Annotated in this window: 105 protein-coding genes and 2 pseudogenes (2 of these 107 running past the window's edge); 49 read left to right on the top strand and 58 right to left on the bottom strand. The window is 72.4% G+C overall.

Features of this window, described 5'->3' with window-relative positions; genetic code table 11:
• The 3 genes from ACGFI8_RS03785 to ACGFI8_RS03775 all read right to left on the bottom strand — a co-directional run.
• Positions 1–764, bottom strand: the start of a protein-coding gene (locus tag ACGFI8_RS03785; RefSeq protein WP_392799458.1) for a DEAD/DEAH box helicase. Its footprint begins 1744 nt before the window's first position; the window shows 764 of its 2508 coding nt (coding positions 1–764); its start codon is at positions 762–764; its stop codon lies beyond the left edge, outside the window.
• Positions 761–1426 (bottom strand): tRNA (guanosine(46)-N7)-methyltransferase TrmB, encoded by a 666-nt coding sequence (gene trmB, locus ACGFI8_RS03780; RefSeq protein WP_392799455.1) that lies wholly within the window; start codon positions 1424–1426, stop codon positions 761–763. Before trmB ends, ACGFI8_RS03785 begins: the two co-directional genes overlap by 4 nt.
• Positions 1427–1524: 98 nt before the next feature.
• On the bottom strand, positions 1525–2367 hold the full coding sequence (locus tag ACGFI8_RS03775) for a LysR family transcriptional regulator (protein ID WP_392799452.1): 843 nt from the start codon (positions 2365–2367) through the stop codon (positions 1525–1527).
• Positions 2368–2439: 72 nt separating this feature from the next.
• Between ACGFI8_RS03775 and metE the strand changes: the two genes are divergently transcribed.
• A complete protein-coding gene (metE, locus tag ACGFI8_RS03770; RefSeq protein ID WP_392799449.1) occupies positions 2440–4608 on the top strand; it encodes a 5-methyltetrahydropteroyltriglutamate--homocysteine S-methyltransferase in 2169 nt (722 codons plus the stop codon).
• 98 nt (positions 4609–4706) lie between these two features.
• Here metE and ACGFI8_RS03765 read toward each other — a convergent pair whose 3' ends face one another.
• The 4 genes from ACGFI8_RS03765 to ACGFI8_RS03750 form a co-directional block, all read right to left on the bottom strand.
• Positions 4707–5234 carry a YbhB/YbcL family Raf kinase inhibitor-like protein gene (locus tag ACGFI8_RS03765; protein ID WP_392799446.1) on the bottom strand — a complete coding sequence of 176 codons (528 nt, stop codon included), beginning with the start codon at positions 5232–5234 and terminating at the stop codon, positions 4707–4709.
• Positions 5235–5301: 67 nt separating this feature from the next.
• On the bottom strand, positions 5302–7155 hold the full coding sequence (locus tag ACGFI8_RS03760) for a DUF2207 family protein (protein WP_392799444.1): 1854 nt from the start codon (positions 7153–7155) through the stop codon (positions 5302–5304).
• Positions 7156–7170: 15 nt separating this feature from the next.
• Positions 7171–7737, bottom strand: coding sequence for a LemA family protein (locus ACGFI8_RS03755; RefSeq protein ID WP_392799442.1), 567 nt, complete (start codon positions 7735–7737; stop codon positions 7171–7173).
• 59 nt (positions 7738–7796) lie between these two features.
• Positions 7797–9248, bottom strand: coding sequence for an aminopeptidase P family protein (locus tag ACGFI8_RS03750; protein ID WP_392799439.1), 1452 nt, complete (start codon positions 9246–9248; stop codon positions 7797–7799).
• Positions 9249–9318: 70 nt separating this feature from the next.
• On the opposite strand from ACGFI8_RS03750, the gene asnB reads away from it, so the two are divergent.
• The 4 genes from asnB to ACGFI8_RS03730 are packed head-to-tail and all read left to right on the top strand — an operon-like array spanning position 9319 to position 14069.
• On the top strand, positions 9319–11283 hold the full coding sequence (gene asnB, locus ACGFI8_RS03745) for an asparagine synthase (glutamine-hydrolyzing) (RefSeq protein ID WP_392799436.1): 1965 nt from the start codon (positions 9319–9321) through the stop codon (positions 11281–11283).
• An 11-nt stretch (positions 11284–11294) separates the two neighbouring features.
• Positions 11295–12398 (top strand): ATP/GTP-binding protein, encoded by a 1104-nt coding sequence (locus ACGFI8_RS03740; RefSeq protein WP_392799433.1) that lies wholly within the window; start codon positions 11295–11297, stop codon positions 12396–12398.
• Positions 12399–12408: 10 nt separating this feature from the next.
• A complete protein-coding gene (locus tag ACGFI8_RS03735) occupies positions 12409–13344 on the top strand; it encodes a PfkB family carbohydrate kinase (RefSeq protein ID WP_392799430.1) in 936 nt (311 codons plus the stop codon).
• On the top strand, positions 13341–14069 hold the full coding sequence (locus ACGFI8_RS03730) for a hypothetical protein (RefSeq protein WP_392799428.1): 729 nt from the start codon (positions 13341–13343) through the stop codon (positions 14067–14069). Before ACGFI8_RS03735 ends, ACGFI8_RS03730 begins: the two co-directional genes overlap by 4 nt.
• Positions 14070–14126: 57 nt before the next feature.
• Here the strand turns inward: ACGFI8_RS03730 and ACGFI8_RS03725 are convergent, their stop codons facing one another.
• Positions 14127–15497, bottom strand: a complete 1371-nt coding sequence (locus ACGFI8_RS03725; RefSeq protein WP_392799425.1) for a WD40 repeat domain-containing protein — start codon at positions 15495–15497, stop codon at positions 14127–14129.
• A gap of 198 nt (positions 15498–15695) precedes the next feature.
• On the opposite strand from ACGFI8_RS03725, the gene ACGFI8_RS03720 reads away from it, so the two are divergent.
• Positions 15696–16079 carry a hypothetical protein gene (locus ACGFI8_RS03720; protein ID WP_392799424.1) on the top strand — a complete coding sequence of 128 codons (384 nt, stop codon included), beginning with the start codon at positions 15696–15698 and terminating at the stop codon, positions 16077–16079.
• A 173-nt stretch (positions 16080–16252) separates the two neighbouring features.
• Complete coding sequence (locus ACGFI8_RS03715; protein ID WP_392799422.1) at positions 16253–19018, top strand: aconitate hydratase; 2766 nt, start codon at positions 16253–16255, stop codon at positions 19016–19018.
• 47 nt (positions 19019–19065) lie between these two features.
• Here ACGFI8_RS03715 and ACGFI8_RS03710 read toward each other — a convergent pair whose 3' ends face one another.
• Positions 19066–22029, bottom strand: a complete 2964-nt coding sequence (locus ACGFI8_RS03710; RefSeq protein ID WP_392799420.1) for an Hsp70 family protein — start codon at positions 22027–22029, stop codon at positions 19066–19068.
• A 104-nt stretch (positions 22030–22133) separates the two neighbouring features.
• On the opposite strand from ACGFI8_RS03710, the gene ACGFI8_RS03705 reads away from it, so the two are divergent.
• Positions 22134–23093: a quinone oxidoreductase family protein gene (locus ACGFI8_RS03705; RefSeq protein ID WP_392799417.1), complete on the top strand. Its 960-nt coding sequence runs from the start codon at positions 22134–22136 to the stop codon at positions 23091–23093.
• Between the two features lie 233 nt (positions 23094–23326).
• Here ACGFI8_RS03705 and ACGFI8_RS03700 read toward each other — a convergent pair whose 3' ends face one another.
• Positions 23327–24247 carry a serine protein kinase RIO gene (locus ACGFI8_RS03700; RefSeq protein ID WP_392799414.1) on the bottom strand — a complete coding sequence of 307 codons (921 nt, stop codon included), beginning with the start codon at positions 24245–24247 and terminating at the stop codon, positions 23327–23329.
• Between the two features lie 143 nt (positions 24248–24390).
• Entirely contained in the window at positions 24391–25038 is a 648-nt protein-coding gene (locus tag ACGFI8_RS03695) for an HAD family hydrolase (protein ID WP_392799412.1), read from the bottom strand.
• Between the two features lie 165 nt (positions 25039–25203).
• Here ACGFI8_RS03695 and ACGFI8_RS03690 point away from each other — a divergent pair, with 165 nt between their 5' ends.
• From ACGFI8_RS03690 to ACGFI8_RS03665, 6 genes are all read left to right on the top strand, one after another.
• A complete protein-coding gene (locus tag ACGFI8_RS03690; protein WP_392799409.1) occupies positions 25204–25797 on the top strand; it encodes a TetR/AcrR family transcriptional regulator in 594 nt (197 codons plus the stop codon).
• An 81-nt stretch (positions 25798–25878) separates the two neighbouring features.
• Positions 25879–26817, top strand: a complete 939-nt coding sequence (locus tag ACGFI8_RS03685; protein ID WP_392799406.1) for a TIGR04222 domain-containing membrane protein — start codon at positions 25879–25881, stop codon at positions 26815–26817.
• Positions 26805–27638, top strand: coding sequence for a DUF692 domain-containing protein (locus tag ACGFI8_RS03680; protein ID WP_392799404.1), 834 nt, complete (start codon positions 26805–26807; stop codon positions 27636–27638). Before ACGFI8_RS03685 ends, ACGFI8_RS03680 begins: the two co-directional genes overlap by 13 nt.
• Complete coding sequence (locus tag ACGFI8_RS03675) at positions 27635–28030, top strand: hypothetical protein (RefSeq protein ID WP_392799401.1); 396 nt, start codon at positions 27635–27637, stop codon at positions 28028–28030. The genes ACGFI8_RS03680 and ACGFI8_RS03675 overlap by 4 nt, the downstream gene beginning before the upstream one ends.
• 254 nt (positions 28031–28284) lie before the next feature.
• Positions 28285–28446 (top strand): hypothetical protein, encoded by a 162-nt coding sequence (locus ACGFI8_RS03670; RefSeq protein WP_392799398.1) that lies wholly within the window; start codon positions 28285–28287, stop codon positions 28444–28446.
• Between the two features lie 141 nt (positions 28447–28587).
• Complete coding sequence (locus ACGFI8_RS03665; protein WP_392799395.1) at positions 28588–29373, top strand: caspase domain-containing protein; 786 nt, start codon at positions 28588–28590, stop codon at positions 29371–29373.
• Positions 29374–29543: 170 nt separating this feature from the next.
• On the opposite strand, the gene ACGFI8_RS03660 is transcribed toward ACGFI8_RS03665, so the two are convergent.
• The 3 genes from ACGFI8_RS03660 to ACGFI8_RS03650 form a co-directional block, all read right to left on the bottom strand.
• Positions 29544–31505 carry an ABC transporter ATP-binding protein gene (locus ACGFI8_RS03660; RefSeq protein WP_392799392.1) on the bottom strand — a complete coding sequence of 654 codons (1962 nt, stop codon included), beginning with the start codon at positions 31503–31505 and terminating at the stop codon, positions 29544–29546.
• A 109-nt stretch (positions 31506–31614) separates the two neighbouring features.
• On the bottom strand, positions 31615–32391 hold the full coding sequence (locus ACGFI8_RS03655) for an enoyl-CoA hydratase/isomerase family protein (RefSeq protein WP_392799390.1): 777 nt from the start codon (positions 32389–32391) through the stop codon (positions 31615–31617).
• Positions 32388–32612: a helix-turn-helix domain-containing protein gene (locus ACGFI8_RS03650; protein ID WP_033359767.1), complete on the bottom strand. Its 225-nt coding sequence runs from the start codon at positions 32610–32612 to the stop codon at positions 32388–32390. Before ACGFI8_RS03650 ends, ACGFI8_RS03655 begins: the two co-directional genes overlap by 4 nt.
• A 651-nt stretch (positions 32613–33263) precedes the next feature.
• On the opposite strand from ACGFI8_RS03650, the gene ACGFI8_RS03645 reads away from it, so the two are divergent.
• Positions 33264–34082, top strand: coding sequence for a hypothetical protein (locus ACGFI8_RS03645; RefSeq protein ID WP_392799387.1), 819 nt, complete (start codon positions 33264–33266; stop codon positions 34080–34082).
• 27 nt (positions 34083–34109) lie between these two features.
• Here the strand turns inward: ACGFI8_RS03645 and ACGFI8_RS03640 are convergent, their stop codons facing one another.
• On the bottom strand, positions 34110–35708 hold the full coding sequence (locus ACGFI8_RS03640; RefSeq protein WP_392799384.1) for an ABC-F family ATP-binding cassette domain-containing protein: 1599 nt from the start codon (positions 35706–35708) through the stop codon (positions 34110–34112).
• A 197-nt stretch (positions 35709–35905) separates the two neighbouring features.
• Between ACGFI8_RS03640 and ACGFI8_RS03635 the strand changes: the two genes are divergently transcribed.
• Together ACGFI8_RS03635 and ACGFI8_RS03630 are read left to right on the top strand one after the other, a co-directional pair.
• Complete coding sequence (locus tag ACGFI8_RS03635; RefSeq protein ID WP_392799382.1) at positions 35906–36850, top strand: neutral zinc metallopeptidase; 945 nt, start codon at positions 35906–35908, stop codon at positions 36848–36850.
• Entirely contained in the window at positions 36847–37551 is a 705-nt protein-coding gene (locus tag ACGFI8_RS03630; RefSeq protein WP_392799379.1) for a DNA alkylation repair protein, read from the top strand. The genes ACGFI8_RS03635 and ACGFI8_RS03630 overlap by 4 nt, the downstream gene beginning before the upstream one ends.
• On the opposite strand, the gene ACGFI8_RS03625 is transcribed toward ACGFI8_RS03630, so the two are convergent.
• The 9 genes from ACGFI8_RS03625 to ACGFI8_RS03585 all read right to left on the bottom strand — a co-directional run bounded on the left by ACGFI8_RS03625 (position 37505) and on the right by ACGFI8_RS03585 (position 44769).
• Entirely contained in the window at positions 37505–38152 is a 648-nt protein-coding gene (locus ACGFI8_RS03625) for a LysE family transporter (RefSeq protein WP_392799377.1), read from the bottom strand. The genes ACGFI8_RS03630 and ACGFI8_RS03625 overlap by 47 nt on opposite strands.
• Positions 38153–38298: 146 nt before the next feature.
• Positions 38299–38625 carry a metal-sulfur cluster assembly factor gene (locus tag ACGFI8_RS03620; protein ID WP_350552143.1) on the bottom strand — a complete coding sequence of 109 codons (327 nt, stop codon included), beginning with the start codon at positions 38623–38625 and terminating at the stop codon, positions 38299–38301.
• Positions 38622–39083: a Fe-S cluster assembly sulfur transfer protein SufU gene (sufU, locus tag ACGFI8_RS03615; RefSeq protein ID WP_392799375.1), complete on the bottom strand. Its 462-nt coding sequence runs from the start codon at positions 39081–39083 to the stop codon at positions 38622–38624. Before sufU ends, ACGFI8_RS03620 begins: the two co-directional genes overlap by 4 nt.
• Positions 39083–40330: a cysteine desulfurase gene (locus tag ACGFI8_RS03610; protein WP_392799372.1), complete on the bottom strand. Its 1248-nt coding sequence runs from the start codon at positions 40328–40330 to the stop codon at positions 39083–39085. Before ACGFI8_RS03610 ends, sufU begins: the two co-directional genes overlap by 1 nt.
• Before the next feature lie 9 nt (positions 40331–40339).
• Positions 40340–41116: a Fe-S cluster assembly ATPase SufC gene (gene sufC / locus ACGFI8_RS03605; protein WP_392799370.1), complete on the bottom strand. Its 777-nt coding sequence runs from the start codon at positions 41114–41116 to the stop codon at positions 40340–40342.
• The gene (locus ACGFI8_RS03600) at positions 41113–41439 is read right to left on the bottom strand and encodes a non-heme iron oxygenase ferredoxin subunit (RefSeq protein ID WP_392799367.1); all 327 of its coding nucleotides are present in this window, start codon (positions 41437–41439) and stop codon (positions 41113–41115) included. The genes sufC and ACGFI8_RS03600 overlap by 4 nt, the downstream gene beginning before the upstream one ends.
• Positions 41436–42590: a Fe-S cluster assembly protein SufD gene (gene sufD / locus ACGFI8_RS03595; RefSeq protein WP_392799365.1), complete on the bottom strand. Its 1155-nt coding sequence runs from the start codon at positions 42588–42590 to the stop codon at positions 41436–41438. Before sufD ends, ACGFI8_RS03600 begins: the two co-directional genes overlap by 4 nt.
• The gene (sufB, locus tag ACGFI8_RS03590; RefSeq protein ID WP_392799362.1) at positions 42587–43993 is read right to left on the bottom strand and encodes a Fe-S cluster assembly protein SufB; all 1407 of its coding nucleotides are present in this window, start codon (positions 43991–43993) and stop codon (positions 42587–42589) included. The genes sufD and sufB overlap by 4 nt, the downstream gene beginning before the upstream one ends.
• Positions 43990–44769 (bottom strand): helix-turn-helix transcriptional regulator, encoded by a 780-nt coding sequence (locus tag ACGFI8_RS03585; protein ID WP_392799359.1) that lies wholly within the window; start codon positions 44767–44769, stop codon positions 43990–43992. Before ACGFI8_RS03585 ends, sufB begins: the two co-directional genes overlap by 4 nt.
• A gap of 221 nt (positions 44770–44990) precedes the next feature.
• On the opposite strand from ACGFI8_RS03585, the gene ACGFI8_RS03580 reads away from it, so the two are divergent.
• Entirely contained in the window at positions 44991–45947 is a 957-nt protein-coding gene (locus tag ACGFI8_RS03580; RefSeq protein WP_392799357.1) for a heme A synthase, read from the top strand.
• Here ACGFI8_RS03580 and ACGFI8_RS03575 read toward each other — a convergent pair.
• Positions 45899–46447, bottom strand: a complete 549-nt coding sequence (locus tag ACGFI8_RS03575) for a GNAT family N-acetyltransferase (RefSeq protein ID WP_392799354.1) — start codon at positions 46445–46447, stop codon at positions 45899–45901. The two genes, ACGFI8_RS03580 and ACGFI8_RS03575, sit on opposite strands and share 49 nt — an antisense overlap.
• Positions 46398–47144, bottom strand: a complete 747-nt coding sequence (locus ACGFI8_RS03570) for a DUF4184 family protein (RefSeq protein ID WP_392799352.1) — start codon at positions 47142–47144, stop codon at positions 46398–46400. Before ACGFI8_RS03570 ends, ACGFI8_RS03575 begins: the two co-directional genes overlap by 50 nt.
• Positions 47145–47286: 142 nt before the next feature.
• Here ACGFI8_RS03570 and ACGFI8_RS03565 point away from each other — a divergent pair, with 142 nt between their 5' ends.
• From ACGFI8_RS03565 to ACGFI8_RS03555, 3 genes are all read left to right on the top strand, one after another.
• Positions 47287–47601, top strand: coding sequence for a hypothetical protein (locus ACGFI8_RS03565; protein WP_363336104.1), 315 nt, complete (start codon positions 47287–47289; stop codon positions 47599–47601).
• A 195-nt stretch (positions 47602–47796) separates the two neighbouring features.
• A complete protein-coding gene (locus ACGFI8_RS03560; protein WP_392799349.1) occupies positions 47797–48408 on the top strand; it encodes an ATP-binding cassette domain-containing protein in 612 nt (203 codons plus the stop codon).
• A 1-nt stretch (position 48409) separates the two neighbouring features.
• The gene (locus ACGFI8_RS03555) at positions 48410–49102 is read left to right on the top strand and encodes a hypothetical protein (RefSeq protein WP_392799346.1); all 693 of its coding nucleotides are present in this window, start codon (positions 48410–48412) and stop codon (positions 49100–49102) included.
• Between the two features lie 63 nt (positions 49103–49165).
• Here the strand turns inward: ACGFI8_RS03555 and ACGFI8_RS03550 are convergent, their stop codons facing one another.
• The 4 genes from ACGFI8_RS03550 to ACGFI8_RS03535 all read right to left on the bottom strand — a co-directional run bounded on the left by ACGFI8_RS03550 (position 49166) and on the right by ACGFI8_RS03535 (position 52563).
• Positions 49166–50029, bottom strand: a complete 864-nt coding sequence (locus tag ACGFI8_RS03550; protein ID WP_392799343.1) for a TIGR03089 family protein — start codon at positions 50027–50029, stop codon at positions 49166–49168.
• A gap of 64 nt (positions 50030–50093) precedes the next feature.
• On the bottom strand, positions 50094–50978 hold the full coding sequence (locus ACGFI8_RS03545; protein ID WP_392799341.1) for a RimK family alpha-L-glutamate ligase: 885 nt from the start codon (positions 50976–50978) through the stop codon (positions 50094–50096).
• Positions 50979–51033: 55 nt separating this feature from the next.
• Entirely contained in the window at positions 51034–51357 is a 324-nt protein-coding gene (locus ACGFI8_RS03540; protein ID WP_392799340.1) for a hypothetical protein, read from the bottom strand.
• Between the two features lie 291 nt (positions 51358–51648).
• On the bottom strand, positions 51649–52563 hold the full coding sequence (locus ACGFI8_RS03535) for a heme o synthase (protein WP_392799664.1): 915 nt from the start codon (positions 52561–52563) through the stop codon (positions 51649–51651).
• A 560-nt stretch (positions 52564–53123) separates the two neighbouring features.
• Here ACGFI8_RS03535 and tkt point away from each other — a divergent pair.
• From tkt to pgl, 6 genes are all read left to right on the top strand, one after another.
• Positions 53124–55265, top strand: a complete 2142-nt coding sequence (tkt, locus tag ACGFI8_RS03530; RefSeq protein ID WP_392799337.1) for a transketolase — start codon at positions 53124–53126, stop codon at positions 55263–55265.
• 18 nt (positions 55266–55283) lie between these two features.
• Positions 55284–56399 (top strand): transaldolase, encoded by a 1116-nt coding sequence (tal, locus tag ACGFI8_RS03525; protein ID WP_392799334.1) that lies wholly within the window; start codon positions 55284–55286, stop codon positions 56397–56399.
• Positions 56400–56486: 87 nt separating this feature from the next.
• Complete coding sequence (locus ACGFI8_RS03520; protein ID WP_392799332.1) at positions 56487–58052, top strand: glucose-6-phosphate isomerase; 1566 nt, start codon at positions 56487–56489, stop codon at positions 58050–58052.
• Between the two features lie 6 nt (positions 58053–58058).
• Complete coding sequence (zwf, locus tag ACGFI8_RS03515; protein WP_392799329.1) at positions 58059–59576, top strand: glucose-6-phosphate dehydrogenase; 1518 nt, start codon at positions 58059–58061, stop codon at positions 59574–59576.
• Between the two features lie 41 nt (positions 59577–59617).
• Positions 59618–60634 carry a glucose-6-phosphate dehydrogenase assembly protein OpcA gene (locus tag ACGFI8_RS03510; protein WP_392799326.1) on the top strand — a complete coding sequence of 339 codons (1017 nt, stop codon included), beginning with the start codon at positions 59618–59620 and terminating at the stop codon, positions 60632–60634.
• Positions 60631–61401, top strand: coding sequence for a 6-phosphogluconolactonase (gene pgl, locus ACGFI8_RS03505; protein WP_392799323.1), 771 nt, complete (start codon positions 60631–60633; stop codon positions 61399–61401). The genes ACGFI8_RS03510 and pgl overlap by 4 nt, the downstream gene beginning before the upstream one ends.
• A gap of 547 nt (positions 61402–61948) precedes the next feature.
• Here pgl and ACGFI8_RS03500 read toward each other — a convergent pair.
• The 14 genes and pseudogenes from ACGFI8_RS03500 to rsgA form a co-directional block, all read right to left on the bottom strand.
• Positions 61949–62287 (bottom strand): RNA polymerase-binding protein RbpA, encoded by a 339-nt coding sequence (locus ACGFI8_RS03500; RefSeq protein ID WP_392799320.1) that lies wholly within the window; start codon positions 62285–62287, stop codon positions 61949–61951.
• Between the two features lie 126 nt (positions 62288–62413).
• On the bottom strand, positions 62414–62671 hold the full coding sequence (gene secG, locus ACGFI8_RS03495) for a preprotein translocase subunit SecG (protein ID WP_392799317.1): 258 nt from the start codon (positions 62669–62671) through the stop codon (positions 62414–62416).
• 56 nt (positions 62672–62727) lie between these two features.
• Positions 62728–64440: an ABC transporter substrate-binding protein gene (locus ACGFI8_RS03490; RefSeq protein WP_392799314.1), complete on the bottom strand. Its 1713-nt coding sequence runs from the start codon at positions 64438–64440 to the stop codon at positions 62728–62730.
• A gap of 211 nt (positions 64441–64651) precedes the next feature.
• The gene (gene tpiA, locus ACGFI8_RS03485; RefSeq protein WP_392799312.1) at positions 64652–65434 is read right to left on the bottom strand and encodes a triose-phosphate isomerase; all 783 of its coding nucleotides are present in this window, start codon (positions 65432–65434) and stop codon (positions 64652–64654) included.
• Positions 65435–65437: 3 nt separating this feature from the next.
• Positions 65438–66625, bottom strand: a complete 1188-nt coding sequence (locus ACGFI8_RS03480; RefSeq protein ID WP_392799311.1) for a phosphoglycerate kinase — start codon at positions 66623–66625, stop codon at positions 65438–65440.
• Positions 66622–67626, bottom strand: a complete 1005-nt coding sequence (gene gap, locus ACGFI8_RS03475; RefSeq protein ID WP_392799308.1) for a type I glyceraldehyde-3-phosphate dehydrogenase — start codon at positions 67624–67626, stop codon at positions 66622–66624. The genes ACGFI8_RS03480 and gap overlap by 4 nt, the downstream gene beginning before the upstream one ends.
• 264 nt (positions 67627–67890) lie before the next feature.
• Entirely contained in the window at positions 67891–68871 is a 981-nt protein-coding gene (whiA, locus tag ACGFI8_RS03470) for a DNA-binding protein WhiA (RefSeq protein ID WP_392799306.1), read from the bottom strand.
• Positions 68862–69971, bottom strand: a complete 1110-nt coding sequence (gene yvcK / locus ACGFI8_RS03465) for a uridine diphosphate-N-acetylglucosamine-binding protein YvcK (protein ID WP_392799303.1) — start codon at positions 69969–69971, stop codon at positions 68862–68864. The genes whiA and yvcK overlap by 10 nt, the downstream gene beginning before the upstream one ends.
• Complete coding sequence (gene rapZ, locus ACGFI8_RS03460; RefSeq protein ID WP_392799661.1) at positions 69968–70840, bottom strand: RNase adapter RapZ; 873 nt, start codon at positions 70838–70840, stop codon at positions 69968–69970. The genes yvcK and rapZ overlap by 4 nt, the downstream gene beginning before the upstream one ends.
• A gap of 792 nt (positions 70841–71632) precedes the next feature.
• Positions 71633–73537 (bottom strand): annotated as a pseudogene (gene uvrC, locus ACGFI8_RS03455) (excinuclease ABC subunit UvrC); the annotation flags it as partial.
• A 156-nt stretch (positions 73538–73693) separates the two neighbouring features.
• Positions 73694–74110 (bottom strand): Rieske (2Fe-2S) protein, encoded by a 417-nt coding sequence (locus tag ACGFI8_RS03450; protein WP_392799300.1) that lies wholly within the window; start codon positions 74108–74110, stop codon positions 73694–73696.
• A gap of 110 nt (positions 74111–74220) precedes the next feature.
• Positions 74221–74742 (bottom strand): Rieske (2Fe-2S) protein, encoded by a 522-nt coding sequence (locus ACGFI8_RS03445; RefSeq protein ID WP_392799298.1) that lies wholly within the window; start codon positions 74740–74742, stop codon positions 74221–74223.
• Between the two features lie 294 nt (positions 74743–75036).
• Positions 75037–77994 (bottom strand): annotated as a pseudogene (gene uvrA, locus ACGFI8_RS03440) (excinuclease ABC subunit UvrA); the annotation flags it as partial.
• Between the two features lie 144 nt (positions 77995–78138).
• Positions 78139–79173, bottom strand: coding sequence for a ribosome small subunit-dependent GTPase A (gene rsgA / locus ACGFI8_RS03435; protein ID WP_392799295.1), 1035 nt, complete (start codon positions 79171–79173; stop codon positions 78139–78141).
• 90 nt (positions 79174–79263) lie between these two features.
• Here rsgA and ACGFI8_RS03430 point away from each other — a divergent pair, with 90 nt between their 5' ends.
• The 5 genes from ACGFI8_RS03430 to ACGFI8_RS03410 all read left to right on the top strand — a co-directional run bounded on the left by ACGFI8_RS03430 (position 79264) and on the right by ACGFI8_RS03410 (position 82956).
• A complete protein-coding gene (locus ACGFI8_RS03430; RefSeq protein WP_392799293.1) occupies positions 79264–79698 on the top strand; it encodes a hypothetical protein in 435 nt (144 codons plus the stop codon).
• Positions 79699–79708: 10 nt separating this feature from the next.
• Positions 79709–80386, top strand: a complete 678-nt coding sequence (locus ACGFI8_RS03425) for a maleylpyruvate isomerase family mycothiol-dependent enzyme (RefSeq protein ID WP_392799291.1) — start codon at positions 79709–79711, stop codon at positions 80384–80386.
• A complete protein-coding gene (locus ACGFI8_RS03420) occupies positions 80377–80982 on the top strand; it encodes an MBL fold metallo-hydrolase (RefSeq protein WP_392799288.1) in 606 nt (201 codons plus the stop codon). The genes ACGFI8_RS03425 and ACGFI8_RS03420 overlap by 10 nt, the downstream gene beginning before the upstream one ends.
• 63 nt (positions 80983–81045) lie before the next feature.
• A complete protein-coding gene (locus ACGFI8_RS03415) occupies positions 81046–81753 on the top strand; it encodes a uracil-DNA glycosylase (protein WP_392799285.1) in 708 nt (235 codons plus the stop codon).
• A 261-nt stretch (positions 81754–82014) separates the two neighbouring features.
• Positions 82015–82956 (top strand): hypothetical protein, encoded by a 942-nt coding sequence (locus tag ACGFI8_RS03410; RefSeq protein WP_392799282.1) that lies wholly within the window; start codon positions 82015–82017, stop codon positions 82954–82956.
• 177 nt (positions 82957–83133) lie between these two features.
• Here the strand turns inward: ACGFI8_RS03410 and ACGFI8_RS03405 are convergent, their stop codons facing one another.
• Together ACGFI8_RS03405 and argG are read right to left on the bottom strand one after the other, a co-directional pair.
• Complete coding sequence (locus ACGFI8_RS03405) at positions 83134–84834, bottom strand: condensation domain-containing protein (RefSeq protein WP_392799279.1); 1701 nt, start codon at positions 84832–84834, stop codon at positions 83134–83136.
• 167 nt (positions 84835–85001) lie between these two features.
• The gene (gene argG, locus ACGFI8_RS03400) at positions 85002–86450 is read right to left on the bottom strand and encodes an argininosuccinate synthase (protein ID WP_392799277.1); all 1449 of its coding nucleotides are present in this window, start codon (positions 86448–86450) and stop codon (positions 85002–85004) included.
• A 206-nt stretch (positions 86451–86656) separates the two neighbouring features.
• Here argG and ACGFI8_RS03395 point away from each other — a divergent pair, with 206 nt between their 5' ends.
• Positions 86657–88507 carry an arabinofuranosidase catalytic domain-containing protein gene (locus tag ACGFI8_RS03395; protein ID WP_392799274.1) on the top strand — a complete coding sequence of 617 codons (1851 nt, stop codon included), beginning with the start codon at positions 86657–86659 and terminating at the stop codon, positions 88505–88507.
• Between the two features lie 259 nt (positions 88508–88766).
• Here the strand turns inward: ACGFI8_RS03395 and ACGFI8_RS03390 are convergent, their stop codons facing one another.
• Entirely contained in the window at positions 88767–89141 is a 375-nt protein-coding gene (locus ACGFI8_RS03390; protein ID WP_392799271.1) for a hypothetical protein, read from the bottom strand.
• 200 nt (positions 89142–89341) lie between these two features.
• On the opposite strand from ACGFI8_RS03390, the gene ACGFI8_RS03385 reads away from it, so the two are divergent.
• Positions 89342–90217, top strand: a complete 876-nt coding sequence (locus tag ACGFI8_RS03385) for an LLM class flavin-dependent oxidoreductase (protein WP_392799269.1) — start codon at positions 89342–89344, stop codon at positions 90215–90217.
• Between the two features lie 5 nt (positions 90218–90222).
• Positions 90223–90723, top strand: a complete 501-nt coding sequence (locus ACGFI8_RS03380) for an aminoacyl-tRNA deacylase (RefSeq protein ID WP_392799266.1) — start codon at positions 90223–90225, stop codon at positions 90721–90723.
• Between the two features lie 149 nt (positions 90724–90872).
• Here ACGFI8_RS03380 and ACGFI8_RS03375 read toward each other — a convergent pair whose 3' ends face one another.
• Positions 90873–91313, bottom strand: a complete 441-nt coding sequence (locus ACGFI8_RS03375; RefSeq protein ID WP_392799263.1) for a cupin domain-containing protein — start codon at positions 91311–91313, stop codon at positions 90873–90875.
• 65 nt (positions 91314–91378) lie between these two features.
• Between ACGFI8_RS03375 and ACGFI8_RS03370 the strand changes: the two genes are divergently transcribed.
• Both ACGFI8_RS03370 and ACGFI8_RS03365 read left to right on the top strand, forming a co-directional pair.
• Positions 91379–91822 carry a hypothetical protein gene (locus ACGFI8_RS03370; protein ID WP_392799260.1) on the top strand — a complete coding sequence of 148 codons (444 nt, stop codon included), beginning with the start codon at positions 91379–91381 and terminating at the stop codon, positions 91820–91822.
• Positions 91823–91911: 89 nt separating this feature from the next.
• Complete coding sequence (locus ACGFI8_RS03365) at positions 91912–93114, top strand: hypothetical protein (protein ID WP_392799257.1); 1203 nt, start codon at positions 91912–91914, stop codon at positions 93112–93114.
• 322 nt (positions 93115–93436) lie between these two features.
• Here ACGFI8_RS03365 and ACGFI8_RS03360 read toward each other — a convergent pair whose 3' ends face one another.
• The 3 genes from ACGFI8_RS03360 to ACGFI8_RS03350 all read right to left on the bottom strand — a co-directional run bounded on the left by ACGFI8_RS03360 (position 93437) and on the right by ACGFI8_RS03350 (position 95027).
• Positions 93437–93802 (bottom strand): VOC family protein, encoded by a 366-nt coding sequence (locus tag ACGFI8_RS03360; RefSeq protein WP_392799255.1) that lies wholly within the window; start codon positions 93800–93802, stop codon positions 93437–93439.
• Positions 93803–93888: 86 nt separating this feature from the next.
• Positions 93889–94497 (bottom strand): trimeric intracellular cation channel family protein, encoded by a 609-nt coding sequence (locus tag ACGFI8_RS03355; RefSeq protein WP_392799252.1) that lies wholly within the window; start codon positions 94495–94497, stop codon positions 93889–93891.
• 116 nt (positions 94498–94613) lie between these two features.
• Positions 94614–95027, bottom strand: a complete 414-nt coding sequence (locus ACGFI8_RS03350; protein WP_392799249.1) for a hypothetical protein — start codon at positions 95025–95027, stop codon at positions 94614–94616.
• Between the two features lie 211 nt (positions 95028–95238).
• Here ACGFI8_RS03350 and ACGFI8_RS03345 point away from each other — a divergent pair, with 211 nt between their 5' ends.
• Positions 95239–95448, top strand: coding sequence for a hypothetical protein (locus tag ACGFI8_RS03345; RefSeq protein WP_392799246.1), 210 nt, complete (start codon positions 95239–95241; stop codon positions 95446–95448).
• A 64-nt stretch (positions 95449–95512) separates the two neighbouring features.
• Positions 95513–95887: a hypothetical protein gene (locus tag ACGFI8_RS03340; RefSeq protein ID WP_392799243.1), complete on the top strand. Its 375-nt coding sequence runs from the start codon at positions 95513–95515 to the stop codon at positions 95885–95887.
• A 12-nt stretch (positions 95888–95899) separates the two neighbouring features.
• On the opposite strand, the gene ACGFI8_RS03335 is transcribed toward ACGFI8_RS03340, so the two are convergent.
• Positions 95900–96373: a hypothetical protein gene (locus ACGFI8_RS03335; RefSeq protein ID WP_392799240.1), complete on the bottom strand. Its 474-nt coding sequence runs from the start codon at positions 96371–96373 to the stop codon at positions 95900–95902.
• Positions 96374–96480: 107 nt separating this feature from the next.
• Here ACGFI8_RS03335 and ACGFI8_RS03330 point away from each other — a divergent pair, with 107 nt between their 5' ends.
• Both ACGFI8_RS03330 and sigJ read left to right on the top strand, forming a co-directional pair.
• Positions 96481–96930: a carboxymuconolactone decarboxylase family protein gene (locus tag ACGFI8_RS03330; RefSeq protein ID WP_392799237.1), complete on the top strand. Its 450-nt coding sequence runs from the start codon at positions 96481–96483 to the stop codon at positions 96928–96930.
• Entirely contained in the window at positions 96882–97793 is a 912-nt protein-coding gene (gene sigJ / locus ACGFI8_RS03325; protein WP_392799234.1) for an RNA polymerase sigma factor SigJ, read from the top strand. The genes ACGFI8_RS03330 and sigJ overlap by 49 nt, the downstream gene beginning before the upstream one ends.
• A gap of 36 nt (positions 97794–97829) precedes the next feature.
• On the opposite strand, the gene ACGFI8_RS03320 is transcribed toward sigJ, so the two are convergent.
• Complete coding sequence (locus ACGFI8_RS03320; RefSeq protein ID WP_392799231.1) at positions 97830–98450, bottom strand: DUF998 domain-containing protein; 621 nt, start codon at positions 98448–98450, stop codon at positions 97830–97832.
• Positions 98451–98584: 134 nt separating this feature from the next.
• Between ACGFI8_RS03320 and ACGFI8_RS03315 the strand changes: the two genes are divergently transcribed.
• On the top strand, positions 98585–99601 hold the full coding sequence (locus ACGFI8_RS03315) for an NADP-dependent oxidoreductase (RefSeq protein ID WP_392799229.1): 1017 nt from the start codon (positions 98585–98587) through the stop codon (positions 99599–99601).
• 18 nt (positions 99602–99619) lie between these two features.
• Here ACGFI8_RS03315 and ACGFI8_RS03310 read toward each other — a convergent pair whose 3' ends face one another.
• Positions 99620–101095 carry a hypothetical protein gene (locus ACGFI8_RS03310; RefSeq protein WP_392799226.1) on the bottom strand — a complete coding sequence of 492 codons (1476 nt, stop codon included), beginning with the start codon at positions 101093–101095 and terminating at the stop codon, positions 99620–99622.
• 106 nt (positions 101096–101201) lie between these two features.
• Here ACGFI8_RS03310 and ACGFI8_RS03305 point away from each other — a divergent pair, with 106 nt between their 5' ends.
• The 5 genes from ACGFI8_RS03305 to ACGFI8_RS03285 all read left to right on the top strand — a co-directional run bounded on the left by ACGFI8_RS03305 (position 101202) and on the right by ACGFI8_RS03285 (position 106666).
• Complete coding sequence (locus ACGFI8_RS03305) at positions 101202–101771, top strand: hypothetical protein (protein ID WP_392799223.1); 570 nt, start codon at positions 101202–101204, stop codon at positions 101769–101771.
• A gap of 166 nt (positions 101772–101937) precedes the next feature.
• Entirely contained in the window at positions 101938–103323 is a 1386-nt protein-coding gene (locus tag ACGFI8_RS03300) for a cytochrome ubiquinol oxidase subunit I (RefSeq protein WP_392799220.1), read from the top strand.
• Positions 103323–104354 carry a cytochrome d ubiquinol oxidase subunit II gene (locus ACGFI8_RS03295; RefSeq protein WP_392799217.1) on the top strand — a complete coding sequence of 344 codons (1032 nt, stop codon included), beginning with the start codon at positions 103323–103325 and terminating at the stop codon, positions 104352–104354. Before ACGFI8_RS03300 ends, ACGFI8_RS03295 begins: the two co-directional genes overlap by 1 nt.
• Positions 104355–104419: 65 nt before the next feature.
• On the top strand, positions 104420–105364 hold the full coding sequence (locus tag ACGFI8_RS03290; protein ID WP_392799215.1) for a hypothetical protein: 945 nt from the start codon (positions 104420–104422) through the stop codon (positions 105362–105364).
• A gap of 81 nt (positions 105365–105445) precedes the next feature.
• On the top strand, positions 105446–106666 hold the full coding sequence (locus ACGFI8_RS03285) for an MFS transporter (RefSeq protein WP_392799212.1): 1221 nt from the start codon (positions 105446–105448) through the stop codon (positions 106664–106666).
• On the opposite strand, the gene hrpA is transcribed toward ACGFI8_RS03285, so the two are convergent.
• Complete coding sequence (gene hrpA / locus ACGFI8_RS03280) at positions 106636–110520, bottom strand: ATP-dependent RNA helicase HrpA (RefSeq protein WP_392799209.1); 3885 nt, start codon at positions 110518–110520, stop codon at positions 106636–106638. The two genes, ACGFI8_RS03285 and hrpA, sit on opposite strands and share 31 nt — an antisense overlap.
• 108 nt (positions 110521–110628) lie before the next feature.
• Between hrpA and ACGFI8_RS03275 the strand changes: the two genes are divergently transcribed.
• On the top strand, positions 110629–111309 hold the full coding sequence (locus ACGFI8_RS03275) for a pentapeptide repeat-containing protein (protein WP_392799206.1): 681 nt from the start codon (positions 110629–110631) through the stop codon (positions 111307–111309).
• A 25-nt stretch (positions 111310–111334) separates the two neighbouring features.
• Here the strand turns inward: ACGFI8_RS03275 and ACGFI8_RS03270 are convergent, their stop codons facing one another.
• Positions 111335–111754 (bottom strand): RidA family protein, encoded by a 420-nt coding sequence (locus ACGFI8_RS03270; protein ID WP_392799204.1) that lies wholly within the window; start codon positions 111752–111754, stop codon positions 111335–111337.
• Between the two features lie 75 nt (positions 111755–111829).
• On the opposite strand from ACGFI8_RS03270, the gene mug reads away from it, so the two are divergent.
• Positions 111830–112414, top strand: coding sequence for a G/U mismatch-specific DNA glycosylase (gene mug, locus ACGFI8_RS03265; protein ID WP_392799202.1), 585 nt, complete (start codon positions 111830–111832; stop codon positions 112412–112414).
• 13 nt (positions 112415–112427) lie between these two features.
• On the opposite strand, the gene ACGFI8_RS03260 is transcribed toward mug, so the two are convergent.
• Together ACGFI8_RS03260 and ACGFI8_RS03255 are read right to left on the bottom strand one after the other, a co-directional pair.
• Positions 112428–112763 (bottom strand): hypothetical protein, encoded by a 336-nt coding sequence (locus ACGFI8_RS03260; protein ID WP_392799199.1) that lies wholly within the window; start codon positions 112761–112763, stop codon positions 112428–112430.
• Between the two features lie 25 nt (positions 112764–112788).
• Positions 112789–113149: the 3' end of a molybdopterin molybdotransferase MoeA gene (locus ACGFI8_RS03255; protein ID WP_392799196.1), read on the bottom strand. 833 nt of this gene lie beyond the right edge of the window; 361 of the gene's 1194 nt are visible here — the last part of the coding sequence; the start codon falls outside the window, past its right edge; it ends in the stop codon at positions 112789–112791.

Here is a 113149-nt window from a genome sequence, read left to right as displayed (position 1 = left end):
GACACGTTGACGCTCATCAGCGCCTGCGCCCGCTCCAGCGCCGCGACCTGGGTGAAATGCACGATGTAGACGGGGGCCTGCCGGGTGCTCAGCAGCTCCTCGATCGTCTCGTGCATCGGGTCCATCGAGTACGTGAACATGAGCGGCACCGGCCGCTCGGCGTTCTTCACCACCGCCGTCGGGCGCCCGGTGCGCCGGGTCAGATCCTCCTCGAACCGCGTCACGTCGCCGAGCGTGGCCGACATGAGCACGAACTGGGCCTGCGGCAGCTCGATCAGCGGCACCTGCCAGGCCCAGCCGCGGTCCGGTTCGGCGTAGAAGTGGAACTCGTCCATCACGACGATGCCGACGTCGGCCTGGGCGCCGTCGCGCAGGGCGATGTTGGCCAGGATCTCCGCGGTACAGCAGATGATCGGCGCGTCGGCGTTGACGCTCGCGTCGCCGGTGAGCATGCCGACGTTCTCCGCGCCGAACATCTCCACCAGCGCGAAGAACTTCTCCGACACCAGCGCCTTGATCGGCGCGGTGTAGAACGTGGTCCGGTCGGTCGCCAGGGCCGCGAAGTGCGCGCCGGCGGCGACGAGGCTCTTGCCCGAGCCGGTGGGGGTGTTGAGGATGACGTTCGCCCCGGAGACGATCTCGATCAGCGACTCCTCCTGGTGCGGGTACAGGCTGAGCCCCTGCTCCCCCGCCCACTCGGAGAACGCCTCGAAGACCGCATCGGGATCCCCACCGCGCGGCGCGCGCGAAGCCAGATTCTTCATGCCGGACCCTCCGCTTCGCTCCGCTCGTACATCAGGTCGAAGGCCGGCCGCCCGGCGCGCACGGCGCGCAGCTCGAACTTGGTCACGGGCCGGTGGTCCGGGCGGGGCGCGAAGCCGCCGAAGCGGTTGGTGAGCCCGGGGTCGGCGTCGAGGGTCTCCAGCATCGCCTGGGCGTAGCCGGCGTCGTCGGTGGCACAGTGCAGCAGCCCGCCGGGGCGCAGCCGCTCGCGCAGCAGCGCCACCCGCTCGGGCACGATGAGCCGCCGCTTGTGGTGGCGCGACTTAGGCCACGGGTCGGGGAAGAACACGTGCACGGCGGCGAGGCTCGCCGCCGGGATCTCCTCGCGCAGCAGCTCGATCGCGTCCACCGCGGCGACCCGCAGGTTGGTCAGGCGCTGCCGCTCGATCAGCGCGAGGAGGTTGGCCACGCCGGGAGTGTGCACCTCCACGGCCAGGTAGCGCCGGCCGGGGTCGGCCGCGGCCATCTGCGCGGTGGCCTCCCCCATCCCGGAGCCGATCTCGAGCACGTCGACGGGTTCGCCGGGCACGAACGCGTAGCGCTCGGCGAGGCGCTCGAGGGCGTCGAAGTGCCGGCCGCTGAGCCGCCCGCGGCGCGGGTGATAGGTCCGGACGATCCGGAGCGGACGGTCGACGGTGGTCATGGGGACCCAACCTTACCCGACCACGGGTGCCGCCCGCCCGGCCCATCGTTGCGGTCGGGTGCGGTCATCAGTGCGGTCATCGGCGCGGTCGGGCGCGGTCACCGGCGCAGCGCCTCCTGCGCCGCCTGGACCAGCGCCATCACGTCCTCGCCGGCCGTCGCCGCGGACCAGACCAGCGCGAACGTCAGCCGCGGCGGCGGGCCGGCCAGGGGGACGAACCGGACGTCGGGCCGCCGGACGGTGTCGACGAGCAGCTGCGGTACCGGCAGGGTGCCCCGACCGGCCGCGACCAGGTCCAGCGCGACGGCCGGGTCGTCGACCGGCTCCGGGGCCAGCCGCGCGCCGTCGGGGAGCGGGACGCCGCGGGGCAGCAGCAGCCGCCCGGCCCGGTCGAGGGTGAGCACGGGCGCGGTGGAGAGCCGGTCGGCGGCCGGCAGCGCCAGATGCGTCAGCGGCACCTGAAACCGGGCCGCGCTGGCGAAGCCGGGCGGGAACGGCGCGCTCATCAGCGCCGCTGCGGCCCGGCCGCGGGTCAGCTCGTCGGTCGCGGCCCGCCAGCCGGCCGGGACCAGCTCCAAGTCGACGCCGGGCTTGCGGCCGGCGAGGCGGCGCGCGACCCGGGCGGCGAACCCGCCGGCGAGCGGCGCATAAGCGAGGCGAATCGTCGCCGGGGCGGGCACCGCCAGCCGCGCGGCCTCCGCGGCGAAAACCGCCGCCTGCTCCAGCACCGCCTCCGCGTGCGGCAACAGCGCGGCGCCGGCGTCCGTCGGCGCGACCTCGCGGCTGGTGCGCTCGAACAGGCGCAGGCCCAGCTCGCGCTCCAGCCGGGCGACCGCCTGGCTCACCGCCGGCTGGGACAGGGCCAGGGCCGCGGCGGCCCGTGAGAACGACCGGTGCCGCGCGACCAGCGCGAAACACTCGATGTCCCGCAGGGGCGCCATGGCGACCAGTATCGGCCATTCGGGCCGCTTATCGATCGGGCATTTCCCGCGCCGAGCGGCCACGATCCGCACGTGACCCATGACTTTCCCGCTTCCACCGTGCTCGGGTACCCCCGCATCGGGCCGGACCGTGAGCTGAAACACGCCCTCGAGGCCTACTGGGCGGGCCGGATCGACCGGCCGGCGCTGGAGGAGACCGGCCGTTCGCTGCGCGCCGCGACCTGGCGCCGCCTGCACGAGCTGGGCCTGCGGGAGCCGGGGGCCCTGCCGTCGAACACGTTCTCGCTGTACGACCACGTCCTCGACGCCGCCGTCATGGTCGGCGCGGTCCCGGAGCGCTACCGCGCCGCGCCCGACCCGTACTTCGCGATGGCCCGCGGCGCGGACGGCGTCGCGCCGCTGCGGATGACGAAGTGGTTCGACACCAACTACCACTACATCGTCCCCGAGATCGGGCCGCGCACCGCGCTGCGGGCCGTGCCGGACAAGCCCCTCGCCGAGCTGCGCGAGGCCCGCGAGCTCGGTCACGACACCCGCCCGGTGCTGCTCGGCCCGGTGACGCTGCTCCGGCTGGCGCAGGCGGCGCCGGGCGCCGCACGAGGCGCAGGCGGCTTCGCGCCGCTGGACCGCCTCGACGACCTCCTCGACGTGTACGGCGAGCTGCTGTCGGCCCTCGCCGGCCTCGCCACGTGGGTGCAGCTGGACGAGCCGGTGCTCGTCACCGACGGCGGCTCCCCCGCGGTGCGGCACGCGTACCGCCGCCTCGCTGGCCTCGAGCGACGCCCGAAACTCCTGGTCGCCTCCTACTTCGGCGACGCCGGCGACGCGATCCCGGCGCTCGCGGTGGCGCCGGTGGACGGGGTCGCGGTCGACCTGACCCATGGGGTACCGCGGCATCTGGAGCTGTTCGAGGGCCGCACGGTCGTCGGCGGGGTCGTGTCCGGCCGCGACGTGTGGCGCACCGACCCGGACGCGGCGCGGGCCCTGCTCGCCGCGGCGGGCGCGACCGCGGTCGGCACGAGCTGCTCGCTGCTGCACGTGCCGTACACGCTGCGTGGCGAGCAGGGCCTGCCGTCCGGCGTCGCGTCTCGCCTCGCGTTCGCGGAGGAGAAGGTCGCCGAGGTCGTCGCGCTGGCCGGGCTGGGGCCGAAGGCCGGGCCTCTCCCGGTGGCCCTGCCGTCGCGGACCGACGGGCCGGTGCGGACCGAGTCGCGTGGCGCATACGAGGCCCGCGCGGCGGCGCAGCGCGACCTCGGGCTGCCCGCCCTGCCGGTGACCACGATCGGCTCGTTCCCGCAGACCGGCGAGCTGCGCGCGGCCCGGTCGGCGGTGGCCGCGGGCCGGCTGGCGGCGGCCGAGTACGAGGCGCGCATCGAGGCCGAGATCGCCCGGGTGATCGGCGAGCAGGAGCGGCTCGGCCTGGACGTGCTCGTGCACGGCGAGCCGGAGCGCAACGACATGGTGCAGTACTTCGCCGAGCACCTCGACGGCTTCGCGGTGACCCGCAACGGGTGGGTCCAGTCGTACGGTTCGCGGTGCACCCGCCCGCCGATCCTGTACGGCGACGTCAGCCGGCCCGCGCCGATCACGGTCCGCTGGGCGGCCTACGCCCAGTCGCTGACGCGGCGCCCGGTGAAGGGCATGCTCACCGGCCCGGTGACGATCGTGGCGTGGTCGTTCGTGCGCGCCGACTTGCCGCTGCGCGACGTGACCCTGCAGGTCGCCGACGCGATCCGGGAGGAGGTCGCCGACCTGGAGGCGGCCGGCATCCGCATCATCCAGGTCGACGAGCCGGCATTGCGTGAGCTGCTGCCGCTGCGGCGGGAGGAGCGCGCGGAATACCTGGCGTGGGCGGTCGCCGCGTACCGCCGGGCCACCTCCGGCGCCGCGGACGCCACCCAGATCCACACCCACCTGTGCTACAGCGACGCCGGCGAGGTGCTGGAGGCGATCGACGCCCTCGACGCGGACGTGACGAGCATCGAGGCGGCCCGGTCTGGGTTCGCGATCGGAGCGTTCGGCCGCGGGATCGGCCCCGGCGTGTACGACATCCACTCCCCCCGCATCCCGGACCGGGAGGAGATCGCGGCCCGGCTGCGGGCGGCGCTGCGGACGATCCCCCCGTCGCGGCTGTGGGTGAACCCGGATTGCGGCCTGAAGACCCGCACGTACGACGAGGTCCGCGCGGCCCTGACCAACGTGGTGGCGGCCACCCGGGCCGTCCGCGAGTCCGTATCGTGAGGATATATCGTATCCTCCCCGCGCCGCCTCGGCGAGACCGACCCGAACGAGCGGCGGCCCGCCGGCCGTGAGGGGCCGGCGGGCCGCCGCAAAAGAACTCAGAAGCCGAACGACGAGACCAGGATCGCGCGGCCGAGGGTGTGGGCGGTCAGGTTGAAGCCGACCACGTTCGCCGACGAGTCGGCGTCGACGCCTAGGGAGTCGGTGTCCAGGGCGTGCACCACGAAGAAGTACCGGTGCGGCGCGTCTTGCGGCGGGGGCGCGGCGCCGCCGAAGTCGCGGGTGCCGTAGTCGTTGCGCGCGTGGATCGCCTCGTCCGGCATGCCGTCCTTGTCGCCGGTGCCGGCGCCCGTGGGCAGCTCGGTGACGCTCGCGGGCAGGTCGTAGACGATCCAGTGCCAGAACCCGCCGCCCGTCGGGGCGTCCGGGTCGTAGCAGGTCACGGCGAAGCTCTTGGTCCCGGCCGGGAAGCCCGACCAGGACAGGTGCGGGGAGGTGTTGCCGCGCGCGTAGACCTGGGCGTCGGGCAGCGTGCCCCCGTCGGTCAGGTCCTCGCTGGTCAAACTGAACGCCGGCACCGCGGGCAGGAAGTCGTACGGCGACGGCGGGCGCGGACGGTCGGTCATGCGCAATCTCCTTGCGAGGTGGCTACAGCTGTCTACCGGGAATCCTCTTACCCAACGACCGGCCGTCTCAAGTGAGGCGGTTGACCGCGAGTCCGAGCAACCACACCAGGTACGGCTGATGCACCGCCCCCGCGGCGCGCTGCTCGATGCGCACCACCGTCCGCCCGCGCCGGGCTGCGGCCCACTGGCCGGACGCGAAGGCCTCGTCGCCGACGCCGGGGACCGCCATGCCGCCGCGGTGGGCCCGGAACGCCAGCTCCGCCGCGATGCCGGTGGCCACCAGGATGAGCAGCGTCGAGCCGTCCGCCGCCCGGAACTCCGCCATACTCATCGGGCCGACCGCGACCCCGTGATCCGCGCCGCCGACCAGTGAGACCGGCTGGCCGAGGACCCGCCCCACCTCCTCGGCGGTGACGAGATCCCCCGGCGCGACCCGGGCCGGGCGCACCGCCGTGGCCAGGGCGGGCGCCCCGGCGTTCATCGCCCGCTGGATGAGCTGGTCGGTGTTCTCGTCGCCGAAGCTCTGCGACCGTGACCGCGCGCTGGACTCGACCCGCAGTTCAAGGACCCGCCGGGTCCAGCGCCGCGCGGTCAGCGTCACCACGTCGCCGGGTGAGGCGCGGCCGATGATCTCGGACGGGCAGGCCCAGGCGACCGTACGGTCGGAGGCGCCGGAGTCGACCGCGAGGTAGTGCAGCCAGGGGATGGACGGGCTGTTCTCGCCCTGGCTGCGGGTCTTCCAGGTCTCGGTCCACAGCACCTCGCCGGTCACCGTGACCGGGGTGAACAGGTCGACGAGGGTGGCGATCAGGGTGTACCCGCCGTAGAGCAGCGGCCACAGGATGAGCACCTGGACGGCGAGCGTGATCCAGTCGACGGCCGAGCCGGGCGCGAAGTCGAACGCGATCGCGTTGAACCGCACGACGAACGCGGCGACGGCGAGGCCGGCAAGGGCCTTGAGGATCAGCCGGACCGCCTTCTGGCCGTACCGCGGGAACAGGCTCGGGTAGCTGACCCGCACGCGGTGCCAGGTGCCGCCGAACGAGGACCACACCCGGCGGCGGTTGCCCATGCCGAGGTCGATCACGGCGCTGCACACGCGGGTCGCCCCGACGGCGTCACCGTAGGACAGGTAGCGGTCCCAGACCGTGACGGCCGCGGGCGGCAGGTCGGCGAAGCTCTCCTGGGCGCGCAGAAACGACTTCAGCCCGAGCCAGCGTGCGGCGGCGACGCGCCCCTGCGGCGTGTCGCGCTCGCCGCGGGACTTCCCGGCGAAGACGCCCAGGATGGCCCACACGACCACCACCGCCCCGAGAGCGGCGCGGAAGTCGCCGTCGCCGGTGCGGCGGATGTTGAGTGCGACGGCCAGGCCCACCGCGCAGGCAGGCACGGCGGCAACGACGCTCAGCGCGGTGACGACCGCGGGCGAGAAGCGGCGCTGCGACAGGCCCTGCGAGCGGGCGTCGGCGATGATCGCGGCGTTGAGCCGCCTGGCCCAGCCCTTGGCCTCGGCCTCGTTGCGGAACGTCAGCGCCGTCAGCGGCACCACGCCGCCGATGGCCAGGCCGCGGACCCGCTCGAAGATCATGGTTTCGTACGCGTTGAGCCCCGACGGCCGCTCCTGCCGCACGTGCACCGTCGTCTGCAACGGGTCGTTGCCCGGCTGGCGGAATTCGAGCACCTTGCGGGCCGCCAGGTCGATCAGCGTCGACTCGGCGCCGTCCTCCGTCAGCTCCCAGTGCCCGGTGATCAGGCTGACCACGGCCGGCGACTCGGGGCCGCCGAAGTCCTGGGTCGGCGGCGGCGCGTCGATCGGGCGCGGGTGGGTGATCAGCAGCGCGCCCCAGAACGCGAGCAGCCACACGCCGAGGCCGGCCAGGGCGATGCCGGCCTCGACCAGGAGCGCCGGGTCGATGTTCATCGGCCGCGGGGCCCGTCAGAACCGGACGTTGACGTCGGCGCGCTCGCCCGCGGCGGCCTCGAAGTACGGCCGGGGGTGGAACCCGCCGACGCCGGCGATGATGTTCGTCGGCAGCGTCTGGATCTTCTGGTTGTACGTCTGGATCGCGCTGTTGTAGAACTGCCGCGCGTACGCGATCTTCTCCTCGGTGTTGCCCAGCTCCGCCTGCAGCTGCAGGAAGTTCTGGTTGGCCTTCAGGTCCGGGTACGCCTCCGCCAGGGCGAACAGCCGTCCCAGCGCCTGGGTGAGGAAGCCCTCGGCCTGGGCCTGCTGGGCCGGGCCGCCGGCGGTCGAGCCCGCAGCCGCGTTGCGGGCGGCGACGACAGCCTCCAGGGTGCCGCGCTCGTGCGCGGCGTAGCCCTTGACGGTCTCCACCAGGTTGGGAATCAGCGAGTGGCGGCGCTTGAGCTGCACGTCGATCTGCGCCCATGACGCGTCCACCTGGGTGCGGGCCCTGACCAACGAGTTGTACGTCGCCACGGCCCACGCCACGAGCACAAACACGAGTACGACGACCACGCCGAGCACGATCACAGGAGTCATGGGCGCATCGTGACCGGTGCGAGTTGCCGACCCCCGGCGAGTGTCGCCGATCCGACAGTTCAGGGCAGGCGATACTCCTCCGAACGGCGCGCGGCCAGCCAGGACTCGACGTCGGCGGCGGCGCGCGGCAGCCCGTCGGAGAGGTTGCGGGCGCCGGTCGGGGTCACCAGGACGTCGTCCTCGATGCGCACCGCCAGGCCGCGCAGCTCGGCCGGGACCAGCTCGTCCTCGGGCTGGAAGTACAGGCCCGGCTCGACGGTGAGCACGTATCCGGCCTCGAGGTGGCCCTCGCGGTAGCGCTCCTTGCGCGCGTGCGCGCAGTCGTGTACGTCGAGGCCGAGCATGTGCCCGAACCCGTGCAGGGTCCAGCGCCGGTACAGGATGGCCTCCTTGTCCATCGCCTCGTCGACGCTCACCGGCAGCACGCCGAGGCTCGCGAGGCCCTCGGCGAGCGCGCGCATGCAGGCCTGGTGTACGTCGTCGAACGCCACGCCGGGGCGGATCGTGTCGATGCCGGCCTGCTGGGCGCGGTACACGATCTCGTAGACCTCCCGCTGCAGCGGCGTGAACGTGCCGGAGACGGGCACGGTCCGAGTGACGTCGGCCGTGTAGAGGTTGCGGTTCTCCACGCCCATGTCCATGAGCAGCAGGTCGCCGGGGCGGGTGTGCCCGTCGTTGCGCGTCCAGTGCAGGATCGCGGCGTGGGCGCCGCCGCCGACGATGGAGCCGTAGCCGACGTCGTTGCCGTCGTGGCGGGCGCGCAGCCCGAACACGCCCTCGACGAGCCGCTCGCTGACGGGCCGGTCGGCCGGCAGGGCGCGGGCGGCGTCTTCGAAGCCGCGCACGGTCGCGTCGATCGCGTCCTGCAGCTGCTCCAGCTCCCAGGCGTCCTTGACCAGCCGCAGCTCCGACAGCGTCCAGGCCAGCTCCTGGTCGCGCTCCGGGGCGGCGGCGCGCACCCGCTCGTCGACCGACGGGTCGAAGCCGCGCAGCACCCGGGTGCGCCCCGGCGCGCTGTCGTCCAGCGCCGCGCCGAGCTCGTCCAGGTGCGCGGTGTGCAGCTGCAGCTCGGTGGCCTTCTCCGCCAGGGTGTGCCGGCGGCCGATCCACAGCTCGCCGTGGTTACGGTCGGTGAAGAACTCGTCGGTGTCGCGGGGCGAGCGGGGCCGCACGTAGAGGGTGGCGTCGTGCCCGCCGCCGGTCGGGCGCATGACGAGCACCGCTTCCGGGTCGTGCTCGCCGGTCAGCCACACGTGCTCGGTCCCGGGCCGGAAGGCGTGGTTCGTGTCGTTGGAGCGGACCCGCTCGACGCCCGCCGGGATGATCAACGTCTCACCCGGGAACGCGGCGGACAGCTCGGCGCGGCGCTTGGCGTGGTCGGGAGCCTCGACCCGGGGCGCGACGTCAAGCGTCGTGTCGTGCCAGCCCGTGCGCATGAACGCCCTGAACCGTTCGGGGAATTCGGGGTCGTGCGACTGGCTACCGCCCTGCGCCTGACCTTCTGTTTCCATCGTGACACCGCTCTCATCGCCGCGAATTCGTGCTCCACCTGCGACCGTACCCCGTGCGAGGATGCTTGCCATGGCGGGTCTTCTCACGTTCGTCAGCGCGCGCGGCGGCGCGGCGGCGCACCGGGATGCGATCGCCGACGCGCTCGGGCTGCTGCGCCACCGCGGTCCGGACGAGGAGCGGGTCGTCGCGAACGACGACGTCGTCTTCGGCGCGGAGCGGCTCGCGGTGACCGACCCGTCGGGCGGGCGCCAGCCGCTGTCGTACCCGCCGACGGGCGTCACCGCCGGGCGATACCTCATCGTGCTCGACGGCGCCGTGCACAACGCCGCCGAGCTGCGCGCGGAGCTGGCGGAGGAGCGCAACGCCGAGTTCGCCACCAACAGCGAGGCCGAGGTCATCCTGGCCGCCTACCACCACTGGGGCCCCAGCGCCGTCAACCGGCTGCGCGGCATGTTCGCGTTCGTGATCTGGGACGGCTCGGCCCGCCGCGCGTTCGGCGCCCGCGACCCGTTCGGCGTGAAGCCGCTGTACCAGCTGCAGACCCCCGCCGGCGTCTACCTGGCGAGCGAGAAGAAGGCGCTGCTGCCGTTCGTCGCCGAGCCGGCCGCCGTCGACACGGTGCGGCTGCAGCACTACCTGACGATGCAGTACGTGCCGGAGCCCGCCACCATGCACCCCGAGGTGCGGCGGCTCGGGGCCGGCGAGTCGTTCGTCTACACGCCGGGCGGGCCGCTGGCGAACCGGCGGTACAGCCAGCTGAACTTCCACCCGGCGCCGGTGACCGACGAGGACGCCGTGGTGCGCCGCATCGCCGACGCGCTGCGCGAGAGCGTCCACGCCCACCTGCGCGCCGACGTGCCGGTCGGGGCGTTCCTGTCCAGCGGCATCGACTCGACCGCGATCGTGGCGCTCGCCGCCGAGAAGGACCCGGCCCTGCGCACGTACACCGTCGGCTACGACGCGGTCGGCCCCCAGGCGCAGTACTCCGAGATCGACGTCGCCGAGCAGTCGGCCCGGGCGCTCGGGGTGCCGCTCACCGCGACGGTCGTCACCGCCGCCGACTTCATGCGGGCGCTGCCACGCATCGTGTGGCACCTCGACGACCCGGTCGCCGACCCGGCCCTGGTCCCGCTGTTCTTCCTGGCCGAGCGGGCCGCGCGGGACGTCACCGTCGTGCTCGGCGGCGACGGCGCCGACGAGCTCTTCGGCGGCTACCCGATCTACCGCGAGCCGCTGTCGCTGTCGACGGTGAGCCAGCTGCCCGATTCGATGCAGCGCGGCCTGCGCGCCGTGTCACGGGTCATCCCGCACGGCGTGAAGGGCAAGAGCTTCCTGGAGCGCGGCACCACCCCGATCGAGGAGCGCTACTACGGCAACGCCCGGATCTTCACCGACGAGGAGAAGGCCGCGCTGCTGCGCCACTACGAGCCCGACGTGCGCCACACCGACGTCACCGCGCCGGTGTTCAAGGAGGCCGGGGCGCTCGACGACGTCACCACCATGCAGTACATCGACCTGTACACCTGGCTGCGCGGCGACATCCTGGTCAAGGCCGACCGGATGACGATGGCGCACTCGCTGCAGCTGCGCACCCCGTTCCTGGACCGGGCCGTGTTCGAGGTGGCCGCGGCGCTGCCCAGCGAGCTCAAGGTGCCGCCGCGCTCGCAGGAGACGAAGGCGGCGCTGCGCCGGGCCCTGGCCGGGGTGGTGCCGGAGCCGATCGTGCACCGCAAGAAGCTCGGCTTCCCGGTGCCGATCCGCCCGTGGCTGCGCGGCGAGATGTACGACTGGGCGCACGGCCTGCTCGACTCCTCCGGCGCCGGCGACCTGCTCGACCTCGACGTGATCCGCGGCCTGCTCAGGGCGCACCGCAAGAAAGAGGCCGACCACTCCCGCAAGATCTGGACGGTGCTGGTCTTCTGCGTCTGGCACGCGGTGTTCGTCACGGGCACCATGAGGCCGGGCTATTTCCGTGGTGATCCAGGTGGTGAAACGGGCGCCGAGGCCCGTACCGGGCAGGAGAGCCGCCTCTAGCGTGAGCGGCGATGCTGCTCACGTTCCGCGTCCAGAACTTCCGCTCGGTCCGCGACATCCAGGAGCTCACGCTGCTGGTCACGCCGCCCGACGCCGGCCTCGTGGCGCCCCTCGTCCACGGCCGGGCGGTGCATGTCTCGCCGCTGGCCGGGGTGTTCGGCGCCAACGCGTCGGGCAAGTCGACCGTGCTGCGCGCGCTGGGTACGCTGCGCGCCCTGGCCGCGTCCGGCAGCGACGCCCGCGACGCCGCCCGCCGCTTCGACCCGTTCCGGCTGGACCCGGCGACCCGGCTGCTGCCGACCCGGTTCGAGGCGGAACTGCTCGCCGAGGGGGTGCGCCACGTGTGGGGCTGCGCCTACAAGCAGGGCGAGGTCGTCGGCGAGTGGCTGCACGCGTACGGCCGGGACCGCCGCACGGTCTGGTACGAGCGGGACCGGTCCGGCGTGCGCACCCTGCCGCGGGCCCGGCTGGAGCCGCTCGCCGTCGCGGTGGCCCGCGACCCGTCCACGACCCTGCTGGCGCTGGGCGCCGACGCCGAGCACGCCTGGCTCGCGCCGGTCGCCGCGACCCTGGCGGCGATCACCCCGGTGCGCGTCGCGCCCGGCGCCCGCCTGGTCCACGACCTCGACCACCTCGCCGCCCGGTGGAGCGACCAGCTGACCCTGCTGGTGGCCCGGGCCGGGCTCGGCATCGCCGGCGTCGACACGGGCGGCGGCTCGGTCCGGCTCGTCCACGACGCCCGGACCGGCGCGCACCCGCTCGGCGCCTACGGCGAGTCCGACGGCACCATCGCCTGGCTCGACCTGCTCGCCGCGCTGCTGCCGGCCCTGGAGCGCGGCGGCGTGCTGCTCGTCGACGACCTCGACGCGATCCTGCACCCGAGCCTCGCCGCCGAGGCGCTGCGCCTACTCGGCGACCCGCGGCTCAACCCGGCCCGCGCCCAGCTGGTCTTCGCCGCCCGGGCCGTGCCGCCGACGACCGCCGAGTCGCAGCGGTGGTACGCGGTCAAGTCCGGCGGCGCCACCCGCCTGCTGCGCGAGCCCGGCGGCCCCGGCCTCAGCCCGGGCGAGCTGGCCCGCGAGCTGTGGCTGGCCAAGCGGCGTTCCGCACCGTGATACTGGCCGGATGACTGATTACGGCGTGGTGATCGGTGAGGCGCTGATCGATCTGCTCGAATCGACGTCGGGCGGTGACCTCGTCTACCGGCCCGCCGTCGGCGGCGCCCCGTTCAACGTCGCGGTCGGTATCGCCCGCCTCGGCGCGCCCGTGCACTTCCTCGGCTCGTTCGGCGACGACCCCTTCGGCGTCCGCCTGCTGGAGTTCCTGGACAAGGCCGGCGTCGGTACGGCGGGCACCGTCACCGTCCCCGGCGTGGCCACCACGCTCGCCGTCACCACGTTCCAGGGCCACGAGCCGACGTTCCGCTTCTACGGGTCCCCGCCGTCCTACGGCCTGTTCGACGCCCCCGACGTCGACGAGTCCCTGGTCGCCGGCGCCGGCCTGCTGTACTGCGGCTCGATGTGCCTGCTCGACCCGCCCGTGCTCGCCGCCGCGCGCCGCGCCTGGGCCGTGCGCGGCCCGGGCGGTGGCCCGGTGCGCGTCTTCGACCCCAACGTCCGCCCGGTCGTCGGGCTCAATCCGGACGTCGTCGCCGAGTTCGCCGCCACCGCCGACCTGGTCAAGCTCAGCTCCGCCGACGCGACCGCACTGTGGGGCGACTCCCCCGAGGCCGCCGCCGCCCGCCTGCTCGCGCTCGGCGCCAAGACCGTGATCGTGACCGTCGGCGCGCAGGGCGCCCTCGTCGCCCGGGGTTCCGCGACGGTACTCGTGCCCGCCCCGCGCATCGCCCCGGTCGACGCCACCGGCGCCGGCGACGCCACCATGGCCGGCCTGAGCTGGGGGATCCTCACCCGCGGGGTGCCCGCCGACCTGGGCGGCTGGGCCACCCTGACCCGCGTCGCCGTCCACGTGGCCGGCCTGGTCTGCGAGTCGCCGGGTGGCGCCGTGTCGATGCCGACGGTCGCCGACCTTCGCGCCCGATTCGTAGACTTGGCCGTGTGACGCCCGCGCGGTTCGGCCGTTACGTGACGGCGAGCAAGGCGACGGCCGCGGCGGTCGCCTTGCTCATCGTCGCGCTCCGGGTCGTCTACGAGTTCGGGATCACGGCCGCCGACACCCCGGTCTGGGCCGCCACCGCCCTGCTGATGGCCCCGGTCGTCGTGCTGAGCGCCGCCTTCATCGCCTTCGGCATCGTCTTCCGCCCGATCCACCACCCGCCCCCGGCCGCGCTGCGCGTTCGCGGCGACGCGTTCGTGGTCCCCGGCTCCCCGATCCTGCTGGGCCGGCTCACGATGGGCTGGGCCCTGTTCGGCACCGTGTTCCTGGAGAGCGACGGCACCGTGTCGCCGACCGTCCGCCTGGGCATCAACGCCGGCGCCGCGCTCGTCATCGCCGGCGCCGCCCTGCCGCTGCTGCGCGGCCCGCGGATCGTGGTGAGCCCGGCGGGCCTGAGCATCCGCGCCGGCGGCCGCCGCAAGCTGGGGTGGGACGACCTGGTGCGGGTGCCCACGTCGCCGCTGCCGCTGACGGTCCGCGGCCCGAAGCTGGCGCTGAGCATCCGCCGCCCGGGCCGCGAGGAGCCCGGTTGGCTGCTCGTGCCGCTCGACCTGCTCGCCGTCGAGCCGGTGTTCCTGGGCTCGGTGGTCGAGCACTACGTGGAGCATCCGGAGCGCCGCCCGGCGATCGGCACCCCGGAGGAGTACGCCCGCCTCACCGGCACCGGGTGACGGACAGGAAGATCCTGACCAAGCTGCGCTCTGGTGCGGGTCACGGCCGGGCGTCGGTCAACGCCGTTCGCCGAGCTCGTTGAGCAATTCCGCGGCAAGCTGGGCCACGGTCTGGTCCGCATCGCCCACATGCCGGCGCACGACCGCTACGTCCGCCCGGACCACGGAGGTGCACTCCGCGTCAAGGTCCGCCCGGCCGTACCCGATCTCGGTGTGCGCCGAATCGCCGGTGACCAGGTAAACAAGCAGGTTGAGCAGCCGCGCCCGCGTGTACGCGGGCAACGGGTCACGGTCGAGGGCCACCATCGCCAGCCGCGCCACCGGCACCGCCGCTTCGTACAACAATCCCTGGGACTCGACATCGCCCTCGATGTCCAACCGCCTGGCCGCTTCCTCGCTGGGCTCGGCGAGATACGCGGCGAAGCTCTCCGGCACGTGCCGCGCCCCCCGCGCGCACCCGCAACGCAGCGAAGCCCACGGGAAACGGGCGGCCTCCGCCGCCCACGCCGCCTGCAGGCCAGGCCAGGAAGGCTCCGGCCCCGCCCACCGCCGTGCCCGGGCCGGTTCGACCGCGCCGCCGACCCAGGTGGCAACGACCCCGTCGCCGTCGACGGCGAGAACCTGCCGCGGCTCCATGCCGAACTCGACGGCTCTGACCCAGCCGTTGAGGCCCCTCAGGTCAGCGATCGCCTCGCCGCTACGCCCGCCCCGCACCCGCACGAGCCGGTCCATACCGGCACTGATGAGCCGCTCACCACCGCTGTCGAACCGCAGCGCCAGAACTGGCTCGACGTGCGGCGCGGGCAGCGCCCTGGCAGTACCGTCGGCGGCCCAGTGCCACAACCACACGACACCGTCTCTTCCCCCCACAGCCAGCCGCTCGCCGTCGGGACTGAACGTCACGGCCGCCAGCCACGCCCCGCCCAGCTCGACCGCACGCACCAGCCGCCGGGACTCCACGTCCCACACCTGAACGCGGCCCGTCTGCGAACAGGCCGCGACGAGCGTTCCGTCCGGGTGCCATGCCACCCCACGAATCCCGCTGCCGAAGCCGTCAACGGCCGTCCGGGTCTCGATCCGCGCGATGACCGACGACAAGCCGCCGTCCGCGACACGAATGACACCCGAGACGTCACCCCACGCGACACGATGGCCGTCACCCCGCCACGACACCGCCCGCACAGCCGCCCGGCCGTCGTACAGTGCGACACCGCCGGGCCAAGACCACAGCCCGCCAGTCTCACCGCCCGCCACGAACGCCTCCCCGCCCGGCCGCCACGCCACCGCCGTGACCGGATCCGGCAAGGACAGTTTCACCACCTGAAGACCCGACTCGGTTTCCCACACCGGACAGGTCCGCGAGTCCGTCCCCCCAGCCGCCGTCCGCCCGCCGGAACTCAAACCCACGGCGCCGAACTTCGGGTTCACCGCAGCATCAGTCACACCAACCAGCCATCCAGACGTGTGTTGTACCAGCGGGCCAGCATGCTGACCCGGCCCGTGCCCGTGTCCGTCCACTCCGACCGGTAACCCAGACTGCCCTGCATCCCCGTGGTCGGCCAGCACCCGGCCCAGCGGAGCCTCAAGGGCAAGTCGTTTGCAAGCCGCCCCGTGGATGCTCGGTTCGTGACCGCTTTGCTGTTGGTGCGCCGGGTGCCCCCGGGCCGCTTGGACCTCACCCGTGCGACCGCGCAGCAGTGGAACGACGGCCTCGCCCGCGATGCGACGCTGCAGTGGTGGGAGCTGTTCGATCCGGCCGCCGAAGACGGCCAGCCCGCCGCCGCCCTGGCCGCGGTCCGCCCGGACGACGCCGTCGTACGGCTGGCCGGACTCGCCACGCCGCCCGGCCGGCGCGACCGCGCCGTTCAGGTGCTGCTGGCCCTGGTGGACGCCCTGCGGGCCACCTCCGCTCATACGCTCGAGGCGGCGCCCTCCGGCGAGCTGCTCGGCATCCTGCGCGAGGCGGGTTTCCGCCCGGGCGCGGACGGCCGGGAGGTCGTCGAGCTGTAGCGGCCGTTGACAGGCCCGGTGCATCACGTTTCAGAACTTGGAACAGCCTTGCCTATTTAACAAGACGGACGTACGGTTTTCTTGACACCCCGAACCCCGCGGCTTTGGCCGTCGCGCGCTGGGGAAGACTGGCGTACGGGAAACACGAACTTGACGGAAGAGGAGCACACGCCGTGGCGAGCCTCGACTCCTTCGGAGCAAAGAGCCAGCTGAGCGTCGGTGACGCGAGCTACGAGATTTACCGGATCGGCAAGGTCGAGGGCGCCGGGCGGCTGCCGTACAGCCTGAAGATCCTGCTGGAGAACCTGCTGCGCACGGAGGACGGCGCGAACATCACCGCCGAGCACATCCGCGCACTGGGCGGATGGGACGCCTCGGCCGAGCCCAGCGTGGAGATCCAGTTCACCCCGGCGCGGGTGCTGATGCAGGACTTCACCGGCGTACCGTGCGTGGTCGACCTCGCCACGATGCGCGAGGCGGTCGTGGAGCTCGGCGGCGACCCGAAGCGCGTCAACCCGCTCGCGCCGGCCGAGCTGGTCATCGACCACTCCGTCATCGCCGACCTGTTCGGCCGCCCGGACGCCTTCGAGCGCAACGTCGAGCTGGAGTACGGCCGCAACCGCGAGCGCTACCAGTTCCTGCGCTGGGGCCAGACCGCGTTCAACGAGTTCAAGGTCGTGCCGCCGGGCACCGGCATCGTGCACCAGGTCAACATCGAGTACCTCGCCCGGGTGATCATGGCGCGCGGCGGCCAGGCCTACCTGGACACGGTCGTGGGCACCGACTCGCACACCACGATGGTCAACGGCCTGGGCGTGCTCGGCTGGGGCGTCGGCGGCATCGAGGCCGAGGCCGCGATGCTCGGCCAGCCGGTGTCGATGCTGATCCCGCGGGTCGTGGGCTTCAAGCTCTCCGGCGAGCTGCCGGAGGGCACCACCGCCACCGACCTGGTGCTGGTCATCACCGAGATGCTGCGCAAGCACGGCGTGGTCGGCAAGTTCGTGGAGTTCTACGGGCCGGGCGTGAGCGCGGTGCCGCTGGCCAACCGGGCCACGATCGGCAACATGAGCCCGGAGTACGGCTCGACGGTCGCGATCTTCCCGATCGACGACGAGACCATCAAGTACCTGAGGCTGACCGGCCGCGACGAGGCGCAGGTCGCCCTGGTCGAGGCCTACGCCAAGGAGCAGGGCCTCTGGCACGACCCGGCCGCGGAGCCGGACTACTCCGAGCGCCTCGAGCTCGACCTGAGCTCGATCGAGCCGTCGCTGGCCGGTCCGAAGCGGCCCCAGGACCGGGTGCCGCTCAAGAGCGCGAAACCCCTGTTCCGTTCGGTACTGAAGGACTACGTCGGCGACGGCGTGGAGGGCCCGGCCGACGAGGCCAGCGCCGAGTCGTTCCCGGCCAGCGACCCGCCGGCCAACCACCTGGTCAGCAACGGCGACCGCCCGCACCAGCTGGTCTCGGCGGCCGCCGGGTCGAACGGCCGCCTGTCCAAGCCGGTCCAGGTCGAGGACTACGAGCTCGACCACGGCGCGGTCGTCATCGCCGCGATCACGTCCTGCACCAACACGTCCAACCCGCAGGTCATGATCGGCGCCGCGCTGCTGGCCCGCAACGCCGTGGAGAAGGGCCTGGCCCGCAAGCCGTGGGTGAAGACCACCCTGGCCCCGGGCTCGAAGGTGGTCACCGACTACTACGAGCGGGCCGGCCTCACCCCGTACCTCGACAAGCTCGGCTTCAACCTGGTCGGCTACGGCTGCACCACGTGCATCGGCAACTCCGGCCCGCTGCCGGAGCCGATCAGCGCGGCGGTCAACGAGCACGACCTCACCGTCGTGTCGGTGCTGTCCGGCAACCGCAACTTCGAGGGCCGGATCAACCCGGACGTGAAGATGAACTACCTGGCCTCGCCGCCGCTGGTGGTCGCCTACGCCCTGGCCGGGACGATGGACATCGACCTGACCAGCGACCCGCTGGGCATCGGCTCCGACGGGCAGCCGGTCTACCTGCGCGACATCTGGCCGAACACGAAGGAGATCGAGGACACCATCGCCGCGGCCATCGGCGCCGACCTGTTCTCGACCCGCTACGCCGACGTGTTCGCCGGCGACGAGCAGTGGCGCTCGCTGCCGACCCCGACCGGCGACACCTTCGACTGGGCGGGCGACTCCACCTACGTGCGCAAGCCCCCGTACTTCGAGGGCATGGCCACCCAGCCGGCCCCGGTGAACGACATCGCCGGCGCCCGGGTGCTGGCGAAGCTGGGCGACTCGGTCACCACCGACCACATCTCACCGGCCGGCTCCATCAAGGCCGACTCCCCCGCCGGGAAGTACCTCGCCGGGCACGGCGTGGAGCGCAAGGACTTCAACTCCTACGGCTCCCGGCGCGGCAACCACGAGGTGATGATCCGCGGCACGTTCGCCAACATCCGGCTGCGCAACCAGCTCGCGCCGGGCACCGAGGGCGGCGTGACGGTCAACCACCTCACCGGCGAGCAGACCACCATCTACGACGCCTCGGTCGCATACGCCGAGGCCGGCGTGCCGCTGGTGATCCTGGCCGGCAAGGAGTACGGCTCCGGCTCCTCGCGCGACTGGGCGGCGAAGGGCACCGCGCTGCTGGGCGTGCGGGCCGTGATCGCCGAGTCCTACGAGCGCATCCACCGCTCCAACCTCATCGGCATGGGCGTGCTGCCGCTGCAGTTCCCGCAGGGCGAGTCGGCCGACTCGCTGGGCCTGTCCGGCACGGAGACGTTCACCGTCACCGGGGTCGAGCGGCTCAACGAGGGCTCCACCCCGCGCACGGTGAAGGTGAGCACCGACACCGGCGTCGAGTTCGACGCGGTCGTGCGCATCGACACCCCCGGCGAGGCGGACTACTACCGCCACGGCGGCATCCTGCAGTATGTGCTGCGCAAGATGATCGAGGCGTAACCAACCGCAAGCAAGCGGCGGGCGTCCACAATGGACGCCCGCCGCCGCTATTTGGCGCCGGGAATGGCGAAGCGGTAGACCTTGGCCTGCTCGGTGTCGAGCACGACCAGCGAGTCGCTGCTGATCGACGGGTCCAGCAGGACCGTGCGGATGTCGGCGAAGCCGACGGTCTTGCCGTCAAGGGTCAGCACGTATGCCGCGAACTGGCCGGTGCGCGGCTTGACGGTCTCGATCACCACGTGGTTGCCGTAGCCGGCGTAGACGTTCTGCTGGGTCAGGTCCTGGCCCAGGATCGCCTGGTCGCTGCCGTTCGCCGGGTCGAGCAGGGCCGCGTCGCCGACGGTGGTGAACACGCCGTGGCCGCCGACGAGCTTGCCGTCCAGCACGTACCAGTTCGGCTTCTCGGTGCCCGAGATGACGCCGCCGCGGTCGCGGATCGAGGTCTTGGTCCACTTCGCCTGGCCGTTGGTGGTGTCGATGGCGATCAGCACGTCTTTGCCGGAGGTCTGCTTGCCCGCGACGCAGACGAGCTTCTCGCCGCACGGGCGCAAGTCGTCGACCTCGGTGCCGGCGACCGACTTGTACTCCCAGGCTTTGCTCCAGTCCGACACCTTGTACGCCACGACGTTGCCTTTCGCGTCGGGCTTGAACATCGCCAGGTCGTTGTAGACCAGCCAGGATGCGGCGGTGGAGTTCTTGCTGATGGTGCCGCTGGAACGCTGCTTGCCGGTGTTGAGGTCGATCGTGGCGGCCTTGGTGTCGCTGAGGAGCTGCACGGCGCTGCCGGTGTCGGCGGACAGCGACTCCTGGAACGGCACGTGGCCGGCGAAACTGAGCTGGTAGGTGGGCACGCGCAGGTCGGCCGGGGCGTTGGCGCCCGGCCAGCGCACCGACGGCCTCGCGCCGCGGTCGCCGCCGATGTGGTGGCCGTTGGGGTCGCCGGGGCTGGTCCACTTGGTCGAGCCGTCGGCGAGGTTGACCCGCTCGATCGAGGGCGTCTTCCAGTCGCGGTTCTCGATGATCGCATCGGTGCCGATGTAGATCATGTCGATGCGGCTGCCCCATTCCTTGGTCCACTTGGCGGTGTGGGTGCCGAGGTCGATGACCGCGCGGGACTCCTTCTTGCCATCACCGAGCTTGGCGTCGTCCTCGCCGTCGACGAGCAGCAGGTTGCCCACGACGGTCATGTGGACCTTCGCAGGCTCCATCTGCAGCTGCACGGTCCAGGACTGACTGCCGGTGGTCTCGTAAGCGGCCACCAGCGTGGTGCCGCTGCTGACCTGCGCGGTGTAGATGCTGCCGTTGCCGGCCACGGCGGCGATCGCGCCGTCGGAGCTGAGCTGGATCGGGGTGCCGGCTTGGAGCCCGTCGACCTGGCCCGGCCCCGAGTCGTCGCTGCCACCGGGCAGCCCGTCTCGCACCGCCTGGTACTGGTCGCCGACCCAGCCGAAGAACTTGCTGCCGCCCCATACGCAGGAGCCGATGATCGCCAGCACGACGACGAGCGCGATCCACGGCCCGGTGCGCCGGCGCGGGCGCACCACCGGCGGGGGCGGGCCGTAAGAGGGCGGGGCCATGGCCGGCGCCGCCATCCCGGGCTGGGGCATTCCGGGCGGAGCCATCCCGGGCTGGGGCATCCCGGACGGGGCCGGCGGGCTGACCGGGCGCTGGGGGGACAACGGCGGCCGGCCGCCGGGCTGGACACCGGGCGAGGCGGGCGCGGCCGGGAACGTCGTCGAGGCCAGGCCGGCGGGCGAGCCGTAGGCGCCCGGGGACATGGGCGCGACCGGCACGGCGGAGACGGGGATGCCGCCCGAGGTCGGATACGACGGGCTGGTCGGGCCGGGAGGACCGGAGGAGAAGGCCGAGGGCGAGACGGGCGTGCCGGAGACCGGGCGCGGCGCTGGCGGGGCGGAGAACTGCTGCTGCGCCGGGGCGCCCACGGCGAGCATGCCGCCGTAGGCGACCGGGAGCTCGGGCTGCTCGGGCACGACCGGCGCGACCCCGAACCGGGCGTGCAGGCGGCTGGCCACCAGCGGGATGCGGCTGGAGCCGCCGACGAGGAAGATCCCGGCGAGCTGGCGCACGTCGACCCCGGCGCGCTCCAGCACCCGGCGGGTCTCGTCCACGGCCCGGTCGACGAGCGGGCCGGCGACTCGCTCGAGCTCCTCGCGGGTCAGGTGCAGCGCCTCGTCGGTGCCGGGCAGGTGCACGGGCGCGGAGGCGGCCCGCGACAGCATCTCCTTGGCCGCGCGGACCTCGCTCCACAGCTCCCGCCGGTCGCGGTGGGCGGCGGTGCTGTCCGGGTTGGACAGCCGCTGCCACAGCTCCGGGTTGCGCAGGTGGATCAGCTGGCCCAGGTGCCCGACGAGGGCCGCGTCAATGTCGACGCCGCCGAGGTCGTCGAGGCCGCCGAGGCCGAGCACGCGCAGCCCGTCGAACTCGCGGCGCACCACCGACACGTCCAGGGTGCCGCCGCCGAAGTCGAACACGGCGAGCGACTGCAGCGGGGCGACCTGGTGGCCGAGCACGCGCAGGCAGTAGGTGGCGGCGGCGATCGGCTCGTCGACGAGCACGACCGGGCCGAGGTTGGCCGCGCGGGCGGCCTCCAGCAGCACGCCCCGCCGCTGGCCGCCCCAGTCGGCGGGGCAGGTGAGCACCGTCGAGCCGACCGGGTTGACGCCGGCCTGCAGCGACTCCTCGGCGGCGCGGCGCAGCAGGGAGGCCAGCATCTCCACGACGGTGACCTCGACCTGGCCGAGCAGGACCGAACCCGAGTCGACGCTGCGCTTCGGATACGGCTCGAACCGCTCCGGCGCCAGCTGGGAGAGCCGCTCGGCGTCACGACCCACGGTCAAGCGGCCCTGCTCGTCGGCGTAGATGCCCGACGGCATGACGGGCGAGCCGTCGAACAGCAGCGCCCGGGGCGCCTCCTCGCCGCGGTGCACGACCGCGACAGTGTGGCAGGTGCCCAGATCGATCGCGAGACGATGGGTCGGGGTCGGCCCCACGCGCTCACCTCCAAAGACCCCCGGATGCTACGGCAGCGGTACGACATTTCCGATCGGCGGTTTGGGGTAGACAGGAAACCTGACATTGTCGAGGAGGCAGCCCGATGCGCGCGGTGGTGTTCGAAGAGTTCGGCGATCGTTCGGTATTGCAGGTGCAGGACCGCCCCGACCCGGCACCCGGCCCGGGCCAGGTCCTGGTGCTGGTCGGTGCCAGCGGGGTCAACTACATGGACGTGTACCAGCGCAGCGGCGTCTACCAGGTGCCGCTGCCGGCCGCGCTGGGCAGCGAGGGCGCGGGCACGGTCCTGCGGCTGGGCGACGGCGTGCGGGGCCTCTCGCCCGGCGACCGGGTGGCGTGGACAGGCGTGCCGGGCAGCCACGCCCAGCAGGCGCTCGTGCCGGCCGAGCAGCTCGTGCCGGTGCCGCAGGAGATCTCGACCGAGCAGGCGGCCGCGGTACTGCTGCAGGGGCTCACCGCCCACTACCTCACGCACGACTCCTTCGCGGTGCGCCCCGGCGCCACGGTTCTGGTACACGCCGCGGCCGGGGGCATGGGGCAGCTGCTCACGCGGATCGTCACGCACCTCGGCGGCCGGGTGGTCGCGACCGCCTCGACGCCGGACAAGCGGGCCCTGGCGGAGGCGGCGGGTGCGGTACGCGCGGTGGAGTACTCCGCGGCCCTGGACACGGTGCGCGAGCTGACCGGCGGCGCCGGGGTGGACGCGGTCTACGACGGGGTCGGCGCGGACACCTTCGACACCAGCCTGCAGGCCCTGCGCCCGCGGGGCACCCTGGTGCTCTTCGGCGCGGCCAGCGGGAAGGTCCCGCCGTTCGACCCGCTGCGCCTGATGGCCGGTTCGTATTTCCTCACGCGCCCGACGCTGACCCATTTCATCGCCACCCGGGCGGAATTGCTGGAACGCTCCGAAACGCTGTTCCGATGGGTGGCCGACGGCGTTGTGGACGCCGCCGCCACCGGCCGTTATCCGCTCGACGAGGTCGCCGACGCATACGGCGCGCTGGAGGGGCGCCGTACCACAGGAAAGCTGCTCATTATTCCGTGACGGCGGTCTCAAAAATACGAGCCTGGCCGAATCAGCGAGGTGTACCTGCCTTGAATGGTCTGAGACGGAGGAGGCCCGGCATATCAGCGCTGAGCACCACCCGCCAGACCGGCGAGCCTTGAGCCCACGCGGCCGATGGCGTCGCCCTGTTCGCGGCCGCCGGCAAACCCTCCCCGGCCGGCCGCGCCGCGACGGCCCGCCCGGCCACGAAACCGGGCGGGCCGCCGCCCCCGTCAGCGCACCCCGGCGTCGTGCAGCAGCTCGACGATCAGCGGCTCCGGGTCGATACGCAGCCCCTTGCCGGTGAACCAGCGCGCCACGTTGGTGACGTCGCGGGCCAGGAAGTCGGTGCCGTTCGGGTTGATCACCACGTCGACGATCTGCGGCAGGTCGATGAGCACGAGGCGCTCACCGTCCACCAGCAGGTTGTACGGCGAGAGGTCCCCGTGCGCCAGCCCCGCCCGCGCCAGGATGCGCAGCGCGTCGACGAGCTGCCACCACAGGCTCTCCAGCCCGTCCAGGTCGGGGCGGGTCTGTGCCAGGCGCGGGGCCGCGGTGCCGTCCGGCGCGCCGACGAACTCGAGCATCAGCTCGGTGCCGAGCAGCTGCACCGGGTACGGCACAGCGACGCCGAGCTGCCACAGGCGTGCCAGCGCGGCGAACTCGGCCGCCGCCCACTGGCCGGCGATCGCCTCCCGGCCGAACGCGGTGCGCCCGGCCATGGCGCGGGTGACCCGGCTCGCGCGGACGCGGCGGCCCTCGAGGTACCCGGAGTCGCGGTGGAACATCCGGTGCTCGGCCGCCCGGTACCGCTTGGCGGCGAGCAGCATCCGCCGGTCGGTGCCGGGCACGCCGCGCTCCACGAGATGAACGTCGGCCTCCTTGCCGGTCTTGAGCACGCCACGGTCGACGTCGCGGGCACCGAGGTCGGTGACCACCCAGTCGGGGACGGGCTCGGGGCCATGCTGGACGCCGGGCGAGTCCCAGCTGGTCCACTCGCCCTCACCGGCCTCACCGGCCTCGGCGGACTCGGCGGCCGGCTCCTCGGCGACGTCCCATGCGGTGTCGAAGTCGTGGGAGAGGCGCTTCAGGAAGGTCGGGTCGTCGTCATCGAAGCGACGACGGCGTGGTGAAGCGAAGTTTTGGTCGCGCAACGCGAGTTCTCCTGAGTCGAGAAAGGAAGGATTGATCCGGGCATGCGGAAGCGCGCCGTGACGGCAGCCATGCGAACCAACCCCCTCTCGACTCGAAGTTCACGTCACCATGAGGTACCGGATGAAATGGTGCAACCGAATTATCAGCGCGAGGCCATGACCTCGGCGATCGCGGCGATCACGCCGTCGGCGGTGCGGGTCGGCGCGTAGCGCCGCTCGCTCCACCGGCGGCCCCGGTGCAGCCAGACGCTCCGCACGCCGGCCGCGTCCGCGCCGCCGATATCCGCCTCGGGGCTGTCGCCGATGAGCCAGGCGTCGCCGAGGCGCATCCGGGCCCGCTCCGCGGCGATGGCGAAGATGCGCGGGTTGGGCTTGCGCACCCCGGCCTCCTCGGAGATGACCCAGTCGGCGAGGTACCGATCGAGACCGGTCTTTCTGAGCTTCTCCTCCTGCATGCGCGACTCCCCGTTGGTCACGACCACGGGCACCCAGCCGGAGTCCTCGGCGATGGCGAGCGCGCAGGCGGTCAGCGGGTCGAGCCGGATCCGTTCCATGATCGCGCGGCGGATCTCCTCGACGAGGTCCAGCGCGCTGGACCGCAGGCCGTAGCGCTCCCGCAGCGCCTCGGCGACGTCCCAGGCCGAGCCCATCCCGTCGGCGTCGACGGACAGCAGCCAGTCGATGTCGTACTCGGGTGCGCCGAGCCGCCCGAGGAACTCGCTCGCCCACGCGCGGAACGCCCCGGCCCTGTCAAGCAGGGTGTCGTCCAGGCTGAGCAACAACAGGGGCACGCGGGCAGGGTACGTGACCGGATTGATATCGAACAGATCCTCGTCTTCACCCGGGCGGGCGCTGGCCTCGACAAACCACCGCAAACGTGACCCAAGTACATGCGAGAAACGCGCCCGTAACGCCCCGGTATGCAAACCGTATGTACGGCTTGCATAATCGACCCTGTGCCGAGGGTGAGCCAGGACCAGCTCGACGCGCGCCGGAAGGAGATCCTCACCGGCGCCCGGACCTGTTTTGCCCGCCACGGCTACGAGGGCGCGACCGTGCGGCGGCTCGAGGAGGAGATCGGCCTCTCCCGCGGGGCGATCTTCCACCACTTCCGCGACAAGGACTCACTCTTCCTGGCCGTCGCCGAGGACGACGCCGCCACCATGGTAGCCACCGTCGCCGAGCACGGTCTCGTGCAGGTCATGCGCGACCTGCTCAGCGCGGCCTCCACCGCGGCGTCGGACACCGGCGAGCCCGACGTGACCGGCTGGCTCGGCAGCCAGCTCGAGGTCTCCCGGCGGCTGCGCACCGACCCCGAGTTCGCCAAGCGCTGGGCCGCCCGCTCGGAGGCGGTCGCCGCCGCCACCCGCGAGCGCCTGCAGCGCCAGCTCGAGGCCGGCGTGCTGCGCGCCGACGTGCCGATCGGCATCCTCGCGCAGTTCCTCGAGCTCGCGTACGACGGGCTCGTGCTGCACCTGGCCACCGGCCGGCCCGTGCAGGACCTGGAGGCCGTGCTCAATCTCGTGGAGGCGGCCGTACGGCGGAAGTGAGCCCCGCCGTCCGCCACAAGGTTTCCTCAAGTGTCCAGACGGTGACACGCTGCGCTCGCCACCCACCCCCACACTGAGCGCATGACGACATCGATCGTGGCGGGGCCGGGCGACACCTGGGGGATCCCGGGCCCGCAGTTCCTGTGGCTGTACTTCAGCCTCGCCGCTGTTGCGATCATCGGCGTGATCATCTGGCGGCGCGGGTACACCGCCGGGCCGTCGCTGCGCAGCGCCCGCGACCTCACCGCAACCCAGGCCGCGCTGATCAACGGGGATCGCCGCCTCGCCGTCTACAGTTCCCTCGCCGCGCTGCGCGCCGCCGGCTCCGTCGAGAGCGACAAGCGCGGCTACCTGCGCCAGGCCGCCCACCCCCCGACCGGCGCCACCGAGCTGGACCGGGCCGTGTACGCGATCACCCGCAACGGCATCACCACCACCGGCGTGCAGACGCACCACAGCGTGCGGGAGGTGCTCGAGCGTACCGAGGCCGAACTGGCCCGCGACGGCTGGATCCTCGACGACGAGGCCCGGCGCGCGGTGCGGATGGGCGTCCTGGTCGTCTTCGCCGTCCTCGCGATCGGCATCGCCCGCCTGTTCGCCGGCATCAGCAACGACAAGCCGGTCGGCAACCTCGTCCTGCTGCTCATCCCGGTCGGCATCGCCGCGTTCGCGCTGCTGTCCGTGCCGCGCGTCTCCGGCAACGGCAAGCGGATCCTCGCCAAGATGCGGCGCGAGGCACCACACCTCTCGCCCAGCCAGAAGCCGTCCTGGGCCACGTACGGCCCGCAGGCCGCGGCCCTGAGCGTCGGGCTCTTCGGCGTCGGCGCGTTCTGGCTGGCCGACCCGGCCTTCGCCCAGGAGGCCGAGCTGCAGCGCCACATCGCCCAGACCGGCTTGTCCTCGTCGTCGTACTCCGGCAGCAGCTGCTCCTCGTCGTCCAGCTGCTCCTCGTCCTCCAGCGGCTCGAGCTGCGGCGGTGGTGGCGGCGGCTGCGGTGGCGGCGGCGGATGTGGCGGATGACGGCCTCCGCGTACGGCGTGGGCATCGGCTGGCGCCCCGAGATCGCCGGTTACGTGGCCGGCCTGCCCGGCCTGCGGTTCACCGAGGTCGTCGCCGAGTCGCTGCACACGCACGCGCCCCTGCCCGACGGCCTCGCCGAGCTCGTCGGGCGCGGGGTCCGGGTGATCCCCCACGGCGTCAAGCTCTCCCTCGGCGGCGCCGAGCCGGTCTCCGACGAGCGCGCCGCGCACCTGCACCGCTGCGCCGAGCTGCTCGGCGCCCCGCTCGTCAGTGAGCACATCGCGTTCGTGCGCGCCGGCGACCTGGAGGCGGGTCACCTGCTGCCGGTCCCCCGCACCCGCGAGGCGGTCGACGCGATCGTCGCCAACGTGCGGCGCACGCAGGCGGCGCTCGGCGGGGTGCCGCTCGCCCTGGAGCCGATCGCGGCCCTCTTCGACTGGCCCGACCCGGAGCTGACCGAGGGCCAGTTCCTCACCGAGATCCTCGACCGCACCGGCTGCGGGCTGCTGCTCGACATCGCCAACGTGTACGCCAACGCCCGCAACCGCGGCGAGCCCCCGGCCGCGCTGCTCGACGAGCTGCCGCTGGAGCGCATCGCATACGTCCACGTCGCCGGCGGCGTCCAGCAGGGCGGCTACTACCACGACACGCACACCGACCCGACGCCGCCGGAGGTCCTGGCCCTGGTCAAGGAGCTCTGCGCGCGCACCACCCCGCCGGCGCTCATGCTCGAACGCGACGGCGACTACCCGCCGGCGGCCGACCTGACCGCCGAGCTCAACGCGATCGCCGCTGCGGCGGGCTGGCCGGCGATCACGTGACCCCGCCCCCGGATCTCGCGGCCCGGCAGCGGGCGCTGGTGGCCGCGCTGGTCGCCGGCGGCGAGGTGCCCGCCGGTTTCGATGCCGCGGCGGTACGGGCGACGACCGCCGCCCTCCGTCGCAAACGGGCCGGCGAGGTGGCCGCCCGCTGGCCGTTTCTCGCGGCGTCCTACGGCGACGCGTGGATACCGACGTTCGCCGCGTGGGCCGCGGGCCGCCCGCCGAACGGCTCGCTGCGCGACGGCTGGGACTTCGCGCGCGCGGCCGGCGCCACCCTGCCCGACCTGGCCCGCGAGGAACTGGCCGCGCGCGAGGCGGAGTACGCGTACGACGGCGAGTCCGCCCCCGTCCCCCGCCGTCGCGGCCTCCTGTCCCGCCTCCGCCGCCGCTGACCTACTCCGCGTCCCGCCTCATGTCTGGCAACTGTCAGGATCCAAACGATCCGGGTCGTCTTGTATGCCGCCTTGTATCAGGAGCGCCGGGCCAGCCCTCTTCTCAGCTGAATCGGCGCCGTCCCATGGAGCGGCGGCGCCCGCACGGGGACGGAGCACTCCATGCAGCCAGGCCAGCGCCGGACACCGGGCGCCGGGACCGCCAACGAGCCTGCCGACGAGGCCTGTCCGGCCCGGATACCGCCCGCCGGACCATGAGCGCCGCCGACCACGCCGACGAGGCGCTGCTGGCCGAGCTGCGCCGGGTGGCCGCCCTGGCCGATCCGGTACCGCCCTGCCCACACGACCGCGCGGTGCCCCCGCCCCGGCCGGCCGAGGCGCGCACCGGCACGAACCGACCGGCCCCGGGAGCCTGACGCCCTCCCTGGCACGCCGCTCGACGCCCGATTTGCGCGTTTCGGCGAAGGGTGTCGATTCACGGGTACCACTGCCAACCTTGCCCACCCTCCGTGACGCCCTCGGTACGTAACGTCCGCTTCGATCCCACGGGGGGAACGATGAAACTCGCACTGTGTATCGGGATCAACGACTACCCCGGTACCGAGAACGACCTCTCCGGTTGCCGCAACGACGCCGACGACTGGGCCGCCGCGCTGATCGCCCGCGGCTTCGACACCCGCCGCCTCCTGGACAGCGCCGCGTCGGGCGCCGCGATCCGCGCCGGCATCCGCGACCTGCTGGGCCGGGCGACCGACGGCGATGCGGTCGTCATCACGTACTCCGGCCACGGAACCTGGGTCCCGGACGAGGACGGCGACGAGCCCGACCACCGCGACGAGGCGCTGTGCCCGCACGACATCGCCGAGAACGGCCCGCTGATCGACGACGAACTGCACGAGCTGTTCGCCCTGGCCGCCCCGGGCGTGCGCACGGTACTCATCGCCGACTCCTGCCACTCCGGCACCCTGACCCGGCTCAACCACCCGATCGGCGACCGCCCGGGCCGGGCCCGCTTCCTGCCGCCGTCGACGTTCCTGACCCCGCAGCAGCGCCTGCGCGCCTCGCTGACGACCGGCCCGCGCAAGTCCCGGGACCGGGCCTCGACCACGGTGCTGCTCGCCGGCTGCCGCGACGCCGAGTACTCCTACGACGCCTCCTTCGACGGCCGCCCGAACGGCGCCTTCACGTACGTGGCACTGTCGTCGCTGGCCGCCCTGCCGGAGTCCGCGACGTACCGCGACTGGCTACACGCCATCCGCGGCCGCCTCCCCAGCCAGGACTATCCGCAGACCCCGGCCCTGCAGGCCAGCAAGGCCCAGCTGGCCTGGCCCATCCTGACCTGACGGCGATCACGACCATACCTCGCCAACGGTGCCCGGAAATACCTGGATATTTCCGGGCACCGCGCGACGCCCACGCATTCGAAGCGGCCGCCGTGACAACAGCGAGCCCGATCGGCGGAGCGGCGGGCAGCGCGCGGTGCGGCGGCCGGCGGCGGGCGGCGGAGAAGCCGTTACGGCGTCGGGACCGGGGGGACCGTCGCGGCTGTCGGGACCGGGGAGGCCGGGGAGACCGGCGGGTGGGGCAGTGGGGAGTCGATGACGGCGAACTGGGTGCGGTACAGCTCGGCGTAGAGGCCGCCGGCCGTGACCAGCTCCTCGTGGGTGCCGCGTTCCACGATGCGGCCCGCGTCGACGACCAGGATCTGGTCGGCGTCGCGGATCGTGGAGAGGCGGTGCGCGATCACCAGGGCGGTGCGGCCGGTCAGGGCCTCGGACAGGGCGCGCTGCACGGCGGCCTCCGACTCGGAGTCCAGGTGGGCGGTGGCCTCGTCGAGGATGACGATCGACGGCGCCTTGAGCAACAGCCGGGCGATCGCGATCCGCTGCTTCTCGCCGCCCGAGAAACGGTACCCGCGCTCCCCCACGACCGTGTCCAGGCCGTCGGGCAAGGACTCGACGAGCTCACCGACCTGGGCGCGGCGCAGCGCCGTCCACAGCTCGTCGTCGGTGGCGTCGGGCTTGGCGTATCGCAGGTTTTCCGCGATCGTCTCGTGGAACAGGTGCGAGTCCTGCGTGACGACGCCGATGGTGTCGCGCAGCGACTGCAGGGTCGCGTCGCGCACGTCGACGCCGCCGACGAGGACCGCGCCCGAGGTCGCGTCGTAGACGCGCGGCAGGAGCATCGCGGTCGTGGACTTGCCGGCGCCGGACGGGCCGACGAGGGCGACCATCTGGCCGGGCGCGACGGAGAACGTGACGCCGCGCAGCACCTCCTCGGTGACGGTGCGGTCGAGGCCGGCGACGTCCTCGAGCGAGGCCAGCGAGACCTCCGCGGCGCTGGGGTAGCGGAAGTGCACGTCACGAAACTCGACGGTGGCCGCGCCCTTGGGCACCTCGCGCGCGTCGGGGCGCTCGGCGATCGACGGGGCGAGGTCGAGGACCTCGAAGACGCGCTCGAAGCTCACCAGCGCGCTCATCACGTCGACGCGCACGTTGGACAGGGCGGTGAGCGGCCCGTAGAGCCGGGTGAGCAGCAGGGCCAGGGCGACGACCGTGCCGGCGGTGAGGCTGCCGCGCACGGCGAGCCAGCCGCCCAGGCCGTAGGTGAGCGCCTGGGCGAGCGAGGCGACCAGCAGCATGCTGACGAAGAAGACGCGGCTGAACATCGCGGTCTGGATGCCGATGTCGCGGACCCGACCGGCCCGCTCGGCGAAGCGCGCGGCCTCGTCGTCGGGGCGGCCGAAGAGCTTGACGAGCAGGGCGCCGGCGACGCCGAAGCGCTCGGTCATGGTGGCGTTCATCTTCGCGTCGAGCTGGTACGCCTCCCGGGTGATGGCGGCCAGTCGCCGGCCGACGCGCCGGGCGGGCAGGATGAACAGGGGCAGCATCACGAGCGACAGCAGGGTGATCTGCCACGACAGGGTGAGCATCACCGCGGCGGTGAGCACCAGCTGGATGACGTTGCTGACCACGCCGGACAGGGTCGAGGTGAACGCGCGCTGCGCGCCCTGCACGTCGTTGTTGAGCCGGCTGACCAGCGCCCCGGTCTGGGTGCGGGTGAAGAACTGCAGCGGCATGCGCTGGACGTGGTCGTACACGAGCCGGCGCAGCGCCAGAATGATGCCCTCGCCGATGCGCGCCGAATACCACCGCTGGACCAGCGACAGCAGCGCGTCGACGATGGCGAGGCCGCCGATGAGCAGCGCGATCCGCACGACCGCCGTGCCGGCTTCAGGTCCGCCGGCATTGATCTTGTTGACGACGTCGCCGGCGAGGTAGGGCGTGGCGACCCCGATCGCGGCCCCGAACACGACCGTGACCAGGAAGACCGTGATGTCGCGCCGGTAGGGCCGGGCGAAGCGCATGATCCGGCGGGTGGTGTCCCGCCCGAGCCGCTTCCCGGCGAGCTCGTCGGCCTTGCGCAGGGCACGCAAGGTCTCCCAACCCGCCATGCCGCTCATGGGCGAGGACATCCCACACACCTCCGGAAGCCAGCACTACCTGCCGGGCTCAGTGTGCCCGGCAGGTACGACAACTTTTCGGGGGCGGCGCAGCTTCCCGATGGCGGGTAGGCCCTTGGACCTACTCCCCCAGTCCCGACAGGTCCGCGATCCGGCGCAGCTGCGCGGCGCGCTCCGCGGCCTCCTGCTGCGCGAACGTGTGCGCCGCGGCCTGCCCGATCAGGGCCTTGATCTCGATCACCGCGTCGCGCGGGCCGGCGAGCACGGCCGCCGCGAGGTCCCGGGCGGCGGCGTCGAGCTCCTCACGCCGTACCACGACATTGGCCAGGCCGATCTGTGCGGCCTCGGCGGCCTGCACGCGCCGGCCGGTGACGCACAACTCGAGCGCCCGGGCGTAGCCGACCAGCTCGACCAGCCGCTTGGTGCCGCCGAGGTCGGGCACGAGCCCGAGCTTGATCTCGGCCATGCTGAACGAGACGTCCTCGGCCACGACCCGGAAGTCGCAGGCCAGGGCCAGCTGAAAGCCGGCGCCGATCGCGTGCCCCTGCACGGCGGCGACGGAGATGAGCGACGGCCGGCGCAGCCAGGAGAAGGCCTCCTGGAATGCGGCGATCTGCGCGTCGCCGTCGGGCGAGGTCGCGAGTGAGCCGAGGTTCTTCGCCGCGGCCGTGGTGTCGAGACCGGAGGAGAAGGCCCGCCCCTCGCCGCGCACGATGACCACGCGCACGTCGCCCGGCAGCGACCGCCCGAACTCACGCAGGCCCGCCCAGAGTTCGGGGGTCTGCGCGTTGAGGACCTGGGGCCGGCACAACGTCACCGTCGCGACCGGCCCGTCGAGGTCGAATCGCGCCTCTCCCGGAGAGGGATCGGCGCTTGCCGAGGAGATGTTGGCGTTCACGCCTTCTTGCGGCGCCGGGCGCCGCCACGCTGACGAAGCTGAACGCCGGATTCGGTCAGCACTCGGTGCACGAATCCATAGGAACGGCCGGTGGAAGCGGCGAGCGCGCGGATACTCTCACCGTTCGTGTACCGCTTCACGAGGTCCTTCGCCAGCGTCTGCCTTTCGGCGCCGACGATCCGGCGACCCTTCTCGGTGCTGGTGGTGGCGGTGGCTGCCATGCTGATCCCTCACGTCCCAGACAGAGCGGTTGGTGCGGTCCCACCTATTAGACCGCCTCGAACGATCATGCGCTAGATATCGACAGAACGCCAACCGACACGCAGAGCATTGTCGCCTACCCGATACCGTGATGCGCCGTGATGAGCGAACCGCCCACCGACCGACCACGGACTACACACCGTGAGCGCCGCGATGCGCTGTGTTGGCTCCTGCTTGCCGTCTTCGGCCTCGCGCTCACCGCGCTCGCGGTGCAGCTGGATGCCCGTCTGGGCACCGCGAGCGCCCCCTTCCTCGGCAGGTACAAGATCAGGGTCGGTGCGGGGTCCATCCTGGCGCCCGCCGTCGCCGCCGCGACGCTCTGGCTGGCCGCAACGGGCCGGTTCACCCGGCTGAGGTGGCCCAAAATTCAGCTATTCGGGTACGCGGCCGGCCTGGCGTGGGCTATTGCTTTGGCGCTTGTCGATGGCTGGTCGGGCCTTACGAAAGCCCTCGGTTCGCCGGAGGAATACCTGGGTGACGTAAGGCAGGTGGGTGACGAGCCACTGGCATACCTCAGACATTTCACGGCGGGCGCGGCGGGCCACTCGGTAGCCTCCCGCGGCCATCCGCCGGGCCCCGTGCTCTTTTTGTGGGCGCTGCAGCGAATCGGCGTGACCGACCACATTGTCCTCGGATTCCTGATCACCGCGGTATCGGTGCTGACGATTCCGTTGGTGCTCGCCGCGGTGCGCGACTCGGTCGGCGAGGAGGCCGCGCGACGGTACCTTCCGGTGCTCGTGCTCGCCCCTTACGCGATCTGGACCGCGGTCAGCCTCGACGGCCTCGTGGCGCTCCTCGGCGCGGCCGCGATCGTCTCCGGGCTGCGCGCGAGCCGCCGCCGGGTGCGCGGCTGGGCGGCCACCGGCTGGGGGGTGCTGGCCGGCCTGCTGGTCGGCGTGGCCTCGCTGTTCTCCTACTCCGCGCCGTGGCTCGGGCTCTCGCTCGTGTGCGTGTACTTCGCCCGCCGGCGCGCCTCGCTCAACGTGCTCAGCGGCGTGGGAGCGCTGCTGCCGGTGCTGGGCGCGCAGCTGCTCGGCTTCGGGTGGGCGGACGGCCTGGTGGCGGCGGAGACGGACTACGCGAGCCGGGTGGCGCCGTACCGCTCGGTGCTGTGGTGGAGCGCGATCAGCGTGGTCGTGCTGCTGCTGGCGGCGGGCCCGCCGCTGGTGGCCAGCGCCCGGAAGGTACGCCGCACGGCGATGTGGCCGTTCCTGGTCGGCGCGGGCGCGGCGGTGGTGTTCTCGATCGCGGCCGGCCTGGCCCGCGGCGGCGTCGAGCACGCCTGGCTGCCGTTCTTCCCGTGGCTGACGGTGGCCGCGGTGGCACCGGAGGTGGCCGGTGGCGACCCGCCGCCCGCCCCGCTGCTGCTGGTGGGCATCGGGGCGGTGGCCGCGGTGGTGATCGAGGGCCTGCTCATCACGCCCTGGTAGCGACACATGATGCCGCGGGGGCAGGCGTCAGGCGAGCTCGACGAGCTCCAGGAGGTCGTCGCTCCAGGCGTCCTCCACCCCGTCGGGCAGCAGGATCGCGCGGTCGGGCTTGAGGGCCTGCACCGCGCCCGGGTCGTGGGTGACGAGCACGATCGCGCCAGGGTACCGGGCGATGGCGTCGAGCACCTGCTCGCGGCTGACCGGGTCGAGGTTGTTGGTCGGCTCGTCGAGCAGCAGGACGTTGGCGCCGGAGCAGACCAGGGTGGCCAGCGCCAGCCGGGTCTTCTCGCCGCCGGAGAGCACGCCGGCGGGCTTGTCCACGTCGTCGCCGGTGAAGAGGAACGCGCCGAGGATCTTGCGCAGCTCGGTGTCGTTCTGCTCCGGGGCGGCCGAGCGCATGATCTCCAGGATGGTGCGCTCGACGTCGAGCTGCTCGTGCTCCTGCGCGTAGTAGCCGCGCTGGAGGCCGTGACCGGGGGTGACCTCGCCGGTGTCCGAATCGAGCTCGCCGGCCAGCATGCGCAGCAGGGTGGTCTTGCCGGCACCGTTGAGCCCCAGGATCGCGACGCGGGAGCCGCGGTCGACGGCGACGTTCACGTCCATGAAGATCTCGAGCGAACCGTACGACTTCGACAGCCCGCGCGCGGTCAGCGGGGTCTTGCCGCACGGCTTGGGCTCGGGGAAACGCACCTTGGCGACCTTGTCGGCGGCGCGCACGTCCTCCAGGCCGTCGAGCATGCGCTCGGCCCGGCGGGCCATGTTCTGCGCGGCGATGGTCTTGGTGGCCTTGGCCCGCATCTTGTCGGCCTGGGCGAGCAGGGCGCCGGCCTTCTTCTCGGCGTTGGCGCGCTCCCGCCGCCGGCGCTTCTCGTCGGTCTCGCGCTGCTGCTGGTACAGCTTCCAGCCGACGTTGTAGAAGTCGATGGTCGAGCGGTTGGCGTCGAGATACCACACCTTGTTGACGATCGCGTCGAGCAGGTCGACGTCGTGGGAGATGACGATGAGCCCGCCCTTGTGGCTGGAGAGGAACCCTCGCAGCCACGAGATGCTGTCGGCATCGAGGTGGTTGGTCGGCTCGTCGAGCAGCAGGATGCCGCCGCCGGTGGCGCTCGCGTCGCGGAACAGGATCCGCGCCAGCTCGATGCGGCGCCGCTGGCCGCCGGACATGGTGCCGATGGTCTGGCCAAGGACCCGGTCGGGCAGGCCGAGGTTGGCGCAGATGCGGGCGGCCTCGGCCTCCGCCGCGTAGCCGCCCAGGCCCGCGAACTGGTCCTCGAGCTGCCCGTACCGCCGGATGAGCCGCTCGTCGTCGCCGAGCTTCGACTCCAGGGCCTTCATCTCGGCGTAGATGGTGTCCAGCCCACGCGCGGAGAGCACCCGGTCACGGGCCGTGACCTCGAGGTCGCCGGTGCGCGGGTCCTGTGGCAGGTATCCGACAGGACCGCGCCGCTCGACCTGACCGGCGTGCGGCGTGCCCTCCCCGGCGAGCACCTTGAGGGTCGTGGTCTTGCCGGCGCCGTTGCGCCCGACGAGACCGATGCGGTCCCCGGGCTGCACGCGCAGGTTGATGTCGCTGAGCAGGATGCGCGCGCCCGCGCGCAACTCAAGGCCGGTCGCCGTGATCACAGCAGAAACTCGCTCTCGGGCAGAGGTCGGAACAGGACAGACTCCGGGTGCAGTACCTCGGGTCACTCCCTCTGCGTGATCACGGCGATATTCTACCGTGCGATCCGGGTTGCCCCACCACACGATTACGTCACAAGATCAACGGGTACCTTGCCGCTCAAGCAGACGCCGGTCGATACCAACCCCCGAGGTGTGCGATGCAGTTCAACGACGACGCCGATCTCGACACCAGCCAGGTCAACGACCTGCGCGGATCGAGCGGCGGCGGCGGTGGTGGCGGCTTCGGCGGTTTCGGCGGCCTGGGTGGCATACCGATCCCGATCGGCGGGGGCCGCGCCGGCTGCCTGATCACGATCGTCATCCTCGCGGTCGTGATCTGCGGCGGGTACTTCGGCCGCAACATGCTCGGCGGGGGCGGCGGCAGCGCGAAGCCCAACAACACAAAGATCAACCAGCAGTGCGACAAGTCGAACCCGAAGCGCTTCCAGAACGCCGACTGCCGCAACGTGCTGTACATCAACTCCGTGCAGGCTTACTGGAAGACCGAGCTGCCCAAGGCGTTCGGCAAGCAGTACCAGCCGGCGAAGACCAACTTCTTCAGCCGGTCCGTCAACACCGGGTGCGGCGCGGCCGACTCCGGCGTCGGGCCGTTCTACTGCCCGGCGGACAGCCAGGTGTACATCGACCTGACCTTCTACAACGAGCTGTCGAGCCGCTTCGGCGCCCCCGGTGAGTTCGCGGCGCCGTACGTGATCGCCCACGAGTACGGCCACCACGTGCAGAACCTGCTCGGCACCAACGCACAGGCGCGGCAGGGCGCCCAGCAGGGCGCGAACTCCGCGTCGGTGCGCCTGGAGCTGCAGGCCGACTGCTACGCCGGCACGTGGGCCAACCACGCGACCGAGACGAAGGACCCGAAGGGCGACGCGCTGTTCAAGTCCATCACCGACCAGGACATCGCGGAGGCGATACAGGCCGCGGAGGCCATCGGCGACGACACGATCCAGAAGAAGGCCGGCGGCCGGGTCAACCCCGACGGGTTCACGCACGGCACGTCCGCCCAGCGCAAGAAGTGGTTCCTGCAGGGGTACAACACCGGCGACCCGCGGCAGTGCGACACGTTCCACACGAGCAACCTGTGACCGACGCGCTGCTGGAGCGCCTGCGGTCCGCGTTCGGCGCGGCCGCCGACCCGGTGCGCGCCGCGCCGATGAAGGCGTACATGCGCGACCGGTTCGAGTTCCTCGGCATCCCGAGCACCACCCGCCGCGAGCTCACCCGCCAGGTGCTGCGCGGGCTGCCCCGCCCGAGCGAGCGCGACCTCACCGAGGTCGCGCTCGCGTGCTGGGCGCTGCCGGAGCGGGAGTACCAGTACTTCGCCTGCGACCACCTGCGCCGCCACGCCGCGCTGCTCACCCCCGCGTCGCTGCCGGTCGTCACCGCGCTCGTCACGACGAAGTCGTGGTGGGACACGGTCGACATCCTCGCGGCGCACATCGTCGGCCCGATGGTCGCCGCGCACCCGGCGCTGGTGTCCACGATGGACTCCTGGACGGCGCCCGGGACCGACCTGTGGCTGGTGCGCACGGCGATCCTCCATCAGCTGCGGTACCGCGGAAGGACCGACTTTTCCCGCCTGGCGGACTACTGCGCGCGCTGGGCCGGCGAGCGGGACTTCTTCATCCGCAAGGGGATCGGGTGGGCGCTGCGCGAGCACGCGAAGACGGACCCCGGCGCGGTGCGCGACTTCGTGGCCGCGCACCCCGCCCTGTCGCCGCTGTCGGTGCGGGAGGCGCTCAAGAACCTCCCGGAACCAGCAGCAGCACCGCCAGCACCGCGATGACCGTGCTGGACGTCAGCGCCGTCCACAGCCGCCCCCGGGGCCCGGTCAGCAGCCGCCCGAGCAGCGTGCCGCCGCCGGCGAGCAGCAGCTGCCAGCTCGCGGACGCGGCGAACGCGGCGCCGACCCACACGGCCTCGGCCCCGGCGGACAGCCCGTCGTCGGCGCGGCGGCCGAGCACGAGCGCCCCGAAGTACACGATGGTGGCGGGGTTGAGCAGCGTCAGGCCGAGCAGCGCCAGGTAGGCCCCGCCGGGCCGGCCCATCCGGCCGTCGGCCGCACGGGCCGTGGCCGCCTCGCCCCGGTGCCGCAGCGCGTCCCGGGCCGTCTTGGCGGCCAGGCCGAGCAGCACGACGGCGGCGACCCAGCGCAGCGGCCCGGAGATCGGCGCGATGAGCCCGGCGAGCGCCGCGCCCCCGAGCACGGCGACGACGGCGTAGACGCCGTCCGCGGTGGCGACACCGAGCGCCGCGGCCGCCCCGACCCGCCACGAGGTGCGGGCGGCGAGGGTGACGATGAGCGCACCGATCGCGCCGACGGGCACCGCGACGCCATACCCGGCGAGGAGGCCACTGAGGACCACCTCGCCCAGGCCGGCGCTCATGCCTGCTGCTTGGGGCTCGCCTCCGTCACGGCGCCGGGCTGTCGCTTCGAACCCTCGCCGGCGGCGACGGGTTTGGGCAGCGATGGCGCGCGGAGACGACTCATGCCGGGCATGATGCCCGGCACGAGTCGTGGTCCGCCAGCGATTTAGACGTTGAAGCCCAGGGCGCGCAGCTGGTCACGGCCCTCGTCGGTGATCTTGTCCGGGCCCCACGGCGGCAGCCAGACCCAGTTGATGCGGATGTCGGACACCAGGCCGCCGCCCGGGCCGGTGCACAGGGCCTGGCGGGCCTGGTCCTCGATGACGTCGGTCAGCGGGCACGCCGCGGACGTCAGGGTCATGTCCAGCGTCGCGACGTTCTCCTCGTCGACGTGGATGCCGTACACGAGGCCGAGGTCGACGACGTTGATCCCGAGCTCGGGGTCGACGACGTCCTTCATCGCCTCTTCGATGTCGGCGAGCGCCGTGGTCATGGGGTCTCCTCAGCAGATGGTGCAACCGAACCGGCGCGCGCCAGTGCGTCCTTGTACGCCATCCAGGGCAGCAGGGCGCACTTCACGCGGGCCGGATACTTCGCCACGCCGGCGAACGCCACCGCGTCCTCCAACAGTGCCTCGTCCGGCTCGACCTGGCCACGCCCACCCATGAGCTCGGCGAACGCCTCGTGCCGGCGCAGCGACTCGGTGACCGTGGCCCCCTTGAGCAGGTCGTACAGCACGCTCGCGGACGCCTGGCTGATCGAGCAGCCCATGCCCTCGTACGAGATGTCGGCGACGCTGCCGGCCTTGAGCGCCACGCGCAGCGTCACCTCGTCGCCGCAGGTCGGGTTGACGTGGTGCGCCTCGGCGTCGAAGGGCTCGCGCAGGCCGCGGCCGTGCGGGCGCTTGTAGTGGTCCAGGATGATCTCCTGGTACAGCTGGTCGAGCTTCATCAGGCGAAGACCTTCCGCACCCGCTCCACGCCCCGGACCAGAGCGTCGATCTCGTCGGTGGTCGTGTAGAGGTAGAACGACGCGCGGGTCGTGGCCGGCACACCGAAGCGCACGCAGGTCGGGCGGGCGCAGTGGTGCCCGACCCGCACCTGCACGCCTTCGTCGTCCAGGATCTGCCCGACGTCGTGCGGGTGCACACCCTCGACGGTGAACGAGATGGTCGCGCCGCGGTCCACTGTGGACGTCGGGCCGATGATCCGCACGTCCGGGATCGAGCCGAGGGCGTCCAGCGCGTAGGCGGTGAGCTCCTTCTCGTGCGCGACGACGTTGTCCATGCCGACCGCGGTCAGGTAGTCCACGGCCGCGCCGAGTCCGACGGCCTGCGCGATCGGCGGGGTGCCGGCCTCGAAACGGGCCGGCGGCGGCATGAACGTGGTGCCGGTCATCGACACGGTCTCGATCATCGAGCCGCCGCCGAGGAACGGGGGCATGGCGTCGAGCAGCTCAAAGCGGCCCCACAGCGCGCCGATGCCGGTCGGACCGAGCATCTTGTGGCCGGTGAACGCGACGAAGTCGGCGCCGAGCGCGTTGACGTCGACCGGCACGTGCGGCACCGACTGCGAGCCGTCGAGCAGCACCAGCGCGCCCACCTGCCGGGCCTTCGCGACGAGGACGTCGACCGGGTTGATCGTGCCCAGGATGTTGGAGTAGTGCACGACCGACACCAGCTTGGTGCGCGGCGTGATGAGCTCGTCGATGTTCGACAGGTCGAGCCGGCCCTCGTCGGTCAGGCCGAACCAGCGCAGCGTCGCGCCGGTGCGCTGCGCGAGCAGCTGCCACGGCACGATGTTGGAGTGGTGCTCCATCTCGGTGATGACGATCTCGTCGCCGGGACCGAGGCGCAGCCGCGGGTCATCCGCGAGCGTGGTGAAGGCGTGCGCGACGAGGTTGATCGCCTCCGTCGAGTTCTTCGTGAAGACGATCTCGGCCGCGGAGGTCGCCCCGACGAAGCCCGCGATCTTCTCGCGGGCCCCCTCGAAGGCCTCCGTGGACTCGGTACCCAGGGTGTGCACCGACCGCGCCACGTTCGCGTTGTGCCGCTCGTAGTGCTCACGCACCGCGTCGATCACCTGGCGCGGTTTCTGCGCGGTGTTCCCGGAGTCCAGGTAGACCAGCGGGTTGCCGTTGATCGTGCGGTCCAGGATCGGGAAGTCCTTGCGGATCGTCTCCACGTCGAGAGCGTTCAATGTAAGCCCCTAAGCGATGGATGCCGGGCCGGCGCCGGCGAGGTGGCGCTCGTACCCGGTGTTCTCGAGCTCCTCGGCGAGCTCGGGCCCGCCCTCCTCCACGATCCGCCCGCCGACGAACACGTGGACGAAGTCCGGCTTGATGTACCGGAGGATTCGCGTGTAGTGCGTGATCAGCAACAGTCCGGTGTCGCCCTGCTCGCGGACCCGGTTGACGCCCTCGCTGACGACGCGCAGCGCGTCGATGTCCAGGCCGGAGTCGGTCTCGTCGAGCACCGCGATCTTCGGCTTGAGCAGCTCCAGCTGCATGATCTCGTGGCGCTTCTTCTCGCCGCCGGAGAAGCCCTCGTTGACGTTGCGCTGGGCGAACGCCGGGTCCATCTGCAGCTTCTCCATGGCGCCGCGCAGCTCGCCGGCCCAGGTGCGCAGCTTGGGCGCCTGGCCGTCGATAGCCGTCTTCGCGGTGCGCAGGAAGTTGGCCACCGAGACGCCGGGGACCTCGACGGGGTACTGCATGGCGAGGAAGAGCCCGGCGCGGGCGCGCTCGTCGACGCTCATCGCGAGGACGTCCCGGCCGTCGAGGGTCACCGTGCCGCCGGTGACCTCGTACCGCGGGTGCCCGGCGATCGAGTAGGCGAGGGTGGACTTGCCGGAGCCGTTCGGCCCCATGATGGCGTGGGTCTCCCCCGCGCGGACGGTGAGGTCCACGCCGGCGAGGATCGGCTTGAGCTCACCGTCGGGCAGCTTCACCGAGACCTGCAGGTTGCTGATCGAAAGTTCGCTCACTTCGTGACTCCGTTGCTCGGGTTCGGGTCGATGTACACGTCGCCGTCGCGGACCTCGACGGGATAGACCGGGACCGGCTCGGTGGCCGGCAGGCCGGTGGGCTCGCCGGTGCGCAGGTCGAAGCGCGAGCCGTGCAGCCAGCACTCCAGGGTGCAGCCCTCGATCTCGCCCTCCGACAGCGCGACGGAGGCGTGCGAGCACTCGTCGTAGACGGCGTAGAAGTTGTCGTCGTCGGCGTGCACCAGCGCGATCTCGGTCCCGTTGACCGTGACCTGCACAGCCTCGCCCTTTGCCACGTCAGCCGCGGCACAGACTCGGATCATGCTCCGGCTTCCTCCAGCCGCGCCTCGATCGCCGCGCCCAGGCGGTCGCGCAGCTCCTCGACCGGGATCTTGTGCAGCAGCTCGTGGAAGAAGCCGCGCACGACCAGCTTGCGGGCCTGCTCGTCCGGGATGCCCCGGGACATGAGGTAGAACAGCTGCTCGTCGTCGAAGCGGCCGGTGGCGCTGGCGTGCCCGGCCCCGGCGACCTCGCCGGTCTCGATCTCCAGGTTGGGCACCGAGTCGGCGCGCGCCCCGTCGGTCAGGACCAGGTTCCGGTTGATCTCGTACGTGTCGGTGCCCGTGGCCTCGGCCCGGATCAGCACGTCGCCGACCCACACCGTGTGCGCGTCGGCGCCCTGCAGCGCGCCCCGGTAGGCGACATAGCTACGGCAGTCGGGCACCGAGTGGTCGACGAGCAGCCGGTGCTCGAAGTGCTGGCCGGCGTCGGCGAAGTAGAGGCCGTACGCGTCGATCTCGCCGCCGCGGCCGGTGTAGTCGACGCTGGTGTACTGCCGGACCAGGTCGCCGCCGAGCGTCACCTGCACGTGGGTGACCCGCGCGTCGCGGCCCAGCCGGAAGCGCAGGTGCTGCGCCTGCACGGCGTCGGCGTCCCAGTCGGTGACGGTGACCAGCGTGAGCCGGGCGCCGTCGCCGACGAGCACCTCGACGTTGTCGGCCAGGGTGACCGTGCCGACCTGCTCGAGCACGACCGTGGCCTCGGCGAACTGCCCGATCTCCACGACCGTGTGGCCGTAGGCGAGCTCGGCCGTCGAGCCGGCCAGCCGCACCTGGACGGGCGCGTCGAGGACCGCGCCGCGCGGGACCGACACGACCAGCGCCTCCGCGGCGGCGCCGGCGGCGAGCGCGCTGATCCGGTCGAACGGGGTCAGAGCCGAGCCGACACGCGGGTCGCCGCGGTCCGCCATCGTCACCTCGACGCCGTCGGGCAGCTCGCCGGCCAGGACCTTCGGCGCGGTGGCGCCGGGGCCGGAGGTCGCCGACGCCAGGCCGCGCAGGCGCTTGAGCGGCGTGAACCGCCACTCCTCCTCGCGGCCGGTGAGCGCCGGGAAATCGTTGACGTCGAACGAACGGACCTGCTGGGCGCGGGTCTTCGGGGGGACCAGCACCTGGTCACGGGCGGGAGCGCTCATCCGACAGCGCCCTCCATCTGCAGCTCGATGAGCCGGTTGAGCTCCAACGCGTACTCCATGGGCAGTTCCTTGGCGATCGGCTCGATGAAGCCGCGCACGATCATCGCCATCGCCTCGTCCTCGGTGAGGCCGCGCGACATGAGGTAGAACAGCTGGTCGTCGCTGATCTTCGACACGGTCGCCTCGTGCCCCATCGACACGTCGTCCTCGCGGATGTCGACGTAGGGGTAGGTGTCCGAGCGGGAGATCGTGTCCACCAGCAGCGCGTCGCACTTGACGGTGGACTTCGAGTGGTGCGAGCCCTCCAGCACCTGGACGAGGCCGCGGTACGAGGTGCGGCCGCCGGCGCGGGCGATGGACTTCGACACGATCGTCGAGGAGGTGTGCGGCGCGCTGTGCACCATCTTGGCGCCCGCGTCCTGGTGCTGGCCCTCGCCGGCCATCGCGACGCTCAGCACCTCGCCCTTGGCGTACTCGCCGAGCATGTAGACCGACGGGTACTTCATCGTGACCTTGGAGCCGAGGTTGCCGTCGATCCACTCCATGGTCGCGCCCTCCTGGCAGACGGCGCGCTTGGTGACCAGGTTGTACACGTTGGTCGACCAGTTCTGGATGGTCGTGTACCGGCAGCGGGCGTTCTTCTTCACGATGATCTCGACGACCGCGGAGTGCAGCGAGTCGGACGAGTAGATCGGCGCGGTGCAGCCCTCGACGTAGTGCACGTAGGCGCCCTCGTCGACGATGATCAGGGTCCGCTCGAACTGGCCCATGTTCTCGGTGTTGATCCGGAAGTACGCCTGTAGCGGGATCTCCACGTGCACGCCCTTCGGCACGTAGATGAAGCTGCCGCCGGACCAGACCGAGGTGTTGAGCGCGGCGAACTTGTTGTCCCCGACCGGGATCACGGTGCCGAAGTACTCCTTGAAGAGCTCCTCGTGCTCCTTGAGCGCCGTGTCGGTGTCCAGGAAGACGACGCCCTGCTCCTCGAGGTCCTCGCGGATCTTGTGGTAGACGACCTCGGACTCGTACTGCGCGGCGACGCCCGCGATCAGCCGCTGCTTCTCGGCCTCGGGGATGCCCAGCTTGTCGTACGTGTTCTTGATGTCCTGGGGCAGCTCGTCCCAGCTCGCCGCCTGCTTCTCGGTGGAGCGGACGAAGTACTTGATGTTGTCGAAGTCGATGTGCGACAGGTCCGCGCCCCACGCCGGCATAGGCTTGCGGCCGAACAGGCGCAGGCCCTTGAGCCGCAGGTCGAGCATCCACTGCGGCTCGTGCTTCTTCGCCGAGATGTCGCGCACGACTTCCTCGTCGAGGCCCCGGCGCGCCGAGGCCCCTGCCGTGTCGGAGTCGGCCCAGCCGTACTCGTACCGGCCGAGACCGGCAAGCTGATCGGCAGTCGTCATCTCACGATCCTTTGCCTATCGGGACGGGCTCCGGGCTGTACCGGGGCCGGAATGTGGGTGGTGCAGACGCCGTCGCCGTTGGCGATGGTGGCGAGTCGCTGGACGTGCGTGCCGACGAGCCGCGAGATCACCTGGGTCTCGGCCTCGCACAGCTGGGAGAATTCCGCGGCGACGTGGGCCACCGGGCAGTGGTGCTGACACAGCTGCCCGCCGGTGGCGATCGTCGTCGCGCCGGCAGCGTAGCCCTCGGCGGTCAGCGCCCGGGCGAGGGCCTCGGCCCGCGCGAGCGGGTCCGCGCCGGCCTCGGCCATGGCCGCCCGGCAGCGCTCCTCCAGCCCCTCGACCTGCGCGGCGGCGAAGGCGGCGACCTCGGCCGGCCCGCCGTGCTCGGCGATCCAGCGCAGGGCGGCCGTGGCGAGCCCGTCGTAGGTGTGCGGCAGCGTCTCCCGCGCGGCCTCGGTCAGCGTGAACACGCGCGCCGGCCGCCCCCGGCCGCGCCGGCCGCGCTCGGGTCGCTCGCGGCTCTCCACGAGGCCCTCGGCGAGCATGGCGTCGAGGTGGCGGCGCACGCCGGCCGGGCTCAGCCCGAGGGCGAGCCCCAGTTCGGTCGCGGTCGCGGAGCCCTCCTGCAGCAGCAGCTCGGTCACGCGGTCGCGGGTCCGAACGTCCAGCGCGGCCGACGGAGGGCACGTCTCGGCGACGTCATGCGGCACGGGTGCGGACCGCACCTGCGCACGCTGCGCCGCCGCACTGAGCATGGCGTCGGCGTTTTTCACAACACCAACGTTACGTAATTCGCCGAGCACGGGCAAACCACCGCCCGGGTGATCCATCGCACGGAAGGTAACCCTAACCAAACCCACCCACACCGACCCATTGCGACCCTGCGTGAGCAGACCCTCGCGGACGGCGAGACCGAGGAAGATCGATGGCGCCGACAAGTCACGACCCCCGACCGGCCCGAGGGCGATATGTAGCCTCGCGTAATATCGCCGCCGTGAGGCGAATCGTGAGCCGAAACGTGAGCTGGGTGAACGAGTGGCTCGACCGGCCGGCGACGCTGCGCCGCGCCGCGCTCGCGCTGCTCGTGGCCAACATCGGCATCGTGTGCACCGGCGGGCTCGTGCGGCTCACCGGTTCGGGGCTGGGCTGCCCGACCTGGCCGCGGTGCACCGACGAGTCGTACGTGACCACGACCGCGATGGGCTACCACGGCGTCATCGAGTTCGGCAACCGGACGCTCACGTTCGTGCTCAGCGTGTTCGCGCTCGTCGCGCTCGCCGCGGCCTGGCGGCAGCGGGCCCGCTCGCGCGCGGCGCTGCGCGGGGCCGCGTGGGTGCTCGCCGGCATCGCCGCGCAGGGGGTGCTCGGCGGGATCACGGTGCGCATGGCGCTCAACCCGTGGACGGTGGCGGCGCACTTCCTGCTCTCCATGGCGCTCATCGCGGTGGCGTTCCTGTTCTGGAACCGCACCCGCGAGGAGCGCCCCCGCTGGACGGCACCCCGGGCGATGCGCACGGCCGGGGCGGTGATCACGGCGGTGTCAGCCGCGGTGCTGGTGCTCGGGACCGTGGTCACCGGCAGCGGGCCGCACTCGGGCGACACCAAGGCCAGCCGCACCGGCTTCGACCCGGAGGCGATGTCGCAGCTGCACGCCGACGCCGTGTTCGTGCTCGTCGGGCTCTCGGTGGCGGTGTGGTTCGGGCTGCGCGCGCTCGGCGCGCCGCTACGGGTCACCCGGGCGGCGGCGATCCTCGTCGCCGTCGAGCTCGCGCAGGGCGTGGTGGGCTTCGTGCAGTACTTCACCGGCCTGCCCTGGCCCGTCGTGATCCTGCACATGCTGGGCTCCTGCCTGGTCTGGACCGCGACGCTCAACCTCGTGGCCGCGGTGACGCCGGGCCGGGCTCAGGCCGGCTCCGGGGACCGGGACCACTCGCTGGCCAGCACGGCGTAGCGCAGGTCGTCGGTCCACTCCCCCTTCCACCAGCAGCTCTGCAGCTCCAGGCCCTCGCGCCGGAACCCGCAGCGCTCCAGCAGCCGGGCCGAGCGGGCGTTGCGCGCGTCGAGCGAGGCGTGCACCCGGTGCAGCCCGTCGGTCACCAGCAGGTGCGCCACGACCCGCCGGACGGCCTCCGCGGCGTACCCGCGGCCCTGGAACGCCGGCGCGAGCGTGAAGCCGATCTCCGCCTGGCGGCCGGCGTCGTGGCGGTTGACCCCGACGTCGCCGACCAGCGCGCCGTCGTCGCGGCGCTCGACGGCGTACTGGAACCAGCCCTCCGCCCTCGGGTCGCGCCCGGCCAGCCCCTCGACGAACGCGACGGCGGCGTCGAGCGGGAACGGGGCGTCCCAGGACTGATACCGGGCGACGTCCGGGTCCGAGCGATAGGCGGCCAGGGCGGGCGCGTCATCGGCGCGGAACCGGCGCAGCAGCAGCCGTTCGGTCTGCAACAACACGAGCCGACTGTACGGCGAGGGCGCCGGCCAGCGGCCCGACGGTGGCCGCCACGATGAGCCGGACGCCGAGCACGTGCACGTGCTCGGGGTAGCCGAACCACGGCCAGTCCAGGCGATGGTCGCCGAGGGCCCACGTGAGCAGCACGCCCGTGGCGGTGGCGGTGGCCGTGACGCCCCAGAAGAGCGCCGGGCGCCGCGGCACCGGCGGCGGGTCGCCGTGCCACCGGCGCAGCAGGTGGCGCCGGCCGCAGTACCACAGGAAAAGCGGCATCAGCACGAGCGCGGCGCCGTCGCTGGCCTGGCGGATCGGCCACCACGCCGCCACCGGGCCCGGGTGCGTGACGAGGTCCCACAGCAGGTGGCTGACGGCGCCGAGCACGGCGGACAGTGCGGTGACGAGCCAGGGGTGACGGACCCGGCCGAGCACGCCGTACTCGCGCAGCCAGCCGGGCAGGTGCGCGGCGACGACGGGCGCGCCGCGGCGGATCAGCCAGGCGGTCGCCACCGCGCAGGGCAGGCTCCACCACAGCACGGCGGCGAGGGTGTGGCTGTGGATGCGCACGCCGATGCCGTCGAGCGCGTAGGCGTAGTCGGGCGCGCACGCTCCGGTGGCGAGGGCCACCCCGTCGAACCAGCGGGGGCGCCAGAGCTTCAGCGGCAGTACGGCGAGCGGATGCGTCGGCAGCGTGGAAGGCACGGCCCGATGCTGTCAGCGGAACCGGCCCGATCGGGCCTTATCCACCGGATCATCACCAACCTCTCACACGCCAGCATTGCCAAGATGTAAATTCATCTGCACTTTCTAGAGCGCCGGATCAGCGGTGTGCAACCCTTCTGCAATGGGGCACACGGAACCGCTCATCATGCAGATCTACTGCCGCCTGGAGGTTGCGGTCACCGATCCGGAGGCCGTTGCAAAGCTGGCCGGTCAGCAGTTGCGCGAAGCAGACATCGACTGGTCACGGCGGGAGGAGGACCTCGAAGAGGCGGTCCACCAGCTCGAGTCAGACCTGACGCAGGCATTGGCGTGTGTCATTGAACACGATCGCATGATCGAACACCTGCCGGGCGTGGAACCGCGCGGCGGGCTGGCGTTCACGACATTCGGCAAGCCCGATGACCGCTTCCGACCGGGATTCACCGATTTTCTGTAGGTGCTCCGGCGCCGGCCCGCACGGGCCGGCGCCGGATACGCCGGAAGGCGTCCCGCAGTCCCCCGGTCCCCCGCCACCGGCCCGCTCGACGACCGCGCCCTGACCGCCTTCGGGCGAGGCGGTGAACGCCGTGCGGGTGCATGGTGGCCAACCGCCGGGCGGCCCCGAGGCGTCGATCTCAGTATGGTGAACGGCGTGGAGTACGGACGCGTGCGGCTGCGGGCTGCCGGGATCTCGAAACGGTACGGGCGCAGTAGCGTGCTGCGGGGCGTCGACCTCACGGTCCACGCGGGGCAGGTCGCGGCGATCGTCGGGGCGAACGGCGCCGGCAAGTCCACGTTCCTGAAGATCTGCGCCGGCCTGACCAGCCCCGACGAGGGAACGGTCACCGTCGGCGGCACGGTCGGATACTGCCCGCAGCAGGCCGGCCTGTTCCAGTTCCTGCGCCCGGACGAGCACTTCGAGCTCTTCGGGGCCGGCCGGGGCGCGGGACGGGCGGCGTCGCGGCGCGCCGGCCGGCGCATGGCGCGCCAGCTGTCCTGGGACGCGAGCGCGCCGACGACGGCCCGGCACCTGTCGGGCGGCACCCAGCAGAAGCTCAACCTGGTGCTGTCCGCGCTCGGCGACCCCGACCTGATCCTGCTCGACGAGCCGTACCAGGGCTTCGACCGCGGCTCGTACACCGACTTCTGGGAATGGGTCTTCCGCTGGCGGGCCGAGGGGCGCGCGGTCGTCGTCGTGACCCACATGCTCAACGTCCTCGACCGCGTCGACACCGTGCTCGACCTCACCCCGGTGGCGGTGTGAGGTGCGCCGGACGCTGATCGTCGCCGAGATGGTGGCCCGCGACCTGCTGCGCCGCCGCGCCGCCCTGGCCCTGCTGGCCCTCGTGCCGCTCGCCTTCTACCTCGCCCGGCACGACGACAAGGTGGGCCAGTCGATCCGCTTCGCGAGCCTCGGGCTGGCCTTCGCGGTGTGCACCCTGGCGCTGTTCTCCAGCACCGCGGCGAAGGGCGCCGAGCCGCGCCTGCGCATCGGCGGCTACCGGCCGTGGCAGCTCTACACCGGCCGCCTCACCGCGCTGCTCGGCATCGGCCTCGCGCTCGGCGCCGTCTACTGGGGCATCATCGTCGCCGACCAGGAGCTGCGCCGGCCCGCCGCGGTCGCGCTGATGCTGGCGATGACGGTCGTGGTCGCCGCGCCGCTGGGGCTGCTCATCGGCGCGCTCGTGCCGCGCGACCTGGAGGGCGCGCTGCTGCTGATCACGCTGATCGGCCTGCAGTTCCTGATGGACCCGGCGAAGAGCTCGGCGCGGCTGCTGCCGCTGTGGTCCAACCGGGAGCTGGGCACGTACGCGGTCGACGTCACCGACGCCGGGTACCTGCAGCGGGGCCTGGTGCACGGCGCGGGCTGCGCGCTGCTGCTGGTCGGGCTGACGGCGGCGCTGACGTCGCTACGCCTGCGCCGTCGCCGGCACATGCGGCTCAGCTCGGCGGCTTGACCAGCAGCGGCGTGAGCGCCGCGGGTCCACGGCGACCGCATGGGCGGGTATGCCGACCCGGGTTCAGAGCGTGTGGCTGATGCCCTCGGCGCCGAAGCGGGCGCGCAGCCCCTCCTTGGTCGCGTTGGCGCACACCACCACCGAGGCGCCCGCGGACAGCGGCGCGAGCAGCCACTTGACCGGGTGGTCGTCCTCGGCGGCGTCGACCAGCAGCCGGTCCCCCGCCCGCAGCCCGAGCCGCTCCGCGATGCCGGCGGCGATGGTGCCCCACTGCCCGTAGCTGGTCCCGTCGACGCTGGCCGCATCGGTACCTCGGGTGCGCCCGTACGCCGGCACGTGCGGCGAGTACGCGGCGAGCTCGGCGCGGAAGTCGCGGTACCCCTCGGGCGGGCTGCCGGCGAAGAACGCGAACCGATGGGTGGCCGCGGGGACGTCCTCCAGCCACGAGCCGATCCGGTCGGCGGCGACGAAGATCGCGTCGAACGGCCCGTCGCCGCCGGGCTCGAGCACGGGCAGCCCGGCGGTCGCCCGGCCGCGGAACGACAGCGCGATCCCGGCGGACCAGGCGCCCAGCACCGCCGCGGCGGTGAGCCAGTGCGGCGGGAGCAGCACCGCGGCCCGGCCGCCGACGCCGAGGCCGCAGCCCTCGCGCAGCAGCCCGGCGGCGCGGGCGGCCCATCCGCCGAGCTCGGTCGCGGACAGCTCGGTGCGCTCGCCGGTTGCGTCGTCGCAGTAGGTGAGCAGGGGCGCCTCGACGCCGGCGGGCGCCGCCGCCCGCTGGAGCACCGGGTTCTCGGTCATGCGGGCCAGCCTATGCGTCACCGCATGCGCACCGCCGCCGCCGAGGCCGGCCGGCGTGCCGCAGCCGGCCACCCCGGCCAGCAGCGTGCAGGCCAGCACGAGACCCGCGCCGATGCGCCGTTTCACGCCCGCCACATCGGCACGCCGCCCCGCCACCTGAGCGCCGTTTCTCTTGGCGCGGGCGTCCGCGCTATCCGAGGAGGCGCTCGACCGCGGCGGCGAAGCGGTCGGCCGAGCCCGGGGCGTGCGCGAAGAACAGCGAGGGCTCGGTCAGCTCAACCTCGATCACGACCGGGCCGTCCGGCGAGGGCAGCAGGTCGACGCGCGCGTACAGCAGCTCGCCCGCCGGCACCGGCAGCGCCTCGAGCACGCGCGCGCCGAGCGCGAGCTCCTGCGCCGACGGGGTGCGCGGCGAGATCTCCTCGTTCTGGTACAGCATGTCCGCGCCCACGTACGGGCCGGTGAGGATGGCGCCCTTGCGAATCGCGTGGCTGAAGACGCCGGCGAAGTAGAGCAGCGCGGTCTCCCCCGCCGTGTCGACGTCGCCGAGGTACGGCTGGATCATCACCAGGCGGCCTTCGCCCTGCAGGCGCCGCACGTGCGCGACGGCGAGGTCGGCCTGGGTGACCGGGTCGTACCGGCCGGTGTCGATGCTGCCACCGCTGACCGCGGGCTTGATGACGATCTCGCGCTCGCCCTCGGGCTTCCACTCGTCGCCGGGGTGAACCCAGGCGGTCGGCACGATCGGGACGCCGGCGGTGGACAGGTCGAGCAGGTAGCGCTTGTCGGTGTTCCACTCGATCACCGCGGCCGGGTTGGCCAGCCGGGGCACCGAGGCGGACCAGGCCACGAACTCGTCGCGCCGCTTGGCGTAGTCCCAGGTGTTGCGCACGACGGCGAGGTCGTATGCGGCCCAGTCGGCGACGGCGGTCCAGGCGACGGGCTCGGCGCTGATCCCGCGCGCGGCGAGGGCGGGGATGAGTGCTCGGTCGTCCTCGTCGAGGTCGGGCAGGTCGGCGCAGGTGACGAGTGCGACCCGGGCGGCGGCCCGGGTCGCGGCCGAAACGGAGGTCATGCTCTGACGATCTTGGTTCACCCGGCGAAGATACCCACGGAGGGCGGGCTCGGCGCTATCGGGAGAGCGTGCGACGCCCCATGGAGCGCCACAGGTCGTTGCTGGGCCGCATCTGCTCCAGCAGCTCGCGCTCCCAGGCGTTCTCGATCGTGACCCCGGCCTGCGCGCAGGCGGAGCGCGCCACGTCCGTGCCCTCGGCGAACTGGTCGCCCCAGACGCCGTCCTCTCCGACGAGCACGATGCGAGCACCGCGCCGGCCGACGTACTCGATGACCGCCTTGGCGCCGCCATGGTCCTCCGCGAAGGACTTGATGCCGGTGATCAAGCTACCCGGCACCGGGCGGCTCAGGGTCATCGTCGTATCGGAACCATCTGCCATGAGCGCCACATTAGAGGGACTTAAGGCGAACCGCGGGTGTACTGCGCGCCCGTTGTGATCGTTGTTACCAACAGGTTTACTCGGCCCACTAGCGATTCGCCCGACCATGTCGGCAAATATCCGGATTTTCCTCACGGCGCGCTGCGGCGGAAAGCGAGAGATCTCTCACGTCTCGTGCACTGGGACAAACTCGGCAGAAAATTCGGGCGTTTCCGGTTTAAGTTTCGCTTAGAGTCCCATTTCGCGCGCGGTTCGGGCCATCGGCACTTGCCGCGGCGCGACGGCCGGCGGTCACTGGATCAGCGCGTCGACCGCCACCGCGACGAACAGCAGCGTCAGGTACGTCACCGACCAGTGGAACAGCCGCATCGGCTTGAGCGGCTCCTCGCGCCGGGCCCGGCCGTACAGCCGGTGCGCCTCGACGAGCAGCAGCGCGCCGACGACGACCGCGACGACGCCGTACACCGGGGTCATCCCCAGCGGCCAGAGCGCGACGGAGGCGGCGACGGTGAGCCAGCTGTACACCACCGTCTCGAGGCCGACCCGGCGCATGCTCGCCACCACGGGCAGCATCGGGATGCCGGCCCGCGCGTAGTCGGCCTTGAACTTGATGGCCAGCGCGTAGAAGTGCGGCGGCTGCCACAGGAACACGACCGCGAAGAGCACCCACGCCTGCCACGACAGCCCGCCGGTGACCGCCGCCCAGCCGATGAGCACCGGCGCCGCGCCGCAGGCGCCGCCCCAGACGGTGTTCTGCCAGGTGGTCCGCTTGAGCCACAGCGTGTAGACGAGGTCGTAGTACGCGATCGCGCCGACGGTGAGCAGCGTGGCGAGCAGGTTGGTGAACGTCGCCATGACCACCGTGGACACGACGGCGAGCGTCAGGCCGAAGATCAGCGCGCTGCGCGGTGAAACGGTGTGCGTGGCCAGCGGGCGCCGCGACGTGCGCTTCATCACCTGGTCGATGTCGCGGTCGATGTAGCAGTTCAGCGCGTTGGCCGCGCCGGCCGCCAGGGAGCCGCCGACGAGCACGATCAGGACCAGCCAGAGCGACGGCAGGCCGCGGTCGGCGAGGAACATCACCGGGACGGTGGTGATGAGCAGCAGCTCGATGATGCGCGGCTTGGTGAGGGAGACGTACGCCTTCACCACCGCGGCGAGGCCGGCGCGCCGGCCGGCCGCGCTCGCCTGCTGTGCCCGGGCCAGGGCTGCCGCCGACGTGGGACGGACCGGCTCGGACGCGCGCTTATCAACGACTCCATGGTCGACGAGCTGCGTCACGTCTGGGTTGCCACCTTCCGGCGTCGGCCGCGCCCGCTTCCCGTCGGCCTGGCCTGGCGACAGGCCTCGCGACCGGCGGGATTTCGTGTGCGGCGGAGAAAGGGTCCCACCGAGATCGGCGGTCCCCTCCTGTTGGCACGCATCGTAGAACAGGATCGGCGCAGGTCGGACGGCGCCCCCGGCGCATGTGCGGGCGCGGGGTGGCGCGGCTCACGGCGTACCGAATCCGGTGAATCTTTGGAAGACGGCGTCCGTCGATTTCGCGCAGGGCTGAACCGATCCAGGTCCGAAGCCGTCATCCTCGTCGCTGCTCATCGGGGCGGTCGGGCCCGATGCGCCCATCGACTACGGTTGCCGCAGGCAGCGTCGCCGATGTCCGAAACATGGTCGACTGAGCGTGGGGCCACCCGATCGTGGGTAGGGTCGACCTGATAACCCTACGAGGAAAACAAGCAACCTCGCCGTTCGACAGGAGCAGCACCGCCGTGAGCGATGAAGAGGTCAAGGGTCCCGAGTTGTCCTGGTCCGACGTCGACCGGCGTGCGGTCGACACGGTCCGGGTGCTGGCGATGGACGCCGTCGAGAAGGCCGGCAACGGCCACCCCGGCACCGCGATGAGCCTGGCACCGGCCGCCTACCTTCTGTTCCAGAAGGTGATGAGGCACGATCCGACCGACCCCGGCTGGCTCGGCCGCGACCGCTTCGTGCTCTCCTGCGGTCACTCGAGCCTGACGCTGTACATCCAGTTGTACCTGGCCGGCTACGGGCTGAGCCTGGACGACCTGAAGTCGCTGCGGCAGTGGGGCTCGCTCACCCCGGGCCACCCCGAGCACGGCCACACCGCCGGCGTGGAGACCACCACCGGCCCGCTGGGCCAGGGCATCGGCAACGCGGTCGGCATGGCGATGGCGGCCCGCCGCGAGCGCGGCCTGTTCGACCCGGAGCCCGCGCCCGGTGAGAGCCTGTTCGACCACCACGTCTACGTGCTGTGCTCCGACGGCGACATCGAGGAGGGCATCAGCCACGAGGTCAGCGCGCTCGCCGGGCACCAGAAGCTGGGCAACCTCGTCGTGATCTACGACGACAACGAGATCTCGATCGAGGACGACACCAGGGTCGCCAAGAGCGAGGACGTGGCCAAGCGTTACGAGGCGTACGGCTTCCACGTGCAGGTCGTGGACTGGCGCAAGGGCCACGACGCGGGCGACGGCCTGTACGCCGAGGACGTCCACGCGCTGTGGGACGCGATCCAGGCGGCGAAGGCCGTCACCGACAAGCCGTCGTTCATCGCGCTGCGCACGATCATCGGCTGGCCGGCACCGAAGAAGCAGAACACCGGCAAGATCCACGGTTCGGCGCTGGGCGCCGACGAGGTCGCGGCGACCAAGCAGGTCCTCGGCTTCGACCCGGAGCAGTCGTTCGAGGTCGCCGAGGAGGTGCTCGCGCACACCCGCGCGACCATCGAGCGTGGCCGGGCCCTCCACGAGGAGTGGGAGAAGGGCTTCGCGCAGTGGCGGTCCACCGCCGCCGACCGCGCCGAACTGCTGGACCGGCTCCTGACCGGCGCCCTGCCGGAGCGCTGGGAGAAGGCGCTGCCGGAGTTCCCGCCGAGCGAGAAGGGCGTCTCGACCCGGAAGGCATCCGGTGACACGCTGGGCGCGCTCGCCCCGGTGCTGCCGGAGCTGTGGGGCGGCTCGGCCGACCTGGCGGAGAGCAACAACACCACGATGGAGGGCGAGCCGTCGTTCCTGCCGGCCGAGCACGCCACCAAGGCCTTCCCCGGCGACGAGTACGGCCGCACCCTGCACTTCGGCATCCGCGAGCACGGCATGGGCGCGATCCTCAACGGGATCAAGCTGCACGGCCCGACCCGGCCGTACGGCGGCACGTTCCTCGTCTTCTCCGACTACATGCGCCCGGCGGTGCGTCTCGCCGCGCTGATGAAGCTGCCGGTCGTCTACGTGTGGACGCACGACTCGATCGGCCTGGGCGAGGACGGCCCGACGCACCAGCCGATCGAGCACCTCACGGCGCTGCGGGCGATCCCGGGCCTGGCGGTGGTGCGCCCCGGCGACGCCAACGAGACCGCGCAGGCGTGGAAGGCGGCGCTGGACCGCCCGGACCAGCCGGTGGCCCTCGCGCTCTCCCGGCAGAACCTGCCGGTGCTGGACCGGACCGTGTACGCGTCGGCCGAGAACGTCGCCAAGGGCGGCTACATCCTCAAGGACGCCACCGACGGCCAGCCGAAGGTGATCATCGTCGCCACGGGCTCCGAGGTGCAGCTCGCCGTCAAGGCGCAGGAGCGGCTCGAGGCCGACGGCACCCCGACGCGGGTGGTGTCGATGCCGTGCCAGGAGTGGTTCGAGGAGCAGGACGCGGCGTACCGCCAGCAGGTCCTGCCGACCGGCGTCAAGGCGCGCGTCAGCGTCGAGGCTGGCATCGCGATGTCCTGGCACAAGCTGCTCGGCGACTGCGGCGTGCCCGTGAGCATCGAGCACTACGGCGCGAGCGCCCCCCACACGGTGCTGTTCGAGCAGTTCGGCTTCACCGTCGACAAGGTCGTCGCGGCCGCCCACGCCTCCCTGGCCAAGGCTGGCGAGATCACCGGCAACACCACCGGCAACTGACAACCAAGGAGACCCGCGATGAGTTCCGATCGGCTGGCCGAGCTCGCCGCCGCTGGTGTGGCGATCTGGCTCGACGACCTCTCCCGGCAGCGGCTGAACACCGGCGGGCTGGACAAGCTCCGCCGCGAGCAGCACGTCGTCGGCGTGACCACCAACCCGACGATCTTCGCCAAGGCGGTCACGGCCGCCGAGGACTACGCCGACCAGGTCCGCGAGCTGGCCCTGCGCCAGACGGCCGTCGGCGAGGCGATGCGCTCGATCATGGGCTACGACGTGCGCTGGGCGTGCGACGTCATGAAGCCGGCCGCCGACGCCAGCAAGGGCATCGACGGCCGCGTGTCGATCGAGGTCGACCCGACGCTGGCGAACGACACCGCCCGCACCCTCGCCGAGGCGAAGGCGCTGTGGTGGCTCGTCGACCGCGACAACCTGTTCATCAAGATCCCGGCGACGAAGCAGGGCCTGCCGGCGATCACCGCGACGCTCGCGGAGGGCATCAGCGTCAACGTGACGCTGATCTTCTCGCTCGAGCGCTACGAGGCGGTGATCGACGCCTTCTTCGCCGGCCTGGAGCAGGCCAAGGCCAACGGGCACGACCTGTCCAAGATCGGGTCGGTGGCGTCGTTCTTCGTCTCGCGCGTCGACACGGAGTACGACAAGCGCCTCGACAAGATCGGCACGGACGAGGCCAAGGCCCTGAAGGGCAAGGCGGCCATCGCCAACGCGAAGCTCGCCTACAAGCTCTACGAGGAGAAGTTCTCCTCGCCCCGCTGGCAGGCGCTGGCCGACGCGGGCGCACACCCGCAGCGGCCGCTGTGGGCCTCGACCTCGACGAAGAACCCCGAGTACCGCGACGTGATCTACGTCGAGGAGCTCGTCGCCCCCGGCACGGTCAACACCATGCCGGAGCCGGTGATCCACGCGTTCGCCGACCACGGCGAGGTGCGCCTGGACGCGGTCACCGGCGGATACGCCGAGGCCCAGCAGGTCATGGACGCGCTGGCCGCCCTCGGCATCGACTACAACGACGTCGTCGAGGTGCTCGAGCGCGAGGGCGTCGAGAAGTTCGGCGTCTCGGGCAAGGAGATGATCGAGACGGTGCAGAAGGCGATCGACTCGGCGTCCGCGTCCTGATCCGCCCGCAGGCCTGAGGTTTCACGGGTTGTCGAGGCGCCCGCCACGCGCGGGCGCCAAGATTGGTGACGTACAGGGGGTGTGCGGGTGTCTGACTTGCTCGACGACGTCGTGGCGGCGGCCGGACTGACGGTGTTCGGCGCCGCCCCGGCGGCGGGTCCGGTCGGCGCCGGCCCCCCGCTCACCGGCCGGCTGCCGGATGCCGCGCTCGCGGCCCGCATCGACGCCCTGCGCGCCGAGCTGCGTGCGCAGGGCCTGGACACCGTCGTGCTGTGCGCGACCGGCGCCGCGGCGGCCGCCGCCGCGGCGATCGCCCGCACCCTCGGCCTGCGGCTGACGGTGCTCGACGCCGCCGACCCGCACCGGGCGCGCTCGGCGTTGGCCGACCGCCTGGATCGGACGGTGGTGGTGCTCGCCGCCGCCTCCGGCCCGGCGGTGGAGACGGACGCCTACCGCCGGGCGTACCTGCAGGCGTTCGAGGATGCCGGCCTGCACGACGTGGGCCGGCGTTTCGTCGTGGTGACCGCGCCGGGCTCGCCCCTGGAGACGCTCGCCCGCGAGACCGGCGCCGAGCTCTTCCGCACCGGCGACGCGCCGGAGTCGGCCCTGAGCGCGTATGCGCTGGTCGCGGCCGGCCTGGCCGGCGCCGACACAGCCACGCTGCTCGCCGAGGCCGCCGCGCTGCTGACCCCTCCCCCGGCCGTGCACGCCGCCGCGGGCTTCGCGATGGCCCCGCCGGCCCGGCAGGCCGAGCAAGGCGCCACCGCCCGCCCCGAGCCCCACCCCGAGGACGGCGCCCGCGCGCCCGGGATCGCCCTCGGCGACGCGATCGCCGCGGCCGCGCACGAGGGGCGGGACAAGCTCGCCGTCGCGCCGGACGGGACCGGCATCGACGGGCTCGGCGAGTGGATCGAGCGGCTGTTCGCGGTGCTCGCGCCCCGGGTGGTACCGGTGCCGCTGGAGAATCCCTCGTCCTGGGGGCACGAGGGCCCCGATGTGCTCAGCGTGACGGTCGGCGGCGCGCTCGGCATGGGGCTCATGCCCGGCGGCGGCATCGCACCCGACCTGTCCGTCAACGGCCCGCTCGGCGCCCAGCTGCTCGCCTGGGAACAGGCCGCCCGGGTGTCCGGCGCGCGCCCCCAGACCGGCGCTGAGACCGGCCGTGTGCCCGGTCCCGGGCACGACGACGAGCGCACGCTGGGCATCCTCGAGGCCGGGCCGCCGGCGGAGACGCCCGCCCTGGTCGAGGGGGCCGTCGAGGTGTACGGCGAGACGAGCGCCACGACCCTGATCGGCGCGATCGACGCCCTCGTACACGGCGTGCCGGCGGGCGGCCACGTGGCCGTCGCCGCCTACCTCGACCGGGACGGCGACGCCGCGGCAGCCGGCGTGCGCGACGCCCTCGCCGGGCGGGTCGCGCGCGCCGTGACGTTCGGCTGGGGGTCACTCGCGCCGCGGCCCGGGCTCGGCGCCATCCTGCAGATCACCGGCGCGGTGACCGCCGACGTGCGGGTGCCCGGCCGGCCGTACACGTTCGGCGAGTTGCAGGCCGCGCGGGCCGCTGGCGGCCGCGGGGCGGTACCGCTGCTGCGACTGCATCTGACCGACCGGGCAACCGGTATCGAACAACTGTTGGCCGCCCTCGGAGGGTGAGAACTGATGACCAATCCGCTGCGGGACCCGCAGGACCGGCGACTGCCTCGGATTCCCGAGCCGTGTGCGCTGGTCATCTTCGGCGTCACCGGTGACCTGGCCCGCAAGAAGCTCATCCCGGCCGTCTACGACCTGGCCAACCGGGGTCTGCTGCCGCCCAGCTTCGCCGTGCTCGGGTTCGCCCGTCGCGACTGGGGTGACGGGGACTTCGAGGACCTGGCCCGCAAGGCGGCCCAGAACGGCGCCCGCACGACGTGGCGGGAGGAGGTGTGGTCCCGGCTGGCCGCCAACATCAAGTTCGTGCCCGGCTCGTTCGAGGACGACGCCGCCTTCGACCACCTGGCGCAGACGCTCATCGACCTGGACGACGAGGCCGGCATCCGCGGCAACGCCGCGTTCTACCTGTCGATCCCGCCGTCGGCCTTCCCGGTCGTGCTCAAGCAGCTGGAGCGGACCGGCATGGCGGACAACGCGAAGTCCGGCGGCTGGCGCCGGGTCGTGGTGGAGAAGCCGTTCGGGTACGACCTGTCCTCCGCCCGCCAGCTCAACGACCTCGTCGACGACGCGTTCACCGCGCAGGACGTGTTCCGCATCGACCACTACCTGGGCAAGGAGACCGTCCAGAACATCATGGCGCTGCGGTTCGCCAACAACCTGTTCGAGCCGGTGTGGAACTCCAACTACGTCGACTCGGTGCAGATCACGATGGCCGAGGACGTCGGCATCGGCACGCGCGCCGGCTTCTACGACACGGTGGGCACCGCCCGTGACGTGCTGCAGAACCACCTGCTGCAGCTGCTCGCCCTGGTGGCGATGGAGGAGCCGACGGCCTTCGACGCCGACGCGATCCGCACCGAGAAGCTCAAGGTCCTCAACGCCATCAAGGTGCCGGCGGACGTGTTCACGCAGACGGTTCGCGGGCAGTACCTGACCGGCTGGGTGGCCGGGGAGCGCGTGCCGGGGTACCTGGAGGAAAAGGACGTCCCGGCGGACTCCAAGACGGAGACGTACGTCGCGGTGCAGCTGGGCATCCAGAACCGCCGCTGGGCCGGGGTACCGTTCTACATCCGGGCCGGCAAGCGCCTGCCGCGGCGGGTCACCGAGCTCGCGGTGCTGTTCAAGAAGGCGCCGCACCTGCCGTTCCACGAGGCGGACGTGGAGATGCTCGGCAACAACCAGCTGGTCATCCGGGTCCAGCCCGACGAGGGCGTGATGCTGAAGTTCGGCTCGAAGGTGCCGGGCACCACGATGGAGGTCCGCGACATTGCGATGGACTTCCAGTACGGCGAGGCGTTCACCGACGCGAGCCCTGAGGCGTACGAGCGGCTCATCCTCGACGTGCTCATCGGCGACAAGACGCTGTTCCCCGACTCGGCCGAGGTCGAGGCGAGCTGGAATGTGATCGACCCGCTGGAGGCGGCGTGGGCGGGCTCGACCCCCGAGCCGTACCGCGCGGGCGAGTGGGGTCCCCGGGCCGCCGACGAGATGCTGGCCCGCGAGGGCCGCGCCTGGCGCCGGGCCTGAACCGGACCGGCGTGGATCAGGCCTGAAGGGGAGACATAGACATGATCGGTTTGTGGGACACCACCGGCATCGAGGTCGTCAAGGCCCTCGCCAATGAGCGGCGCAGCGCCGGCGGGCTGACCAGCGGCCTGGCGCTGACGCTGATCGCGGTGGTCGACGAGCGGCAGGTCCGCGAGGCCGAGGCGGCCGCCACGATCGCCGCCTCCGCGCACCCGTGCCGGCTGCTCATCATCGTGCGCGCCGACGTGACCCAGCAGCGGTCGCGGCTCGACGCGGAGATCGTCGTCGGCGGGCGCCTGGGCCCGTGCGAGGCGGTCGTGATGCGCATGCAGGGCCGCCTGGCGCTGCACGCCGAGTCGGTCGTGATGCCGCTGCTCGCCCCGGACGTGCCGGTGGTGACGTGGTGGCAGTGCACGCCGCCGGATCGCATCGCGTACGACCCGCTCGGCGTCGTCGCCGACCGGCGCATCACCGACAGCGCCCAGGCGGACGACCCGGTCGCCGCGCTGCAGGTGCGTTCGGACGACTACGTGCCCGGCGACACCGACCTCGCCTGGTCACGGATCACCCCGTGGCGCACCCTGCTGGCCGGGGCGTTCGACGCCAACCGGGTCGGCGTGCGGTCCGCGACGATCGTGGCACCGGAGCACGACCCGACGGCGCTGCTCATGGGCGGCTGGCTGGAGGCGCGCCTCGGCGTCCACCCGGAGCGCCGCACCGGCTCGAGCAGGATCATGGAGGCGGTCGCGCTCGAGCTCGAGGACGGCAGCGCCATGAGCCTGGTCCGCGACCTCAACGCGGGCGTCGCCCGGCTGCAATGCACCGGCCAGCCGGACCGGATCCTGCCGCTGACCCGCCGGCCGCTCGGCGACGAGCTCGCCGAGGAGCTGCGCCGGCTCGACCCGGACCAGCCCTACGCGGCGGCCCTGGCCGCGGCGACCGGCAAGCGCAAGCTCGACGAGCGCACCGCGCCCCGGGTGCACATCTGGAAGGACCCGGCCCTCGCGGAGCGGCCCGAGCCGGCCGCCACCCCGCTCCAGGAGGCGGTGGCATCATGACCCAGAGCAAGGTAGTAGTCCACACCGAGCCGAAGCTGCTCGCCGAGGCCGCCGCCGCGCGCCTCATCGTCCGGCTCACGGACGCGCAGGCCGAGCGGGGCGAGGCCACGCTCGTGCTCACCGGCGGACGCATCGCGGCGCAGATCTACCAGGCGGTCCGGGAGTCCCCGGCGCGCGACGCGGTGGACTGGTCGCGGGTGAACTTCTGGTGGGGCGACGAGCGCTTCCTGCCCTCCGGCGACCCGGAGCGCAACGAGACGCAGGCCCACGCGGCGCTGCTCGACGCGCTGAAGCTCGACCCGTCCCGGGTACACCCGATGCCGCCCTCGGACGGCCCGGACGGCGACGACGCCGAGGCGGCGGCCGCCCGCTACGCCACGGCGCTGGCCGAGGCGGCCCGCCCCGGGCACGCGGAGCTGCCGACCTTCGACGTGGTACTGCTCGGCGTCGGCGAGGACGGCCACGTGGCCTCGGTGTTCCCGGAGCACCCGGTGACGCTGGAGACGCGGCCGGTCTCGGCGGTGCGGGGCAGCCCGAAGCCGCCGCCGGTGCGCGTCACGCTCACCCTGCCCGCGATCAACACGGCCCAGGAGATCTGGCTGATCGCGTCCGGCGCGGGCAAGGCGAGCGCGGTGGGCCTGGCGCTCGCCCCGGCGGGCCCGCGACAGATCCCGGCGGCGGGCGTGCACGGCCGGGAGCTCACGCTGTGGCTGCTCGACTCGGCCGCGGCCCACGAGCTACCACCAAAGTTCCGCAGCCTGATCTGAGTCACCCAGCGCTCTGGGGCCCCGCCGCGCGGGCCCCCAGAGCGCCACGGCCCCTGACCAAAGCGCACGGAGAAACCACCCTGGCGTCCCCCGCGCCACAAGCGCCACAGGCGCCGCAGGAAACGACAGGTGACGCAGGGGCGCACAGCGCACGCAAAAGTGCCCGCGGAGCGGGCATGGGGGGTCCGGGGTGGGAACCTCCCGGCCGCGCCCGCGCGAAGCCCGCGCCAGGCTAGGAATCGGCCTGGCGTCCCCCGCGCCGCAGGCGCCGGCAGGAGAGGGTGAGGCGACGCAGGGGCGCACAGCGCACGCAAAAGTGCCCGCGAAGCGGGCATGGGGGGTCCGGGGTGGGAACCCCCCGGGCAGCGCCCGCGCGAAGCGCGCGCCAAGCTAGAAATCACCCCGGCGTCCCCCGCGCCGCAGGAGACAGCGAGGGACGCAGGGGCGCGCAGCGCAGGAAGAGGTGCCCGCGAAGCGGGCATGGGGGGTCCGGGGTGGGAACCCCCCGGGCAGCGCCCGCGCGAAGCGCGCGCCAGGCTAGAAACAGCTAAGACCTGCGCTGGCGCATCCGGGCGAGCGCCTCCTGCAGGATGGCCTCGCCGTCGGCGTCGCTGCGGCGTTCCTTGACGTAGGCCAGGTGGGTCTTGTACGGCTCGGCCTTCGGTCGCTCGGGCGGGGCCTGCTCGTCCTGCCCGGCCGGGAGGCCGCACCTCGGGCAGTCCCAGGTGACCGGGGGCGTGATCTCGGCGGCGAACGCCGGCTCAGTCACGTGCCCGTTGGCGCACCAGTAGGTGACGCTGCGGCGGGGGGCCTGGTCACCTCGCTCGGCCCAGCGCATGGGGCCGGAGCCGACTCGTGTTCCGCGAATGGCATTGCCAGCTGCCACGGCTGCTCGCTCCTGTTCGTCGGGGGGTACGACGTCGTGCGGAGTGCAGGAGTGTGGGCGAAAACACCTGCGCGCGGCCCGAATCTTCTCGGACCGCGCGCACGAGTCTAGAACCACCCGATGTGCTCAGGCACCACCGTTCTCGACAATTTTCAGCCAGAGGCCGAGGCCGACGATGCAGGCGAACCAGATGATGCCCACCAGCAGCGTGTAACGGTCGAGGTTCTTCTCGGCGACCGACGAGCCCGCGAGGCTCGAGGACACGCCGCCGCCGAACATGCTCGACATGCCGCCGCCCTTGCCGCGGTGCAGCAGCACGAGGAGGGTCAGCAGCACGCTGGTGATGACCAGCAGCACGATCAGGGTGTAGGCGAACGCCGTCATGGCGCGGTCGTCCTCTCGGTGGGCGGTTCTGGGTGCGATGTCTGCAGGGCAGCTTACTAGGCGAGTCCGAGCGCGCACAGGTCGGGCTGTCCGAACTGTGGGTGGATGAACCCGCCACGGATGTTCGTGCCGGCCATGCGAAGCGACTTCATGTACACGATCGGGATCGCCACGGCCTGCTCGGCGATCTTCTGGTCCAGTTCGCCCCACAGCCGGTACTGCCGCTCCGGCACCGACTCGGCCAGCGCCGCGGAGATCGCCTCGTTGATGTCGGGGTCGTTGAGCAGCCCGTAGTTCTGGTTGTTCGTGGCGTTGGCCTTGGTCGGGATGAGCCGGCCGTCGAACAGCGGCGGGATGACCGCGGAGCCGTTCGCCCAGTCCGGGATCCAGCCCGACCACAGCAGGTCGTTGGTGTTGGCCGGGTTACCGATGACGTCGAAGTACGTCTCCGGGTCGATCCCGTTGAGCTTCAGCTGGATGCCGATCTGCTGGTACGTCTCCACGATCGTGGTCGCCAGCCGCCGGATGTCCTTCAGGTCCGGGATCGCCATCGTCAGGGTGGTGGCGCAGGGCTTGCCGTTCTTCCTCTGGTCGTCCATGAGCTTGATGGCCACGTCGGGCTTGCCCTCGACGTTGTTGGTGCTGTCGTAGACGTCGAAGTCCTTGTGGGCCTTGAGCTGCGGCGCGATCATCGTGTTCGCGTAGTCGCCGTAGACGGACCCGCCGGCGGCGGCGCGAAACTTACGCTTGTCGAAGGCGTACACCAGGGCCTGGCGGCAGGCCAGGTCGGGGATGCGCTTGCTGTTGACCGCCAGGTAGCGGATGCCGCCGTAGCTGCCCTGCACCGCCCGGGCGGACAGGTCCGGGTCGTTGACGACCTGCTGGACGAAGTTGGGCGCGACGTTCTTGTCCAGGTCGATCGTGTCGGCGTAGTCGCCGTCGCTGGTGATCAGGTTGGACGTGACCGTCGGCAGGTCCCCGTTCGCCTCCATGACGATCTTGTCCGGGAAGGCCTTGCGGACGCTGTCGGTCTTGCGGTCCCAGTACGAGTTGCGCACGTAGACCAGGCGCTGGTCGGTGGTCTCCTGCAGCTTGTACGGGCCGCTGGAGAACGGGTGCTTGTCGTAGTCGTTCTTGGTGTCCTGCTTCGCCGGCACGGGCGCGAACATGGACATGGCCACGGTGTACCCGAAGTCGCCGATCGGCTGGTTGAGCACGAACCGGATGTTGCGGGTGTCCACGCACTGCACCGACGACAGGCCCTTGCCGCCGTTGTTGCCGCCGACGAACGGGCCGGCGTAGCCGTCGGTGTCGGCGAGGTAGGTCTTGGCGTACGGCTGGGCGACCGAGAACAGGCCGGAGAAGCTGCGCTCGACGCCGTACTTGATGTCGGCGCAGGTGATCGGCGTGCCGTCCTCCCAGCGCACGTCCTCCTTGAGCTGGAAGTCCCAGACCCGGTTGCCCTCGCTGGGCCGGCCGGCGTCGGTGGCGAGGTCACCGACGATCTCGCTGGAGGCCGCGCCCGGCTCGGACTTGAACGTGGTGAGCGTGCGGGAGAGGAGGCGGCTGGCGTTGGCCTCGGTGTTCGTGCCGACCCGCTGCGGGTCGAGGTGGGCAGGCAGGGCGGCGACCACGACGTGCAGGGTGCCGCCGGTGCGGGGCGGCTTGGGCTGGTTCTTGGCGTCCGCATCGCTGCACCCGGCGGTTGCGAGCAGCGCCAGTCCGGTGAGGGTCACGATGACGGCACGACGGCGGCTGTCGAACAACATGCTCGTCCTCACGGCGCGGCGAGCGGGCGGGTCACCCGTTCGTGGCGGGTGAACCACGCCCCGCTGGCTTGACGCCAGGTCAAGGGGTGGTGGACGGAGCCACTTTAGGCGGCATTCAGCCGCCGCGGTACAGGGGGTGGGGTGGCAAAACGAACGTCGCGCGGCCTGCGAGAGGCCGCGCGACGCTGGGTATTTCCGTGGCTACCGAGATCTACTTACCGAGACGGACAATCCTGACAAAGCCCTCGGCGTCGATGCTGGCGCCACCGACGAGCGCGCCGTCGATGTCGGGCTGCTCGATGATCGCCGCGACGTTGTCGTGCTTGACCGAGCCGCCGTAGAGGATGCGCACCCGGTCGGCGGTGCCGCCGGTGTACTTCTCGGCCAGCCGGGTGCGGATCGCCCCGATGACCTCCTGCGCGTCCTGCGGCGTCGCCACCTTGCCCGTGCCGATCGCCCAGACCGGCTCGTACGCGATGACGATCTTCTCGACCTCGTCGGTCTTGATCTTCTCGAGCGCGGCGTCGAGCTGTGCGAGCGTGTAGCCCACGTGCTCGCCGGCCTCGCGGACCTCCAGGCCCTCGCCCACGCACAGGATCGGCGCGATGCCGTTGGCCAGCGCCGCCTTTACCTTGGCGTTGACCAGGGCGTCGTCCTCGCGGTGGTACTGCCGGCGCTCCGAGTGCCCGACGACCACGTACTGGCAGCCGAGCTTGGCCAGCATGGCCCCGGAGACCTCGCCCGTGTAGGCGCCGGAGGCGTGCGCGGACAGGTCCTGCGCGCCGTAGCCGATGAGCAGCTTGTCGCCGTCGATGAGCGTCTGGACGCTGCGGATGTCGACGAACGGCGGGAGCACCACGGTCTCCACGTCGTTGAGCTGCTGCTCGGTGAGGGTGAAGGCCAGCTGCTGGACCAGCTTGATGGCCTCGAGGTGGTTGAGGTTCATCTTCCAGTTGCCGGCCATGAGCGGCCGGCGTCCGGTCTGTTCCGCCATCGGTCAGGCCTCCAGCGCCGCGATGCCCGGCAGGACCTTGCCCTCGAGGAACTCGAGGGAGGCGCCACCGCCGGTGGAGATGTGGCTGAAGCCGTCCTCGGGGATGCCCAGCGCCCGCACCGCCGCGGCCGAGTCGCCGCCGCCGACGACGGTGAAGCCGTCGACCTTGGTGATCGCCTCGGCGACGCCGCGGGTGCCGGCCTCGAACGGGCGCTTCTCGAACACGCCCATCGGGCCGTTCCAGAAGACCGTCCTGGCGCCGGCCAGGATGCCGGAGAACTCCGTGACGGTCTGCGGGCCGATGTCCAGGCCGAACTCGTCGGCCGGGATCTCGCCGATGCCGACCGTCTTGGTGGCCGCGTCGTCGCTGATCTCGGTCGCGGTGACGACGTCGACCGGCAGCACGATCTTGTCGCCGCCGCGCTGGAGCAGGTCCTTGCAGGTGTCGACCATCTCGTCCTGCAGCAGGCTCTTGCCGACCTCATGGCCCTGGGCCTTGAGGAAGGTGAAGCACATGCCGCCGCCGATGAGCAGCTTGTCGACCTTCGGCAGCAGCGCCTCGATGACGGCGAGCTTGTCGGAGACCTTCGAGCCGCCGAGGACGACCGCGTAGGGCCGCTCCGCCTCACCGGTCAGCTTGGAGAGCACCTCGAGCTCGCGGCACACCAGGTAGCCGGCGTAGCGGGGCAGCAGCGCGGCCACGTCGTAGACGCTGGCGTGCTTGCGGTGCACGGCGCCGAACGCGTCGTCGACGTACACGTCGCCGAACGCGGCCAGCTGCCGGGCGAACTCCTGGCGCTCGGCCTCGTCCTTGCTGGTCTCCCCCGCATTGAACCGCAGGTTTTCCAGCAGGGCCACGTCGCCGTCGCCGAGGCCGGCGACCGCGGCCTGCGCCGAATCGCCGACGGTGTCGGTGGCGAACGCGACCGGGCCGCCGAGCAGCTCACCCATCCGGCCGGCGACCGGCTTCAGGGTGTACTTCGGGTCGGGCGCGCCCTTCGGGCGGCCCAGGTGCGACACGACGGTGATCCGGGCGCCGCCTTGACGCAGCGCGTCGAGGGTCGGCAGGACGGCCCGGATGCGGCCGTCGTCGGTGATCTTCTCCCCGTCGAGCGGGACGTTGAGGTCGGCGCGCAGCAGCACGCGCCGACCCGCGACGCCCTCGCTCAGGAGGTCGTCGAGCGTCTTCACAGGCCGGTGCCGACCAGGGTGACGGCGTCGACGAGACGGTTGCTGTAGCCCCACTCGTTGTCGTACCAGCCGACGACCTTGACCTGGTTGCCGATGACCTTGGTCAGGCCCGAGTCGAAGATGCACGACGCCGGGTCGGTGACGATGTCGGTCGACACGATCGGGTCCTCGGTGTAGGTGAGGATGCCGGCCAGCGGGCCCTCGGCGGCGGCCTTGAGCGCGGCGTTGACCTCCTCGACGCTGGTGTCGCGCGAGACGGTCACGGTGAGGTCGGTCGCCGAGCCGGTCGGGACCGGCACGCGCAGGGCGTAGCCGTCCAGCTTGCCCTTGAGCTCCGGCAGGACCAGGCCGATCGCCTTGGCGGCGCCGGTCGAGGTCGGCACGATGTTCAGCGCGGCGGCGCGGGCGCGGCGCAGGTCCTTGTGCGGGGCGTCCTGCAGGTTCTGGTCCTGGGTGTAGGCGTGGATCGTGGTCATGAGGCCACGCTCGATGCCGAACGTGTCGTTGATGACCTTCGCCATCGGGGCCAGGCAGTTGGTGGTGCACGAAGCGTTGGAGATGATCGTGTGCTTCGCCGGGTCGTACTGGTGCTCGTTCACGCCGAAGACGATCGTCAGGTCCTCGTTCTTGGCCGGGGCCGAGATGATGACCTTCTTGGCGCCGCCCTCGACGTGGACCTTGGCCTTCTCCGCGTCGGTGAAGATGCCGGTCGACTCGATGACGACGTCGGCGCCGAGGTCGCCCCAGGGCAGCTTCGACGGGTCGCGCTCGGCGAGGGCCTTGAAGGTCTTGCCGTCGACGGTGATCTCGTCCGCGGTCGCCTTGACCTCCTTGCCCAGGCGGCCGAGGATGCTGTCGTACTTCAGCAGCTGCGCCAGCGTCGCGTTGTCGGTCAGGTCGTTGACGCCGACAACCTCGATGTCCGCGCCCTTCGCGAGGGCCGCACGGAAGAAGTTGCGGCCGATACGGCCGAAGCCGTTGATGCCAACCCGGATGGTCACTTCGACACATCTCCTCGTCTCGTCGCTACCCGGCGGTCTCCCTGAGCCGATGCCGGGCGCCAGATGAGTGTTATTGGCTCGCCCACCCTGGTCCCGCCGGTCCGGACCCCACCGAGATGCACAGGGGCCCGGCCGCGTGCTGCGGCGGCGATCGAACAGCGAGGAGCGACCCGAGTCGGCCTCATCGCCGAACAGGGAAACCCTATCGTCTCGAACCGGTCACGACCCCGCGGGGGGTGTCGGGTGACGTGTTTCCCCCGTCACTCACCCGACCAGCATCTCCGGGGTGACCGCCGACTCGGTGTCCGGAATGCCCAGGTCACGCGCCCGCTTGTCGGCCAGGGCCAGCAGCCGGCGGATCCGCCCGGCGATCGCGTCCTTGGTCAGCGGCGGGTCGGCGAGCGCGCCGAGCTCCTCCAGCGACGCCTGCCGGTGCTCGAGGCGCAGCGTGCCGGCGCTGAACAGGTGCTCGGGGGCGGAGTCGGCGAGGATCTCCATCGCCCGGGCGACCCGGGCGGCGGCGGCCACCGCGGCCCGCGCGGAGCGGCGCAGGTTGGCGTCGTCGAAGTTGGCCAGGCGGTTGGCGGTGGCCCGCACCTCGCGGCGCACCCGCCGCTCCTCCCAGGTCAGCACGCTCTGGTGCGCCCCGATGCGGGTGAGCAGCGCGGCGATCGCATCGCCGTCCTTGACCACGACCCGGTCCACCCCGCGCACCTCGCGGGCCTTGGCGGTGATGCCGATGCGCCGGGCGGCGCCGACCAGCGCGAGCGCGGCCTCCGGCCCCGGGCAGGTGATCTCCAGCGCGCAGCTGCGGCCCGGCTCGGTCAGCGAGCCGTGCGCCAGGAACGCACCCCGCCACGCGGCGACCGCGCAGCACATGTTCGCCGACACGACGTGCGGCGGCAGGCCGCGAACCGGTCGTCCACGCACGTCCAGCAGGCCGGTCTGGCGGGCGAGGGACTCGCCGTCCTTGACCACGCGCACGATGAAGTGGCTGGCCTTGCGCAGCCCGCCGGAAGCCAGGACGTGGATCTCGCTGGAGTACCCGTACACCTCCGACACCTCGCGGCGCAGCCGTCGGGCGGCGGCGTTGGTGTCGAGCTCGGCCTCCACGACCACCCGGCCGGAGACGATGTGCAACCCACCGGCGAAGCGCAGCAGCGCGGCCATCTCGGCGCGCCGGCAGCAGGGTTTCGCCACGTCCACCCGGCTCAGCTCGTCCTTGACCGCAGCGGTCATCGCCATTCTGTCGTCACCTCGCGGTTTTCGTGTTCAAGGTCATGTCGTGACGTGCCTGCCCCCGCCCGTGCCGCGCGCCGGGCGCCGTTGCCGGTGTGCCCCGGCGCGCGCCCGCCGCCCGCGATCCCGACGCGGCCATCGGCGCGCAGCAGTGGCTCGAGCGCCGCGGCCAGCGCCTTCGGGTCGTGCCGAGGCGCCCCGTCGCCGACCGCGACCGGGGCCAGCACCAGCCGCGCACCCAGCGATTCTGCCGCACGATGGACCGGTTCGGGGTCGCCTACGGCTTTCCCGTCGGCAAGAACTACATCGACCCGCAATCCAGGGAGATAACGATCCAGCGCGGCGAGGTGTTCCGGCAGCGTCAGCCCGGCGGTCTCGCTGTCGGCGGCCAGGTTGAGCGTGACCAGGCGCCGGGCCGGGCTGTCCCGGATGGCGGCGGCGAGCCCCGGGACCAGCAGGTGCGGAATCACGCTGGTGAACCACGACCCGGGGCCGAACAGCAGCCAGTCGGCGTCGCGCACGGCCCGCACCGCCTCGGCGCACGCCTCCGGCTCGGCCGGGGTCAGGCGTACCCGGTCGATGTTCTTCGTCGTCACCGCGACCTCGTGCTGACCGCGGACGGTGACGACCTCACCACCCTCGGAGAGATCCGCCTCGATGTGCAGCGGATCCCGGGACATCGGCAGCACGCGGCCGCCGCAGCGCAGCATCTGCGCGGCCCGGTCCAGCGCGACGACCGGGTCGCCGGCGACCTCCATGAGCGCGCAGAGCACCAGGTTGCCGACCGGGTGCCCGGCGATGTCGTCGTCGCCTGCGAACCGGTGCTGGAACAGGTCGGCGGTCGCGGTCTCCTCGGCGAGCGCGGCGAGGGCCTGGCGCAGGTCGCCCGGGGGCAAGATGTCGCGGGTCGCGCGCAGCCGGCCGCTGGAGCCGCCGTCGTCGGCGACCGTGACCACGGCCGTGATGTCCAGGGGCAGCTGGCGCTGGAGCATGCGCAGGGCGCGCAGCGAGGCGGACAGGCCGTGCCCGCCGCCGAACGCGACCGCCCGGACGGCCGGGCCCGCCGTCCGTGTGCCGTTGTCGCCGCCCGCCTTCAGGCCCGTCATTCGCGTCCCAGGTCGCGGTGCTGGGGCGAGGCCGCGAGCCGCATGTCGCGCAGCCGCCGGGCGAGCTCTTCGGCGATGGCGACGCTGCGGTGCTTGCCGCCGGTGCACCCGACGGCGATCGTCAGGTAGCGCTTGCCCTCGCGCTCGAACCCGGGCGCGGTCGCGTTGATCAAGCGCGCGTAGGTCTCCACGAACGTGATCGCCCCGCGCTGCCCGAGGACGTACCGGCTGACGTCGGTCTCCTTGCCCGTGTGCTCGCGCAGCTCCGGCACCCAGTACGGGTTGGGCAGGAACCGCGCGTCGAGCACGAAGTCGGCGTCGGGCGGCAGCCCGTACTTGAAGCCGAAGGAGAGCACCGTGACCCTGATCTGGGTGGTGTCCTCCTCGCCGAACATCTCCTCGATGCGCCCGCGCAGCTGGTTGACGTTCAGGTGACTCGTGTCGATCAGGACGTCGGCCTGCTCGCGCGCCTCCTGCAGCAGCTTGCGCTCGGCGGCGATACCGTCGGACAGGCGCCCCGCGCCCTGCAGCGGGTGCGAGCGCCGCACGCTCTCGAAGCGCCGGATCAGCACCTCGTCGTCGGCGTCGACGAACACCATCCGCGGGTTGAACCCGCGCTCCCGCAGCGACTTGACCGCGCCCGGCAGATCCGTGGAGAACGCGTGGCTGCGCACGTCGAGCACCATGGCGGTGCGGCGGACGGCCCCTTGCGCGGCGTGGGCGAGCTCGGCCATGTCGAGCAGCAGCGCCTGCGGCAGGTTGTCGACGACGTAGTACCCGACGTTCTCGAGCGCCCGCGCCACGGTGCTGCGCCCGCCCCCGGACACCCCCGTCACGATGACGAGGTCGGTGGCGTTTCGCCCCGGCAGCGCCCCTTCACCGGGATCGCCCCCTTCGCCCGGATCGCGGCCTTCGCCGGGATCGTTGCCGATCCTCCGCCCCGCGCCGTGCTCCGCGGCCCCGGCCCGCTCGTTCTCCGGGCCCGCGACACTCCGTCCGGCTTCCGCGCGGCCTTCCCGGCCCACGACGATCGGCCCGCCCCCGCGACCAGCGGCGGCGTGCTCGGCTTCCCGCTCCGCGCGCGGCCCGGCTTCGCGGTCGGTGACGGTCCGCCCGTCCCGCGGATCCGCGGCCGCGTCACTGAACGGCGGGGCGCCGCCGTCGGGCCCGGTGGCGTCACTCGGCACGTCGCCTTCTCTCGACACGTCGATGAGTTTATGTCGTACCGCTCGCGCCATCGGACGGTCGGTCGGTTTGCACTAGTTCGCGGTGTCCGTCCCATCCGTCGCCGCTTCGCCCGATCTCACCACCGCCGACACACGGACGGGCGAATCCGCGCTGTGGTCACCGTGCGCCACGTCACGTTGCCCGCCCGGCACGCCGCCGCCGCCACGCACCTCGCCTGACTCGTCGCCGGCCTCGCGCACCTCATCACGACGGCCCTCGCTCGCCCGACCAACGCCCTCACGCGGCAGGTCACGGGCCTCACTCGCCTGGTCAGGGCCTTCGTGCGGCTCATCGACGGCCTTGCGCGGCTCGTCACGGGTCTGGTCGGCGGCGGGGCGGGCCTCGGTGGTCGCGGCGCGCGTCTCGTCGATGGCAGCAGCGGAGTCCGGCGGCGCGGGGGTGTCGGCGCCGGGGGCGGTGGGGACGTCGCCGCCGAGGGCGGTGAGGATCGCCTCCGCCGTGCGGCGGCCGATGCCGGGGACCTCCGCGATCTCTTCGAGGCTCGCCGCCTTCAGCCTTTTGAGTGAACCGAAGTGGCGCAGCAGGGCCTTGCGGCGGATCTCGCCGAGACCCGGCACGGTGTCGAGGGTCGACGCGGTCATGCGCTTCGAGCGCTTCTGGCGGTGGTACGTGATCGCGAAGCGGTGGGCCTCGTCGCGGACGCGCTGCAGCAGATACAGGCCCTCGGAGGCGCGCGGCAGGATCACCGGGAACTCGTCGTCGGGCAGCCACACCTCCTCCAGGCGCTTGGCGAGGCCGCAGATCGTGATGTCGTCGATGCCGAGGTCGAGCAGCACCTGGGCGGCGGCGTTGACCTGGGGCTGGCCGCCGTCGACGACGACGAGCTGGGGCGGGTAGGCGAACTTGCGCGGGCGGCCGGTCGTCGGGTCGATGCCGGGGCGGGACGGGTCGGCCTCGCCGGCCTCGTCGATCTCGACCTTGGCGTCGAGGTATCGCGCGAACCGCCGGCGCAGCACCTCGGAGATCGCGGACACGTCGTCGGTCGCGCCGTTGATCGCGAAGCGCCGATACTCGCTCTTGCGCGACAGCCCGTCCTCGAAGACGACCATGCTCGCGACCACGTCGGTGCCCTGGATCTGCGACACGTCGTAGCACTCGATGCGCAGCGGCGCGGTCTGCATGCCCAGCGCCTCGGCGATCTCCTCCAGCGCCTTGCTGCGGGTGCTGAGGTCGCCGGCCCGGCGCAGCTTGTGCTGCTGCAGCGCCTGCTCGGCGTTGCGCGCGACGGTCTCGGCGAGAGCCTTCTTGTCGCCGCGCTGCGGCACCCGGATCGCGACCCGGCTCCCGCGCAGCCGGGTCAGCCAGTCGGCGAGCGCGTCGACGTCGGCCGGCAGCTCCGGCACCAGCAGCTCCCGCGGCAGGTCGGCGGCCTCGGCGCCGGCCTCGCTGCCGTAGATCTGGGTGCAGAAGTGGTGCACGAGGTCGCCGGCGGTGAGATCCTCGGTCTTCTCGACGATCCAGCCGCGCTGGCCGCGCACCCGCCCGCCGCGGACGTGGAACACCTGGACGGCGGCCTCGAGCGGGTCGTCGGCGAAGGCGACCACGTCGGCGTCGGTGCCGTCGCCGAGCACCACGGCCTGCTTCTCCATCGCTCGGCGTAGCGCCCCGAGGTCGTCGCGCAGCCGCGCGGCGCGCTCGAAGTCCAGCTCGTCGGAGGCCTGGTACATCTCCCGCTCGAGCTGCTTGATCATCGTGTCGGTCCGGCCGGCCATGAAGTCGCAGAAGTTCTCGACGATCTGCCGGTGCTCGTCCTGGCTGACCCGGTCGACGCACGGCGCCGAGCACTTCCCGATGTAGCCCAGCAGGCACGGCCGCCCGATCTGCCCCGCGCGCTTGAAGACGCCCGACGAGCACGTGCGGGCCGGGAACACCCGCAGCAGCAGGTCGAGCACCTCGCGGATGGCCCAGGCGTGCGCATACGGCCCGAAATAGCGCACGCCCTTGCGCTTGGCGCCCCGCATCACCTGCAGCCGCGGATACGCCTCGTCGAGCGTGACGGCGAGATACGGATAGCTCTTGTCGTCGCGATACCGGACGTTGAACCGCGGGTCGTACGCCTTGATCCAGTTGTACTCGAGCTGCAGCGCCTCGACCTCGGTGCCGACGGTGACCCAGTCGACCCGCGACGCCGTGGTGACCATCTGCTGGGTGCGCGAGTGCAGCGTCCACAGGTCGGCGAAGTAGCTGCTGAGCCGCTGCCGCAGGCTCTTGGCCTTGCCCACGTAGATGACCCGGCCGGAGGGGTCGTAGAAGCGATACACCCCCGGCGCGTCGGGAATGGTCCCCGGAGCGGGTCGATACGTCGACGGGTCAGGCACGGTTCGAGACTATCCGGGGGGTACGACAAAACCGGCGAGGGCCGGTCGCCGCGACGGCAACGACCCTCGCCACGCATTATCACGAAAAATCATGATATGTCCGATAAATTCTGACGCCGCCGGGTGTCGGGATTTATCGGACCCTGCGACCAGACCTCACGTCGTCAGGTAGATGTCCTCGCCGTCGATGCGCAGCTTCTTCTCCTCCAGCTTCGTGGTGGCCGGCGGGTTGGTGACCGAGCCGTCCACCGCCGAGAAGGTGCTGCCGTGACACTTGCAGTTGATCGAGTTGTTCGCCACGTCCGTCACGACGCACTGCTGGTGCGTGCAGATCGCCGTGAAGGCCTTGAACGTGCCGGACTCCGGCTGGGTGACCACCGTGCCGCCACCGTCGGAGACGATCTTGCCACCCCCGACCGGAATTTCCGACTTCTTGGCGATCGGGCCGCCGGGGCTGGAGTTGTTGGCGGTGCTGTTCGATCCGCTGTCGTCGCCTCCACAGGCGGCGATGACGGACGCGGCCGTCACGCCGACCGCTCCGGCGAGCACCGCGCGGCGGGTCGTCTCACTCATCAAGCTCCTCCAATGGTCGTAGGCCCGCAGGCTGCGGCCATGAATACACAGAACATGGAGGGTACGGTTCAATGCTCAACAAAGTCTGAGAACTCGCCGCGAATGCCGCGTCAGGCGCGCACGACGTAGCCGCCGCGCACCTCGACCCTGATGCCCTTGAGCCCTCGCGGGGCCGGGCCCTCCACCCGGCTGCCGTCGGCGACCTTGAACTTCGAGTTGTGCCGCGGGCACTGGATGATCGGGTTGCCGTCGAACGGCGGGTCGACGATCGCGCCTTCGTGCGGGCATGCCGCGTCGTACGCCTTGAAGGTCCCCTTCGCCGGCTGGATCACCAGCACCGTGTCCTTGACGATGACCCCGCCGCCGACCGGCACCTCGCCCGCGGCGACCAGCGCGTTGGACGGCACCTGCGGCTCGCCGCCCCCGCTCGAGCCGGTGTCGTCGAACGGGTTGCCGCCGGCGGTGCTCGGCGCGGCCGGCGCGCTGGAGCCGCCCGGCTGCCCGCCGGCGCCCGGGGCGGGCTCGTCGCCGCCGCACCCGGCGAGCACGGCGATGCCCATCGCGCCCGCGCCGAGCAGCAGCGTCCGCCGCGCGGCGGTGGCGCAGGGTTTGAAGATGTCCTCGACCGGCACGTGACTCCTCCTGAGCTCAGCCTCGCCCGCGGCCACCGTAGCAGCGCCGCCCGCGAGCCCGCCGAGCATGGGAGAAACGCCCGGGGGCGGTCCCGTGGTCCCGCCCCCGGCACGTGCTCAGCCCTTTGCCGCCGCCTTCTTCGCCGGGGCCTTGCGCGGTGCGGCCTTCGTGGCCTTGGTCGCCGCGGAGGCCGCGGGGGCCGCGGTCTTCGCCGCGGCCGTCGTCTTCGCCGGGGCGGTCGACTTGGCCGCCGGGGCCGCCTTGGCCGCGGTGGTCGCAGTGGTCGCAGTGGTCGCCTTCGCGGCCGCCGCACGCGCGCCGGCCGTCTTCTTCGGCGCCGCGACCGGCTTGGTGCCGTTGGCCTGCGCCGCGCGGTCGCGGGCCGCCGGGTCGCCGCTGGCCGGGCCGGTCAGCCCCAGCACGTGGCGCAGGAACTGCCCGGTGTAGCTGTCCGGGAGCTCGGCGACCTCCTCCGGGGTGCCGGCCGCGACGACCGTGCCGCCCTTGTGGCCGCCCTCCGGGCCCATGTCGATGATCCAGTCGGCGGTCTTGATGACGTCGAGGTTGTGCTCGATGACGATGACCGTGTTGCCCTTGTCCACCAGGCCCTGCAGCACCAGCAGCAGCTTGCGGATGTCCTCGAAGTGCAGGCCGGTGGTCGGCTCGTCCAGCACATACACCGTCCGGCCCGTCGAGCGCTTCTGCAGCTCCGAGGCGAGCTTCACGCGCTGCGCCTCGCCGCCGGAGAGCGTCGGGGCTGGCTGGCCGAGCCGCACGTACCCGAGGCCGACGTCGACCAGCGTCTTGAGGTGCCGGTGGATGGCCGGGATCGCCTCGAAGAAGCCGGCCGCCTCGTCGATGGGCATGTCCAGCACCTCGGCGATCGTGCGACCCTTGTAGTGCACCTCGAGGGTCTCGCGGTTGTACCGCGCGCCCTTGCAGACCTCGCACGGGACGTACACGTCGGGCAGGAAGTTCATCTCGATCTTGATCGTGCCGTCGCCGGCGCACGCCTCGCAGCGGCCGCCCTTGACGTTGAACGAGAACCGCCCGGGGCCGTAGCCGCGGACCTTCGCCTCGGTCGTCTCGGCGAAGAGCTTGCGGATGTTGTCGAAGACGCCGGTGTACGTCGCCGGGTTGGACCGCGGCGTCCGGCCGATCGGCGACTGATCGACGCCGACCACCTTGTCGACGAGGTCGAGGCCGGAGATGCGGGTGTGCCGCCCGGGCACCAGCCGGGCGCCGTTGACGGTGTTGGCCAGCACGGCGTGCAGGATGTCGTTGACCAGCGTCGACTTGCCCGAGCCGGAGACGCCGGTGACCGCGACGAGCTGGCCCAGCGGGAACGGCACGGTCAGGTTGTGCAGGTTGTGCTCGCGGGCCCCGACGACGACCAGCTCGCGGCCGGGCGTGCGCGGGCGCCGGATGGCCGGGGTCGGGATGCTGCGGCGGCCGGACAGGTAGGCCCCGGTCACCGAGTCCTCGGTCTTGACCAGGTCGTCGTACGGCCCGCTGTGCACGACCCGGCCGCCCTGCTCGCCGGCACCGGGCCCGATGTCGACGATCCAGTCGGCGGTGCGGATGGTGTCCTCGTCGTGCTCCACCACGATGAGCGTGTTGCCGAGCTTCTTCAGCCGCACCAGGGTCTCGATGAGCCGGTGGTTGTCGCGCTGGTGCAGGCCGATGCTCGGCTCGTCGAGGACGTAGAGCACGCCGACGAGGCCGGAGCCGATCTGGGTGGCCAGTCGGATGCGCTGCGCCTCACCGCCGGACAGCGTGCCGGCGGCCCGGTCGAGGGAGAGGTAGTCCAGGCCGACGTCCACGAGGAACCGGAGCCGGGCGTTGATCTCCTTGAGCACCCGCTCGGCGATCATCTTCTGCCGGTCGGTGAGCGTCATCGCGCCGAGCAGCTCGGCGCACTCCCCCACCGACAGGTTGCACACGTCGGCGATGCTGCGCCCGGCGATCGTGACCGCGAGGATCTCCGGCTTGAGCCGGGTGCCGCCGCAGGTGCCACAGGGCACGTCGCGCATGTACCCCTCATACTTGTCCCGCGACCAGTCGCTCTCGGTGTCGGCGTGGCGGCGCTCGATCCACTGCACCACGCCCTCGAACCCGGTGTAATAGGAGCGCTCGCGGCCGTACTTGTTGCGATACCGGACGTGGACCTGGTCGTCGGAGCCGTAGAGGATCGCCTTCTGGCCGCGCGAGGACAGCGCCCGCCACGGGGTGTCGAGGTTGAAGCCCTCCTCGTCGCCGAGCGCCTCGAGCAGCCGCAGGAAGTAGTCCAGCGTGTGCCCGGTCGCCCAGGGCGCGATCGCGCCCTCGCGCAGCGAGCGCTCCGGGTCGGGGACGATGAGCTCCGGGTCGACCTCCTTCTTGGTGCCGATGCCGGTGCAGTCCGGGCAGGCGCCGTACGGCGCGTTGAAGGAGAACGAGCGCGGCTCGAGGTCCTCGACCGACAGCGGGTGCTCGTTGGGACAGGCGAGGTGCTCGGAGAACAGCCGCTCCCGGTGCTCGTCGTCCTCGGGCAGGTCGACGAACTCGAGGATCACGATGCCGGCGGCGAGCTTGAGCGCGGTCTCGACCGAGTCGGTGAGCCGCTGCTTGGCGCTCGGCTTCACCGCGAGCCGGTCGACGACCACCTCGATGGTGTGCTTCTCCTGCTTCTTGAGCTTCGGCGGGTCGGTCAGTGCGTGCACGACCCCGTCGATGCGGGCCCGCGCGTAGCCCTTGGACTGCAGCTCGCTGAACAGGTCGACGTATTCACCCTTGCGCCCCCGCACCACCGGCGCGAGCACCTGGAAGCGGGTGCCCTCGTCCATGGCCAGGACGCGGTCGACGATCTGCTGGGGCGTCTGCTTGGTGATCGCCTCGCCACAGACCGGGCAGTGCGGCTCGCCGACGCGGGCGTAGAGCAGCCGCAGGTAGTCGTAGACCTCGGTGATGGTGCCGACCGTCGAGCGCGGGTTGCGCGAGGTCGACTTCTGGTCGATCGAGACCGCCGGGGACAGGCCCTCGATGAAGTCGACGTCGGGCTTGTCCATCTGGCCGAGGAACTGGCGCGCATACGAGGAGAGCGACTCGACGTATCGCCGCTGGCCCTCGGCGAAGATCGTGTCGAACGCCAGGCTCGACTTGCCCGAGCCGGACAGCCCGGTGAACACGATCATCGCGTCGCGCGGCAGGTCGAGGCTGACGTCGCGAAGGTTGTGCTCGCGGGCGCCACGGATGATCAAGCGGTCGGACATGCTTCCCCTTGACAGAGACAACTTGGCAGTGATTTGTCCGGTTCGAACACCGTCACGGTGCCAGCCGACAACTCTAGCCAGGGGGTATGACATTTTTCGGCGCCCGGGCGCCCGAGGGGTGCTCGAACGGGGGATGCCCCGCGGCTACGGCCGTGCCGGCCGCCGGCGTTCGCGGCTTTCGCGCCGCACCCGCCGTACCGCTGCCAGCATCTGCTCTTTTTGCAATTTCTGCCAGTGCGCGTAGCGCCGCGGGCTCAGCTCGCCGGTCTCGACCGCCGCCCGGACGGCGCATCCCGGCTCGTCGGCGTGCTTGCAGTCCTGGAACCGACAGTCTTCCGCGAGCCGCGTCACGTCCGCGAACGCCCGGTCGAGCCCGGCCGCGGTGTCGAACATGCCGACGAGGCGTACGCCGGGCGTGTCGAGGATCGAGCCACCGCCCGGCATCGGGATCAACGCCCGATATGTGGTGGTGTGCCGGCCCCGGCCGTCGGCGCGCAGCTCGCGGGTCTGCATCACCGGCGCCCCGGCGAGCGCGTTGACCAGGCTGGACTTGCCCGCTCCGGACTGCCCGAGCAGCCCGAGCGTGCGGCCGTGCGCGACGAGCGGGCGCAGCGCGTCCAGGCCCAGCCCGGTGCGGGCGCTGACGGCGTGCACCTCCACGCCGGACGCGCGCCCCGGCATCTGGGCCGCGAGCGCCTCCGGATCGGCCGCCAGGTCGGCCTTGGTGAGCACCAGATGCGGCTTTGCCCCCGACTCCCACGCGAGCGCCAGCAGCCGCTCGATGCGCCCCAGGTCGGGCGAGGGGTCGACCGGCTCGACGACCGCGACCGCGTCGATGTTCGCCGCCAGGACCTGGCCGAAGGACTCCTCGCCCGCCACCGCGCGGACGATCGCCGTGCGCCGGGGCAGCACCGCCTCCGCCGTCAGCCGCCCGTCCGGCCAGGTGCGCACGACCAGCCAGTCGCCGGCGCAGGGCAGCGCGCCCGGGTCCTGCGCGGCGCGGGCCAGCAGGCCGCCGGACAGGCTCGCCCGGACCGGGCCGCCGGCCGCGAGCGCGGTGCAGACGCCCCGGTCCACGCGGCTCACCCGCGCGGGCTGCTGGCCGGGCACGGCGAACCCGCGCTCGAAGGCCGCGGCGAAGGCGTCGTCCCAGCCCAGGGCCGACAGGTTAATATGCATGGCATCCTTCCGTACGAACTGGCGTTCGGAAATCCACGGTAGGCAGCGCGTCCATGCCGCGAAACCGAATATCGGGGCTATGGTCAGGGCGTGCTTCCCTCGCATGTGCTCGCCGGCGCCGTCGGACTCCGCCTCGAGCGGGCCGACGTGCAGTGGCACGTCTCGCCCGGCCAGGACGACTCGCTGATGCGGTTCTGGCTGACGTTCGGCGGCACGTCCTACGGGTTTCACGTCGGCGCCGAGGACGAGATCCTGGACGTGATCGTCGAGGAGCGCGGGACCGACGCCGACATGGGCGTCTACGGCCGCCTCGAGGTCAGGTCCGCCGGCGGCCGTGACCCCGCGGCCTTCGCGGTCGGCCAGCGGCTCGTCGTGGTCCATGATCTTTTCGCGGGGTACCTCGGGAAGCCCATCGGCGCCAGGCTGTCCTTCGAGACCGTCGACCTCAGCGTGGCCGACTGGGAGGACGAACTGCACTGGGCCGTCGGCGACCTGCCGCCCGCCGTCGGGGTACGCCAGCGCTAGGGTGTCTGCTGTGACAGCCGACCCGCTGGTGCTCGACCCCGAGCTCGAACGAGCCACCGCGCGACTGCTCGCCACCGTGCGCGGCCTCGACGACGCCGCGCTCGCCGCGCCCTCCCGCTGCCCCGGCTGGACCCGCGGCCACGTGCTCAGCCACCTGGCCCGCAACGCCGACGCGTACGTCAACCTGCTCACCTGGGCCCGCACCGGCGTGCGCACCCCCGCCTACGCGAGCCCGCAGGCCCGCGACGCCGACATCGAGGCCGGCGCGGCCCGCCCGCTCGCCGAGCACCTCGCCGACCTCGAGGCCGCCGCCGCCCGTTTCGCCGCCGCGATCGACGCGACCCCCGCCGAGGCGTGGCCGGCGATCGTGGCGTTCCCCTCCGGCAAAGAGGTCCCCGCCGCTCAGCTCGTGTGGGCGCGCATCTGCGAGGTCGAGCTGCACCACGTCGATCTCGACGCCGGCTACGGCCCCGCCGACTGGCCGCCCGCGTTCCCGCTGCGCCTGCTCCACGACCCGGCAACCCCGCGTGTGGCGACCCTCGCGGACCCGGACGGCACCGTGCTCCTCACCGTCCCGTCCACACCGACCGTCACCGGCCCGGCCCATCTCTTGGCCGCCTGGCTCTCCGGCCGCGGCGACGGCACCGGCCTGACCGGCGACCTGCCCAGCCTGGAGGCATGGAAATGACCACCGGACTCGCGATCACCAAGCTCTCCGTCGGCCCGATGGACAACAACGCGTACCTGCTGCGCTGCCGCACCACCGGCGAGGGCGTCCTGATCGACGCGGCCAACGAGGCGCCGCGGCTGCTCCAGCTCGTGGAGCCGGAGGGCATCCGCGCGGTCGTCACCACCCACCACCACCCCGACCACTGGGCGGCCCTCGCCGAAGTGATCGAGGCGACGGGCGCACAGTCCCTGGCCCACCCGGCCGACGCCCCCGAGATCCCGGTGGTCACCGGAACCCTGAACGAGGGCGACACCCTCCACGTCGGCGACTGCACCCTGTCGGTGATCCACCTCGTGGGCCACACCCCGGGCTCGATCGCCCTGTACTACGAGCCGGACGGCGGCCACCTCTTCACCGGCGACTCCCTCTTCCCCGGCGGCGTCGGCAACACCCGCGGCAACAAGGCCGACTTCGACTCCCTCTTCCACGACGTGACCACAAAGCTCTTCGACCGCCTGCCGGACGAGGTGACGTTCTACCCGGGCCACGGCAAGAACTCCACGCTCGGCGCCGAGCGCCCGTCGTTACCGCAGTGGCGCGAACGCGGCTGGTAACTCGCCGGCTCAGGACTTCCCCGACCTGGCTCGTCGACCGGACCGGACGATAGGTTGCGGGCCATGACCGGATCGACGAAGCCCGTCTACCTCCTGGACTTCCTGCCCGAGGACTGGCGCGAGGCGGTCAGCCCGTACGTCGACGCCGACGTCGTCGCGGCGCTGTCCTCGTTCGTTGTCGAGCAGTACCGGTCGGCCACGGTGTACCCGCGGAAGCAGGACATCTATGCCGCGTACCGGTTGTGCCCACTCGCGGCCACCCGGGTCCTCATCCTCGGCCAGGACCCGTATATCCGGCCGGGACAGGCCCACGGGCTGAGCTTCAGTGTGCCGCCGGGCGTCCCGGTCCCGCCGTCCCTGCGCAACGTGTACCAGGAGATGCGCGACGATCTGGCGGTGGAACCGCCGCCGTCCGGCGACCTGACCGCGTGGTGTCGGCAGGGGGTGATGCTGCTGAACTCTGTGCTGACCGTCCGCGCCGGCACCCCGAACTCGCACAAGGGGCGCGGCTGGGAGAACATCACCGACGCCACGATCCGGGCGCTGAACGAGAAGGCCGACCGGGTCGTGTTCGTACTTTGGGGCGCGGCGGCGAAGGCGAAGGCGCCGCTGGTGACAAACGACCGGCATGTTGTACTGCGGGCCGGGCACCCCAGCCCGATGAACCCGGCCGGTTTTCTCGGCAGCCGACCGTTCAGCCGGATCAACGCGGCGCTCGTGGCGGCCGGGACGCCACCGGTGCGCTGGTCACCGGCGATGCCGCGGCAGTGACCCGGGCCGCGGGGATGTGACCACGCCCGATGGCACGATCCGCCATGACCAAGGTTCTCATCGACATTGACAGCGGCCGCTTGGCTCGCTCCTCCAGGCTCCATCACCTGACGGGGTAACGCGCCAGAGGCTGGTGATCCGCGAGCGCTCCCGCAGCGCCGCCCACCGCCCATCGCCCATCGCCCATCGCCCACCAACATGGTTCACGATGCGTGACACATGATTGGCAGATCGTGAGCGTCTTGCGTAGGCTCTCCCGCCGTGCCCTCACACCTCCACGAGATCCTCATCGAGATGTTCCGGGGCCGGCCGAGCTTGGCCGCCGAGCTCTTGACCGGCCCACTCCACGTCAAGGTGCCGGACTTCGAGAAGGCGCGCCTGTCCCCCGGCGAGCTCACCGACGTCGCTCCGACCGAGTACCGCGCTGACGCCGTAGTCACGCTGGACGACCAGCACGACACCGTGCTCGCGGTGGTGGTCGAGGTGCAGCTGCGGATCGACCCGCGCAAGCGGCGCAGCTGGCCTGCGTACCTCGCCACCCTGTACGCACGGCTCGACTGCCCCGTTGTGCTACTGGTGGTGTGCCCCAACCGGCCCGTCGCCGAGTGGTGCGCGACACCGATCGTCCTCGGCCCACCCGGCTCCGTGGTGACCCCGGTGGCCCTCGGTCCGGACCAGGTTCCCGTCGTCACCGACCTCGACGCGGCCCGCCGCATCCCCGAACTCGCCGTGCTCTCAGCGCTCGCGCACGGCGACCGTCCCGACCCCACACCGATCTTCGAAGCCCTGCTCACAGCACTCGACATCATCGATCATGACCATGCCAACCTGTACACTGACCTTGTGCTCGCAGCGCTGCCGGCGGCGGCCCGGGACTGCCTGGAGGACCTGATGACCACCACAAGCCACCGATACCAGAGCGACTTCGCCCGCAGGTACTTCAGCGAAGGTGAAGCCAGCGGCGAGGCACGGGGCGAGGCGCGCGGCGAGGCACGGGGCGAGGCGCGCGGCGAGGCGCGCGGCGAGGCACGGGGTGAAGCCCGCGGCCTGGCCACCTCGGTCCTGGCGATCCTCGACGAGCGAGGCGTCGACGTTCCGGATGACATCCGCGCTCGAATCGCAGGCTGCACCGACCTCGACAAGCTCCACGCCTGGCTCCACCGTGCCATCAAGGCCGACACGATCCAGGACCTCGGCGACTGACCGCTCAGAACGGCAAACCGCGCCGCCGGCCGACGGGGCCGGCGGCGCCGGCGTCTGCGGTCGCTCCCGGCCGACCAGGCGAGCGGAGAAGCCCTTTGCCTCCGCCGTAGCCCGGCAGCGGCGCGCGCAGCCACTCGGCGACACCACCGGGCGTCGTTGGCTGAGCCGTGGTTCGGGTCAGCGGCGGCCGGGGCCGGCGGAGCGGACGTCCTCGGACTGCCAGGCCTCCAGGCTCGTGACGTCCGCCGGGGGCTGGCCACACAGGACGTACCGGCGCGGGGCCATGGCGGCGTGGCGGCCCGGTAGCAGGGCCACGCAGCGGCGGTGGGCCTCGGCGGGGGTGGTGGGGCCGTCCGGGGTTTCGGCGATGTACGCGACGAGCGGGTCGCCGTCGGCTGTCGCGAAGACGCGGGTCACCGCCGGGGCCAGGGCCTCTTCGACCAATTGTTGTACCTCGGCCAGGTCGATCCAGCAGTTGTCGACCAGCAACCAGCCCGGCGGGCGCTCGATCGGCGGCAGGGCGATCGCCTCGACGGTGGCGGCGTGGTCGAGGTCGCCCGGGGCCGCCGCCACGAGCAGTCGTTCCAGCGCCAGGAGGAGCGCCTTGGCCTCGTCGGGGGTCAGGCGGCCGGTGTCGCCGCTCCACACCCGGGCCACGAGCTCGCCGTCGACCTGGCCCAGGTCGAAGCGGAGCAGGATGTTGGTCGGCGGCAGGTCGGCCCACTCCAGGCGGGTGGGGGCCGGCGCGGGGGACGGGGCCGGGGCGTCGAAGCCGCGGGTGTCCACGACGACGCTGTTGAACAGGGGCTCGAACGTCGGGGCGACGCCGCGCTCGGTGGCGAGCCAGGTGGAGTACTCGTGCTGGCGGTACACGTCGTAGGCGCCGTGCAGGCCGGCCTGCAGCACCGAGCCGAAGCAGCGGCGCACGAGCTCGTCGAACGTCGGCTCGCCCACCTCGACGGACACGAACGTGGACTGGGCCAGTGTGCCGACGTACTCCCGCAGGCTCGACTCGAACCGGTTGGCCGACAGCATCACGAACTGGCAGGTGTGGTATCCGGTGCGCCGCGCCAGCAGTGCGCAGAGCGCGGCGAACACGATCGTCGGGCGGCTCACCTGGGTGCGCGCGGCGATGTGGTCGAGGGCCTGGGCGGCGGCCTCCGACGACATGCCGTAGGCGCCCGATCCGGTGGCCGGGCGGACGCGTGGGCGCGCGTACAGGTGCACCGGGGCCGAGGCCAGCTGCCGGCTCCAGTGGCGCAGGCCCTGGTCGAGGCGGCGGCGGTGGGACGGCTGGCGCTCGACGGTCGACCGGTCCAGCGGCTGCTGCCGGGCCTCACCGAGAACGCGGGCGGCGGGATCCCGGGCCATCTGGGCGAACTCGCGGCCGAGGATCACCAGGGCCTGGAAGTCGACCGCCAGGTGGGAGTAGAGGGCGACGGCGGTGAGCACGGTACCGTCGCGGACGGCGATCGCCAGGCGTACCGGAGCCTCCACGGTCACGTCGATCGGCTTCTCGCGGGCGAGCGCGACCAGGCGCTCGGCGACGCGTTCCGGCGGGTCGTCCTCGCCGGAACGGTAGACGGCCATCGGGACCTCGCCGGCGGTGAGCACGCGCTGCTCGCCGGGCTCGCCGAGCACGTACCGGCTGCGCAGCGCCTCGTGCCGGCACAGCAGCACGCCGAAGCACTCGGCGACGTCGCGGATCGTGACGCCCGGCGGCACCGCGAAGGTCTGGTCGAGCATCGCCGCCGGCGCCTGCGGCGCGTCCTCCAGCCACTTCCCGATGTTGAGCTGCCCGACGGTCAGGGGTCCGGTCGCGGCGCGCCAGCCCTGGAAGCGCACCGGCACCGAGTCGAGAGGAAACAGCTGCACCATTGGGCCCTCTCCGGCGACGACTGAATGATACACATCGATCATTCTGGTTGCGACGCGTTCCTGCCACCGCCGTTTCGGACCCGCCCGGATGGCCGCCCGTACGACCACTTTCGAAATACGGGCATACCGCGCCGGCATTTCGAAAGTGATCGGACGGGACCGGAGGGTCAGTCGGTGCCGGACTCCATGGCCGCGTGGTCGAGCAGCTCGGCGTCCTCCGGCACGGCGCCGCGCGCCGCGATCGCGGCGGCGCCGCCGGCGGGCATGGCGCCGAGCAGGTCGGCGGACGGGGTCTGGTTGGCGCCGATCAGCATCGGGTGGGGGCTGCCGATCACGTTGAGCGTGACGTACTGCTCCAGCTTCGCCCGCGAGTCGGCGATGTCGAGGTTGCGCATGGTCAGCTGGCCGATGCGGTCGACCGGGCCGAACGCGGCGTCCTCGATGCGCTCCATCGACAGCTTCTCCGGGTGGTACGACAGGGCCGGGCCGGTGGTGTCCAGGATCGAGTAGTCCTCGCCGCGGCGCAGCCGGACCGTCACCTCGCCCGTGACGGCCGAGCCGACCCAGCGCTGCAGGGCCTCGCGCAGCATCAGGGCCTGCGGGTCGAGCCAGCGCCCCTCGTACAGCAGGCGGCCGAGCTTGCGGCCCTCGTTGTGGTACGCGGCGACCGTGTCCTCGTTGTGGATCGCGTTGACCAGGCGCTCGTACGCGGCGTGCAGCAGCGCCATGCCCGGCGCCTCGTAGATGCCGCGGCTCTTGGCCTCGATGATGCGGTTCTCGATCTGGTCGGACATGCCCAGCCCGTGCCGGCCGCCGATGGCGTTCGCCTCAAGCACCAGGTCGACGGCGGTGGCGAACTCCTTGCCGTTGATGGTGACCGGGCGGCCCTGCGCGAAGCCGATCGTGACGTCCTCGGCCGGGATCTCCACGGCCGGGTCCCAGAAGCGCACGCCCATGATCGGGTCGACGATCTCGATGCCCGCGTCGAGGTGCTCCAGCGACTTGGCCTCGTGGGTGGCACCCCAGATGTTCGCGTCGGTGGAATACGCCTTCTCGGTGCTGTCGCGGTAGGGCAGCCCGTGGGCGAGCAGCCACTCCGACATCTCCTTGCGCCCGCCGAGCTCGCCGACGAACTCGGCGTCGAGCCACGGCTTGTAGATGCGCAGCGACGGGTTGGCGAGCAGGCCGTAGCGGTAGAACCGCTCGATGTCGTTGCCCTTGAAGGTGGAGCCGTCGCCCCAGATCTGCACGTCGTCCTCGAGCATCGCGCGCACCAGCAGGGTGCCGGCCACGGCGCGGCCGAGCGGCGTGGTGTTGAAGTACGCACGGCCGCCGGAGCGGATGTGGAACGCCCCGCAGGCCAGGGCCGCGAGGCCCTCCTCGACGAGGCTCGCTCGGCAGTCGACCAGGCGGGCGACCTCGGCGCCGTACGCCGTGGCGCGCCCCGGCACCGAGGCGATGTCGGGCTCGTCGTACTGGCCGATGTCGGCGGTGTAGGTGCACGGGACGGCGCCCTTTTCGCGCATCCACGCGACCGCTACCGAGGTGTCGAGGCCGCCGGAGAAGGCGATCCCGACGCGTTCGCCGACGGGCAGGGAGTTCAGGACCTTGGACACGGATAAAGCATATACGAGGGAGTGCATAATCATGCAAGCCCGTGGTGGATGACACTCTCGCGCGCACAGTCAGCAGCGCGGATCGAACACTTTCAAACAAGTTCTATCAAAGTCCATCGCGAATACGCATACTTGAGCATCGACGCGTCGTCCGGTGCCGCCGCCATCGGTACCGAGGAAGTCCCCCCGACGAAAGAGGTCCTCCCGTGGTCAGTCGATCACGCCCGGGCCGGCGCCGGATCCTCCTGTCCGCCGTCGCCAGCCTCGTTCTCACCGCAGCCGCCCTGGTCGGGCTCAACAGCCCGGCCCAGGCGGCCGGCCCGCTGCCCTGTGACATCTACGCCTCGGCCGGCACGGCGTGCGTCGCCGCGCACAGCACGACCCGAGCGCTCTTCGCGGCGTACAACGGGCCGCTCTACCAGCTGCAGCGCGCCTCCGACGGCGCCACGCACAACGTGGGCCCGCTGGCCGCCGGCGACTACGCCAACGCCGGCGACCACGACGCCTTCTGCAACGGCACCACGTGCACCATCATCCGCATCTACGACCAGACGTCGCGGCACAACGACCTGACCCCGGGCCCGGCGGGCACCGCGGGCATGGGCGCGGACAAGCCGGCCGACGCGAGCGTCATCGCGGTCACCGCCGGCGGGCACAAGGTGTACGGCGTGTGGATCTCGCCGCTGCACGGCTACCGCTACACCGGCGTCGCGTCCGGCGTGGCCGTCAACGGCCAGCCCGAGGGCGTGTACATGGTCGCCAGCGGCACCCACGTCGGCTCGGCCTGCTGCTTCGACTACGGCAACGCCGAGTCCACCCCGGCCGACACCGGCAACGGGCACATGGACGCGATCAGCATCGCGACCACCTGCTACTTCCCGCCGTGCACCGGTTCCGGGCCGTGGATCGAGGCCGATCTGGAGAACGGCATGTTCCAGGGCGCCAACGGCTCCAACACCGCCAACCTGGGCAACAACAGCACGTACGTCACCGCGACGCTGAAGAACAACGGACAGACGACGTACGCGCTCAAGGGCGGCAACGCGCAGTCCGGCGGGCTGTCGACGTGGTGGAGCGGCGCGCTGCCCAACCGGGGCGGCTACGTGCCGATGCACCAGGAGGGCGGCATCATCCTGGGTACCGGCGGCGACAACAGCAACTGGAACATGGGCACCTTCTTCGAGGGCGCCATGGTGTACGGCTACCCGACCGACGCCGCCGAGAACTCGGTCCAGGCCAACGTGGTGTCGGTCGGGTACAGCGGGCAGACCAACGTGCCGAACGGGCCGCAGGGCACCGTGACCGGCCCGGGCGGCAAGTGCGTGGACGTGGCCGCGGACGACACCGCGGGCAACGGCGGCGCGGTGCAGCTGTGGGACTGCCAGACGTACGCCGAGGACCAGCACTGGCAGCACTACGCCGATAACACGCTGCGCACGCTGGGCCGCTGCCTGGACATCAACGGCAACGGCACCGCGGGCGGCACGCAGGTGGAGCTGTGGGACTGCAACGGCGCCGGCGGCCAGAAGTGGGTGCAGCAGGCCGACGGCTCGCTGCGCAACCCGCAGTCCGGCCGCTGCCTGGACTCCCCCAGCGGCGCCACCGCCAACGGCACCCGCCTGCAGATCTGGGACTGCAACGGCTCCGCCGCGCAGAAGTTCTCGGTCAACGGCGGCGGTACCAGCATCGGCCCGGGCGGCAAGTGCGTGGACGTGGCCGCGGACGACACCGGCGGCAACGGCGCCGCGGTGCAGCTGTGGGACTGCCAGTCCTACGCGGTGGACCAGCACTGGTATCACCAGTCCAACGGCGCCCTGCGCACCCTGGGCCGCTGCCTGGACATCATCGGCAACGGCACCGCCAACGGCACTCAGGTGGAGCTGTGGGACTGCAACGGGGTCGGCGGCCAGAACTGGCAGCAGCAGGCCGACGGCTCCCTGCGCAACCCGCAGTCCGGCCGCTGCCTGGACTCCCCCAGCGGCGCCACCGCCAACGGCACCCGCCTGCAGATCTGGGACTGCAACGGCTCCGCCGCGCAGAAGTTCGCGCTGAGCTGATCCTCCCGCGACGAAGAGGGGCGCGCCGGGCGCCCCTCTTCTCGTCTTCCGGTCGAGCCGCCGGGGCCGCCGACCCCCGTACTGCCGCCGATCCCGGAGCCGCTCACCGGTCCCCCCACGCCCGCCCGGACCGTACCCGCCGTCCTCACCCGGAAGCACTCCGCCGATCCGGGCGGCAGCTCCGGCCGATCGTGGCCCGTTCGTGCCGTGAAGTACCACCCATTCCGGCTGCGGCCGGCGACCGGCCCGGGGGCGAGCGTCAGAGGTAGGCGGGCAGGCTCGCGCGCAGGCAGGCGAGCATCGCCGCGCGCTCGGCGGCCGGCATTGCGGCGGCGGCGCGGCGCACCGCGACCAAGACGTCGTCGAGCGGGATCGACGCGTCGGCGCCGGCCGCGTGGTGGCGCACCTGGGCCAGCAGGTCTGCGACGTAGGTGACCACGTCGTCCTGGCCGGAGGCGGTGTCGCCGGGGCCGGACGGGTGTTCCCACAGCCAGGCGAGCACCCGGCCGAACGCCTCGCCGGCGTGCAGGGCCGCGCCACGGGCCCGCTGGGCCAGGATCGCGGCCGCGGACTCGCAGATCAGCGCGCCGATCAGCTTCTCGAAGATGTGGTCAGGCACCTCACGCGTCCGCACATCCCACTCCCACCGATCGGTGTGTGACGACGGGTGATGTTACCGCTTCAATGCGTCAGGAACGAGGCGCCGCCCGAACTGTTCGTCAACCAGACCCCGGCGGGCGATCCCGCCACGGCATGTGCCCGACCGATCGCCGACCGTAGCGGGACGAACGGTGTACGGAACGGGCGGGTCGCGATGATGGAAGACTGCTGTTCATGACGACGCTGGGTACCGTGTTTCTGCCGCAGTTGCCGCCCGAGCGGCTGCGCGACGTCGTGCGCGCCGCCGACGAGGCCGGGCTCGAGGAGCTGTGGCTGTGGGAGGACTGCTTCCTGGAGGGCGGGCTGACCACCGCGGCCGCGGCCCTCGCATGGTCGTCGCGGCTGCGGGTGGGCGTCGGGCTGCTGCCGGTACCGCTGCGCAACGTGGCGCTGAGCGCCATGGAGATCTCGACGCTGTTCCGCATGTTCCCGGGCCGGGCTGTCGTCGCCGCCGGGCACGGGGTGCAGGACTGGATGGGGCAGGTCGGGGCGCGGGCCGCGTCGCCGCTGACGCTGCTGCGGGAATACACGGAGGCGCTGCGGGCGCTGCTGCGCGGCGAGCGGCTGTCCACCCAGGGCCGGTACGTGCGCCTCGACGACGTGGCCCTGGACTGGCCCCCGCCGGGCCCGGCGCCGATTCTGCTCGGTGCGACGGGCGACAAGACCCTTCGCCTATCCGGCGAGGTCTCCGACGGCACGGTGCTCACCGGAGGCACCGATCCGGCGACGGTACGGCGGGCGCGCGGCCTGATCGACCAGGGGCGCTCGGCGGCCGGGCGGACCGACGCGCACCCGGTCGTCGTCTACCTGCACGCGGCCACCGGTCCGGACGCGGCAGCGCGGATGGCGGCCGAACTCGCCCGCTGGGGGCACGCCGACCCTGCCCGCGACGTGTCGGTGGCCGGCGACGAGCACGCGTTCGCTGAGGCGGTGGCGCGCTGGGCCGAGGCCGGCGCGGACAGCGTGATCCTGCAGCCCACGCCCGACGACCCGGACCCGGAGGGCTTTGTGCGGTTCGTCGCCGAGCGCGTCCGCCCGCTGGTGCAGTGACCCGCATGCCTGATCTTCCGGAGATTTCCGATAATCCGGCCGTCGCCGGGGTTGCAGCGAGCGGCATCGCCTTCCAGGTGGTCGAGCACGGCCCGGTGCGCAGCCTGGCCGAGGCGGCCGCGGCGCGCGGCGTGGCGATCCCCGACGTGGTCAAGACCATCGTGGTCCGACTGAGCGAGGGCGACTACCGCTTCGTGCTCGTGCCCGGCGATCGGGTGATCTCCTGGCCGAAGCTGCGGGCCCTGCTCGGCGTCGCGCGCATGTCGATGCCGGACGCGGCGACGGCGAAGGAGGCGACCGGCTTCGAGCGCGGCACGATCACGCCGTTCGGGTCGTCGACGGCGTGGCCGGTGATCGCCGACGAGCGGATCCGGGGCCGCGAGATCACGCTCGGCGGCGGCCGGCACGGCGTCGCCCTGGCCGTCTCGGCGGACGCCGCCATCGCGGCGCTGGACGCGACGGTCGCCGACGTTTCCGAGCCCGAACCACCGCCGTCGAAGGGCTGATCGAAGGTCGCTTTTCTCCGGAGGTACACGCTGAATAGCCTCGACCGATTAGGGCGATTCATGCGAAATGCCCGAATAACCGGGAAAGCCGGTTTATTTTGGCTTCGGCAGTGATCATTGCCCGGGTCGGGTCTGGCCTGCGCGGCTGGTCAGTGGGCCGGGCCGCTCGCCAGGCGGAAGTCGGCGAAGTCGAAGCCCGGTGCCACCACGCAGCTGACCAGGACCGGTTCGTCGCCGGCCGGGGTGGCGGCCTGCCACACGCCGCCGGGGACGACGGCCTGCGGGTGCTGGCCGGCGGTGACGTCGGCGCCCAGCAGGACCTCCGGGCCCGGGGCCGGGTGGTCGCCGACGCCGCCGAGGCGCAAGGTCAGTGGGCCGCCGGAGTGCCAGAACCACAGCTCGTCGGAGCGCACCACGTGCCATGCTGACTCCTCGCCGGGGTGCAGCAGGAAGTAGATCGCGGTGGCGGCGCTGCGCGGACCCTCGTAGCCGTCGGGGGCGAACGTCACCGGGGAGCGCCAGGTCTCGCGGTACCAGCCACCTTCGGGGTGCGGCCGCATGTCGAGCTGCTCGGCCAGGTGCGGTCTCATAGGGGGTACCGTAACCGGCCTAACGCCCAATGCCCGCGGACCCGGCGGTTTGCAATGCTGGGCAGGTGAGACTGCAATCGCGCACCGGGGCCTTCGTCGAGCTGCGCGCCGCCGCGGCGCAAGAGGACGAGTCCCCGCAACGGCTGGTCGTCGAGGGGGTCGTGGACGCGCTGGACGGGCGGGCGTGGATGTTCCGGGCGGCATGCCTGACCCGCGACGAGGCGCGGCTGCTCGGTGAGTGGCTGCTGCGGGCGGCGAAGGGGCGGGTGGAGCTGCAGGAGCGGCTCACGTTCCCGGCGCTGTCGTTCACGCTCGACGAGCACGAGTACGGTCAGCCGCGGCTCATCGTCGGCTTTTCGCAGCAAACGGCGCCGTCGTGGCTCGGCGACGAGCGGGAGCACACGTTCGACTACCCGGTGACGCTGGACCTGACGCCGGAGTCGCTGGAGGCCGCGGCCGTCGACTGGGAGCGGGAGCTGACCCGCGGTCCGGGCCGGCACGCCTCCTGACCGGCGCCGGGTGCGGCCCGCGAGCGACCCAGCATCATCCGCAACACTGGCCCCTCCTGTCACGAGACCGCGGGGGCTAACATCGCCCAATGCGACGACGGTTCGGGATCATGCTGGTGGTGGCCGCGCTCGCGCTGGCGGCCTGCGGCGACGAGCGCCTGCCGGCCGATCCCGGCGACCACCTGCCGAACGTGGGCGACTCCGCGGCCTCGGAGGCGCTGGACGCGTCGGGTGCGCCGGACGGCGCGGGCGGCATCGGCTCGGCGCCGTCGTCCGGGGCCGGCGCGACCAAGGGCCAGTCGTACACGAACGGCAACCCCGACGGGCACGCCGCCGTGCCGCAGGAGGCGCAGGCGGCGGACACCTCCAGCCCGACCTGGATCCTCGGCGACGGCACCCCGGCCGGGTGCACCTCGGAGAAATTCGTCGCGGCCGTCGCCGCGGGCGGGACCATCACGTTCAACTGCGGGCCGGACCCGGTGACGATCGTGGTGAAGGAGACCGCGAAGGTACGCAACCGGTCACCCAAGGTGGTCATCGACGGTGGCGGCAAGGTCACGCTCAGCGGCGAGGGGAAGCGCCGGATTCTGTACCAGAACACCTGCGACAAGGCGCAGGAGTGGACGACCGGCCACTGCCAGGACCAGGAGACCCCGGCGCTGACGGTGCAGAACATCGCGTTCGCGGACGGCAACTCGACCGGCGACAAGACCGAGGGCGGTGGCGGCGGCGCGATCTTCGTGCGGGGCGGGCGGTTCAAGGCGGTCAACACGCGGTTCGTGCGCAACCGCTGCGACGACACCGGCCCGGACCTGGGCGGCGCCGCGATCCGGGTGCTCAGCCAGTACCACAACCAGCCCGTCTACATCGTCGGCAGCACCTTCGGCGGCGCCTCCGGCCAGGGCGGCGTGTGCGCCAACGGCGGCGCGCTGAGCAGCATCCAGGTGTCGTGGGTGGTGCTCAACAGCGTGTTCTCGTACAACTCGGCGATCGGCAAGGGCGCGAACCCGGCGCGGTCGGGCACCCCGGGCGGCGGCAGCGGCGGCGCGATCTACTGCGACGGCGACAACTTCACCGTCCGCCTCGCGGGCACGCTGATCGAGCAGAACAAGGCGAACGAGGGCGGCGGCGCGGTGTTCTTCGTGAGCAACAATCGCACCGGCACCATGTCGATCGAGGGCTCGACGCTGCGCAAGAACCCCAGCGCGGGCTTCGAGACGAGCGGCTTTCCCGGCATCTTCTTCCTGGGCGCGAAGCCCCCGTCCGTCTCCTCCTCAACGCTGAGCAAATAGAACGCCCGGGATCAACGCGATGGGGTGGTCGAGGGCCGGGCCGGGCCGGTGACGCTCCACAGCTTGGCCGTGTCGTCCCAGCTGGCGGTGCCAGCGTCGTGGCCCGGGGACGGGGGACGGCGGTGCGGACGGCGTCGTGAGCCCGGCGCTGGCCATGCGCGGATCCTAGATTGACAACGGTGCCGCAGGCAGCCCACAACTCATCGAAGGCGAACACCCGGTCGGCGAACGCTGTGGTCACTTCGTCGGTGCGGGCACGACCGGAAACGTTGACCGGCGTGTCACCCACCCCGGCCGACGTTTCCGGTCACAGCACGAGCTTTCAGCTCCGCAGGCAGGCGCAGAACGGGTGGCCGGCCGGGTCGAGCAGGACTGTGTACCGGTCGCCGCCCGGCTGGAACTCCGGCTTCGTGGCGCCGAGCTTGAGCGCTCGGGCCTCGGCGTCGGCCAGGTCGTCGACATAGAGGTCGAGGTGGAACTGCTTCGGCGTGGGGCCCTCGGGCCAGGTCGGCGCCTCGTACCCGGGCAGTTGCCCGAAGCCGATGGACGTGGTGCCGTCGCTGATCATCGCGTACTCGGCCTGGCTGTGGGTGACGTCCCAGCCGAGGACCTCGCTGTAGAAGCCGGCGAGCACGGGTGGCTCGGCGCAGTCGATGTTCACCATGATGAGGCTCGCGAATCCGGTCATGGCGCCATCCTCGCGTCCATTCCTGCCATCTTATGTCAGGAATTGGGCCCGGGTTTCGTCCGGACCGCCGCACCCGGGCGCGGCGGTCAGAAGGCGGTCGGCGCGGACCAGTTGCGGCGGATGGCGACCATCCGCAGCACGAACGTGAGGGTGGCGGCCAGCGCGATGCTCACCGGGCGCTGCAGGTGGACCGCGTCCAGGGCGGCGACCGAGGCGCAGCCCACCAGGCCGGCCACGGCGTAGATCTCGCGGCGCAGCACGGTCGGGATCTCGCCGGTGAGCAGGTCGCGGGCCAGGCCGCCGCCGATGCCGGTGATCATGCCGATGATGCAGGCGCCGATCGGCGGCAGGCCGGCGTCGAGCGCCTTCAGCGTGCCGGTGACCACGAACAGGCCGAGGCCGGCGGCGTCCAGGACGAGCACCGTCCAGCGTAGCCGGTTGACGGCAGGGTGCAGCCAGAACGTCGCGGCCGCGGTGAGGACGGCGACGACGGAGTACCGCCAGTCGACGAACGCGAACGGCTGGACGTTGATGAAGACGTCGCGCATGATCCCGCCGCCGAGCGCGGCGGTGAAGCCGACGAAGATCACGCCGAAGAGGTCCAGGCGCTTGGCCACCGCGGCGGCGGCGCCCGAGGCGGCGAAGACGGCGATGCCGACGAGGTCGGCGACGAGCAGTGTGCTGAGCGGTGCCATCGGGATCATGTATACCGGCTTCCGGGTGCCGCGAATACGTCCGGCCGCCCGGGACGACCTGCCGGATGGGCGCCGCCGGGCCGCGGCGGCGCCCATCCGGCTCGTCACGGCCGGGATCAGATGTTGTCGATGATCGCCATCGACGTCTCGTGCTGCATCGCCAGCATGTCGGAGACGGTGCCGGGGTCCACGTAGCCGCCGTCGGGGGCGGCCTCGGTGGAGGAGATGTCGCCGTCGAGATTGCCGCCGGAGCCGTCGTAGTCCGCGGTGCCGAGGTCGTCGTAGGCGCCGTCGGAGCCGTAGGGGTCGGCGCCGTCGGTGAGGTCGGTGACGACGCCGGTGTGGACGTCGTACAGCTGCTCGTAGACGCCGTCGCCGTTGCTGTCGAGGGCGGCGATGTCGGGCTGGCCGTCGTGGTCGATGTCGCCGACGAGCACGTTGCTGCCGTCGTCGAGGGTGTAGATCACCGCCTGGTCCTCCACCCCGTCGCCGTCGAGGTCGGTGCTGAAAGGCGTGTAGTCGTCGCTCATATCGGGCTGTGCTCCAAATCGCTGTCGGTTCGTTGCTGTCGGACGCCCGCGGTCATTCGCGGCACGGGAGTGAACCGTATTGGGCTGCCGGCCGTCCTCACTCCCCCATTGCTGCCAAGCCGACAGCGAAAGCGACGCGCGTCACGGGCCCGGGTTTGCCGAGCGTGCGGGTGGGGGTATCAATCCGTCGATCCGAAGAAGGAGGCATGCAGTGGGCAGAGGGTCCTCGATCGGCGGGATCATCATCGCCGTGTGGCTGATCATCGGCGTCATCGCGGCGGGTCAGCGCGGGTACTTCAACAGCGACGACGCGAACTGCGCCAAGGCCGGCACGATCGTCGTCACGATCATCGCGGGGCCGCTGAACTACGCCGGGCTCAACCCCAAGATCGATTGCCGGCTCCCGGAGCCGTCGAAGTAGCGTCTCCATGCTCCTCCCGTACGACGTTCAGGCCGCTCACAGGGTTTGGCGCTAACGTTCCGGGATGGACGAGTTCGAGGCGCGCAGGGTCGTCGACGCGCTACGTGAGCGTGGCGTGCCGGCGCACCTGGAGATGGCGAAGGCCGGGCTGTCGGAGTTCGGCGTGCGGGTGGCGTTGTTCGACGGGCGGGTCGCGGTATGGGACACCGACGGCACCGCGGGGCTCGAGGCGCAGGTGATGCGGGACGGGATCCTCGTCGGGTTCGTGCCGATGATCGAGGGGTCGGAGCACTTCACGGAGGCGCAGGTCGTGGACGCGATCGCGCGGACCGACTACGACCGGCCGATCGCGCGGCAGCGGGCCACGGCGCCCCCGGCCGCGCCGGCGCTGCCGCAGGAGGGCGGCTTCTTCCGCCGCTTCCGCGGCGGCTTCCGCTGACGGCGCCACTCATCAGCCGTCGTGGACCTCGGAGCGCTGAATCTCGGCGAAGGCGCTCTCCAGGTACACCGGAAGGCTCCGGGTCTGCAGCAGATCCGCGATGAGCAGCGGGGCGTGGGCCGCGAGCGCGCGCGGCGCGACGGGTGCCTCGTCGTCCTGCTCGTGGATGCCGAGTGCGCCCACCAGCAGCACCACCATGACCTGCGGGTCGACGTCCTGCCAGGCCCCGGCGGCGCGCACCGCGTGCTCGAGCGCGGCCCGCACGTCGTCGCCGTCCAGGCCGTCCGGGTGGCGCTCCTCCAGCAGGGCCCGCACGACGGCGCCGAGGACGCGGCCGGTCTGCTCCGGGTCGAGGGCGGCGAGGCGCTCGACGGCGTCCGGGTAGGCCTCCGCGTCGCGGGCACGGGCGGCGTCGACGGCCTCGGCCGAGGCGGCGGCGATCGCGCGTGCGGCGGGCGGCAGGTGGCGCCAGGTGGTGGAGGTCACCCGTGAACCCTAATGCCGGCCGCTTCGACCAGTTGGTTTTGGCTGGTAGTGGCGCAGGCCACACCGGCGGCTGTCACGTTCCGGCGGGGGATCCCCGTCGTGACCGTATGACTCACACCGCACAGCGCATCAGCTTCAGTCAGGTCAGCCCGGCCGCGTACCAGGCCGTGTCGGGGATGGAGAAGTACATCCGCGCGAACGTCGACGGGCACCTGCTGCACCTGATCAAGCTGCGCGCGTCGATGCTGAACGGGTGCGCGTACTGCGTCGACATGCACAGCACCGAGGGCCTCGCCGACGGGATGGACGGCCGCAAGCTGTTCGCGGTGTCGGCGTGGCGGGAGGCGCCGTTCTTCGACGACAGGGAGCGGGCGGCGCTCGAGCTGACCGACGCGGTCACCCGGCTGGGCGAGCACGGGGTGCCGGACGAGGTCTGGGACGGGGCGGTCGAGCACTACGGCGAGGGAGGGATCGCGAACCTGCTCATGGCGATTGCGACCATCAACGTGTGGAACCGGATCGCCGTCTCGACCCGGATGCAGCCGCCGCCGGCATGACCGTCTCCGCCGCGGCCCACGGCACCCGGGAGCACCGGGACTTCCAGGCGCACCGGGCGATGCTGTACGGGCTGGCGTACCGGCTCCTGGGCAGCGTCCACGACGCCGACGACGTGCTGCAGGAGGCGTACCTGCGGTGGACGGCGGCGGACCGCTCCGGCGTGGCCGAGCCGCGCCGCTACCTCACGCGGGTGGTGGCGCGGCTCGCCGTGGACGCGCTGCGGGACCGGCAGGCGCGACGCGAGGAGTACGTCGGCACCTGGCTGCCCGAGCCGGTGTCGACGGAGCCGTCGCCGTTCGGCGTGGTGGACACCTCCGACCTGTCGATCGCCGTACTGCACCTGATGGAGCGGCTCACCCCACCGCAGCGGGCCGTGTACGTGCTGCACACGGCGTTCGGCCTGCCGTACACCGAGATCGCCGGCATGCTGGACCGCTCCCCCGGCGACTGCCGGCAGCTGCACCACCGGGCGGCCGAGGCCCTGGCCGGCCGGGCCCGGTTCAGCACCGACCCGGCGGAGCTGGCCCGGCTGATCGACGGCTTCGTGGCCGCGGCCCGGCTCGGCGACGTGGAGCGGCTGGAGCGGCTGCTGCGCCACGACGTGGTGGCGTGGAGCGACGGCGGCGGCCGGGTGCGGGCGGCCCGCAACCCGATCCGCGGCCGGGCGAAGGTGGTCCGGTTCTTCACCGCGATCCTCGGCCGGCCGTTCACCGCCGCGCCCGTGCACGTCAACGGCGCCCCGGCGCTGCTGGTGGAGGGCCGCCACCGGTACACCCTGGCGGTCTCGGCGTCCGGCGGCCGCATCGGGGGGATCTTCCTGGTCGCCAACCCCGACAAGCTGGCGGCCCTCGACGGACGGTGACCGGGCGTCGACGGGGGCCGGTTTGGACCGGGTGGGTCACACCCTGATGAGGGTGGCGCGGGGTGAGCGGCGCAGCAGCAGGACCGTGACGAAGGGCCAGACCGCCTGGGCGCCGGCCGCGAGCCGCTCGGCCAGGCCGGCCAGGACGCCGGCGCCGAGGGCGGCGGTGAAGCCGAGGACGAGCGCCACCATGACGAGCGTGGCGGGCACCATGACGGACACCGGGGGCCGGGCGGGTTCACCGCCGGCGTGGCGCCACAGGGCCGGCCACAGCGCCAGGCAGACGAACGCCACCGTGGCCGCGGTCTGGTGCGCGCCGGAGGTGCCGGCGGCGGGCAGCGGGAACGCGGCGGCGAGCACGGTGGCGGCGCCGCCGACGCCGAGCATGACCCGGGCGGGCGTGGCGAGGGGTCGCAGCCCGCGGGCGGTGGCCAGGTGGCACGCGCCGACGCCGAGCAGGGCGAGGGTCATCACCCAGCGGTGGGCGGCGCCATACCCGGCCAGGGCGCTGATCGTGTCGCGCAGCGAGTCGTAGCCCTCGCGCTGGACCGAAGGCCCGGGCTGCAGCGCGGCGGCCAGCGTCCAGCCGCCGATCAGCAGCACGGGTGCGGCGGCGGACGACCACAGCGCATACCTCGCGACGACATCGCGGCGCATCCGACGAGTATGCCCGTCGCGGCGCCCGCCCGCCGCCCGGCGAACGGCCGGGTTGGATCGCGCACGACCGAATCGCGCGCTATCGTCGCGGCTGAGGTGATCGACGTGCACATCGAGGCCGCGACATGACGGGCGTGGATGCAACCGTGAACCGGGTCTGGCACCTCGCCGCCCGGCCGACCGGGTTTCCGTCGGAGACCGACTTCGAGCTCCGGGAGGTGCCGCTGCCGGAGCCGGGCCCCGGCCAGGTGCTGGTCCGCAACGACGTCATGTCCGTCGACCCGGCGATGCGCGGCCGGATGAACGACGTGCCCTCCTACGTGCCGCCGTTCCAGCTCGGCGCGCCGCTGGACGGCGGCGCCGTCGGCACCGTCGTGGCCTCGCAGAGCGCGGCCGTGAAGGTCGGCGACACCGTCCTGCACGGCCTCGGGTGGCGGGAGTACGCGCTGCTGGACGCCGAGCGGGTGCGGGCCGTGGACACCGCGGCGGCGCCGGCCTCGGCATACCTGGGGGTGCTCGGCATGCCGGGGCTCACCGCGTACGCCGGGCTGCTCGACGTGGCCCGGATGCGCCCGGACGAGACGGTGTTCGTCTCCGGGGCGGCCGGCGCCGTGGGCAGCCTGGCGGGGCAGATCGCCCGGCTGCGCGGCGCCCGGCTGGTCATCGGGTCGGCCGGGTCGGCGGAGAAGGTGCGGTACCTCACCGAGGAGCTCGGCTTCGACGCCGCCTTCAACTACCGCGACGGCGACATCCGCGGCCAGCTCAAGCGGCTCGCCCCCGACGGCATCGACGTCTACTTCGACAACGTGGGCGGCGAGCAGCTGGAGGCGGCGCTGTTCCGGATGAACCTGCACGGGCGGATCGCGGTGTGCGGGGCGATCTCGCAGTACAACACCCCGGACGCCACCGGTATCCGCAACCTGAGCCTGCTCATCAGCAAGCGGCTGACCATGCAGGGCTTCCTGGTCCTGGACCACTGGTCGCGCCGGGAGGCGTTCACCGAGGAGATGACCGGCTGGCTGCGGGAGGGCCGGATGCGGGTGGCGGAGACGTTCGTCGACGGCATCGGCAACGCGGTGGAGGGGTTCCTGGGCATGCTGCGCGGCGCCAACCTGGGCAAGATGATCGTCCGAATCACCGACGTTGTGTAGCGACCGGCGGTCTGCGGGTCAGCCGACCGGCAGGTGCAGCTGGAAGGCGACCTCGGTGTAGCGGATCGTCGGCGGCGGCAGCGCCTGCAGCTGCCGCTCCAGGACGACCTGCAGCTCGCGGGGCGGGGCCTCGGGGCGAGCCATGATGCGCACCGCCACCGGGCGGTTCGGGGCGAGGCGGAACTCCACCATGAGCTCCTCGGTGTGGTGGCGCACACCGGCGAAGAGCCGCTCGACGACACGGCGGGCGCGGTCGAGGAAGTCGCTGAGCTCGGCGGGGGTGGTGGCCTGGCGCAGCTGCTCCTCGCTGGTGAGCAGCACGATGCGGCCGCGGCCGGGGTCCTGTGCGCCGCCCGCCGCCGGGCGGGCGGTGCCGCGCAGGTCGCCGGCGGCCATCGTGGTGGCCGCCGGCACGCCGTTGAGCAGGTCCGGCGGCAGGGCGTTGACGGCGTCCGGGCCGGCGTCGGGCAGGGCCGCGGCGGCGCCGGCGGCGTCGGCGACCCGGAACGCGAGCGCGCGCACGGCGCCGCCGGGCAGGCCGATCTCCACGGGGCGGCCGGCCTCGACGGCCTGCAGCAGGCGGGCGTACATGGCGCCGGTCAGCAGTACCGCGAAACCGTCCTCGACCTGGCGGGCGGTCGGCGCCTGACGGTCCGCGCCGGCGCCCGGCGGGCCGGACGCGTCGCGCACGACCAGCAGGAAGTTGCAGGCGAGCCGGGTGGCCCGCTCGCCGCCGGGGGCGACGATCGCGGCGGGGCCGGACTGGCCGGGCGCCCACACGTAGGTCTTCGGGGTGCCGGCGAGGCCCGGCAGATACGCGCAAACGTCGGGCGCCTCCCGCATCGCCTCCCGCAGCGACGGCAGCTCCTCGGCGGCCGCGGACAGCTCGAGCCGGTCGCCGTCGTGGATGACGCGCAGGAACGGCAGGTTGTAGGCGGGCGCCTGGGACAGCATGGTGGTGGCGCGAAACTCGGCGTCGTCGAGGACCGGGGCGCGGCCGGGCCGGAACCACCACGGGTGCGGGTAGTAGCGCTCCTGCGCGCCGAGCAGCGCGAGGACCCGCGCGTGGCCGAAGCGCTGCACGACGGCCGTCTCCCCGCCCAGCAGCGGCAGGGCGATCAGCGGCGGGCGCCGCAGCTCCACTGTGGACGGCAGTGCGGCGGGCGGGTCGGCGTAGACGAAGCCGGTGACGCGCTCGTCGACGTCGACGCCGGGGCGGCCGAAGACGCTCACGTCGCCGGCGTCGACGAGGCGGCCCTCGGCGGCGAAGCGGTGCACGGTGCGGGCCATGGTGAGCGGGTAGCCGGGCGCGGGCGCGCCGGTGCGGGCGACGGCGAAGACCATCTCGCGCTGACCGTACCGCTCGAGGCCGTCGGTGGTGTACACCAGCGCGGGCAGCATGCCGCCGGCCGTGCGGATGCCACCCTCGTCGATGGCGACCGACAGCTCGCCGGGGATGAGGATCTCCCGGCCCACGGGTAACGCAGAGCCCACGGGGGCGATCCTAGGCTGTTCCCAGCTTGGCTCTCGCTCCGCTCGAGCATTGCTCGCGCTTCGCCGCTGCTGGTGCTGCCGGGCTGTTGCGGTGACCATGGGGTCTATGCGGGTTGGTGTGATGCGGATGACGTCGGAGCCGCCGGCCGGGTACGTCGCCTTCGTCACGCGGCATCTGGAGCCGCTGCGGCGGGACTCGGTGCGGGTGGTGGGCGGCGAGGAGGACGCCGACCATCTGTACGTCGACGTGCTCACCGACGTGGCGACCCGCTGGCCTTGGCTGGAGCTGCAGCGCACCAGGCTCGGGCAGGCGCGGGCCGCCGACGACTTCCTCGGGCGGGTGTTCCGGCGCCGGTCGGAGCGCTTCTGGCTCGACGAGCGGCCGTACGAGGAGCGCGACGGCGACGACCGGCAGATCACGGTCACGCCGGAGCGGCACGAGGAGCCGCCGGCGCGGCGGGTCTTCGTGAGCACGGCGGTGCGGCTGGCGCCGATGGTGGTGCCGCGGCGGGTCCGGGCCGGCGGGTTCGTGGCCGGGCCGGTGTCGGAGGCGGCGATCGCATGGTGGCACGCGTACGAGAACATCCGGCGGCGCCGGCTCGTCTACGCAGGCTTCGTGGTCATCGTGCTGCTACTGGCGCTGGCGCAGTTCTCCTCGCCGCCGGCGGAGCTGTAGACCCCCGACCTGTAGGCACGGCACGTGTAGCCATGCTACTCGTGAATCGCGGGAAAAGTTCCCGAACGTGTTCAACGCCGCTTTCGGGCGTATCGGCGCGCGTGCCCGCCGGCCGCGGCGATAGAACAGCAGGCAGGCACACCACGCAGGCAATAGGGGGCGTCCCGTGGAAACCCTGCTGTCACCGTCCGTCACCTACCTCGCCGAGGCCGCGACGCCCGGCGACTTCGCCGCCGCCCGGACCCAGATGGCGCTGTCGCTCGGCTGGCACATCATCATCGCCAGCTTCGGCGTCGCCATGCCGGCCATCACGCTGTTCATGGAGTGGCGCGGGCACCGCACCGGCGACGTGCACTACCGGCTCCTCGCCCGCCGCTGGGCCCGCGCAATGGGCGTGCTGTTCGCCGTCGGCGCCGTCTCCGGCACCATCCTCAGCTTCGAGATGGGGCTGCTGTGGCCCGGCCTGATGGGCACCTACGGCCAGGTCATCGGGCTGCCGTTCACGCTGGAGGGATTCGCGTTCTTCATCGAGGCCATCTTCCTCGGCATCTACCTGTACGGCTGGGACCGCCTCCCCGCCCGCGTGCACATGTGGTCCGCGGTACCGGTCCTCGTCGCCGGGATCGTCGGCACGTTCTGCGTGGTCAGCGCCAACGCCTGGATGAACCAGCCGAAGGGCTTCGACCTCGTCGACGGCAAGATCACCGGCGTCGACCCGCTCGGCGCCATGTTCAACCGGGCCACCGGGCCGCAGTCGGTGCACATGATGGTCGCCGCGTTCATGCTCACCGGCTTCTGCATCGCCTCCGTCTACGCGGTCGGCATGCTGCGCGGGCGCACCGACCGGTACCACCGCCTCGGCTTCCTCGTGCCGTTCACCGTCGCCGCCGTCATGGCGCCCGTCCAGGTCGGCGTCGGCGACTGGGCCGCCCACTACGTCGCGGACTACCAGCCGGTCAAGCTCGCCGCCATGGAGGGCCTCTACGAGACCCAGCGCGGCGCGCCGCTGCACCTCGGCGGCGTGGCCGTCGACGGCGAACTGCGCTACGCCATCGAGATCCCCAACGCGCTGTCGCTGCTGGCGCACTGGAACCCCGACGCCGAGATCGCCGGGCTCAACACCGTCCCCGCCGACCAGCAGCCGCCGGTCAACGTCGTGCACTGGTCGTTCCAGCTCATGGTCGGCGCCGGGTTCGCGATGCTCGCCGTCGCCGCCGCGTTCGCGTTCATCTGGCGATGGCGGCGCGGCTGGCTCACCAACCGCTGGTTCCTGCGCGCGGCCGCGCTGTGCGGCCCGGCCGCCGTCCTCGCCCTCGAGGCCGGCTGGACCACCACCGAGACCGGACGCCAGCCGTGGGTCGTCTACGGCGTCCTGCGCACCCACGACGCCGTCAACACCGCCCCGGGGCTGCAGGCCGGGCTCGTCGTGCTGCTCGTCGTGTACACGCTGCTCACCGTGGCCACCGTGTACGTGCTGCGCCGGCTCGCCCGGGACAAGCCGGTGCCGGTCGCGCCGCGGGAGTCCGACGTCGAGACCTTCCAGGTGCCGTGATGACCTCCGCCGACATGCTCCTCGGCGTGCTCTTCGCCGCCGTCACCGCATACGCCCTCTTCGGCGGCGCCGACTTCGGCGCCGGGTTCTGGGACCTCTTCGCCGGCGGCGCCCGCACCGGCATGCGCCAGCGCAAGCTCATCGAGCACGCGATCGGGCCCGTGTGGGAGGCCAACCACGTGTGGCTCATCTTCGCGGTCGTGCTGCTGTGGACCGGTTTCCCGGCCGTGTTCGCCGGCGTCGCCGCCACCATGTACATCCCGCTCACCTGCGCGGCGCTGGGCATCATCGGCCGCGGCGCCGGGTTCGCCTTCCGCAAGACCAGCGACACCGTCGGCCGGCAGCGGATCTTCGGCGCCCTGTTCGCGTTCTCCTCCGTGGTCACGCCGTTCTTCTTCGGCGCCGTCGCCGGGGGCATCGCGTCCGGCCGGGTGCCACCGTGGAGCGCCGGCCGTGGCGACCTGCTCACCTCGTGGTGGAACCCGACCTCGGTGGCGACCGGGGCGCTCGCCGTGGCCGTGTGCGCCTACCTGGCCGCCGTGTTCCTGACCCTCGACGCGCGGCGCGAGGACCCGGATCTCGTACCGCGGATGCGGCGCCGGGCGCTGTGGGCCGGGACGGGCACCGGGGTGCTCGCGGCCGCCGGGCTCGTCGTCATCAAGCTCGACGCCGGCTGGCTCGCCGACCGGCTGTGGCGGCCGGTGCCGGCGGCGCTCATCGTCGTGTCGGCGCTGGCCGGACTCGCCTCGATCGGGCTGCTCGCCGCCGGCCGGTACGTAGCGGTGCGGGTCACCGGCGGGCTCGCCGTCGCGGCGGTGCTGTGGGGGTGGGCGGCGGCGCAGTACCCGTACCTGCTGCCACCGGCGACGACGGTGTCCGGCGTGGCGGCGGCCCCGGCCGTGATGCGCGCCACGCTGTGGGCCGTCCTCGCCGGTTCCGCGATCCTGGCACCGTCACTGTGGTGGCTGTTCCGCCTGTTTCAAACGCCTTTGCGCGATTCGTCCCACGGGGCAGCAGGCGGCGATCGTTGACGAATGCTGCTAGTCTCCGCCGAAGCATGGGTGAAGTCCGGAGACTGAGGCGCTGGGGCGCGACGGTGGCGACCGTCGCGGCTGTCGGCGTCGGCTCGTTCGCCGGGCTCGCGCTGTCCGCCACGCCCGCGTGGGCCGCCGACACGCTCGAGATCAAGGTCGACGGCAACGTCCAGGGCAAGGTCGGCGACAAGATCCAGATCCACTTCACGGTGAAGAACGCGACGAAGGCGCCGGTCAACGGCCTGACCGTCACCGTGCAGACGCCGAACAACGCGATCATCGACCCGGCCGACAACCAGGGCTGCAACGTCGGCCCCGCCGGACGCGCCGCCAGCTGCCACTCCGACGCCACGGTCGCCCCCGACAAGACCGTCTCCGGGCAGATCGTGCTCACCGCGAAGACCGCGGGGCAGGGCCGGGGGCAGATCCGGGTCGAGCGGGGCAACAGCGACAACTTCATGCTGCGGATCAGCGGCGGGCCGACGCCGACCAGGTCGGGCCGGGGCTCGAGCGCGTCGGCCAGCGAGACCCCGGCGCTGCCCGATGAGACCCTCGAGCCGCCGGTGGCCGGCAACGGGGTGGCCGTCCAGCCGACCGCTTCCTCGGCGACCAGCCGGGCGAGCGACGGCGGCGGGTTGTCGGCCGCCTTCTGGATCGGCATCGTGGCCATCGTCGGCGCGCTCGGGCTCGTCGGCAGCCTCTTCTACTTCCGGCGCAAGGACCGCCAGGACCCCGACACCGGCATGCACCCCGTGGTGGCGGCCCCGGCCGGGTTCCCGTCCGGCGGCGGCTACGGGCAGCCGGCCACGTACGGGTCCCCGGCCGCGCAGCCGTACGTGGCGCCGCCCGGGTCGTTCCCGCCGCCATCCGGGCCGACGCAGGTGATCAACCCCGGGTTCGGCGGGCAGCCGTCCGGGCCCACACAGATCATCAACCCGAACGGGCCGGGGCAGCCGCCGGCCGGCGGCGACCAGACCGTCATCTTCCGCCGGCCCGACCAGTACTGAGCCTGACCCGCCCGGCGGCGGTCGAGCCTCGCGTCGCCGGACGGGGTGGCAACCAGCGGCGTCGATGGCGAAGATGGGGCGATGGGCGGCGCTCTCCTGCGGTACGACTCCATGAAGAAGGCCGCGCTCGGCACGGGCCTGGTGTTCACCGCGAGCGGTGCGCTGGTCGGCGGCTGGGTCTCGCGCATCCCCGCCGTGGTGCGGGAGCTCGACATCAGCGCCGGGCAGCTCGGCCGGGCGTTGCTCGCCCTCGGTATCGGGTCGCTGCTGTCGATGCCCGCGACCGGGCACCTGTGCCGGCGGTTCGGCAGCCGCGCCTGGGTCGGCTTCACCGCCGTGGTGTCCGCCGTCGCGCTCGGATGCGCCGGCTACGCCCCCTGGCTCTGGTCGCTCGCCGGCGCGCTGTTCGTGTTCGGGCTCGCGTACGGGTCGTGGGACGTGGCCATGAACGTGCAGGGCAGCGCCGTCGACCGGCGGGCCGGGCGGGAGTGGATGCCGCGGTACCACGCCTGCTGGAGCCTCGGGTCGATCGCCGGGGCCGCCGCCGGGTCGCTCGCCGCCCGCGCCGGGCTGGGCGCCGGGCCGCACCTCGCGCTCGCCGCCGCCGCAGCGCTGGCCGCCACGTACGCCGGGCTGACGCTGTACCTCGACGAGCGCGCCGAACCCGCTGCCGGGGACACCGCCGGGGACACCGCCGCGACCAGGCGCCGGCGGCGCCATGCCCGGCGGGCGCTGCTGCTCATCGGGGCGCTCACGTTCTGCGCCACCGTCGCCGAGGGCGCCGCCGGGGACTGGCTCGCGCTGTACCTCGACACCGGCCGGGGGCTGTCGCAGGCGTCGGCCGCCCTCGGGTACACCGTGTTCGCCGTGGCCATGACCGGCGGCCGGTTCTTCGGCGGCACCGTCGTCGCGCGGCTCGGCCGGGCCGGGGCGGTGCGCCTCGGCGGGCTCCTCGGCGTCGCGGGCGTCGCCGCCGCCGTCCTGTCGCCGTGGACGCCGCTCACCTACGCCGGGGCGCTGCTGTGGGGCCTCGGCATCTGCCTCGTCTTCCCCGCGGCGGTCAGCGCCGCCGGGGAGACCGAGCGGCCCGCCGAGGCGATCGCGCTCGTCACCAGCATCGGCTACGGCTCGATCCTCGTCGGGCCGCCGCTCATCGGCGCGGTCGCCGACGCCGCCGGGCTCGGCCGGGCGCTGCTCGGCCTGATCGGGCTCGCCGCCGCCGTCGCCGCGCTCGCCCCCGCCGTGCGGGCCCGGCCCGCGGCCGCCGCCGCTCAGGACGGCAGCGCGTCCATCGCCCGGTAGATGCGCACGTCCGACACCGGGTAGGCGGTGCCGAGCGCCTGCGCGAACAGGCCCACCCGCAGCTCCTCGATCATCCAGCGGATCTCGCGCAGCTGCGGCGACATCGTCATCGTCGCCACCAGCTGGTCGTACTCGCGCTGCACCTCCTGCACCGTCAGCATCCGCTCCCGGTCCCGGCCCGGGTCCGTGGGGATCTTCTCCAGGCGCCGCTCGATGCCGCGCAGGTACCGCTCCAGGTCCGGCAGCCGCTGCCAGCCCGTGTCGGTGACGAATCCGCGGTACACCAGGCGGCCCAGTTGCCCGCGCATGTCCGTCAGCGCCGGCAGCAGCAGCGGGTTCTTCGTCCGGGCCAGGCGCTGCTCCACGTCGTGGGCGGCTGCCAGGATCTTCCGCACGCTGCCGACCACGTCCAGGGTCAGGTCCACCAGGTCCGCGCGGACCTTGTCACGCAGCGCCGCGAACCCGGCCTCGTCCCACGCCGGGCCGCCCGCGTCCGTCATCAGCTGGTCCACGGCGCACGCCGCGCAGTCGTCCAGCAGGTCCACGGCGTTGCGGTGCGGGTTGCGACTCAGGGCCAGCTTCGCCTCGTTCGACAGCCGGCCCTGCACGAAGCGGGCCGGCGGCGGCAGCGTGAGCAGCAGCAGGCGGCGGGTGCCCGCCCACATCTCCAACTGCTGGCGGGCCGGCAGGTCGAACGCCTGCACCGCCACGGACGTGCCCTCGTCGACCAGCGCCGGATATACGGTGAGCGTGTGGCCGGCGACCGTGCGCGACAGGGTGCGGGGCAGCGTGCCGAACTCCCAGCTCGTCGCGCCCTTGCGGGTCACGTCGACGGCCGCCTCCGCGACCGTCTCGCGCACCTTCGGGGCCAGCTGCTCCCGCAGCCGCGCCAGGCTCTTGCCCTCGCCGAGCACCTTGCCGGCGTCGTCGACGACCCGGAACGTCATCTTCAGATGCTCCGGTACCCGCGACCAGTCCCACTCCTCGCGCGGCACCGACACGCCCGTCATCCGGCGCAGATGCAGCTCCAGCGCGTCGAGCAGGTCGCCGTCGCGGGCCGACATCGACGCCAGCGCGTCGCGGGCGGTGTCCGGGGCCGGCACGAAGTTGCGCCGCAGCGCCTTGGGCAGCGACTTGATCAGCGCGGTGACGAGGTCCTCCCGCAGGCCGGGGACCTGCCACACGAAGTCGGCGTCGCGGGCCGTGCCCAGCAGGGGCAGGCCGATGTGCACCGTCACGCCGTCAGCGTCCGTGCCCGGCTCGAACTGGTACGTCAGCGCGAAACGGCGGCCGTCCTGCTCCCAGGCGTCCGGATACTGCTCCTGGCGTACCGCATCGGCGGAGGCGTTGACGAGCATCGCCGGGTCGAACGTCAGCAGGTCCGGCTGCTCGCGGCGGGTCCGCTTCCACCAGCTGTCGAAGTGCCGGCCCGACACCACCTCCGGGGCGATCCGGCCGTCGTAGAACTCGAACAGCGTCTCGTCGTCGACGAGCAGGTCCCGGCGGCGGGCCCGGTTCTCCAGCTCCTCGACCTCGTCGAGCAGGCGCCGGTTCTCGGCGAAGAACGCGTGCGAGGTCTCCCAGTCGCCCTCCACCAGCGCGTGGCGGATGAACAGCTCGCGGGACAGCACCGGGTCGATCCGGCCGTAGTTGACCTTCCGGGCCGTCACGATCGGCACCCCGTACAGCGTCACCTTCTCCGACGCCATCACCGCGGCCTGCTTGCGCTCCCAGTGCGGCTCGCTGTACTGCCGCTTCACCAGGTGCTGCGCCAGAGGCTCGATCCACTCCGGCTCGATGCGCGCCGCGACCCGCGCCCACAGCCGCGACGTCTCCACCAGCTCCGCCGCCATCACCCAGCGCGGCGTCTTGCGGAACAGCGCCGAGCCCGGGAACACCGCGAACCGCGCGTTGCGCGCCCCCAGATACTCGTTCTTCTCCGCGTCCTTCAGGCCGATGTGCGACAGCAGGCCCGCCAGCAGCGACACGTGGATCGGGTACGGCGCCGCCGGCTCCTCGTTCGGCGTCACGTCCATCGACTTCAGGACCTGCCGCAGCTGGCTGTAGATGTCCTGCCACTCGCGGACCCGCAGGTAGTTGAGGAACTCGGCCCGGCACAGCTTGCGGAACTGGTTGCTGGACAGCTCCTTCTGCTTCTCCTGCAGGTAGTTCCACAGGTTGAGGAAGCCGGTGAAGTCCGAGTCCTTGTCGGCGAACCGGGCGTGCAGCTGCTGCGCCTGGGCCTGCTGGTCCACCGGGCGCTCCCGCGGGTCCTGGATGGACAGCGCCGCCGCGATCACCATCACCTCGCGGACGCAGCCGTTGCGCTCGGCCTCCAGCACCATGCGCGCCAGCCGCGGGTCGACCGGCAGCTGGGCCAGGCGCCGGCCCAGGTCCGTCAGGCGCTGGTTCGTCAGGTTTGGCCCTGCCTCGAGCGCGCCCAGCTCCTCCAGCAGCTGTACGCCGGCCGTCACGTTGCGCCGGTCCGGCGGGTCGATGAACGGGAACGCGGCCAGGTCCCCCAGGCCGAGCGAGATCATCTGCAGGATCACCGACGCCAGGTTGGTGCGCAGGATCTCCGGATCGGTGAACTCCGGCCGGGCCGCGAAGTCCTCCTCGCTGTACAGCCGGATGCACACCCCGTCCGAGGTGCGGCCGCAGCGGCCCTTGCGCTGGTTCGCGGACGCCTGCGACACCGGCTCGATCGGCAGCCGCTGCACCTTCAGCCGGTGGCTGTACCGCGAGATCCGCGCCGTGCCCGGGTCGACGACGTACTTGATGCCCGGCACGGTCAGTGACGTCTCGGCCACGTTCGTCGCCAGCACGATCCGCCGGCCCGAGTGCGGCTGGAACACGCGGTGCTGCTCCGCGAACGACAGCCGCGCGAACAGCGGCAGGATCTCGGTGCCGGGCAGGTCCAGCCGGGTCAGCGCGTCCGCCGCGTCGCGGATCTCCCGCTCGCCGCTGAGGAACACCAGCACGTCGCCCGGCCCCTCGGCCTGCAGCTCCAGCACCGCGTTGCAGATCGCGTCGAACTGGTCGACCTCCTCGGCGCCCTCGTCCGCCGACTCGATCGGCCGGTACCGCACCTCCACCGGATACGTGCGGCCGGACACCTCCACGATCGGGGCGTCGCCGAAGTGCCGCGAGAACCGCTCCGGGTCGATCGTCGCCGAGGTGATGATCACCTTCAGGTCGGGGCGTCGCGGCAGCAGCTGCTTGAGGTATCCGAGAATGAAGTCGATGTTGAGGCTGCGCTCGTGCGCCTCGTCGATGATCAGGGTGTCGTACCGCCGCAGCATCCGATCCTGCTGGATCTCCGCCAGCAGGATGCCGTCCGTCATCACCTTGACCATCGTCTGATCGCCGGACTGGTCCGAGAAGCGCACCTTGAACCCGACCGTCGCGCCCAGCTCCGTGCCCAGCTCCTCGGCCACCCGCTCGGCGACCGTCCGCGCCGCGATCCGCCGCGGCTGCGTGTGCCCGATCTGGCCGGTCACGCCCCGGCCCAGCTCCAGGCAGATCTTCGGCAGCTGCGTCGTCTTGCCCGAGCCGGTCTCCCCGGCCACGATCACCACCTGGTGGTCGCGGATCTTCGCCAGGATCTCGTCCTTGCGCTGGCTGACCGGCAGCTGCTCCGGATAGCTGACCTGCGGTGCGGCGGCCCGGCGGGCGGCGACCCGCTGCTCGGCCCGCTCCACGTCGGCCCGGATCGCCTCCGCGATCGCCTGCGCGTTGCGGGACCGCTTCGCCCCGTCGATCCGCCGCCGCAGCCGATGCTGATCCTGCGGCATGAGCCCGGAGAGGCGAGCGCGCAGCTCGCCCAGACTGGTCGGCTGGGACACCTCAGACATGACGCTCGCAAGGATAGGCACGCGTCGCCGCGATTGCCCGATGATTTTCCCCCGGCCGCGCGGCGGGTGGTTCGGCGGCCCGTCACACCTGCCACTAACGTCACACCCATGCCCACCCAGTCGGTGCTTCCAGCGGCGCGGCCCGCGCCCGCCCGGCCCCGGCCGCCGGCGACGCTCGTGCTCGCCACCCTTGACGAGGACGACCTGCGCGACGATGCCACGTACAAGGCGCTCGGCTTCTACGACCTCGCCCTCGCCGGGCGCACCGTCAAGGGCGCCGAGTTCGTCCAGTGCCGGTTCAACCGCGCCGACCTCACCGGCACCGCCCTCGCCGGGTCCATCCTCACCGACTGCCTCATCGAGGGCACGAGCCTCGCCGAGGTCCGCGCCGACCAGTCCGTCATGCACCGCGTCACCGTCCGCGAATCGCGGCTGAGCGGGCTGCACTGGCTCGACGGGACCCTGCACGACGTCACCGTCCGCGACTGCCGGGCCGAGCGCAGCGTCTTCCGGGGCGCGCACCTGCACGGCGTCGTGTTCACCGGCACCGATCTGACGTGCGCCGACTTCACCGGCGCCGACCTGTCCGGGGCGGCGTTCGTCGACTGCGACCTCAGCGGGGCCCGGTTCGACTTCGCCACCGCCGCCGGGGCCCGCCTCGAAGGCTGCGCGCTCGACGGCATCGGCGGCGCGGCCGGGCTGGGCGGGGCCACGATCGCCACCGGCGACCCGGTCGGCCTGTCGCGCGTCCTGGCCGCGGCGCTGGACATCACGCTCGAGGGCGCCTGACCAGGTCTTCGCCGTCCGCGAGACGCTAACGGGGCCAGCCGAGGCCCGGGGCCACCCGGCTGCCCGCCCGGCGGGCCGTGACCTCGATCTCGATCCGCATCCGGGGATCGGACAGGCCGCACACCTGCATCGTCGCCGCCGGCCGCACCCCGTCCATCCAGCGCCGCAGCACCGGCCAGCACGGCTGGAAGTCCGCGGCATCCGGCAGCAGATACCGGACCCGGACCACGTCGGCGACCGAGGCGCCCGCCTCCCGCAGCGCCGCGTCGATGTTCCGCCAGCACTGCTCGGCCTGCTCGACGACGTCCGCCGAGATCGTCATCGCGGCGTAGTCGAACCCGGTCGTCCCCGACACGTGCACCCAGTCGCCGTCCACGACCGCCCGGGAGTACCCGATCTCCTGCTCGAACGTCGAACCACTGGAAATCAACCGCCGCTCGCCCATGGCTCAGACGCTAAACGGCAGCCGGCCGAGCCGGCCCGGCGGGCCGCCGCGCCCGCCCCTGGCATGCTTGTCCGCATGCCGTCGACAGCGAACCGGAGCGTGCGGCCGAGCCGGGAGGACCTCCTCGCCGCCGCCGGCCGGTTGCTGCCCGACGTGATCGCGCCCGGGCTCGACGTACTGCTGTGCGGCATCAACCCCGGCCTGTGGTCGGCGGCCACCGGGCACCACTTCGCCCGGCCCGGCAACCGGTTCTGGCCCGCGCTGCATCTCGGCGGGTTCACGCCCCGGCAGCTGCGCCCCGACGAGCAGGACCTCCTGCCCGGGCATGGGCTCGGCATCACCAACCTGGCCGCCCGGGCCACGGCCCGCGCCGACGAGCTCACCCGCGAGGAGCTCACCGCCGGCGGCGCGATCCTGCGCGCGAAGGTCGCCCGATACGCGCCGCGGTGGCTCGCCGTCCTCGGCGTGACGGCGTTCCGCACGGCGTTCGGCCTGCAGCATGCGAAGGTGGGGCCGCAGGACGCCGCGCTGCCGCAGCCCGGCGCCGCCGCGACGCGGGTCTGGATCCTGCCCAACCCGAGCGGCCTCAACGCCCACTACCAACTCGACCAGCTTGCCGAAGAATTCGCCCGGCTCCGCGAGGCGGCGCGGCCCGCCTGACGGGCAACCGCGATCAGCCGGGCAGGTCGGCCGGCGGGCCCTCGTAGCGGGCGGCCCGCTCTCGCAGCAGCTGGCCGAACACGCCACTGGGCTGGCCGCAGTCGGCGCACACGAAGTTGTCGTCCAGCCGCGGGCCGCCGCAGTGGTCGCAGGTGCCGCGATCGCGCGGGTCCTGGTAGGACCGCAACGCCTCGACGAGCGCCCTCGCCACGGGGGCCCGCAACGCTGCCGCACGCTCGCCGACCCTGACCTCGACGACGGTCTCGCCCGGTGCGGTATCGAACACGTCGATGCGCTCGGCGAACTCCCGCAGCGCGGCGGCGACCTCGTCCGACGGTGACAACGCCATCATCGGACCCTACCGGCCCGGCCCGCTACAGCGGCACAAGCTCCACCGTCGTGCCGTCGCGCCATGCGGGCGGCAGCACGGCGAGCGCCTCGGCCTGCGCCGCGGGGCCGAGGTAGCCGGGGTGTGCGCCCTCGATGAGGTGTACCTCGTGGTCCCGCCGGCGTACCGGCACGAGACGGGTGCGTCCGGGTGCCGGTCGGACGTCGCCCCGCAGCGGTGCGCGTGGCAGGTCGGGCAGCGCTCGCCCGGCGAGCCCGGCGAGCAGCGGTTGCAGCAGGGTGACCGCGGCGACCAGGGCGGCGAAGGGGTTGCCGGGCACGCCCACCAGCCATCGCTCGCCGGCCTGGGCCAGCACCTGGGGGTGCCCGGGGCGGCAGTCGACGCCG

Source organism: Dactylosporangium sp. NPDC048998 (assembly GCF_043197855.1).
Lineage (GTDB): Bacteria > Actinomycetota > Actinomycetes > Mycobacteriales > Micromonosporaceae > Dactylosporangium.
The sequence above is the reverse complement of the archived record's forward strand: the minus strand, read 5'-3'. Positions and strand labels throughout refer to the sequence as shown.

What these genes read in the sequence shown, in the direction of transcription:
- ACGFI8_RS03385 (WP_392799269.1), top strand. Translation starts at nt 89,342, where the DNA reads ATGACGACGCTGGGTACCGTGTTTCTGCCGCAGTTGCCGCCCGAGCGG.
- ACGFI8_RS03765 (WP_392799446.1), bottom strand. Translation starts at nt 5,234, where the DNA reads ATGACCGACCGTCCGCGCCCGCCGTCGCCGTACGACTTCCTGCCCGCG.
- ACGFI8_RS03320 (WP_392799231.1), bottom strand. Translation starts at nt 98,450, where the DNA reads ATGCGCCGCGATGTCGTCGCGAGGTATGCGCTGTGGTCGTCCGCCGCC.
- ACGFI8_RS03365 (WP_392799257.1), top strand. Translation starts at nt 91,912, where the DNA reads ATGCGACGACGGTTCGGGATCATGCTGGTGGTGGCCGCGCTCGCGCTG.
- trmB (WP_392799455.1), bottom strand. Translation starts at nt 1,426, where the DNA reads ATGACCACCGTCGACCGTCCGCTCCGGATCGTCCGGACCTATCACCCG.
- rsgA (WP_392799295.1), bottom strand. Translation starts at nt 79,173, where the DNA reads ATGCATATTAACCTGTCGGCCCTGGGCTGGGACGACGCCTTCGCCGCG.
- sufB (WP_392799362.1), bottom strand. Translation starts at nt 43,993, where the DNA reads ATGACGACTGCCGATCAGCTTGCCGGTCTCGGCCGGTACGAGTACGGC.
- ACGFI8_RS03305 (WP_392799223.1), top strand. Translation starts at nt 101,202, where the DNA reads ATGCGGGTTGGTGTGATGCGGATGACGTCGGAGCCGCCGGCCGGGTAC.
- yvcK (WP_392799303.1), bottom strand. Translation starts at nt 69,971, where the DNA reads ATGACGGGCCTGAAGGCGGGCGGCGACAACGGCACACGGACGGCGGGC.
- ACGFI8_RS03270 (WP_392799204.1), bottom strand. Translation starts at nt 111,754, where the DNA reads ATGGGCGAGCGGCGGTTGATTTCCAGTGGTTCGACGTTCGAGCAGGAG.
- pgl (WP_392799323.1), top strand. Translation starts at nt 60,631, where the DNA reads ATGACCCAGAGCAAGGTAGTAGTCCACACCGAGCCGAAGCTGCTCGCC.
- ACGFI8_RS03510 (WP_392799326.1), top strand. Translation starts at nt 59,618, where the DNA reads ATGATCGGTTTGTGGGACACCACCGGCATCGAGGTCGTCAAGGCCCTC.
- ACGFI8_RS03450 (WP_392799300.1), bottom strand. Translation starts at nt 74,110, where the DNA reads ATGAGTGAGACGACCCGCCGCGCGGTGCTCGCCGGAGCGGTCGGCGTG.
- ACGFI8_RS03680 (WP_392799404.1), top strand. Translation starts at nt 26,805, where the DNA reads ATGTGGCGGATGACGGCCTCCGCGTACGGCGTGGGCATCGGCTGGCGC.
- ACGFI8_RS03285 (WP_392799212.1), top strand. Translation starts at nt 105,446, where the DNA reads ATGGGCGGCGCTCTCCTGCGGTACGACTCCATGAAGAAGGCCGCGCTC.
- ACGFI8_RS03275 (WP_392799206.1), top strand. Translation starts at nt 110,629, where the DNA reads ATGCCCACCCAGTCGGTGCTTCCAGCGGCGCGGCCCGCGCCCGCCCGG.
- tpiA (WP_392799312.1), bottom strand. Translation starts at nt 65,434, where the DNA reads ATGGCGGAACAGACCGGACGCCGGCCGCTCATGGCCGGCAACTGGAAG.
- ACGFI8_RS03405 (WP_392799279.1), bottom strand. Translation starts at nt 84,834, where the DNA reads ATGGTGCAGCTGTTTCCTCTCGACTCGGTGCCGGTGCGCTTCCAGGGC.
- ACGFI8_RS03360 (WP_392799255.1), bottom strand. Translation starts at nt 93,802, where the DNA reads ATGACCGGATTCGCGAGCCTCATCATGGTGAACATCGACTGCGCCGAG.
- ACGFI8_RS03635 (WP_392799382.1), top strand. Translation starts at nt 35,906, where the DNA reads ATGCAGTTCAACGACGACGCCGATCTCGACACCAGCCAGGTCAACGAC.
- ACGFI8_RS03415 (WP_392799285.1), top strand. Translation starts at nt 81,046, where the DNA reads ATGACCGGATCGACGAAGCCCGTCTACCTCCTGGACTTCCTGCCCGAG.
- ACGFI8_RS03330 (WP_392799237.1), top strand. Translation starts at nt 96,481, where the DNA reads ATGACTCACACCGCACAGCGCATCAGCTTCAGTCAGGTCAGCCCGGCC.
- ACGFI8_RS03760 (WP_392799444.1), bottom strand. Translation starts at nt 7,155, where the DNA reads ATGAACATCGACCCGGCGCTCCTGGTCGAGGCCGGCATCGCCCTGGCC.
- ACGFI8_RS03600 (WP_392799367.1), bottom strand. Translation starts at nt 41,439, where the DNA reads ATGATCCGAGTCTGTGCCGCGGCTGACGTGGCAAAGGGCGAGGCTGTG.
- whiA (WP_392799306.1), bottom strand. Translation starts at nt 68,871, where the DNA reads ATGGCGATGACCGCTGCGGTCAAGGACGAGCTGAGCCGGGTGGACGTG.
- ACGFI8_RS03750 (WP_392799439.1), bottom strand. Translation starts at nt 9,248, where the DNA reads ATGGAAACAGAAGGTCAGGCGCAGGGCGGTAGCCAGTCGCACGACCCC.
- ACGFI8_RS03650 (WP_033359767.1), bottom strand. Translation starts at nt 32,612, where the DNA reads ATGGCAGCCACCGCCACCACCAGCACCGAGAAGGGTCGCCGGATCGTC.
- zwf (WP_392799329.1), top strand. Translation starts at nt 58,059, where the DNA reads ATGACCAATCCGCTGCGGGACCCGCAGGACCGGCGACTGCCTCGGATT.
- ACGFI8_RS03735 (WP_392799430.1), top strand. Translation starts at nt 12,409, where the DNA reads ATGACTGATTACGGCGTGGTGATCGGTGAGGCGCTGATCGATCTGCTC.
- ACGFI8_RS03705 (WP_392799417.1), top strand. Translation starts at nt 22,134, where the DNA reads ATGCGCGCGGTGGTGTTCGAAGAGTTCGGCGATCGTTCGGTATTGCAG.
- ACGFI8_RS03660 (WP_392799392.1), bottom strand. Translation starts at nt 31,505, where the DNA reads ATGTCCTCGCCCATGAGCGGCATGGCGGGTTGGGAGACCTTGCGTGCC.
- ACGFI8_RS03355 (WP_392799252.1), bottom strand. Translation starts at nt 94,497, where the DNA reads ATGGCACCGCTCAGCACACTGCTCGTCGCCGACCTCGTCGGCATCGCC.
- ACGFI8_RS03665 (WP_392799395.1), top strand. Translation starts at nt 28,588, where the DNA reads ATGAAACTCGCACTGTGTATCGGGATCAACGACTACCCCGGTACCGAG.
- ACGFI8_RS03740 (WP_392799433.1), top strand. Translation starts at nt 11,295, where the DNA reads ATGCTGCTCACGTTCCGCGTCCAGAACTTCCGCTCGGTCCGCGACATC.
- ACGFI8_RS03775 (WP_392799452.1), bottom strand. Translation starts at nt 2,367, where the DNA reads ATGGCGCCCCTGCGGGACATCGAGTGTTTCGCGCTGGTCGCGCGGCAC.
- mug (WP_392799202.1), top strand. Translation starts at nt 111,830, where the DNA reads ATGCCGTCGACAGCGAACCGGAGCGTGCGGCCGAGCCGGGAGGACCTC.
- asnB (WP_392799436.1), top strand. Translation starts at nt 9,319, where the DNA reads ATGGCGGGTCTTCTCACGTTCGTCAGCGCGCGCGGCGGCGCGGCGGCG.
- ACGFI8_RS03625 (WP_392799377.1), bottom strand. Translation starts at nt 38,152, where the DNA reads ATGAGCGCCGGCCTGGGCGAGGTGGTCCTCAGTGGCCTCCTCGCCGGG.
- tal (WP_392799334.1), top strand. Translation starts at nt 55,284, where the DNA reads ATGAGTTCCGATCGGCTGGCCGAGCTCGCCGCCGCTGGTGTGGCGATC.
- ACGFI8_RS03295 (WP_392799217.1), top strand. Translation starts at nt 103,323, where the DNA reads ATGACCTCCGCCGACATGCTCCTCGGCGTGCTCTTCGCCGCCGTCACC.
- ACGFI8_RS03755 (WP_392799442.1), bottom strand. Translation starts at nt 7,737, where the DNA reads ATGACTCCTGTGATCGTGCTCGGCGTGGTCGTCGTACTCGTGTTTGTG.
- secG (WP_392799317.1), bottom strand. Translation starts at nt 62,671, where the DNA reads ATGACGGCGTTCGCCTACACCCTGATCGTGCTGCTGGTCATCACCAGC.
- ACGFI8_RS03490 (WP_392799314.1), bottom strand. Translation starts at nt 64,440, where the DNA reads ATGTTGTTCGACAGCCGCCGTCGTGCCGTCATCGTGACCCTCACCGGA.
- ACGFI8_RS03260 (WP_392799199.1), bottom strand. Translation starts at nt 112,763, where the DNA reads ATGGCGTTGTCACCGTCGGACGAGGTCGCCGCCGCGCTGCGGGAGTTC.
- sufU (WP_392799375.1), bottom strand. Translation starts at nt 39,083, where the DNA reads ATGAAGCTCGACCAGCTGTACCAGGAGATCATCCTGGACCACTACAAG.
- ACGFI8_RS03545 (WP_392799341.1), bottom strand. Translation starts at nt 50,978, where the DNA reads ATGACCTCCGTTTCGGCCGCGACCCGGGCCGCCGCCCGGGTCGCACTC.
- ACGFI8_RS03375 (WP_392799263.1), bottom strand. Translation starts at nt 91,313, where the DNA reads ATGAGACCGCACCTGGCCGAGCAGCTCGACATGCGGCCGCACCCCGAA.
- ACGFI8_RS03420 (WP_392799288.1), top strand. Translation starts at nt 80,377, where the DNA reads ATGGAAATGACCACCGGACTCGCGATCACCAAGCTCTCCGTCGGCCCG.
- ACGFI8_RS03565 (WP_363336104.1), top strand. Translation starts at nt 47,287, where the DNA reads ATGGGGCACACGGAACCGCTCATCATGCAGATCTACTGCCGCCTGGAG.
- ACGFI8_RS03380 (WP_392799266.1), top strand. Translation starts at nt 90,223, where the DNA reads ATGCCTGATCTTCCGGAGATTTCCGATAATCCGGCCGTCGCCGGGGTT.
- ACGFI8_RS03670 (WP_392799398.1), top strand. Translation starts at nt 28,285, where the DNA reads ATGAGCGCCGCCGACCACGCCGACGAGGCGCTGCTGGCCGAGCTGCGC.
- sufD (WP_392799365.1), bottom strand. Translation starts at nt 42,590, where the DNA reads ATGAGCGCTCCCGCCCGTGACCAGGTGCTGGTCCCCCCGAAGACCCGC.
- ACGFI8_RS03340 (WP_392799243.1), top strand. Translation starts at nt 95,513, where the DNA reads ATGGACGAGTTCGAGGCGCGCAGGGTCGTCGACGCGCTACGTGAGCGT.
- ACGFI8_RS03620 (WP_350552143.1), bottom strand. Translation starts at nt 38,625, where the DNA reads ATGACCACGGCGCTCGCCGACATCGAAGAGGCGATGAAGGACGTCGTC.
- ACGFI8_RS03540 (WP_392799340.1), bottom strand. Translation starts at nt 51,357, where the DNA reads ATGGCAGATGGTTCCGATACGACGATGACCCTGAGCCGCCCGGTGCCG.
- hrpA (WP_392799209.1), bottom strand. Translation starts at nt 110,520, where the DNA reads ATGTCTGAGGTGTCCCAGCCGACCAGTCTGGGCGAGCTGCGCGCTCGC.
- ACGFI8_RS03350 (WP_392799249.1), bottom strand. Translation starts at nt 95,027, where the DNA reads ATGAGCGACGACTACACGCCTTTCAGCACCGACCTCGACGGCGACGGG.
- ACGFI8_RS03685 (WP_392799406.1), top strand. Translation starts at nt 25,879, where the DNA reads ATGACGACATCGATCGTGGCGGGGCCGGGCGACACCTGGGGGATCCCG.